This window comes from Acinetobacter vivianii, from assembly GCF_014635885.1.
In the GTDB taxonomy this organism is placed as follows: domain Bacteria; phylum Pseudomonadota; class Gammaproteobacteria; order Pseudomonadales; family Moraxellaceae; genus Acinetobacter; species Acinetobacter vivianii.
Window position 1 is genome coordinate 173014 of record NZ_BMDR01000004.1, and the last position, 115343, is coordinate 288356.

The 115343-nt window shown below is 40.7% G+C and carries 105 protein-coding genes, 5 tRNA genes and 1 pseudogene (2 of these 111 only partly in view); 70 read left to right on the forward strand and 41 right to left on the reverse strand.

Features of this window, described 5'->3' with window-relative positions:
* Positions 1 to 396 carry the 3' portion of a LysR family transcriptional regulator gene (locus IEV36_RS09750; RefSeq protein ID WP_005258695.1) on the forward strand. Its footprint begins 636 nt before the window's first position, so the window shows 396 of its 1032 coding nt (coding positions 637–1032); its start codon lies beyond the left edge, outside the window; it ends in the stop codon at positions 394 to 396.
* A gap of 133 nt (positions 397 to 529) precedes the next feature.
* Complete coding sequence (locus tag IEV36_RS09755) at positions 530 to 2788, forward strand: TonB-dependent siderophore receptor (RefSeq protein ID WP_005258694.1); 2259 nt, start codon at positions 530 to 532, stop codon at positions 2786 to 2788.
* 105 nt (positions 2789 to 2893) lie between these two features.
* Here the strand turns inward: IEV36_RS09755 and IEV36_RS09760 are convergent, their stop codons facing one another.
* The 11 genes from IEV36_RS09760 to IEV36_RS09810 all read right to left on the reverse strand — a co-directional run bounded on the left by IEV36_RS09760 (position 2894) and on the right by IEV36_RS09810 (position 15553).
* A complete protein-coding gene (locus tag IEV36_RS09760; protein ID WP_005258693.1) occupies positions 2894 to 3319 on the reverse strand; it encodes a DUF4377 domain-containing protein in 426 nt (141 codons plus the stop codon).
* 304 nt (positions 3320 to 3623) lie between these two features.
* Positions 3624 to 4850, reverse strand: a complete 1227-nt coding sequence (locus tag IEV36_RS09765) for an acetamidase/formamidase family protein (protein ID WP_005258692.1) — start codon at positions 4848 to 4850, stop codon at positions 3624 to 3626.
* Positions 4851 to 4995: 145 nt separating this feature from the next.
* On the reverse strand, positions 4996 to 5694 hold the full coding sequence (locus IEV36_RS09770) for a DUF1826 domain-containing protein (protein ID WP_050560018.1): 699 nt from the start codon (positions 5692 to 5694) through the stop codon (positions 4996 to 4998).
* A gap of 206 nt (positions 5695 to 5900) precedes the next feature.
* Entirely contained in the window at positions 5901 to 7652 is a 1752-nt protein-coding gene (locus IEV36_RS09775) for a tannase/feruloyl esterase family alpha/beta hydrolase (RefSeq protein WP_005258690.1), read from the reverse strand.
* A gap of 33 nt (positions 7653 to 7685) precedes the next feature.
* Positions 7686 to 8075, reverse strand: coding sequence for a PaaI family thioesterase (locus IEV36_RS09780; protein ID WP_005258689.1), 390 nt, complete (start codon positions 8073 to 8075; stop codon positions 7686 to 7688).
* Between the two features lie 40 nt (positions 8076 to 8115).
* A complete protein-coding gene (locus tag IEV36_RS09785) occupies positions 8116 to 8652 on the reverse strand; it encodes a DUF3237 domain-containing protein (protein WP_005258688.1) in 537 nt (178 codons plus the stop codon).
* Between the two features lie 57 nt (positions 8653 to 8709).
* Positions 8710 to 9960, reverse strand: coding sequence for an OprD family porin (locus IEV36_RS09790; protein ID WP_005258687.1), 1251 nt, complete (start codon positions 9958 to 9960; stop codon positions 8710 to 8712).
* A gap of 82 nt (positions 9961 to 10042) precedes the next feature.
* A complete protein-coding gene (locus tag IEV36_RS09795) occupies positions 10043 to 11182 on the reverse strand; it encodes an acyl-CoA dehydrogenase family protein (RefSeq protein ID WP_005258686.1) in 1140 nt (379 codons plus the stop codon).
* A gap of 74 nt (positions 11183 to 11256) precedes the next feature.
* Positions 11257 to 13143, reverse strand: coding sequence for a feruloyl-CoA synthase (locus tag IEV36_RS09800; protein WP_171067991.1), 1887 nt, complete (start codon positions 13141 to 13143; stop codon positions 11257 to 11259).
* An 81-nt stretch (positions 13144 to 13224) separates the two neighbouring features.
* Positions 13225 to 14676: an aldehyde dehydrogenase gene (locus IEV36_RS09805; protein ID WP_005258684.1), complete on the reverse strand. Its 1452-nt coding sequence runs from the start codon at positions 14674 to 14676 to the stop codon at positions 13225 to 13227.
* 37 nt (positions 14677 to 14713) lie between these two features.
* Positions 14714 to 15553, reverse strand: a complete 840-nt coding sequence (locus tag IEV36_RS09810) for a p-hydroxycinnamoyl CoA hydratase/lyase (protein WP_171067703.1) — start codon at positions 15551 to 15553, stop codon at positions 14714 to 14716.
* Between the two features lie 248 nt (positions 15554 to 15801).
* Between IEV36_RS09810 and mhpT the strand changes: the two genes are divergently transcribed.
* From mhpT to IEV36_RS09825, 3 genes are all read left to right on the forward strand, one after another.
* A complete protein-coding gene (gene mhpT / locus IEV36_RS09815; protein ID WP_005258683.1) occupies positions 15802 to 17034 on the forward strand; it encodes a 3-(3-hydroxy-phenyl)propionate transporter MhpT in 1233 nt (410 codons plus the stop codon).
* Positions 17035 to 17104: 70 nt separating this feature from the next.
* On the forward strand, positions 17105 to 17560 hold the full coding sequence (locus tag IEV36_RS09820) for a MarR family winged helix-turn-helix transcriptional regulator (RefSeq protein ID WP_005258681.1): 456 nt from the start codon (positions 17105 to 17107) through the stop codon (positions 17558 to 17560).
* A 122-nt stretch (positions 17561 to 17682) separates the two neighbouring features.
* Positions 17683 to 18375: a GntR family transcriptional regulator gene (locus IEV36_RS09825; protein ID WP_155757691.1), complete on the forward strand. Its 693-nt coding sequence runs from the start codon at positions 17683 to 17685 to the stop codon at positions 18373 to 18375.
* Positions 18376 to 18418: 43 nt separating this feature from the next.
* Here the strand turns inward: IEV36_RS09825 and IEV36_RS09830 are convergent, their stop codons facing one another.
* Positions 18419 to 19363 (reverse strand): PDR/VanB family oxidoreductase, encoded by a 945-nt coding sequence (locus IEV36_RS09830; protein ID WP_005258679.1) that lies wholly within the window; start codon positions 19361 to 19363, stop codon positions 18419 to 18421.
* A gap of 12 nt (positions 19364 to 19375) precedes the next feature.
* Positions 19376 to 20452: an aromatic ring-hydroxylating dioxygenase subunit alpha gene (locus tag IEV36_RS09835; RefSeq protein ID WP_005258678.1), complete on the reverse strand. Its 1077-nt coding sequence runs from the start codon at positions 20450 to 20452 to the stop codon at positions 19376 to 19378.
* A gap of 519 nt (positions 20453 to 20971) precedes the next feature.
* Here IEV36_RS09835 and IEV36_RS09840 point away from each other — a divergent pair.
* The 4 genes from IEV36_RS09840 to IEV36_RS09855 all read left to right on the forward strand — a co-directional run bounded on the left by IEV36_RS09840 (position 20972) and on the right by IEV36_RS09855 (position 26677).
* Entirely contained in the window at positions 20972 to 22318 is a 1347-nt protein-coding gene (locus IEV36_RS09840) for an MFS transporter (protein ID WP_005258677.1), read from the forward strand.
* Between the two features lie 33 nt (positions 22319 to 22351).
* Entirely contained in the window at positions 22352 to 23632 is a 1281-nt protein-coding gene (locus IEV36_RS09845; protein ID WP_005258674.1) for an OprD family outer membrane porin, read from the forward strand.
* Positions 23633 to 23896: 264 nt separating this feature from the next.
* Positions 23897 to 25270, forward strand: a complete 1374-nt coding sequence (locus IEV36_RS09850; protein ID WP_005258673.1) for an outer membrane protein transport protein — start codon at positions 23897 to 23899, stop codon at positions 25268 to 25270.
* Between the two features lie 39 nt (positions 25271 to 25309).
* Positions 25310 to 26677 (forward strand): amidohydrolase, encoded by a 1368-nt coding sequence (locus IEV36_RS09855; RefSeq protein WP_005258672.1) that lies wholly within the window; start codon positions 25310 to 25312, stop codon positions 26675 to 26677.
* A gap of 61 nt (positions 26678 to 26738) precedes the next feature.
* Here IEV36_RS09855 and IEV36_RS09860 read toward each other — a convergent pair whose 3' ends face one another.
* Positions 26739 to 27743 (reverse strand): AraC family transcriptional regulator, encoded by a 1005-nt coding sequence (locus tag IEV36_RS09860; protein WP_005258670.1) that lies wholly within the window; start codon positions 27741 to 27743, stop codon positions 26739 to 26741.
* 214 nt (positions 27744 to 27957) lie between these two features.
* Between IEV36_RS09860 and IEV36_RS09865 the strand changes: the two genes are divergently transcribed.
* The 11 genes and pseudogenes from IEV36_RS09865 (at position 27958) to IEV36_RS09915 (ending at position 39601) form a co-directional block, all read left to right on the forward strand.
* Positions 27958 to 28974, forward strand: coding sequence for a fatty acid desaturase (locus tag IEV36_RS09865; RefSeq protein ID WP_155757705.1), 1017 nt, complete (start codon positions 27958 to 27960; stop codon positions 28972 to 28974).
* 271 nt (positions 28975 to 29245) lie between these two features.
* A complete protein-coding gene (locus tag IEV36_RS09870; protein WP_005258666.1) occupies positions 29246 to 30190 on the forward strand; it encodes a DUF4424 family protein in 945 nt (314 codons plus the stop codon).
* A 109-nt stretch (positions 30191 to 30299) separates the two neighbouring features.
* Positions 30300 to 31211, forward strand: a complete 912-nt coding sequence (mumR, locus tag IEV36_RS09875; RefSeq protein WP_004770567.1) for a LysR family transcriptional regulator MumR — start codon at positions 30300 to 30302, stop codon at positions 31209 to 31211.
* Positions 31212 to 31549: 338 nt separating this feature from the next.
* Positions 31550 to 32804, forward strand: a pseudogene (locus tag IEV36_RS09880) (NRAMP family divalent metal transporter).
* A 34-nt stretch (positions 32805 to 32838) separates the two neighbouring features.
* Positions 32839 to 33603 carry a LamB/YcsF family protein gene (locus tag IEV36_RS09885; protein ID WP_005258655.1) on the forward strand — a complete coding sequence of 255 codons (765 nt, stop codon included), beginning with the start codon at positions 32839 to 32841 and terminating at the stop codon, positions 33601 to 33603.
* A 2-nt stretch (positions 33604 to 33605) separates the two neighbouring features.
* Positions 33606 to 34421, forward strand: coding sequence for a putative hydro-lyase (locus IEV36_RS09890; protein ID WP_155757690.1), 816 nt, complete (start codon positions 33606 to 33608; stop codon positions 34419 to 34421).
* 32 nt (positions 34422 to 34453) lie between these two features.
* Positions 34454 to 36037 carry a 5-oxoprolinase subunit B/C family protein gene (locus IEV36_RS09895; RefSeq protein WP_005258651.1) on the forward strand — a complete coding sequence of 528 codons (1584 nt, stop codon included), beginning with the start codon at positions 34454 to 34456 and terminating at the stop codon, positions 36035 to 36037.
* A complete protein-coding gene (locus tag IEV36_RS09900; RefSeq protein ID WP_005258649.1) occupies positions 36037 to 37755 on the forward strand; it encodes an acetyl/propionyl/methylcrotonyl-CoA carboxylase subunit alpha in 1719 nt (572 codons plus the stop codon). Before IEV36_RS09895 ends, IEV36_RS09900 begins: the two co-directional genes overlap by 1 nt.
* Before the next feature lie 366 nt (positions 37756 to 38121).
* Complete coding sequence (locus IEV36_RS09905) at positions 38122 to 38715, forward strand: LysE family translocator (protein WP_005258647.1); 594 nt, start codon at positions 38122 to 38124, stop codon at positions 38713 to 38715.
* Positions 38716 to 38755: 40 nt separating this feature from the next.
* Positions 38756 to 38965 carry a hypothetical protein gene (locus tag IEV36_RS09910; protein ID WP_004770555.1) on the forward strand — a complete coding sequence of 70 codons (210 nt, stop codon included), beginning with the start codon at positions 38756 to 38758 and terminating at the stop codon, positions 38963 to 38965.
* A 354-nt stretch (positions 38966 to 39319) separates the two neighbouring features.
* Complete coding sequence (locus tag IEV36_RS09915) at positions 39320 to 39601, forward strand: hypothetical protein (protein WP_004770553.1); 282 nt, start codon at positions 39320 to 39322, stop codon at positions 39599 to 39601.
* A 337-nt stretch (positions 39602 to 39938) separates the two neighbouring features.
* On the opposite strand, the gene IEV36_RS09920 is transcribed toward IEV36_RS09915, so the two are convergent.
* The 3 genes from IEV36_RS09920 to IEV36_RS09930 all read right to left on the reverse strand — a co-directional run bounded on the left by IEV36_RS09920 (position 39939) and on the right by IEV36_RS09930 (position 43972).
* Positions 39939 to 41543: a M28 family peptidase gene (locus IEV36_RS09920; protein ID WP_050560017.1), complete on the reverse strand. Its 1605-nt coding sequence runs from the start codon at positions 41541 to 41543 to the stop codon at positions 39939 to 39941.
* A gap of 283 nt (positions 41544 to 41826) precedes the next feature.
* Entirely contained in the window at positions 41827 to 42897 is a 1071-nt protein-coding gene (locus IEV36_RS09925; RefSeq protein ID WP_005258639.1) for an AraC family transcriptional regulator, read from the reverse strand.
* A gap of 130 nt (positions 42898 to 43027) precedes the next feature.
* Positions 43028 to 43972: a LysR family transcriptional regulator gene (locus tag IEV36_RS09930; RefSeq protein WP_005258637.1), complete on the reverse strand. Its 945-nt coding sequence runs from the start codon at positions 43970 to 43972 to the stop codon at positions 43028 to 43030.
* 116 nt (positions 43973 to 44088) lie between these two features.
* Here IEV36_RS09930 and IEV36_RS09935 point away from each other — a divergent pair, with 116 nt between their 5' ends.
* From IEV36_RS09935 to IEV36_RS09955, 5 genes are all read left to right on the forward strand, one after another.
* Positions 44089 to 45069, forward strand: a complete 981-nt coding sequence (locus IEV36_RS09935) for an MBL fold metallo-hydrolase (protein WP_005258635.1) — start codon at positions 44089 to 44091, stop codon at positions 45067 to 45069.
* A gap of 153 nt (positions 45070 to 45222) precedes the next feature.
* Entirely contained in the window at positions 45223 to 46140 is a 918-nt protein-coding gene (locus tag IEV36_RS09940) for a LysR family transcriptional regulator (RefSeq protein WP_032810389.1), read from the forward strand.
* Between the two features lie 225 nt (positions 46141 to 46365).
* Positions 46366 to 46818: a hypothetical protein gene (locus IEV36_RS09945; RefSeq protein ID WP_005258630.1), complete on the forward strand. Its 453-nt coding sequence runs from the start codon at positions 46366 to 46368 to the stop codon at positions 46816 to 46818.
* A 257-nt stretch (positions 46819 to 47075) separates the two neighbouring features.
* On the forward strand, positions 47076 to 47408 hold the full coding sequence (locus IEV36_RS09950) for a hypothetical protein (protein WP_005258628.1): 333 nt from the start codon (positions 47076 to 47078) through the stop codon (positions 47406 to 47408).
* Positions 47409 to 47726: 318 nt separating this feature from the next.
* Positions 47727 to 47954: a hypothetical protein gene (locus IEV36_RS09955; RefSeq protein WP_004770538.1), complete on the forward strand. Its 228-nt coding sequence runs from the start codon at positions 47727 to 47729 to the stop codon at positions 47952 to 47954.
* Positions 47955 to 48175: 221 nt separating this feature from the next.
* On the opposite strand, the gene IEV36_RS09960 is transcribed toward IEV36_RS09955, so the two are convergent.
* Positions 48176 to 48406 (reverse strand): hypothetical protein, encoded by a 231-nt coding sequence (locus IEV36_RS09960; protein ID WP_004770535.1) that lies wholly within the window; start codon positions 48404 to 48406, stop codon positions 48176 to 48178.
* Positions 48407 to 48698: 292 nt separating this feature from the next.
* Here IEV36_RS09960 and IEV36_RS09965 point away from each other — a divergent pair, with 292 nt between their 5' ends.
* From IEV36_RS09965 to IEV36_RS10000, 8 genes are all read left to right on the forward strand, one after another.
* Complete coding sequence (locus tag IEV36_RS09965) at positions 48699 to 49310, forward strand: LexA family protein (RefSeq protein ID WP_004770534.1); 612 nt, start codon at positions 48699 to 48701, stop codon at positions 49308 to 49310.
* A gap of 4 nt (positions 49311 to 49314) precedes the next feature.
* Complete coding sequence (locus tag IEV36_RS09970) at positions 49315 to 50613, forward strand: Y-family DNA polymerase (protein ID WP_005258625.1); 1299 nt, start codon at positions 49315 to 49317, stop codon at positions 50611 to 50613.
* 162 nt (positions 50614 to 50775) lie between these two features.
* Positions 50776 to 51684, forward strand: coding sequence for an AraC family transcriptional regulator (locus IEV36_RS09975; RefSeq protein ID WP_005258624.1), 909 nt, complete (start codon positions 50776 to 50778; stop codon positions 51682 to 51684).
* 57 nt (positions 51685 to 51741) lie between these two features.
* Positions 51742 to 52620: an AraC family transcriptional regulator gene (locus tag IEV36_RS09980; RefSeq protein WP_005258623.1), complete on the forward strand. Its 879-nt coding sequence runs from the start codon at positions 51742 to 51744 to the stop codon at positions 52618 to 52620.
* 122 nt (positions 52621 to 52742) lie between these two features.
* Positions 52743 to 53657 (forward strand): alpha/beta hydrolase, encoded by a 915-nt coding sequence (locus tag IEV36_RS09985; protein WP_004770527.1) that lies wholly within the window; start codon positions 52743 to 52745, stop codon positions 53655 to 53657.
* 92 nt (positions 53658 to 53749) lie between these two features.
* Positions 53750 to 54907 (forward strand): NADH-dependent flavin oxidoreductase, encoded by a 1158-nt coding sequence (locus IEV36_RS09990; RefSeq protein ID WP_005258622.1) that lies wholly within the window; start codon positions 53750 to 53752, stop codon positions 54905 to 54907.
* A gap of 27 nt (positions 54908 to 54934) precedes the next feature.
* Positions 54935 to 55831 (forward strand): AraC family transcriptional regulator, encoded by an 897-nt coding sequence (locus IEV36_RS09995; RefSeq protein WP_032863943.1) that lies wholly within the window; start codon positions 54935 to 54937, stop codon positions 55829 to 55831.
* A gap of 239 nt (positions 55832 to 56070) precedes the next feature.
* Positions 56071 to 56997: an alpha/beta hydrolase gene (locus tag IEV36_RS10000; protein WP_005258620.1), complete on the forward strand. Its 927-nt coding sequence runs from the start codon at positions 56071 to 56073 to the stop codon at positions 56995 to 56997.
* A 55-nt stretch (positions 56998 to 57052) separates the two neighbouring features.
* Here the strand turns inward: IEV36_RS10000 and IEV36_RS10005 are convergent, their stop codons facing one another.
* A complete protein-coding gene (locus IEV36_RS10005) occupies positions 57053 to 57964 on the reverse strand; it encodes a LysR family transcriptional regulator (RefSeq protein ID WP_005258617.1) in 912 nt (303 codons plus the stop codon).
* Between the two features lie 99 nt (positions 57965 to 58063).
* On the opposite strand from IEV36_RS10005, the gene IEV36_RS10010 reads away from it, so the two are divergent.
* Complete coding sequence (locus tag IEV36_RS10010) at positions 58064 to 58660, forward strand: NAD(P)H-dependent oxidoreductase (RefSeq protein WP_005258615.1); 597 nt, start codon at positions 58064 to 58066, stop codon at positions 58658 to 58660.
* A 77-nt stretch (positions 58661 to 58737) separates the two neighbouring features.
* Here IEV36_RS10010 and IEV36_RS10015 read toward each other — a convergent pair whose 3' ends face one another.
* A complete protein-coding gene (locus tag IEV36_RS10015) occupies positions 58738 to 59373 on the reverse strand; it encodes an SDR family oxidoreductase (RefSeq protein WP_005258612.1) in 636 nt (211 codons plus the stop codon).
* A gap of 214 nt (positions 59374 to 59587) precedes the next feature.
* Positions 59588 to 60688 carry an MBL fold metallo-hydrolase gene (locus IEV36_RS10020; protein ID WP_005258610.1) on the reverse strand — a complete coding sequence of 367 codons (1101 nt, stop codon included), beginning with the start codon at positions 60686 to 60688 and terminating at the stop codon, positions 59588 to 59590.
* Positions 60689 to 60968: 280 nt separating this feature from the next.
* Here IEV36_RS10020 and IEV36_RS10025 point away from each other — a divergent pair, with 280 nt between their 5' ends.
* From IEV36_RS10025 to IEV36_RS10050, 6 genes are all read left to right on the forward strand, one after another.
* Complete coding sequence (locus IEV36_RS10025) at positions 60969 to 61613, forward strand: hypothetical protein (RefSeq protein ID WP_005258609.1); 645 nt, start codon at positions 60969 to 60971, stop codon at positions 61611 to 61613.
* Positions 61614 to 61629: 16 nt separating this feature from the next.
* On the forward strand, positions 61630 to 62595 hold the full coding sequence (locus IEV36_RS10030; RefSeq protein ID WP_005258608.1) for a 2-hydroxyacid dehydrogenase: 966 nt from the start codon (positions 61630 to 61632) through the stop codon (positions 62593 to 62595).
* Positions 62596 to 62706: 111 nt separating this feature from the next.
* A complete protein-coding gene (locus tag IEV36_RS10035) occupies positions 62707 to 63285 on the forward strand; it encodes a 1-acyl-sn-glycerol-3-phosphate acyltransferase (protein WP_005258607.1) in 579 nt (192 codons plus the stop codon).
* 135 nt (positions 63286 to 63420) lie between these two features.
* Positions 63421 to 64863: a M48 family metalloprotease gene (locus IEV36_RS10040; protein ID WP_005258606.1), complete on the forward strand. Its 1443-nt coding sequence runs from the start codon at positions 63421 to 63423 to the stop codon at positions 64861 to 64863.
* Between the two features lie 29 nt (positions 64864 to 64892).
* Positions 64893 to 65258, forward strand: a complete 366-nt coding sequence (locus IEV36_RS10045) for a GFA family protein (RefSeq protein WP_005258604.1) — start codon at positions 64893 to 64895, stop codon at positions 65256 to 65258.
* Positions 65259 to 65298: 40 nt separating this feature from the next.
* On the forward strand, positions 65299 to 65658 hold the full coding sequence (locus tag IEV36_RS10050) for a hypothetical protein (RefSeq protein ID WP_005258603.1): 360 nt from the start codon (positions 65299 to 65301) through the stop codon (positions 65656 to 65658).
* A 78-nt stretch (positions 65659 to 65736) separates the two neighbouring features.
* On the opposite strand, the gene IEV36_RS10055 is transcribed toward IEV36_RS10050, so the two are convergent.
* Positions 65737 to 66183 carry a GatB/YqeY domain-containing protein gene (locus tag IEV36_RS10055; protein ID WP_004770502.1) on the reverse strand — a complete coding sequence of 149 codons (447 nt, stop codon included), beginning with the start codon at positions 66181 to 66183 and terminating at the stop codon, positions 65737 to 65739.
* Positions 66184 to 66212: 29 nt separating this feature from the next.
* Positions 66213 to 66428, reverse strand: coding sequence for a 30S ribosomal protein S21 (rpsU, locus tag IEV36_RS10060; protein ID WP_004652785.1), 216 nt, complete (start codon positions 66426 to 66428; stop codon positions 66213 to 66215).
* A 144-nt stretch (positions 66429 to 66572) separates the two neighbouring features.
* On the opposite strand from rpsU, the gene tsaD reads away from it, so the two are divergent.
* The 3 genes from tsaD (at position 66573) to IEV36_RS10075 (ending at position 68730) form a co-directional block, all read left to right on the forward strand.
* The gene (gene tsaD, locus IEV36_RS10065) at positions 66573 to 67580 is read left to right on the forward strand and encodes a tRNA (adenosine(37)-N6)-threonylcarbamoyltransferase complex transferase subunit TsaD (RefSeq protein WP_005258602.1); all 1008 of its coding nucleotides are present in this window, start codon (positions 66573 to 66575) and stop codon (positions 67578 to 67580) included.
* Positions 67581 to 67759: 179 nt separating this feature from the next.
* Positions 67760 to 68263, forward strand: a complete 504-nt coding sequence (locus tag IEV36_RS10070; RefSeq protein WP_004770499.1) for a hypothetical protein — start codon at positions 67760 to 67762, stop codon at positions 68261 to 68263.
* Positions 68264 to 68385: 122 nt separating this feature from the next.
* Entirely contained in the window at positions 68386 to 68730 is a 345-nt protein-coding gene (locus IEV36_RS10075; protein WP_005258600.1) for a hypothetical protein, read from the forward strand.
* Here the strand turns inward: IEV36_RS10075 and IEV36_RS10080 are convergent.
* The 4 genes from IEV36_RS10080 to IEV36_RS10095 form a co-directional block, all read right to left on the reverse strand.
* Positions 68719 to 69642: a DMT family transporter gene (locus IEV36_RS10080; RefSeq protein WP_005258599.1), complete on the reverse strand. Its 924-nt coding sequence runs from the start codon at positions 69640 to 69642 to the stop codon at positions 68719 to 68721. The genes IEV36_RS10075 and IEV36_RS10080 overlap by 12 nt on opposite strands.
* Positions 69639 to 70217: a TetR/AcrR family transcriptional regulator gene (locus IEV36_RS10085; RefSeq protein ID WP_005258598.1), complete on the reverse strand. Its 579-nt coding sequence runs from the start codon at positions 70215 to 70217 to the stop codon at positions 69639 to 69641. Before IEV36_RS10085 ends, IEV36_RS10080 begins: the two co-directional genes overlap by 4 nt.
* A 183-nt stretch (positions 70218 to 70400) precedes the next feature.
* Positions 70401 to 71501, reverse strand: a complete 1101-nt coding sequence (locus tag IEV36_RS10090; RefSeq protein WP_005258595.1) for a DUF6670 family protein — start codon at positions 71499 to 71501, stop codon at positions 70401 to 70403.
* Between the two features lie 99 nt (positions 71502 to 71600).
* Complete coding sequence (locus tag IEV36_RS10095) at positions 71601 to 72491, reverse strand: ATP-binding protein (protein WP_004770492.1); 891 nt, start codon at positions 72489 to 72491, stop codon at positions 71601 to 71603.
* Between the two features lie 173 nt (positions 72492 to 72664).
* On the opposite strand from IEV36_RS10095, the gene IEV36_RS10100 reads away from it, so the two are divergent.
* From IEV36_RS10100 to IEV36_RS10130, 7 genes are all read left to right on the forward strand, one after another.
* The gene (locus tag IEV36_RS10100; protein WP_004770491.1) at positions 72665 to 74173 is read left to right on the forward strand and encodes a DUF3336 domain-containing protein; all 1509 of its coding nucleotides are present in this window, start codon (positions 72665 to 72667) and stop codon (positions 74171 to 74173) included.
* Positions 74148 to 74969, forward strand: coding sequence for a protein kinase domain-containing protein (locus IEV36_RS10105; RefSeq protein ID WP_005258593.1), 822 nt, complete (start codon positions 74148 to 74150; stop codon positions 74967 to 74969). Before IEV36_RS10100 ends, IEV36_RS10105 begins: the two co-directional genes overlap by 26 nt.
* Before the next feature lie 106 nt (positions 74970 to 75075).
* Positions 75076 to 75160: transfer RNA gene (locus IEV36_RS10110), tRNA-Leu, on the forward strand.
* A gap of 69 nt (positions 75161 to 75229) precedes the next feature.
* Positions 75230 to 75303 (forward strand) — tRNA-Trp (locus tag IEV36_RS10115).
* A gap of 147 nt (positions 75304 to 75450) precedes the next feature.
* Positions 75451 to 75535 (forward strand) — tRNA-Leu (locus IEV36_RS10120).
* Positions 75536 to 75602: 67 nt separating this feature from the next.
* Positions 75603 to 75676, forward strand: a tRNA-Trp gene (locus tag IEV36_RS10125).
* 340 nt (positions 75677 to 76016) lie between these two features.
* The gene (locus IEV36_RS10130) at positions 76017 to 76460 is read left to right on the forward strand and encodes an acetyltransferase (protein ID WP_005258590.1); all 444 of its coding nucleotides are present in this window, start codon (positions 76017 to 76019) and stop codon (positions 76458 to 76460) included.
* A 74-nt stretch (positions 76461 to 76534) separates the two neighbouring features.
* On the opposite strand, the gene IEV36_RS10135 is transcribed toward IEV36_RS10130, so the two are convergent.
* Positions 76535 to 77125: a helix-turn-helix domain-containing protein gene (locus IEV36_RS10135; RefSeq protein WP_005258587.1), complete on the reverse strand. Its 591-nt coding sequence runs from the start codon at positions 77123 to 77125 to the stop codon at positions 76535 to 76537.
* A gap of 520 nt (positions 77126 to 77645) precedes the next feature.
* On the opposite strand from IEV36_RS10135, the gene astA reads away from it, so the two are divergent.
* Both astA and IEV36_RS10145 read left to right on the forward strand, forming a co-directional pair.
* Positions 77646 to 78683, forward strand: coding sequence for an arginine N-succinyltransferase (gene astA / locus IEV36_RS10140; RefSeq protein ID WP_005258586.1), 1038 nt, complete (start codon positions 77646 to 77648; stop codon positions 78681 to 78683).
* 454 nt (positions 78684 to 79137) lie between these two features.
* Entirely contained in the window at positions 79138 to 80589 is a 1452-nt protein-coding gene (locus IEV36_RS10145; protein WP_005258585.1) for an amino acid permease, read from the forward strand.
* Positions 80590 to 80662: 73 nt separating this feature from the next.
* Here IEV36_RS10145 and purB read toward each other — a convergent pair whose 3' ends face one another.
* The 8 genes from purB to IEV36_RS10185 all read right to left on the reverse strand — a co-directional run bounded on the left by purB (position 80663) and on the right by IEV36_RS10185 (position 87713).
* Positions 80663 to 82051: an adenylosuccinate lyase gene (gene purB / locus IEV36_RS10150; RefSeq protein WP_005258584.1), complete on the reverse strand. Its 1389-nt coding sequence runs from the start codon at positions 82049 to 82051 to the stop codon at positions 80663 to 80665.
* A gap of 53 nt (positions 82052 to 82104) precedes the next feature.
* A complete protein-coding gene (gene hflD, locus IEV36_RS10155; RefSeq protein WP_004770483.1) occupies positions 82105 to 82836 on the reverse strand; it encodes a high frequency lysogenization protein HflD in 732 nt (243 codons plus the stop codon).
* A gap of 18 nt (positions 82837 to 82854) precedes the next feature.
* Positions 82855 to 83988 (reverse strand): tRNA 2-thiouridine(34) synthase MnmA, encoded by a 1134-nt coding sequence (gene mnmA, locus IEV36_RS10160; RefSeq protein ID WP_005258581.1) that lies wholly within the window; start codon positions 83986 to 83988, stop codon positions 82855 to 82857.
* Positions 83989 to 83992: 4 nt separating this feature from the next.
* On the reverse strand, positions 83993 to 84481 hold the full coding sequence (locus tag IEV36_RS10165; RefSeq protein WP_005258573.1) for an NUDIX hydrolase: 489 nt from the start codon (positions 84479 to 84481) through the stop codon (positions 83993 to 83995).
* 85 nt (positions 84482 to 84566) lie between these two features.
* A complete protein-coding gene (locus IEV36_RS10170; protein ID WP_005258572.1) occupies positions 84567 to 85334 on the reverse strand; it encodes a DUF4262 domain-containing protein in 768 nt (255 codons plus the stop codon).
* A 64-nt stretch (positions 85335 to 85398) separates the two neighbouring features.
* Entirely contained in the window at positions 85399 to 85941 is a 543-nt protein-coding gene (locus tag IEV36_RS10175) for a gamma carbonic anhydrase family protein (RefSeq protein ID WP_005258571.1), read from the reverse strand.
* Between the two features lie 91 nt (positions 85942 to 86032).
* Complete coding sequence (gene dacC / locus IEV36_RS10180; protein ID WP_004770475.1) at positions 86033 to 87181, reverse strand: D-alanyl-D-alanine carboxypeptidase PBP5/6; 1149 nt, start codon at positions 87179 to 87181, stop codon at positions 86033 to 86035.
* Positions 87182 to 87308: 127 nt separating this feature from the next.
* Positions 87309 to 87713 carry an MCR_0457 family protein gene (locus IEV36_RS10185; protein ID WP_004770474.1) on the reverse strand — a complete coding sequence of 135 codons (405 nt, stop codon included), beginning with the start codon at positions 87711 to 87713 and terminating at the stop codon, positions 87309 to 87311.
* Positions 87714 to 88041: 328 nt separating this feature from the next.
* On the opposite strand from IEV36_RS10185, the gene IEV36_RS10190 reads away from it, so the two are divergent.
* Positions 88042 to 88401, forward strand: coding sequence for a VOC family protein (locus tag IEV36_RS10190; protein WP_005258570.1), 360 nt, complete (start codon positions 88042 to 88044; stop codon positions 88399 to 88401).
* A 100-nt stretch (positions 88402 to 88501) separates the two neighbouring features.
* Here IEV36_RS10190 and IEV36_RS10195 read toward each other — a convergent pair whose 3' ends face one another.
* Entirely contained in the window at positions 88502 to 88876 is a 375-nt protein-coding gene (locus tag IEV36_RS10195; RefSeq protein ID WP_004770470.1) for an MCR_0457 family protein, read from the reverse strand.
* Between the two features lie 102 nt (positions 88877 to 88978).
* Here IEV36_RS10195 and surE point away from each other — a divergent pair, with 102 nt between their 5' ends.
* The 3 genes from surE to IEV36_RS10210 all read left to right on the forward strand — a co-directional run bounded on the left by surE (position 88979) and on the right by IEV36_RS10210 (position 91755).
* Complete coding sequence (gene surE, locus IEV36_RS10200) at positions 88979 to 89749, forward strand: 5'/3'-nucleotidase SurE (protein ID WP_004770469.1); 771 nt, start codon at positions 88979 to 88981, stop codon at positions 89747 to 89749.
* 109 nt (positions 89750 to 89858) lie between these two features.
* The gene (locus IEV36_RS10205; RefSeq protein ID WP_005258569.1) at positions 89859 to 90689 is read left to right on the forward strand and encodes a peptidoglycan DD-metalloendopeptidase family protein; all 831 of its coding nucleotides are present in this window, start codon (positions 89859 to 89861) and stop codon (positions 90687 to 90689) included.
* A 136-nt stretch (positions 90690 to 90825) separates the two neighbouring features.
* Positions 90826 to 91755 carry a LysR family transcriptional regulator gene (locus IEV36_RS10210; RefSeq protein ID WP_004770466.1) on the forward strand — a complete coding sequence of 310 codons (930 nt, stop codon included), beginning with the start codon at positions 90826 to 90828 and terminating at the stop codon, positions 91753 to 91755.
* A 38-nt stretch (positions 91756 to 91793) separates the two neighbouring features.
* Here the strand turns inward: IEV36_RS10210 and IEV36_RS10215 are convergent, their stop codons facing one another.
* Positions 91794 to 94430 (reverse strand): Lon protease family protein, encoded by a 2637-nt coding sequence (locus tag IEV36_RS10215; protein ID WP_005258568.1) that lies wholly within the window; start codon positions 94428 to 94430, stop codon positions 91794 to 91796.
* A 184-nt stretch (positions 94431 to 94614) separates the two neighbouring features.
* On the opposite strand from IEV36_RS10215, the gene IEV36_RS10220 reads away from it, so the two are divergent.
* From IEV36_RS10220 to rpmE, 4 genes are all read left to right on the forward strand, one after another.
* Entirely contained in the window at positions 94615 to 96786 is a 2172-nt protein-coding gene (locus IEV36_RS10220; RefSeq protein ID WP_005258565.1) for an AmpG family muropeptide MFS transporter, read from the forward strand.
* A 2-nt stretch (positions 96787 to 96788) separates the two neighbouring features.
* Positions 96789 to 97190 carry a lactoylglutathione lyase gene (gene gloA / locus IEV36_RS10225; protein WP_004770462.1) on the forward strand — a complete coding sequence of 134 codons (402 nt, stop codon included), beginning with the start codon at positions 96789 to 96791 and terminating at the stop codon, positions 97188 to 97190.
* A gap of 133 nt (positions 97191 to 97323) precedes the next feature.
* On the forward strand, positions 97324 to 98298 hold the full coding sequence (locus tag IEV36_RS10230; protein WP_171068038.1) for a bile acid:sodium symporter family protein: 975 nt from the start codon (positions 97324 to 97326) through the stop codon (positions 98296 to 98298).
* Between the two features lie 199 nt (positions 98299 to 98497).
* Positions 98498 to 98722, forward strand: a complete 225-nt coding sequence (gene rpmE, locus IEV36_RS10235) for a 50S ribosomal protein L31 (protein WP_004770458.1) — start codon at positions 98498 to 98500, stop codon at positions 98720 to 98722.
* A 99-nt stretch (positions 98723 to 98821) separates the two neighbouring features.
* Here rpmE and IEV36_RS10240 read toward each other — a convergent pair whose 3' ends face one another.
* From IEV36_RS10240 to epmB, 3 genes are read right to left on the reverse strand one after another with little or no spacing between them, the layout of a single operon-like run.
* The gene (locus IEV36_RS10240) at positions 98822 to 100912 is read right to left on the reverse strand and encodes an EAL domain-containing protein (RefSeq protein WP_005258558.1); all 2091 of its coding nucleotides are present in this window, start codon (positions 100910 to 100912) and stop codon (positions 98822 to 98824) included.
* Entirely contained in the window at positions 100894 to 102648 is a 1755-nt protein-coding gene (locus tag IEV36_RS10245; protein WP_004770456.1) for a cyclic-di-GMP receptor FimW-related protein, read from the reverse strand. Before IEV36_RS10245 ends, IEV36_RS10240 begins: the two co-directional genes overlap by 19 nt.
* 13 nt (positions 102649 to 102661) lie before the next feature.
* The gene (gene epmB, locus IEV36_RS10250; protein WP_005258556.1) at positions 102662 to 103678 is read right to left on the reverse strand and encodes an EF-P beta-lysylation protein EpmB; all 1017 of its coding nucleotides are present in this window, start codon (positions 103676 to 103678) and stop codon (positions 102662 to 102664) included.
* Between the two features lie 86 nt (positions 103679 to 103764).
* Between epmB and efp the strand changes: the two genes are divergently transcribed.
* The 10 genes from efp to IEV36_RS10300 form a co-directional block, all read left to right on the forward strand.
* On the forward strand, positions 103765 to 104334 hold the full coding sequence (gene efp, locus IEV36_RS10255) for an elongation factor P (RefSeq protein WP_004652839.1): 570 nt from the start codon (positions 103765 to 103767) through the stop codon (positions 104332 to 104334).
* A gap of 194 nt (positions 104335 to 104528) precedes the next feature.
* Entirely contained in the window at positions 104529 to 106631 is a 2103-nt protein-coding gene (locus IEV36_RS10260) for a carbon starvation CstA family protein (protein WP_005258554.1), read from the forward strand.
* A 2-nt stretch (positions 106632 to 106633) separates the two neighbouring features.
* Positions 106634 to 106936, forward strand: a complete 303-nt coding sequence (locus IEV36_RS10265) for a YbdD/YjiX family protein (protein WP_005258553.1) — start codon at positions 106634 to 106636, stop codon at positions 106934 to 106936.
* Positions 106937 to 107014: 78 nt separating this feature from the next.
* Positions 107015 to 107974, forward strand: a complete 960-nt coding sequence (locus tag IEV36_RS10270) for an AAA family ATPase (protein ID WP_005258552.1) — start codon at positions 107015 to 107017, stop codon at positions 107972 to 107974.
* Between the two features lie 13 nt (positions 107975 to 107987).
* Positions 107988 to 108905: a DUF58 domain-containing protein gene (locus tag IEV36_RS10275; RefSeq protein ID WP_005258551.1), complete on the forward strand. Its 918-nt coding sequence runs from the start codon at positions 107988 to 107990 to the stop codon at positions 108903 to 108905.
* A gap of 2 nt (positions 108906 to 108907) precedes the next feature.
* Complete coding sequence (locus IEV36_RS10280) at positions 108908 to 110896, forward strand: transglutaminase TgpA family protein (protein WP_005258550.1); 1989 nt, start codon at positions 108908 to 108910, stop codon at positions 110894 to 110896.
* Between the two features lie 35 nt (positions 110897 to 110931).
* A tRNA-Val gene (locus tag IEV36_RS10285) sits at positions 110932 to 111008 on the forward strand.
* Positions 111009 to 111748: 740 nt separating this feature from the next.
* Positions 111749 to 112279 carry a Csu type fimbrial protein gene (locus tag IEV36_RS10290; protein ID WP_005258548.1) on the forward strand — a complete coding sequence of 177 codons (531 nt, stop codon included), beginning with the start codon at positions 111749 to 111751 and terminating at the stop codon, positions 112277 to 112279.
* A gap of 69 nt (positions 112280 to 112348) precedes the next feature.
* A complete protein-coding gene (locus tag IEV36_RS10295; protein WP_005258547.1) occupies positions 112349 to 113053 on the forward strand; it encodes a fimbrial biogenesis chaperone in 705 nt (234 codons plus the stop codon).
* A gap of 9 nt (positions 113054 to 113062) precedes the next feature.
* A protein-coding gene (locus IEV36_RS10300; RefSeq protein WP_005258543.1) for a fimbria/pilus outer membrane usher protein crosses the window boundary here: on the forward strand, positions 113063 to 115343 show its 5' portion. The gene runs 179 nt beyond the window's last position; the window shows 2281 of its 2460 coding nt (coding positions 1–2281); it begins with the start codon at positions 113063 to 113065; the stop codon falls past the right edge of the window.

The window sequence follows — 115343 nt, forward strand, 5'->3', positions numbered from 1 at the left end:
CAAAGTGTCAGTGTCAATGGACATGTTTCAGTCAATGATGGTGATGCTTATATTGATTTGGCCTTGCAAGGCTTTGGTTTGATCCAAGGCCCGCGCTATATGTTGACCAATCATTTTGAGACGGGAAGCTTAAAAGAAGTTTTGCCAAAATGGACACCTGCACCGATGCCAATTTCGGTGGTTTATTTACAGAGTCGACATTTATCGCAAAAGGTTCGAGTCTTTGTTGATTGGGTAGCAGAGCTGTTTGCAGGCTGTCCATTGCTTGGGGGGAGTGCGTTGCCGTTGGATCAAAAATGTGAATTTGCCTGTGACCAAAAAACCAATCATGAATATACGATTCGTACTTTGGTTGAACAGCATAATATCGCTGAGGCAAGGGCGTTAAAGACTTGATTCAATGAATTAAAGACAAAATATGCGATCAAGAGGCTTATATTTCTAATAAATAATAGAAATCAGTTAAATTTGTTTGTTTTTGTTGGTTAAATGATAATAATAATGATTCTTGTTTATTTGTTAAAATATTATGGACAGCCAGATCAGAAAAACTGCTTTAAATATTGCGATAAAGTCAATCTTAGTGTGGGCCGTTTTATCAAACAGTGCGCTTGCAGAAGAACAGCTTTTGGCCAAGGAATCATCTTCAATCTTACCTACGATAAAAGTTACTGCGGAAGAAGATGAAAAAACTGAAGGGAATAAAAGTTTTAAAGCGAACTCATCTCGAAGTTCATCCAAGCTTAAACTTTCTTTAAAAGAAACGCCTCAATCAGTCAGTGTGATTACACGAGAACAAATAGAACAGCGAAATCTAAATATTATCGATGATGTCCTTGCTGCTACACCTGGGGTAACGGTCACTAAAAATGATAGCGAGCGTTCAAATTATTTTGCGAGAGGTTATGCAATTACAAATCGACAAATCGATGGAATGCCAATAGGTGAAAATAGTCCACGTGTAGATAGTTTTTTCTTTGATCGTATTGAGGTTGTGAAGGGCGCGACGGGTTTAACAGGGAGTACAGGAAATCCTTCTGCAACCATTAATATGATTCGTAAGCGACCAACTAAAGAACTGTCGGGTAATGTAGCAACTTCATTTAGCCGTTGGAATAAAATTCGTAATGAAGTTGACGTTTCGATTCCATTATCCACAGATGGAAGTGTAAGAAGCCGAATGATGGCAGCCCGAACTGAGGGTGATTCATATATGGATTACTACTCTCTAGAAACTTTGGCTGCAATGGCAATGGTAGAAGCCGATATTACAGAAAAATTAACGGGTAGTGTTGGCTTCCAGTATCAAGACAATCAGCCTCGTGGTTCGACATGGGGAACAGTACCTTATTGGAATCAAGATGGTTCGCTTGCCAATTTACCAAGAAATTTTAGCTTGGCGAATAGCTGGAACACCATTAGTCAACGAGATAAAACAGCATTTGCCGATTTGACCTATAAATTTGATAATAATTGGATGATCAAGGCTGCTGCGGCATATTCGTTATCCAAAAGTTTTTGGTTGATGTCCTATGGCGGTTCTGGTTTCCCGAATCAAAATGATGGGACTGGAGTAGGAGTATGGTCAACAGTCTATCCAACATCAGAATCTAAAAAAACGAATTTAGAGCTGTATGCGAGCGGTCCTTTTAAGTTATTTAATCGCGAACATGAACTTATTATTGGTGCTAATGGCTTTGACCGTTCTACAGATAGTCCTTCAGGTCAGCTCAATGGTTTGGCGAGTGGTCAATTGACGTGTACTAAAAAAGTGAATGATGTCACTTTACCTTCTAATAATATTGGTGATACATGCGTGATTAATGATTGGCGTACATGGGATGGCAATGCAACCATTAAACCAGATTATACCGTTACGCCAGCAACCAAAGATGCCAAACAACGTAATTATGGGGTATATAGCACTTTAAAACTCAATGTTACCGATGAATTAAAATTAATTATAGGCGGACGCTATAGTGATTATTCAGCGACGAATGGAACGAAAAGTGATGTAAAAGCTGATGCATTTACGCCTTACTTTGGAGTGACGTATGATCTTAATGATTTTATAACGGCTTATACCAGTTATACCGATATGTTTAATCCAAGTAGTCAAAAAGACCGTAATAATAGTTTCTTGGAGCCAGAAGTTGGTAAAAGTTATGAAGTTGGTTTGAAAGCAAGTTTACTAGATAATCAATTACTGGCAACAGCTGCTGCTTTTTGGTCTAAAAAATCGAATGTTGCCATACTTGATAGTGAAGCAGTCGCTGCGGGTATTAAAACAGATGATGGTGCTGACCCAATGAAAGCATCAGGTGAGGGGTTAAAAATTGAAGGTTTTGAACTCGAAGCTATTGGGCAGATCACACCTAATTGGAATATTACAGCTGGTTATACCTATGTAAACAGCATAAGTTCAGAACAAGTAAGCGCTTCTACCTCTATTCCCCAAAACTTAGCGAAGGTTTATACCAACTTTAAATTACCAGAAGATTTATGGGATGGTGCAAATAAGGTAAACGTAGGCTTTGGGGTAAATTGGCAAAGTGAAGTAAAGCGCAAATGGGGTGGAGCACCATCGAATACAGATGGTTTTATTCGACAAGAAGCATATTTTCTGGCAAACGCCAATATTGGCTATGAATTAAGTAAAGATCTGAGTGCTAATATTCAAGTTACTAATTTATTTGATAAAAAATACTATCAGGAAATAGGGTTTTATAATGGTGTGTATTGGGGAGAACCACGTAATGTAACCTTATCTTTGCGAGCAAAATTCTAAATCATATATAAGAAAGATGTAGGCGGGCCGCCAACTAAACAGTTCAGGTTTTTAAAAATAAAAAGCACTCGGTACTAAAACCAAGTGCTTTTTATTTAAAAATTTTTATTTGCTAGGAACCTTTTCAATCACTTCATCTAGCACATAACGAACACTTGAGCCATCAGCTGGTGGATTCGGGATGTCATATTCTTTAACACGAATAAGGACTTGTTCATTGCTCTTATGCGTAAAACCTTCGATTCCTGCATAGAAATTTTCCCAATCTTTGCTCTTATATGTTTTTTGCCCATCTTTATAATCAAGTTGTTTAACTTGTAAGCAATCCATTTGTCCTGCTCCAGCATCACATTTTTGAGTTTTTGGAGAAATCTCAAGATATGAAACTCGGCTAGGCGTTTGCTCTGCTCCCGTTTGTTCAGTGACAGATTTATCTTCAGTTGTGGGTTTGGTCTCAGTCTGTTTATTCGCTTCTTTTGAACAAGCTGTTAGCGCAATTGTTGTTAATGCTATAAATAAGATTTTTTTCATTTGTTTTCTCAATTATTGAAAAGTCTCATCATAAAAGAAATCATAAGAACTGATGTTAATAAAGTGTTAACTAATTATCATTTTTATTGAGCAATCTAGTATCTTTTTTCTAAGATATTGGGTGATATTCCTAACCAACTGAACGTGTTTTATTCCATTTCCACTGGTCATTGTAGAGAATATATAGCGTGAATAGGAATATTCTCAAATTATTGTCATTCGTATCAATTAAATATAAAGCTCAAAGAGCCAAGCCATATACGCTAACTCTCTGAGCAAAATTACGAATAGGGAATTAACTGTATTATTTGGCTGCTTGATTAAATTCTTTAAAATCAGCTTTACGTATTTTTGCGTGAATTCCTTTGGTTTTATCCACTACCTGCGAAACCTCAAAATCTGTGGCTGCACTTAGATAAGCATAAGCAAGCGCTTCGTCAATGCCATATTCCTGATTTAAAAAGCGAATTGCTTCACGCGTCGACTTTTTCATAGCTTCATCTAAATCCTCATCCAGTCCTGGCGTAATCCAGAATTCAGCATTCTCTGCTAAGGGCTGCACAATTTCCTTACCCGGGATTTTATCTTTGCCTGCTTTTAATAAGGTAAATTTAAGGGTTGCACGAGCGGATGCTTCTAGTGCTGTCAGCGCAACTTCACCATCGCCCTGTGAAAAATGGCTATCGCCTGTATAGAACAGCGCACCGGGAACTTGTACTGGATAGTAAATGGTTGATCCAGCGCCTAACTCGTTGATATCAATATTACCGCCATACATTGCAGGTGGGACAGAATGGACAGGCTCAGATGTATTGGCCGCTACTCCCATAATGCCCATAAATGGATAAAGCGGGAAACGAATCGCCTTTCCTGATTCTGTTTTGAGTACGCCTTCGTATTCACCTTTGGCGTTCTTTTCGATTGGGGTAAATACTGAAACATTCCCATAACGTTCTGGGTGAGCAGCAGATGCATTTTCTTGTTTAGGTGTTTTAGGAAATTCACCCACCAGCGCTCCTTTACCATGACGATTGGAAATAACGCCGTAAGGAACACGAGGTTCAACTTTAATGACTTCGACTTTTAAAATATCACCGGGTTGTGCACCTTGAATTTCAACAGGTCCAGTGACGATATGCGGGCCATCCTGATGAAAATCATGTTTTAAATTAGACTTCGTAATTGTTTTTGCTTCATCGAGAATATTTTCAGCTTTTACACCTTTCGATTTAAAATATTTTTCTGCATCACGCCCTTGATCTTCCAATAAGCCTTCATGTGAGACCGTATCAAAGGTCACCACACTTCCTGATGGAACAGAAATAACAGGCTTGGCATCTTTATTGGGTAAATAGCCCCAAGTGATGGTCTCCAAAGTCGAAGGAACATAATAATTGCCTTTATAGTCACCATCTTTTAGCTGGACAGGTTTATTTGAGATCTGTTTAAGAATATTAAAACTTTCTGCGTAAACCGTTGATGTCGCAAAACTGCTGAGAATGACAAAAGAAAGGAGCGAGCGCTTAAACATAAAACATATCCTAATGAATTTTAAAAAATAACGGATATGTCTAGAGCAAATTTTATGCCACGCTAAAATTCGATTTTATTGGATAATTTAAATGAAAAATGCACTATATTCACACAATAGCTGTCTAATCTAGTGCATTAGCCTCCTAACAAATCAACAGCAACCTATATTCGCCATCTTTTTCAATAGGTGCTCTATGAACACAAGGCAAGACTTGTTGGGTTGGATGATCGACGGCTAAGCGCCAAAGATGTCCCACACCTAAATTGACTGGTTGTGCATCAGGCTGGGCCTGATAATGCAAATCAAAAAAGTATTCTTGCAAGAAATGCTCAAATTCAGCTTCTGGCCCGTCATGTAATTTTCTGAGCTGTTCTCTGATTTCTGGAATTAAAATCTTTTGTTGCACCTGATCATTGGGTAGGATTTCGCTAGCCGCCCCATGATAGGTGCATAAAAATGTGTCTGTTTCGATGGGTGAACGATCGACGTGATAGGAATACACATCTGTGGAAATGAAATTCAGTTCATCATCGCGTTGGTAACTTTGAATTAAATTAAGAGCAGGCGAGGCTCCGAGATCAGCTAATAATTGCATATCATTTAAGATCATTTCTCTTGCCAGATGACCTTGTGCTGAAAGTTGCAGTGCCAAAAGATCTTCTATCGAAATTTCTGTAACGTTCTCTTTTAACTGAAGTTGAGCCACAATTTCTTTAAAATCGCCAACCAAATTTCTGTACCAGCAAATGGCATTCATTTCTCCTTGAAAATGGGTGCTTATAAGTTCGGAAAAAGTAGAAACTATTCCAACTTGTTTGTTGTTAGAGAGCGTATTGTTCATAGCAGAAATAAAAAAGAGACTATATCCAATAATATTACACTTCATTTTAAAGATTTTTTTATTTTGAGCTATAGGTGACTAAATTTGGGCTCTTAGGGGAAAATAGATGATTTATAAAATGATATTTATGAAAGTCATCTGCTTGCCTCCACGATTCTTAAAATTAAAAAAGAGCTTAAATAAGCTCTCTTTTAATTGCAACGGACTTATTTACAGCTAAAGTTTTCAGCTTTTTCGCTATCACCTTGACCATTGTAACGGGCAATCAGCGGGTAACGGCAAAGTGGGCGGGTGCGGTCTGGTGCCCAATCTTGCGGAAGTTCAGTATTCACTTCGCCACTTGGGTTGCCTGTACCGCGCGCAGTCGCAATGATACGGTCTGGTGCCTGTCCATATTCAACCCAGTTGACTAGAGTGGTTAAAGCATCAAATTGGTCAGTTGCAATGCCTCCACGGGAATGGTTCATGCCCGGAACTCTAAAGAAACGTGCAAATTCAGGTGCTGTGCCTTTTGCATCATTTTTATAGAGTTGTAGTAGTTGATCGTACCAATTTTGGGTGTCATCTACAGAGAAAACGCCGTCTGCTGTGCCTTGTATCACAATCATTTTTCCACCGTGATTACGGAGTTTATCCAGATTCAATTCATCGGGTGGTATCATGAATGACATCGAACTTTCGGTGTATACATCATTGGTTGCCGATAGTTTTGGATAGTCGGTATCGAAGTTAAAATTAAAGGCAAATTGTCTAGAGTTTTGCGTTACGGTTGGGTCTGGTGGGACTTGAAAAAGAATGCCGACTGCAACAGGATCACGCGCTGTGCCTACCGAAGATTCAAATTTCCAGCTTGCCCAGTTACTACCGACTAAACCAGGGTCGAAAGGCTGGGTTGCATAGAGTGCTTGTCCAGCCGAATTTATAGGACCACGGTAAATGTTGGCTAATACATCAATTTGTTCGGTGCTTAAACAAGTACCATCTCTTGTGCTTGAGCAAACGGGGACATCTTTGTGAATATCAAAAGCCGTACGGCAAGCCTCAACATCTTGAACCAATCCATCAGCAATACCGTCTAGCGCATCGCATCGATCTAAAATCGCTTTTGCTAAAACCTTACGTTCTGAAAGGGTAAGGGAGGTACTTAGATCATTTTCATCTGTTGCGACACGACGAAGTTGCTGCGCCGTATAGAGTTGAGCCGCGGCTGCACGAGGTAAGTGAAAACCCGGTGTACTTGCTAAAATTCCATCATATTGGTCGCCCAAACGAGTTGCTGCAATCATGGCATGACGGCCGCCGTTCGATGTACCGCCTGCATAGGAGCGATCTGGCAATTTACCATATGCTGTTTTAATTAGGTTTTTTGCCATAGGCGTGAGTTTGGTAATCGCACCGTAGCCGTAGTTAATTCTGGCTTGAGGGTCTAAACCAAACATTGGATTTTGTGAAGCGTTATGTCCAGCATCAGAAGAAATAACAGCAAAACCATCATGCAGAGCATTAGTGAGTGGACCGCCGCTGCCGACCTGACCCGTTGCAGGCACTAAGTTACCATCGGTTCCACCATTGCCTTGATAGAGAAAACGGCCGTTCCAATCAACAGGTAAGCGCATTTCAAAACCAATTTGATAGGCTTGTCCATCGACTGGGCTTACACGTTGGTCTATATAACCTTTGACTAAACAATGAGCGCCAATCGGTTTGTTGGCGACAGTCAATGTGCCTGCTTCTTGAAGGGTAGCTGAGCTAATGACCGTATTGTTGTATTGAAATCCGAGTAGGTCGGAACAGCTTCCTGTCATTTTTACCCCAACAGCAGGAGACAACTGCGGTGGTTTCGTTGTTGAGGGAATCGTTGTTTCATCATTATCACTTCCACAGCCTGCCAAAGAACCAAGCATGGCAAGTACTAAAGCGGAGTGAGTCAAAATTCGTTTCTTGTTGGTGTAATTCATTTATTCATATCCTTATTGAATGAATGGTCGCAATTAATCTAAAACCAGAAAATTAGCTGTGCTTCGTGCAATCATTTTGTTGTTTTGCCAAGCTTCACTTTCGAGATTCAGTACGGTTTTGCCTTGTTTAATGAATCGGCATTTTGTAATGACTTCACCCACAGCACAGGGCCTTAAAAAATCCATCGTTAAGTTAATGGTAGTGGCTGGTTTATTATCATTGGCGAGATATGCAAAAAGTCCCATCACGTCATCAAGCATGGCGCAGATCATGCCGCCTTCAATGGTGCCGCGTGGATTGGTAAAGCTTTCTAGCGCTGTGTAGTGGATGGTGAGTTCAGTATTTTTTTCATTCCAATGAATATTATGTCCACCCAAATGGTGATGGATGGGGGGTAAGTGTTCTAAAGTTCTTTGATCCATAATCAAGGCTCCATCCTTTTTATCAGTGTTATAAAAATTATTATTTCAGGGTATAGGCATCATAAATAACCGCTTTGCCCAAACGCATGGCACTACCTACCGCAACGGTCTGGTTAAGCCATGAGTATTTAGGTGAGCTGGTTTCAAACTGCATGGTAATTTTGAAATAGTAATTTTTCGGGTCGACATCTTTGCCTTGAGCAAGCTGTTTTAGTGTTTCTGCCGAGCCATGTCGGTAACCTTTGGTTTGAAGATAAATAAGTGCACCGTCATCGGTTTCTAACAAATATCGCGTATCAATAATGGCTAGTCCTTTACTGTCGACAATTTGCCAATCTGCGCCATTATTTAAAATGCGGCCCTTAAGTGATTTCCCTGCAAATGTCCCACCTGTAATAGGAATAATTCGGCGTTTACCTGCATCACTGGTGGTACCTAATTCCCAAACAGGTGCATTCAGATCAACACTAAATTTTGCTAAAGGCTCAAGTTGAATGGGTGGTGGGCTATATTGCGTTTCGGCATGAGTCAGGGCAATCAGACTCATTCCGCAGAGTAGTGTTACAACTTTCTTCATGATGAATTTCCCGAAATAAAAAGAGGTTCTATCTGTGACAGAACCTCTGGTTTTGGATTATTTAAATTTCCATGTGTAGTCGATGTTGATGCGGGTTTCGTTTACAGGTTTGATGTTGGCTGTAGAGAGCATGTTGTTGTCATAAATGGCATAGCGCGCGCGTAACCCTAGATTTTTCAACCAGCCACTTTGAACGGTGTAACCTAAATCAAAGTCTGTTTCGCGTTCTTTTAAATTGGTTCCGCCTAAGTTGGGTGCATAAATATTGTGACCTGTGGTGTAACGGGTCATAAAACGTAAACCTGGTACATAATCTTTAAAGTCATATTCATAACGGAAGCTATAGGCTTTCTCTTTTGGGTTTAAAAACTCACCTGGCCATGTATCAATAAGAAGTCCGGTTTCACCTCCAGTCAAATACGGAAAGGCAGTGTCGCCGTGGTGTTGGAAAGTCCCGAAAATAAATTTATGGTTTTGATGTTTGAGTTCGAAATGCGCATGATAAAGGTCATTATCGACTAAGCCTGCTTTTGCTTGTCCGTCATCTCGGCTGCGGTAATAACGTAATTGTGAACTCAGATTGGTGCTGTCATTAATTTTATATTGGTGTAATACACCGACCAGAGTCTGATTATATAGATCATCAACATCCATATAAAAAGCGGTGAGCTTGAATGCTGGATTGAGTTGATAGTTCCCGCCTAAATAATAGAGCCCATCGGTTTCAGCACCTTTGAAACGTCCATTCACCCCTGAAATTTTAATTTTTTCGTAGTCGGTCGAATCACGATGATTCACTTTATCGAGATAGGCTGCCTGTAAGTCGAAGTCTTTAATATCTTTACTGGTCAGTGAAATACCTCGATAGGTCTGAGGAAGCAAACGAGCAGGTGAAGCCACTAGAACAGGGTTCATCGGCATGAGCGTACCGATGCGTAGCTCGGTCTGGCTCATTTTGGCTTTTGCGGTGACCCCAATTTCTCCATAAGAATCGGCGGGTTCATTGGTGACCGCATTTCTGAGTAAATTGCCAGTACCAGCATGTTCGGCATCGGCATCCAGTTTAAAACCTGCCGTTGCCAGTACATCCAACCCAAAACCGATTGTCCCTTCGGTATAACCTGAGTTGGCTTTGAGAATAAACCCTTGCGTCCAGTCCTTGGCGGCGGGGTAAGCGGATTGCTCTTTATAGTCACGGTCAAAATAGAAATTCCGTGTGGTGAGTTCTACTGAACTGTTATCAATAAAACTGCCCGCCCAGACCGAGCCTGAGAGCATAAGGGTAGAGTACATCCATAATTTCGACATCGCATTTCTTCCTGAAATATCATTTTTTTGTTTTCAATAAGGCATGATTGTTCTGTCTGCCTTATTTGGTTTTTAAATCGAATTATTTTCCGAGCAGTTCTCGGGCCACGATTTCCTTCATAATTTCATTGGTTCCCCCATAAATTTTCTGTACCCGTGCATCCACAAAAAAGCGCGAAATCGGGTATTCCTGCATGTAACCGTAGCCGCCAAAAAGCTGAAGTAACTGATCAATCACTTTACATTGAACATCGGTAATAAAGCATTTCAATGCGGCAACTTGGGTTACGCTTAAATGGTGTTGTTGATATAGCGCTGCACATTGATCTACAAAGGCTTGAGCAGCCTTTGCTTTGATTTGTGCGTTTGCGAGTACAAAGCGCGTGTTTTGCATTTGACTTAACGGTTGTCCGAAAGCTTTACGTTCCAATACATAGTCTTTGGTGATTTCAATAGCCCCCAAAATTGATCCCAAAGCCATCATAGAAATGCTCAAACGTTCGCGAGGTAGCTCTTGCATTAAATAGGCGAAACCTTGTCCTTCTTCACCCAAACGCTGAGTTGTAGGCACACAGACATCATCAAAAAACAGTTCAGCTGTATCTTGGGCATGCAGCCCGATTTTTTGTAAAGAGCGGCCTTTTTTAACACCGTCTAAATCAGCATCCACTAAGAAAATTGAAATACCTTTTGCTTTAGCTTGAGGATCAGTTTTTGCTACCAAAACGATCAGATCGGCATGTAATCCATTTGAGATAAAAGTTTTTGAACCATTAATACGGTAGTGGTCATTTTCTAAAATAGCTTGAGTGCGGATAGCCTGTAAGTCTGAACCGGCATTGGCCTCTGTCATGGCAATTGCAGTGACGACTTCGCCTGCCACCATTTTGGGTAGCCAATAAAGTTTTTGCTCTTCGGTTCCAATATTTTGTAGGTAAGGAGAAACCAACTCATTTTGCCCACCGATGGCAACCGCTAAAGACGCAAAGCCCGCTTGAGCAGTTTCTTGAACTAGCATGAGTGAGTAATGAACAGGAGCGCCGTAGCCGCCATATTCCTCGGGCACATCAACACACAAAAAGCCATTTTCCCCAAGACGAAGCCATAGATCCCGTGGGATAAGGCCATCGTGTTCCCACTGTTCGTAATACGGAGCAACCTGTTCTTTTAAGAACCTACGGTAGCTATCCCGAAATAGTTCAAATTCTGTATCGTGTGGCATGTTGAACCTTTTTTAGGCAAAAGTGGGGCTAAGGCTCAAACCGAAGTTTGAGCTTCCTTTTTTATTTCAATTGCTTATTGCTTTAAGGTGGGTACGCGAATAATCAGCGGGTTATCAGTCTGTTTTTGATAAAGTTCATCAATGAAAGCGGCACGACGCTTGGTAATATTACTTTGATTGAGGTTGCCTTTATCGGTCACTTCGCCTGCATCGAGTTGAGGTGGCTCGGTCATTAAATAAAGCATTGAGACTGTATTTGAGCTACCAGTCGCATCTTTATTAAAGGTCGTTAAAAATTGGCGGAACCATTGCTGAACTTTAGGATGCTGTAGTATCTCTGCTGGAGAATGTTCGCTCAGCTTAAGACCAGCTTGTTGAGCACACGCGTCTAGTTTTGGAAAAATCAGAAAACCAACCGCATTTAGGTTTGAACCTGTAATGCAAACATCTTGAACCAGTAAATTACCTTGAATGAGTACTTTGTTGCGTAATGTGCCGACATTTACAAAAGTACCCGTATTGAGTTTAAAGTCTTCAGCAATTCGTCCGTCATACATGAGACCTTTAGTCGGATCATTGATATCGACTAAATGAACAGCATCACCCGTATGGAAAAAGCCTTCATCGTCAAACACAGTGCTTTGCTGGTCTGCCTTTAAGCGCCAATAGCCTTTCATGACATGTTTGCCACGCACACAAAACTCTAGTTTGTCACCACATGGCACTAACTTAATTTCACAGCCCGGTGCAGGGTAGCCAATAAAGCCTGCCATCACGCGTGGGCCAGTCGTGAATGCACAAGAGGGAGCAGTTTCAGTCATGCCCAATCCGCTCATGATGCGAATTTTTTCTCCGCAATGTTGCTGAGCAATTTTATCGAGTCTGTTCCAGCCCGCTTCTGAAAGCGCCGCACCTGCAAAGAATAAAATTTTAACTTTTGCAAAAAAGCTGTCTCTTAATTCTTCATCTTTTTCTAAGGCTTCGGTGAGTTCTTCCCAACCTTTTGGCACATTTAAATAAACGGTCGGAGAAATTTCCTTGAGGTTACGAATGGTTTCGTCAAATTTTCCTGCAACGGGTTTGCCATCATCAATGTAAATCGTACCGCCGTTATAGAGTGCGATACCGATATTGTGACTGCCGCCAAATGTGTGGTGCCAAGACAGCCAGTCCAGTAGGACAGGTGGCGTTTCTTCAAACTCAGGGAAAGTCTGTAATAGCATTTGCTGATTAACACACAACATTAAATGCGTGGTCGGTACAGCTTTAGGTAATTTGGTTGAACCTGACGTAAATAAGAATTTGGCAATCTGGTTTTCATCAAGGCTTTGATAAAACTCTTGAACATTTGAAACAGGCGTATCTAACAGTGATTGAAAAGATGTGCAGATCTGATCACCTACTATTCCTTTATTGGTCACTACTTCAATGTCGGATGTAGTACATGCCTGAATCGCTTTGGCAAAAGCTTGTCCATCGCTGGCATAGACCATACCAGGTGTAAGCACTTCAAACACATGTTTGAGTTTGCCAAAGTCTTGAGAAATCAGAGAGTAGGCAGGGGAAATAGCCGAGAAAGGCACACCCGCCAGCATGGCAGCCATAGAGAGTGTTAAATGTTCGAGATCATTACCACTTAAAATGACCAGAGGTCTTTCTTGGCTTAACTTACGTTCATGTAAAGCCTGAGCAATGTGCCATGCACGTTGTAAAACTTCTGCATAACTCAGTTTGACCCATTCGCCTTGAGCATTGCGTTTTGCTGCAAAAATATGGTCTGGTTTGGTTTGTGCAAAATGAATTAACCGATCTGTCAATTTTTGTGGATACGGTTTTAATTGCTCTTTTGGGCTGATATAGAGCGTGTCATCTTTATGGTGATAATGAATATGGTGTTGCCCTAATTTTACGAACCGTTCGCGGTCTTGTGATTGAGTGGCATTCATTTGCATTTCTTTCACTCCATGGGGAAGCGCATCACTGCGCTTTATCTTTTTTGCATCATGCAATTTTTATTTAATGTATTGTCCGCATTGACCCGACTAAATCGGGTAATGACGTGATTGGGTCTGAATGGTAATCCAGCGTAGTTCGGTAAATTCGGCAACAGAGACTTTACTACCAAAACGTCCGTAACCACTCGATTTGGTTCCGCCAAATGGCATTTGAGCTTCGTCATGTACGGTTGCGCCGTTAATATGACAAATACCCGAATCAATTTGTTGAGCCACTTCCAGTGCTTGCGAAATATTTTGACTAAACACTGCCGAAGAAAGGCCGAACTCGCTGTCATTCGCCAGTGCTACACCTTCTTCAATGCTTGAAAAACGTTGAACTGTGCATACAGGCCCAAATGATTCTTCGCGGTAAAGCAGCATGTCAGGTTTAATATTGAGCACCAGCGTTGGTTGCATGGTGGTGTCTTCAATATGGATGCCTAAAGGTAAGTCAGCACCTTTGTTTTGAGCATCTTCCAGCAAATGCTGAATACGGTTTGCAGCACGGCGACTTTCTAAAACACCGAGGACATTGTTTTTTGAGGTTGGATTACCTGCTTGAATAGAGCGGGTTTTTTCAATCAGTTTTTCAATAAATTGGTCGGCAATATTGTCTTGAACCAAAACACGTTCGGTCGACATACAAATTTGCCCCTGATTAAAGAACGCTCCAAAAGCGACTGCATTTACGGCTTCATGAATATCAGCTTCATTTAAAACCACAACAGGGGCTTTGCCACCAAGTTCAAGCAAAACTGGTTTTAAATATTTTGCAGCAGTCTCGGCAATAATTTTTCCGACTTTGGTTGAACCCGTAAAATTAATGCGTTTGACGGCTGGATGAGACACTAGGCGCTCCACGATTTGTGGTGCATCTTCGGCGGCATGCGTAATCACATTTACCACACCTTCGCCAAGACCGGCTTCATATAATACTTCACCAATGAGACGATGTGTTGCTGGGCAAGCTTCAGATGCTTTTAACACAACGGTGTTGCCACAAGCCAAAGGCATGGCAAGCGCACGCGTTGCCAAGATGACAGGTGCATTCCAAGGTGCAATTCCTACAATCACACCGCAAGGAACTCGTACACCCATCGCAAGATTACCCGGCACATCTGACGGAATCAGACTTCCGTCAATTTGTGTGGTCATAGCTGCGGCTTCACGTAACATGTTGGCAGCAAGGTGAACGTTAAACCCATACCATGTCGCAGTTGAACCTGTTTCTTGCATTCCAGTTTCAATGAATTGCTCGGTCTTTTGGTCCATTAAATCGGCTGCTTTTAACAAACGTAAGCGACGTTCGGTAGGCGAGAGTTTCGACCATATTTTAAAAGCTTGTTGTGCCGAGTCTATTGCACGGTCAACATCTTCCAATGTTGCAGCAGCGGCTTTCGTTGCCACTGATCCATCAATGGGGCTAATACGCTCAAACGTTGCCTGATTTGATGCATCAACAGCTTGACCGTGAATAAGTAACTGTACATTTTGCATGGGTTGTGTCCTTACATTGCCATTAGAGAATCAAAAGTTAACCAGTACGTTTATAGCTCTGTAAACCCGGTTTAATTGATTTTTCATCTAAAAATTGTTTCAAACCTTCTTGGCGACCATTTTCTGTATCGCGGTGGATACATTGATCAAGTTTGGCATATAAGTAGTCTTCGTTTTGGTCCCAAGTGAGTTCACGGCAACGCTTAAAGCCATTTTTAGCGGTACGAAGAACCACAGGGTTTTTCTCAAGTAGACAGTTTGCAAGCTCGGTCACTTCAGCTTTTAGCTGTTCAAGCGGTACGCTTTTATTCACAAGCCCCATGGTTTCAGCTTCTTTACCACTAAAGGTTTTACCCGTCATGATGTAGTACAAAGAGGCACGGTGACCAACAGTGTCTGCCATTGCTTTGCTTACAAGGTTACCCGGTGGGATCCCCCAGTTAATTTCAGATAAACCGAAAGTTGCTTCATCTGCTGCAATTGCGAGGTCACAAGCCACTAAAGGTGAAAAACCACCTCCAAAACACCAGCCATTGACCATTGCAATGGTTGGTTTTGAATACATGCGAAGAAGTTGCCACTGCCAACGGCATGAGTCGCGGCGAATACGTTCTTGATAAATTTCTGGTTGAGTATCGACTTCACGGAAATATTCCTTTAAGTCCATACCTGCTGTCCAAGAATCACCTGCACCTGTCAACACAAGTACACGTGCATCTTGATCAAGTTCTATGGCTTCAAGCACATCAATCATTTCACGATTGAGTGTCGGGCTCATGGCATTTTTCTTTTCTGGGCGGTTTAGTGTTACCCATGCAATTCCATCTTCAACTTTAACATCTACTGTTTCCCAGCGGTTTTCATAACTCATCTTCATACTCCTTGAATGATTTTTTGCGGTTCTGGGATTTAATTTAATATCAGTTAAACTTACATTCAAGTCTTTTTTATAGAATTTCATAAATATTTTATAATTCATTGTATTTTAAATACTAATTAATTTTACTGATGATTTGATATAAAAATATGTTGATTTTTTAGTAAGTTTAACTGATATTTTTGATGTGTTTAAACAATAATACACAAAGGGCTAAATGGAACGACTAGTCAATAAGGGATAACACAATGGAAAAGATATTAGGACAGTCTGCAAGGGCAAAAATCACGTTGCTATTATGCTTTGCAATAGCAATTTTTGAAGGTTTTGATCTTCAGTCAATGGGGGTGGCCGCCCCACGAATGCGGGCTGAGTTTATGTTAGACAATGGCCAGATGGCGTGGGCATTTAGTGCTGCAATTTTAGGAACACTACCAGGTGCGATATTAGGTGGCAGATTTGCCGATATTGTCGGGCGTAAGAAAATTCTGATTTTTAGTATTTTACTTTTTGGAATTATGTCTTTGCTAACGGCTTATGCTGCTAACTTTAGTTTGCTGTTACTCATTCGTTTTTGTACTGGTTTAGGAATGGGTGGAGCACTTCCGATGATGATTACACTGGCATCTGAAGCTGTACCCGATAAATATAAAGGGACCGCGGTAAGTATTATGTACAGCGGTATTCCTTTCGGTGGATTACTCACCTCTGTTGTTGCCATGTCGTTGGCTGGCGATGCAGAGTGGCGTCATATTTTCTATATTGGTGGAATTGCGCCTATTTTACTCATTCCACTGATTATGCGCTTTTTGCCTGAGTCAAATGATTACCTACAACGTAAAGGTCAAGCGCAAAAAACCACGCCATTTTTGGAAGTTTTATTTGCGAAAGAACGTCGGATGTCGACGATTCAGCTTTGGGTCAGTTTTTTCTGTACGCTCGTTGTACTGTATTTCTTGTTGAATTGGTTGCCGTTACTGATGGGCGCGCAAGGCTTATCGAAACTTCAGGCAAACTATGTACAGATGGGCTACAACGTTGGCGGAATTTTAGGTTCGATTCTTATGGGGGTATTGCTGGATAAATTACGCATGAGCTTTGTGATTAAACTGATTTATCTCGGCATTTTATTTTCGCTTTGTTGTTTAGCAATTTCTCCAACAGTGGCTTTACTGGCACTTTCGGCAGTGGGTTGCGGCTTATTTATTGTGGGTGGACAATCGGCGTTGTATGGTCTGGCTGCCATGTATTATCCAACCGAAATGCGTGGAACTGGAGTAGGTGCGGCAGTTGCAATTGGCCGTATTGGTTCTTTTGCAGGGCCTTTAATGGCTGGTTTTTTACTCTCGCTTGGACAAAGCTCGACCATCGTGATTGGTTCAAGCATTCCAGTGATTTTAATTGCAGCGATCTCTGCATTACTTCTTGTCAAAAAACCTAAACAGCCTGTACATTTAGTACAAAGCTCAGGTGCTCGCTAAGTTTTAACGAAAGTATGGGGTTAGAACCTCATACTTTCATTACAGATTTTCTTATGATGATTGAAAGGTTATGGTACGTTCGAATTTAGTTCAAAAAAAAGTAGAAGATGAGCCAAAGTTAAGTTACATGATTGCTCGTGTTGATCGAATTATTAGTAAACATTTAACAGAACATTTAAAAGAGCTTGAGATTACCTTGCCGCAATTTACTGCACTTTCTGTTTTAGCTTCAAAAAGTAATTTATCCAATGCCAAGCTTGCTGAGCGATCTTTCATAAAGCCGCAATCGGCCAACAAAATTTTGCAAGATTTACTGGTGAATGGCTGGATTGAGAAAAAACCTGACCCAACACATGGTCGCCGTATTTTAATTACGCTGACCGAAAGCGGTATTGATAAGCTCAATAAATGCAACGAAGTGGTTTCAAAAGTTGAGGAAAAAATGCTGGAGGGTATTGATATCAATTTGGCTTATTTAATTCGTAATAACCTCGAGATTATGGTGAATAATCTTAAAAATCTTTGAACGAATGTCAGTTGTAAATTAATTTTTAAACTTAATAAAAATGCTTAAGCACTGATTCACACAGAAAATTTATTTCATTTTACAAATGAACTTGCTAGCATCGAAGTGACGTTTTTGGTGATGTGTGGCAGCGAATGTCTTCAGGACAACAAGTTTTACTTAAACTAAGAAAAATGATTATTTCAGGGGAACTTGAAGGCGGTGCCAGAATTGCCGAAATTCCGACTGCCGAGTTACTTGGTGTTTCAAGGCAGCCTGTTCGTATTGCCTTTCGCTTGCTCGAGCAAGAAGGCCTCCTCATTAAAAACCCGACTCGTGGTTACACGGTTCGTGAAATTTCAGAACAACTTGTTCATGATGCGCTTGAAGTGCGTGGTGTGTTGGAAGGATTAGCTGCGAAAACTTTGGCAGAACAAGGCTTAAATGAAGAACAAAAAAAGACGTTGCAACATTGCATTCAAGAAACTGAAAAACTTTTTAATGAAACAGACGAGTTTGGTGATGCTGAATTAGAATGTTATCATCATTTTAACGTCATTTTTCATGACACCATTATTGAGGGTGCGCAAAACGTCGCACTCATACAAGCTTTAGCAAAAAACAATCAGCTACCAATGGCTTCTGCTCAAGCCATTACCTATGACCAGAATCAAGCTTTGTCTGAATATCGCCGTTTGCACTATGCACATTTGCAGCATTGTTCGATTTTTGATGCGTTGGTACATCGTCAGGCAGGGCGTGCTGAAACCTTAATGCGTGAGCACAGTAGTGTAGTGATTTTGGGTGAAACGCTCAGAAATGTTCTCAGCGCTTAAGATGAAATAAGTTCCTTTATGTTTGAATAAAGGAACTTGAAAATTAAAGCTCAATCACAAGATTTTTAGTTTTTGCACGAGAACAGCAGGGCGTAAATTGGTCGTTCAAAGCATGTTCCTCATCGGTCATAAATAGATCCCGATGATCAGGTGTACCTTCTACAACGCGAGTAATACAGGTGCCACAAATGCCTTGTTCACATGAAACAGGAATATCAAAACCATTTGCAATTAATGCCTCAGTAGCAGTCTGCTCTGGTAATACTTCAATTCGACGGCCCGTACCTTTCACTTCAATAGTAAAAGCTTCATCGTTAGTCGTATCTACTTTTTGCGCGACAAAATGTTCTTGATGTAACTGTTCATTGTGCCAGCCAGCCTGTTCGGCTGAGCTCATGACAAACTGCATAAATCCTGTTGGACCGCACACATATAAGTGTCTATCTGGTGAATTCTGACCTAAAACCTCTGCCATATTACATTCGGTATCTGGCTGATCTTGAATATGAAAATGGACTCGGTCACCAAAGTGCTCGGTTAAGTTGCCATAGAAGGCAATCATTTCATGGCTACGAACAAAGTAATGCAATTCGAAAGGAAGATTGGCCGACTTAAGCCGATACGCCATCGACAAAATAGGGGTAATACCAATACCACCCGCAAATAAAACCGCCTGTTTTGTTTGAGAATGAATTTCAAATAAATTACGCGGTTCACCAATTTTTAAATGGTCGCCTTCGCGGTATTCAGTGTGGATGCAGCGTGAGCCACCGCGTGAATTGGCATCATGTAAAACGCCAATCACATAACGGTGCTTTTCAGTGCAGCAGTTTGAAAGTGAATATTGGCGGGTGAGACCGTTTTTCAGATGCACATCAATATGCGCACCTGCTCCAAAACTCGGCAGCTCCGTACCATTTGCTGCAACCAATTCAAATGCACGAATAGTCGGGGTGAGCTGGTGAATTTTTTGAATAATAACGTCCATGTTCATGCTCCTTTAAATAATCCGAATGTTTGGAAACTTCTGTACGGACGTTTCAGGAGGTGTTTTATTTTCTTCGGCAAGCAGTCGCTCAATCACCTTACGAGACTGTACACCGCCTGCATCGATGTTGAGCATGAGTAATTTGCGATGTGGATTGTTTAAAATATTTTGCTGCTGTTGCTCAAGCATTTCTAAATCTTCAGTAAAGATTTTGCCTTGGCCTTCACGAATTTGATCGGTGAGTTCAGTATTATCTGGCTGGAAGTTACGTGCCATTCCCCAGAAATACCAATGTGAGGTTTCAGTTTCTGGCGTAATAAAATCGACCACGATTGAAGAAACCTTCTTGTCACTTGGCGCTTGATAACCACCATGCCCAGCATGTGCGACACCCACTTCAATATGCACATTACTTGGCGCAAAGAAGTGACAACGTTGCCAGCGGTCAACAGGTACATCATCTGCCAAGTGATTGCCGCGAAGGGCCATTTGCCAAAATGGAGGTGCGATCACATTTTCCATGTAGCGTTCGGTAACCACATGGTCGCCGTCAACTTTAGTGACAGGTAATGATTCATCAATCTCTTTTTGTCCGATGCTGCTCGAGTGCACATAGGTCTCGTGGGTTAAATCCATCAGGTTATCGACCATCAGGCGATAGTCACACTGAATATGAAACAGGCCTCCGCCATAGCTCCATTCAGGATGATCTGCCCATTCTAAAGTTGGCAGTTTTGCTTCATCAGCTAAGGCTTTCTCACCCGGCCATATCCAAATAAAACCGAACTTTTCGACCACTGCATATGCTTTGTTGCAAGGGAAACCATTGACACGTTGGGCTGGCATTGAAACAGTCTTTCCATCACAGCCCATGACTAAACCATGATAACCACATACAAGGTTGCCATCTTCGACATAGCCCAATGAAAGTGGGGCGCCGCGATGGGGACAAAAATCTTCAACGGCTGTAACTTGGTTTTCTTTACCGCGATAAAAAACAATTTTTTCACCACAGATGGTGCGACCTAATGGTTTGTCTTGGATTTCTTCTGGACGGCAGGCAACATACCAAGCATTTTTAATAAACATTGTGACGACTCCTTATCACTTATTGGATCCAATTTATAATAAATAAAAATATTGGTCAATTGATAGGCAGTCTTTTTTTTACAAAATATTGTTATTTGGAGTTGAAGATAGTGTGTATTTTTATTGCTAATAAAGACTTTTTTATTCCTTTTGAGTTTTTGGGAGAAAATTTTATTGGTTTTTATTTGGATCCATTTTTGTATGATTGAAGGCTGAATTGGATCTCATATTTGGAATTGTGGTAAGGAAAATAGGTAATGCTTTATGGATCCATATTTTTTGTTTCCATAATTATAAATAAATTATAATTATGTTTTTTCAGTTGCTTAATTTTGATTTAATTAAATTTAAAAAATATTGTTGATTTTTTGGATCCAAATATTCAGTATAGAAAAAGAGCAGGATGCTCAAAAAACAAATATTCCTCTAGGTCATTATGGATACGGATATGCATAACCACCCAATCGCTTTTGTCGGCAATGTCGTGTGTATCTCTTATCCACATTGGGAGATACACAAATGGAAAGAGATGTTCTAAGTGAGATCAATCAAAACAACATGAGCCGTTATCAATGGTTCGTCATTTTGATCTGTATTTGTCTCAATATTATTGATGGCTTTGATGTGATGGTGATGGCATTTACTGCGCCGTCCGTGTCAGCAGAATGGTCACTTTCAGGTGCACAAATTGGCTTGTTACTCAGTTCAGGCCTTTTTGGAATGGCTGCTGGTTCAATTTTTCTCGCACCGTTAGCCGATAAAATCGGTCGCCGTTTACTTATCTTAGTTTGTCTTGTAATTGCAGGTCTGAGCATGTTGGGCTGTGCTTTTGTACAAAGTCACGGCATGTTGGCAGCACTTCGCTTTATTACTGGAATCGGGGTGGGGGGTATTCTTGCAAGTAGTAATGTACTGGCAAGTGAATATGCCAATGCTCGCTGGCGCAGTCTTGCAGTGAGTTTAATGTCTACAGGTTATGGAATTGGTGCGACACTTGGCGGGGTACTATCACTGGCATTGATTGAGCATTTAGGTTGGCGCTCAATCTTTTTAGCAGGAGGGGTTACTACCATTGCAATGCTGCTAATCAGCGCATGGTTATTACCTGAATCTTTAGATTATTTATTGGCGAAGCGACCAAAACAGGCACTCGAACGCATTAATATAACGGTAAATCGTATGGGGCTTAACCAACTACCCGTTATGCCACGTTATGAAAAAATCAGTACGCAAAATGGCAGTGAACTCAGCAAATTATTTACAGGACAACTTGGATTTCAAACACTTTGTCTTTGGTTCGCCTTCTTTTTAGTGATGTTTGGCTTTTACTTTGTCATGAGCTGGACACCCAAAATTCTTATTTCAATGGGGATGTCGCCAGAACAAGGCGTAAGTACTGGTATTTTAATTAGTATTGGTGGAATTTTCGGGGCGGCTATTATTGGTTTATTGGCATCACGCATGAAAATTTTCTATGCCTTAAGTCTATTTTTAGGACTTACTTCGGCATGTGTTTTTCTCTTTGTGGCAGTCTCATCTCAAGTTAGCATCGCTCTCATGGTGGGGTTATTACTCGGTACACTGATTAATGGTTGTGTCGCAGGTTTATATTCGATTTCTCCAACAATTTATGATGCCGAAATTCGTAGTCGTGGCGTGGGCTATGCCATTGGTTTTGGACGAATTGGGGCAATTTTATCGCCAACGGTTGCAGGTATTTTCCTAGATAAAGGTATAGCACCCGCAACACTTTATGCTTATTACGGTGTGGTCTTTATTTTAGCCATTTTCCTGATTTTAAGTTTGAGTAATGCTTTTTACCGAAATAAGAAAGAGCCAGATTACGCACTTAAAACAGCGCCTTAAACCCTTAAAAAAATTAAATAGTTGAGATAAAAAATGAAAACGACACCATTGTGGGTGGGGGTATGCTTGTGCCCGTTATTAAGTCAAATTGTGCATGCCGAGTTTATTGCAGACAGTAAAGCTGAGCTGACACTACGTAATTTTTACTTTGACCGAGACTATAAAAAAGACCCATATCCGTACACAGCAGCCAGAGATTGGGCGCAGGGTTTAATTTTTAAAGGACAGTCTGGTTATAGCGAAGGGACAGTTGGCTTCGGTGTTGATGTGCTGGCAATGGCTGGTTTTAATCTGATGGGAAATCGGGCGGATGACTATGCGCGTAGTGGCTTACTCCAAGTCAATACCGATAACTCACGTGACGATTACTATGGGAAAATCGGCATTACAGGGAAAGCGAAATTTAGAAAAAATGAGCTTTTTGTGGGCGATCTGGTTCCGCAATTGCCGACTATATTCTCATCGCCAGCACGTTTATTTCCGCAGACTTATCGTGGTATCCGTTTTGTTTCAAATGAAATTCCAAATCTTCAACTCGAAGGTTTTTATGTTGATGAAGTACGTCAACGTGATTCGATTCGTTTTACCGATGTCGGAACAGACAATATCAACCATCGTTTTGACAAAGCGGCAACTACCGATTCTTTTTATACCTTAGGAGGAAGCTATCAGTTAAAGGATTACCGTTTACGGGCTTATCATGCTGAGCTGAAAGACATTTACCAGCAACAATTTTTGGGCTTTAACGGCAAACAGCCTTTAAATGATCAGCTTAACTTTTTAAGTGACGTGCGCTTTTTTAATAGTGAAGAAGCTGGAAATAAAAAAATAGGAGAGGTCGATAACCGACATATGAGTGGTTTATTTGGTTTAAACTATCAAGATCATACGGTTTCTTTGGGTTACATGCAGTCGTTTGGCTCAACAGGTCTGCCGTTTTTGTCGGGAACAGAAAGTCCAGTTGTGCTTGATTTTATGAGCTCAGACTATTCAAATAAAGATGAAAAAGTCTATTCGATACGTTATGAATATGACTTTAAAAATGCGCGAGTAGGTGATGTTTCGTTAAATGGGCTACGCTTTATGACCCGCTATGCCAAAGGTGAAGACATTGATTTGTTGCAATACGGCGATCAGCGTTTTAAAGAGGAGTCAATGGAATTTGATTTGGGTTATAAAATTCCAGAAGGCAAGTTAAAAGGTTTGGGAATGCGGGCTCGCTTTTCTCATTATCGCAATGATATGCCCACTAATATGACTTTCCATTCCACCAATGAAACACGCTTGAATATTGACTATAGCTTTAAGTTTTAATGTCTTGCGCTAGTCGTCTTTAATTTCATAAAAGAAGCTTGGGATTGGAACTCCACAGTATTTGAGCGAGGTTGTGGAGTTCTGATCCCTTTTATTACACCTAAACACCTCTATTCCCTCACTTAAAACCTACTTCTCATTTAGCACAGCTTATTGGCATCCACAGCCAAGTGTTTGGCGTTTAGGGTTAAGTAAATTCCTTTATATCTACATATATTGATTCAAGAAAATAAAAAAAGTCCAGGATGGATTTGGGAATTTACGATGCAAAAGAAAATCTTAGTTATAGCAATCAGCTCTATTTGGACAGGTTCTTTATATGCGGCAGCCTTTGATAAAACAGGACAATCTGTTGCGGCATTTTTGCAGCCTGATCATTATTTTGAAGCAAGTCTTGGAGTTACGGACACGTCTTTAAAGGGGCGGGAAGCAGGTACAAATTCAGGAAATAGTGCGATTTCTGATATTGGTCATACAGATTACCGCCCAACAGCTGCCTTAAAGTTACAGCTAGCTCCACAGTTCTCTTTTGGCTTGCTGTATGACCAGCCTTTTGGTTCAGATACAGAATACACAGGAAATAATAGCTTTGTTGCCACAGGCAAAGATATGGTGATGTTGCCTGGACTGACAACTACTAGATTGGCAAATGCAACCCAAGGCAATATTCCCACAGGAAATTCCAAATCAAGTTTCGATATACAGAATCTGAGTCTCATTTTGGGCTATCAACCCAATAAAAACTGGAACGTTTATGCAGGGCCTGTTTATCAGACCTTCAAAAGTGAAGTTGAGCTCAGAGGCAATATCTTTAGTGTTTACAATGGCTATGATTTGCATAGCAAAAGTGTTGGCGATTGGGGATGGCTGGCGGGACTCGCTTATCAGATACCTGAAAAAGCAATCAAAGCCTCTATAACTTATCGTTCTGAAATTCAGCATAAAGTGAATGCAGTTGAAAATGCACCCTTGGTCGATATGTTAAAAACTCAACAAGGCCGTGATTTGGTTGACCAGCATTTAGATTACATGATTTCTATTGGTCAGATGTCCCCACAGAAAAAGGAGGCATTGAATCAGATTGTTGCAGGATTGGCACATACCCAAGATTCAGGAACTACCCAGTTTAAAACCCCAGACTCAGTCAATCTTGAGTTTCAGACCGGTTTACGTCCAGGGACTTTGCTGTTTGGTAATGTCCGTTGGGTGAACTGGAGTGAGTTGAATTTTCAACCTTATCGCTTTGGTGAAATCTCAAAAGTAGTAGGTGTCCTTTCTACGCCAAGTCGCCCAGATGGTTTTAGTCTGGTTCGTTTTTATGATGATCAATGGTCTGCAAATTTAGGGGTCGGGCAGCGATTTTCACCTCAATGGTTAGGAAGTGTATTGGTCGGATGGGATTCGGGAGCGGGAGATAAAGTCTCTACAGGTGGGCCTGTTAAGGGATATTACAACTTAGGTTTAGGTGCTCAATATAGTCCAACAGCTCAATATTTTATTTCTGGTGGGATTAAATATTTCTGGTTAGGCGATGCCAAAGGGCAGCTCGGAGCACAGGCGGGCAGTGACTATTACGTCGCAGATTTCAGCGATAACCATTCAATCAGTTATGGTCTGAAAATTGGCTATAAATTTTAATGAGATTAAAAAAAGTTTATTGAGAAAGGAATTTAGACAATGAAAAAAGTTGTGAATCAATTGGGTTGGATCGGAGTAACCGCATTTCTGCTCGTCAATGCAGGCGTTGTACATGCTGATGAAGCAAAAGCAAGTCTCCCTGCGGTATCGGCAAAAGCATTAGACCTTATTGATGGTCAAACAGAATGGTTGAGCAAAACTTACAAGGATATTCACGAACATCCTGAACTAGGATTTATGGAAAACCGCACCTCTGCAATTGTAGCCAATGAACTAAAAGCTTTAGGTTTTGAAGTTTCGACAGGTATTGCCAAAACAGGTGTAGTGGGTGTTTTAAAAAATGGTAAAGGCCCAACGGTAATGTATCGTGCCGATATGGATGCATTAGCCATAGAAGAGGCGACCGGCTTGCCTTATGCCAGTAAGGTTCGCGCTAAACTTGCTGATGGCACTGAAACGCCAGTTGCGCATATGTGTGGTCATGATGCACATGTGACATGGATGCTAGGAATGGCGCGTACCATGGCGGCTTTGAAGAATGAATGGAGTGGTACCATTATTCTGGTTGCCCAGCCCGCTGAAGAACCGGTCACAGGTGCGAAAGCGATGTTGGCTGATGGCTTGTGGAAAAAATATAATTTACCCAAACCTGATTATTTCTTTGCAGTGCATACCACACCTATTCCTGTCGGTATGGTGTTGAATGCACCAGGTCCACGTATGGCAGGAACCGATCAGCTCGATGTTTTATTTAAAGGTGTTGCTGGGCATAGCTCAGTGCCTCATTTAATTAAGAATCCGATTAATATGGCGGCTAATGCGATTACCCAATATCAGACGATTATGGGCAATGTGGTCAGTGCTCAAGAGCCAGCGGCACTGTCTGTCGGTTCAATTCAGGCCGGCGCGACCAATAACGCTGTGCCGTCTTCGGCTTTGGTCAAAATGAATATCCGCTGGTTTAATCCAAAAGTCCGCGACAATATGCTCAATAGCATCAAACTTATGAGTGATGGCGCAGCCCAGATGCAAAGCATGGAAAAAGATCTACTCCCCGAACTGACAATGAGAGGTTCTGTAACACCTGTGATCAATGATAAAGATCTTTCTAACCGCCTAAATGGGCCTTTAAAAGCATTATTGGGTGATAAAAAGGTGGTGAATGATTTCCCTGCATTTATGGGATCAGAGGATGTGCATCATTTAATCGATGAGCAGAAAGATGTTCCATTTACTTTTATGTTTGTCGGGGTTGCCAATCCACTTACTTTTGCTGCGGCGAAATTAAAGGGACAAGCTGTACCTTATCTCCCGCATAGTCCGAATTATGTTGTCGATTTAAAGGCATTGCCAATGGGGGTAAAAATCACCACTGTTTCGATGCTGGAATTATTGAATAAGAAGTAAGGCTTTGAAAAAAAGATACATCGCAATCGATGTATCTTTTTTTATTTTAAGAGGGAAAAAATCAGCTTTTGGAGAGATTTTCACGATAGTGCAGTGGAGAGCAATCGGTCCAGCGACGAAATGCCCGTGTAAAACTGCTGACATCTGTAAAGCCGAGAATATAGGCAATCTCAGTAATACTATAAGAATTATTTTTGATATAAGAGCTTGCCAGTTCCTGCCGCGTCTTATCCAAAATTTCACTGTATGAGGTATTTTCTAAAGACAGTTTTCGTTGTAGACTACGCGTGCTCAGCCCGAGACTTTTAGCAATCTCTTGTTGCTGTATTTCTCCTGCCGCGAGATTTTCAATAATTTTTACCTTGATCCTTGCCTGAATATTTTCCTTATCGAAACGAGCCAAATAGCGCATGATAATTTCATCATATTCCTGTGACAGGATCGGATTTGCACCTTCCAGCGGAAGTTCTATCGTTGCCGTATCAAAGACAATCATATCTTGGGGTGCATTGAAAATAAGAGGGGCTTTGATAATACTGCGATACGTTTCGAGATCACTGGGCTCAGAACGTCTTAACTCGATCTGTAAGGGTGAAAAAAGTGATCCTTGCAACGCTCTGCATGAACGGATAAACACGGAAATAAAAGCATCGATTGATTCGTACTGAACTTCATCTGGAACATGGATGATGAAGTAATGATTCTGGTCTTTGCCATAGAACTCCAGTTCCGGAATGTCCGTTACCAAACGAAAATATCTGATGATTCGGATAAACATCTCTTTGAGTGTGGTACTGGTCGCCAAAGAATGTCCCAGAACATGGAAGGTATGTTGATTGACCTGATTGGCAACTTTAAGCCCAAAACATGAATCTTGTGTTGCCGCGGTTGCCAGTTGCCATAAACGTGCGGTTTGTTGCAGAGAGTAGCGGGCATTCGGATCATTCAGCGCCTGTATATCCAGTCCAGCCTGTTCAATTAAACTTTTACTATCACAACCTGCTTTTTCAAGGGCTTTTTGAATTGCTTTTACCCAACTTGTCAATGCTGTAGCCGTCTGTTGCATGTCATGTCCTATAACTTTTAATTCTCATTCTTGAACTGAGTATAAGGTTTTTTTCATCATTTTTTTATTCAATTCTGCTGACAATTATGAATTGGCATCTATAGCCAATAAATTGGCGTTTCGGGTTAAGCATCAAATCACCGATCTAAATACAGTAGAGTCATAAGAACATCGAGGAACGATGATGAGCTACGTATACAAAGATCCGGCAGGTATGACTGATACCGAAAAAACAGAACATATTAAACGTGTCGTTATGGACGAAGGCGTTAGATTGAGAAAACGTTATTCTGTTTTAAATCACCAAAATACCATTGGCGCTTTAATTCTATTATTTTCCTTACTCGGAATGGGCGCTACCGCCTATTTTTACATCACACAACAGCTTTCCGTGTGGTGGACTATTCCGCTGATTGCATTTTTTGCTTCTTTCACCCATGAATTAGAACATGATCTGATTCACTGGATGTATTTTCGTAAAAAACCGTGGGCACATCATTTAATGATGGGGCTGGTTTGGCTGGCTCGACCAAGTACCATTAATCCCTGGTTACGTCGAGAACTGCATTTCAATCATCATAAATGTTCGGGTACAGAAAAAGATGTTGAGGAAAGAGCATTATGGAACGGTGAGCAATGGGGTGTACTGCGCTTTTTTGCTACGGGCGATAATGGGCTATCTGTTTTATTTAGAGTATTTAAGCTGAAAGACAGTCATCTCCGAAAAATGGTGATTAAGCGGAGTTTAGCTGCCTATTTTCCTTTGGGTATCATTCACTGGTCAATCTGGTATGTGTTTCTAGGTTTCCATGCCCTGAATGCGATTTCAAGTATTGTTGATGCACCGATTTTATGGTCAGCAACGACATTACAAGTCATGTACGTGATCAATATTTTGACCGTGGTATGGGTTGCCCCAAATGTCTTACGGACTTTTTGCCTACACTTTGTCACCAGTAATATGCATTATTATGGTGATGTCGAATTGGGCAATGTGATTCAGCAGACGCAGGTGTTGACTCCGTGGTGGATGCTACCGTTCCAGTTATTCTGCTGTAATTTTGGTTCAACCCATGCAATCCATCATTTTGTGATTAAAGAGCCTTTTTATCTTCGACAGATGACTGCACCCGTTGCTCATCAGGTGATGCGTGATATGGGTGTTAGATTCAATGACCTCGGCACATTCAAGCGTGCCAATCGTTGGGAACTGAATAAGATTGTCGATTAAGCATAACAGGAAGAGTGTAGCGGAGACGTTATACTCTTCCTCTCGCTGGCAGAACATTGTTTTATTGAATTCTTGTAAAATCTCTTCTTGGATGCAGAAGGCTGCACTGATCGCATTCAATGAAATATCTTGAATATTGAAAATTCACATTCACTGTATAGAAATGATTTTCTCTCATCCATCATAATAAAAATTTCACATTGTTGTTCTATAAACGCTATGATTCTAATGAATATCTGATAAGAACAAGTTCCATTAGAGCAGTTAAAAAATGAAAAAAATTGCAGTAGCTTTGGTTTGTTTAGCTCCATTATCAACATCTATTCTTGCCAATGATTCTACGGGCTATGTTGGGACAGGCGGCATTCAATATCTCAAAAATACACAGATTGTGATGCAAAGTGAAGACCTGTTTATTAGCAAAAAGCTGATCAAGGTTGATTATGTTTATAACAATTTAAGTAAGAAAGATATTACTGAAACCGTGTTATTTCCCTTGCCGCGTATCGATAATTTCTTTGAAGCGGATTTCGCGCATACCGAGCAGCTTCTAAAAAGTTTTAAGATTATTGTCGATGGAAAAAATATAAAACCTGAAATGCATGTGCGGACATTTATTCAAAAGGATGAAAAGTCGACGCTCATTGATACGACAGATGCATTTAAACAATGTGGCTTTAGTCAGACTGATATGCTCAATCCTTGGGCGAGAAATAACGATGATTATGAATATTATCAAGATAAATTGAGACAATGTAAGCAGCCACAAATACAAAAAATTCTAGCCAATTTCCAAAAAGATGATGTGATTCCGTGGTCATCTCAAGTGATTTATAGTTGGAAACAGACCTTTAAAGCCAATGTATTAACCAAGATTCAACATGCATATCAACCATTGGTCGGTGGTTCTGTTGCGTTATATCCAGATGAATATAATCAGAAATTTTGTATGGACGCCCAATTTAAACAGGGACTAAAAAAAGCCAGTGCAGAACATTCGCCGTTTAGCGCCTTGAGCTATATCCTGACCACAGGAGCAAACTGGGCCAAGCCGATTGAAAACTTTAAGTTAACCATTGAGCGTGATAAAAACGAGCTGGTGTCTTTTTGCTGGAAGGGAAACGTCGAAAAAATTAGCCCAACCCGATTCCAGATGATCAAGCACAATTTCATTCCCAAAAATGATCTAGATATTATCTTTGTGACTGTGAAATAAGCACTCACTGAAGGTCATCCTCATAAAAATTCAATAAATGCCTAGCGTCATCAGGGGTGTAACTCTCATACTATCAGGTGAGTTAGGGAGAGACGACACAGGATTAAGCGTGAATTTAAAGAATCTGGAAGCATTTTATTGGGTGGTGACTTTAAATAGCTTCAATAAGGCTGCAACAAAATTACAAACCACCCAGCCTGCGGTATCTCAAAAAATCACAGCACTTGAAAACGATCTTGGTTTTAAGATTCTAGACCGTAGTTTTCGTCAGTTTAAACCAACGCATAAGGGTATGACTTTATTTAAGTATGCTGAAAAGTTTATGCGCCTAGAGACGGATCTGGTGGCTGAGCTGACTGAAAACCAGCATTTGACTGGCACAATTCGCTTGGGTGTATCGGAAACCATTGTTTATACATGGCTAGTTGAATATATCGAAAAGGTTCAGCAAGAATTCCCCAAAGTTTCAGTTGAAATTGTGGTCGATCTGACGCCTAACTTACAGGAAGGTGTGCGAACAGGTGATCTGGATATGGCCTTTTTGCTTGGGCCAACCTTAGCCTTTGAATGTATCGAACAGGCACTGTGTAATTTCGAACTAAGTTTTTTGGCTTCACCTTCGTTTAAAGGTGGAATTGGGCAAATGTCATTTAAGACATTAATGTCTCATACCATTCTGACCTATCCAAAAATTACTTATCCTTACAAAGAACTCAAAGCAAAAATGAAAGAACAAGGGATTGATGAGCCACTTTCAATAACCAGTTATTCATTAGCAACACTGCTACGTCTTGCTGAGCAAGGTTTGGGCATCGCCGTTGTGCCGACCTTAACCGCCTTGAAGGAGATCACTGACGGTCGGCTGGAAATCTTAAATACGCCGATTCGCCTAAAGACCTTCCACTTTACCTCGGTGTATATTCATGGCAACGATGTGGCCTTGAAAGAAAAATTAACTGACGTTGCAGTGATGGTGTCAGATAGTGCCATGAAAAGACTGAATGCGCAGATTAATACTTAAATGATTGGCGGCATTTTCCAGTTCTTTTTCTCATTCTTATAAGCATTGCTTATTTGCCAAGTGATAAACACAGCTTATAGAACGTGATAAGTAAAATTTATCATTAAAGATATTGAAAATAAAAATATTTAAAATTCAAAATCTTGGGTTTAACGGTTAATGTAAAAAGTCGTATTGTTCAGCTGGCGGTGCTGTGTTTTTATCTTAAATACAAGATTTGATGAACTCATGTGGTCATTCAGGAACAGAGAATCTTGGTTATTGAAAAGGATTGAAGAAGATCATTGGTCAAAAATGATACTTCTGAATCAAATTAAAAATAGCGTTATGAAGCTCAAATGGATGAGGAACGCATTCAATATGTCTTTACTGAAATCTTCTTTTTTATCAGATCGCCAATGGGCCATTGTCGCCTCGATCTTTATGATGGCAACCTCAGCAATGGGGCCCGGATTTTTAACCCAAACTGCTGTATTTACAGTGAAGTTAGGCGCTGCATTCGGCTTTGCAATTTTAGTTTCCATTCTCATTGATTATGTAGTTCAACAAAACATTTGGCGAGTAGTAACACTGACTCAAATGCGTGCATCAGATATTGCCAATAAAGCATTACCGGGTAGTGGTTATTTACTGGCATTTCTGGTGATTTTGGGCGGTTTTTTCTTTAGTGTCGGTAACATTGCAGGTGCAGCTTTAGGTCTAAATGCACTTTTTGGTCTAGACACAAAGTGGGGCGGTATTTTAAGTGGTGCGTTAGCCATTTTGATTTTTGCATCAAGAAAAGCCACGCTTGCCATGGATAAAAGCATGATCGTGTTGGGATTGCTGAAAATCATCCTGATCATCATCGTCGCAGTCATTGTAATGCCTCCTGTTGGGCAAGCGGTACAGCAAACCTTTGCGCCAGATCAGATCGACTTTGCCATTATTACCACCATTGTCGGTGGTACGGTGGGTGGTTATATCTGTTATGCAGGTGCACACCGTTTACTCGATAAAGGCGCGGTTGGCCCTGAAAATATTGATGAAGTTGCTAGAGCTGCGACCAAGGGCATTGTCGTGGTCGGCATCATGCGCTACGTATTGTTTTTAGCATTTTTAGGTGTGGTGGTCAGCGGTGCAACGATTGATTTAGCCAGCCATGACGCCAATCCGGCAGCTCAAGCATTCCAATATGCAGCGGGTACATTCGGTTTTAAATTATTTGGTTTAATTTTCTGGGCAGCGGGTATTAGTAGCACGATCGGCGCAGCATATACTTCAGTGTCATTCTTTACTGCGTTTAAAAAGAACTTAACACCAAAACAAACCAACTATACGACCATAACCTTTATCGCTTTGGCTTTATTGCTCTATGTATTATTGGGTGCAACACCAGCGGGTCTACTCATTTTTGTGGGCGGTTTTAACGGTCTGGTGTTGCCAATTGGCCTTACAATTTTTGTGTATGTTGCCGCGTGCCGTAAAGATTTAATGGGTAATTACAACTATCCAAAATGGTTACTTATTTTGGGTGGATTAACATGTCTGTTGACGTGGTGGATGGGCTATATGTCGTTTACGACAGTGTTTAACTATTTGACCAAGCTTTAAGCCAGACTTTGTTAAGTGATAAAGGAATAATGCCATGTTTGTAGATTTAAATAGTGATTTGGGTGAAAGCTTTGGCTCATGGAAAATGGGTAATGATGACCAGATTTTACCTGTCGTGACCAGTGCCAATATTGCGTGTGGCTTCCATGCTGGCGACCCGCTCGGCATTTTAAAAACGGTTCGTAAAGCTGTTGAGCTGGGTGTGACCATTGGTGCTCATGTGTCTTATCCAGACCTTGTTGGTTTTGGCCGCCGTAATATGGATTTGTCACATGACGAGCTTATTGCCGATGTGCTTTACCAAATTTCTGCACTCGATGGCTTGGCAAAAGTGGCAGGTTCAAAAGTGCAATATGTTAAACCACATGGCGCGCTTTATAACACCATTGCACATGACCAAGCTCAGGCAGCAGCAGTGATTGATGCGATTAAAATGTATAACCCTGAACTGGTTTTAGTGGCTTTGGCGGGGTCGAACCTAGTTGAGCAGGCACGTGCGGCTGGTTTAAAAGTGGTGTCTGAAGCATTTGCAGATCGTGCTTATAACAGCGATGGTTCACTGGTGTCTCGTCGTCTCGAAGGTGCTGTTTTACACGATTCGGCATTTGTGGCGAGCCGTGTGGTGTCTATGCTTAAAAATGGTGGGGTAGAGTCAATTGACGGTGTCTTTACGCCAATTCAGGCCGACACCATTTGCTTACATGGCGACACCGACGGTGCGCTAGAGATGTCAGCAGCCATTAAAGCCGAGCTTGTAAAAAACAATATTGAAATCCGCCCGTTTGTAAACAAAACATAAGGATGAGCATCATGTATAAGGATATTAAAGTCGACCCAGCTCAGCTCGAAGCCGCATTAGATGCGCGTTTAAAAATCCGTGCAGGTTTTGATAAACCAACGGCAGGCATGGCTGCGGGCATGACACAGGTCAACATGATTTCGGTGCCAAAAGAGTGGGCATATGATTTTTTACTCTATGCGCATCGCAATCCGCAAAGCTGCCCAGTACTTGATGTGCTTGAAGAAGGCATCTACGCAACTCAGCTTGCAGCAGACTCAGACATCCGAACTGACTTCCCGCGCTATCGAATTTGGAAAGATGGCGAAATGGTCGATGAAGTGACCGATGCGAGCGAGATTTACAACGGCCATCCTGATTTGGTGACTTTCTTAATTGGCTGTAGTTTTTCGTTTGAAACTGCTTTGCAAGAAGCGGGCATTGAAGTTCGCCATATTCATGACGATACCAACGTGCCGATGTATTTAAGCAATATTCAGTGTCAATCGGCAGGGCGTATTTCAGGAAACATGGTCGTTTCTATGCGACCAATTCCATCGCATCAAATTAGCGAAGCGGTAAAAATTACAGCACGTATGCCAAGCGTGCATGGCGCACCTGTACATATTGGGCACCCTGAAAGTTTGGGCATTAAGGATGTAAATAAACCTGACTTTGGTGATGCTTCTCGTATTGAAGCAGGTGAAATTCCTGTGTTTTGGGCATGTGGGGTAACACCGCAAGCAGCAGTCATGAACTCGAAAATTCCTTTTGCGATTAGTCATGCACCGGGTCACATGTTTATTACCGACATTCCTGACCGCGCTTGGATAGGCTAATTGGACTAAAGAACAATTAAAAGGATAAGCAAATGCGTTTTTTATCGGTAAACGCCGACTGTTTTCTGATTGAGCTTCCGAGCCTTGAAGAAACTTTGGCGTTGTACAATAAATTGCAAAATACGCAATTGAATGGAATTAAAGACTTAGTCCCCGCTGCAAAAACAATTTTGGTTTTTTTCAACGAGATCGAAACCAACTTTAAAACACTGGTTGCTTCAATTCAGAGCCTTAAAGTTGATTCTGGATTTGAGCGTAGCAGCCAAGATGTGATTGTGCAGATTCGTTACGACGGTGAAGACCTTGCTCAGGTTGCCGAGTTACAAGGGCTGTCTGTAGCCGATGTGATTAGAAAACATCACGAAAGCGTGTGGAATGTCGCTTTTATTGGTTTTGCGCCGGGCTTTGCTTATATGAGCAGTCCCGATAAGCCTTTTACCGATATTCCACGCTTAACGGTTCCACGTAAAAAAATACCGTCAGGCTCTTTGGGTTTGGCTGGAAAATACTCTGGTATTTATCCAAAAGACAGTCCGGGTGGCTGGCAGCTAATTGGTACAACAACAGAAAAAATGTGGGATTTAGAGCGTAAAAATCCAGCACTACTTTTACCGGGCATGACCGTACATTTTGAAGATGTCACGCATAGTCCAACTACTGTGAGTGTACCGAAGCAAGTCACACGTACAGTTGAGCAGAAACAATCTGTGCCGCTATTTACGATCACTGCGCCAAGTTTACAAATGCTTATTCAAGACGAAGGGCGCTTAAACCAAACCAATATTGGGGTTGGGGTTGCAGGGGCAATGGATTCATCTGCCATGCATAGTGCCAACCGTATTGTGGGTAACCCAACCGACACACCCGTTATTGAAGTTTTAAATGGCGGCTTAAAAGCCAAGATGCAGCATGCATGTGTTATTGCGGTGGCTGGGGCTATTTCAAATATTCGTGTGAAATTTGCCGATGGGCAAACCGCAGACTTTGCAAGCTATCAACCGATTGATTTAGACGAAGGCGATGAATTTCAAATTCAGCCACCAACAGCAGGTTTAAGAAACTATTTGGCAGTTCGTGGTGGCATCGATGTTGAACCAGTGCTCAATAGCGCTTCATTTGACAGCTTGGCGGTGTTAGGGCCAGAACCTTTAAAGCTTGGAGATACCATTTATCAAGGGCAGATAAAGGCAGCCAACATTAGTCTAAATGAAGTGGGCAAAAGTGACTTGCCACAAGCTGGCGAAGTCGTTGAGCTAGATATTGTGATGGGGCCGCGTACAGACTGGTTTGAACAAGACAGTATTGGACTGCTCTGTCAGCAAGAATGGCTTGTGACCAATGAAAGCAACCGAGTCGGGCTAAGACTGTCAGGTGAGCAGCCCCTAACTCGCAAAATTACCTACGAGCTGGAAAGTGAAGGCACATGTATTGGTGCTTTGCAGATACCGCCGAGCGGCCAACCCGTTTTATTTATGAATGATCACCCTTTAACGGGCGGATATCCGGTCATTGGCTCTGTTGCTAAACACCATTGGGACTTGGTGGCACAGATTCCAGCAGGTTGCCGCATCAAATTTAAAAAAATTGCTGAATTTACAGATTTTGAGAATGAATGATGAATACAGAAAAATTATTGATTGCGAATCGTGGTGAAATTGCCGTTCGTATTATCCATGCTTGCCGCGATATGGGAATTGCTTCGGTCGCGTTATATGCAGATGATGACATTGGCAGCATGCATGTCGAACTTGCAGATGAAGCATGGGGCTTGGCTGGTGCGACTGCCAGTGAAACCTATTTAAATATTCCTGCCATTATTGAAGTTGCAAAGAAATCAAAAGCGACGATGGTTCATCCGGGTTATGGCTTTTTATCTGAACGTGCTGAGTTTGCCCAAGCCGTGATTGATGCGGGCTTAAAATGGGTCGGGCCATCACCAAGTGCCATTGAAAAGCTAGGTGATAAAATCGAAGCACGTAAAATTGCTGCTTCAGTTGGTGCGCCGTTGGTTCAGGGTACGCAAGATCCACTCAATAACGCAGATGAAGCTTTAGAGTTTGCCAAGCAATTTGGTTTACCCATTGCCATTAAAGCTGCGTTTGGTGGTGGTGGTCGCGGCTTAAAAGTTGCGTGGAAACTCGAAGAGGTTCAAGAGCTTTATGAGTCGGCAGTACGAGAGGCAAAAGCTGCCTTTGGTCGTGGTGAATGTTTTGTCGAGCAATATCTTGATAAACCGCGCCATGTAGAAGCGCAAGTGATTGCCGATCAGCATGGAAACATTGTGGTGCTTGGCACACGTGATTGTTCGTTGCAACGTCGTAACCAGAAGTTAGTTGAAGAAGCGCCAGCACCATTTATTAGCGACGAGATTTTTCAACAAATTTTAAGCTCGGCAAAAAACATTTGTCAGGCCGCAAACTATGTCGGTGCGGGTACAGTTGAATATTTACTGAGTCGTGATGGCAAGCTTTCATTCTTAGAAGTAAACACACGTTTGCAAGTTGAGCATCCCGTTACCGAAGAAACCTCAAAAGTCGATTTAGTGGTTGAGCAAATTCGTGTTGCGCAAGGTGAAGTGCTTTCTATTAAAGAAACACCGAAAGCCCAAGGCCATGCCATTGAGTTTCGTATAAATGCCGAAGACCCAGCACGTGGCTTTATTCCTGCATTTGGTGTGTTGAGTTTATTTGAAGCGCCGTTTGGTCACGGTGTACGTGTCGATACAGGTGTTCGGACTGGCTCTTTAGTGTCTAGCCACTTTGACTCACTCATGGCAAAGCTGATTGTGACTGGTCCAACTCGTGAAATTGCAATTGCTCGTGCTAAACGTGCATTGAAGCAATTTAAAATTGAAGGCGTAGCTTCAGTTTTAGACTTTCACCGTGCAGTACTCAATGAACCTGATTTTACCGATGAGTTTAATGTACATACGCGCTGGATTGAAAACGACTTTAAACAAGAGTTAAAGCCGACGAAACGAGGCATTCCAAACCATCAACAACCAATGCTACTCAGCTACATTGAAATTGATGGCAAGTTACATCGTTTAGGTTTACCTGCGGGCATGTTTGCACAAGGCCCAGCAAGCGCAGTTCAAGCACAAACAGCCGAGCCAGAAGTAAGTGCCGAGCATTTACTTGCCCCAATTAATGGTGTGATGAGCGCTTGGAAAGTCGAAAATGGTGAGCAAGTCACCGAAGGCCAAGTGGTTGCCATTATGGAAGCTATGAAAATGGAAGTGCAGGTACTGGCACACCGTAGTGGTGTGATTCAGATTGGTGCAGAGAAGGGCACGACTTGTCAGGCAGATAGCATCATTGGCACGATCCGTTAAGTTTATTCAAGAAACTTACAAAAATTTTTTGGCCTGATAACGCTAATCTGCTCTATCAGGCTGAATTCAACCTATTTGTTTGAAATAGAAAAATATATAATCAGATATAAGGCTAAATTTTGTTGAAGAATCAAAATATTGTGTGAAATATAACTAAATTACAGAGAGAGTTTTAATTTTAAATTGTGATTTTAATCACATATTTACCTGAGTTAAGGAAAGTTTCACCTGATTAGTTTTTGCTTTTAACTTATTGTTTTTTAATATTTAACAAGAAGAGCTACATTTTTCGTTACAACCCTTTAGTCGACAAACTTTGTTTTTATTTGCGATATTCGCTTGCAAACTTAGCAAAGGAATTTGCCTATGGTGTCATTTTTATTCATTGGTTTGATCATTACGATTTTACTTACACCCGGTCCAACGAATACATTATTGGCTTCATCTGGAATTCAGGTTGGTGTAAAGCATTCACTTAAATTAATCCCATCTGAGGTTTTAGGCTATCTTATTGCGATTACAACTTGGGGATTTTTACTGGAGTCGGTTTCCCATTTAGTACCGTGGTTGCCTCCGTTATTAAAGCTATTTAGTGCTGTTTTTATTATTTATTTAGCTGTAAAGCTTTGGTTAACCTCAACAAAAGAAATTGATTTAAATCAGCCATTGATTACATCTAAGGCATTATTTGTTGCAACACTGCTTAACCCGAAAGCGTTATTATTTGCTTCAGCAGTCTTTCCACATACAGCATGGTTGAATCCAGATCAATATTTTATCCATATGGGAACATTTTTAGCCCTGATTACGCCAATTGCATTTTTATGGATTGCTTTTGGAACCATGTTGATTTCTAATAAAGTCGTTTGGTTAAATCAACGTAACTTGCAACGAACTGCTGCTTTTATTTTAACTTTTTTTGCAATGCCTTTAGCTTTTTCGGCAATTACATCTTTTTAATTTATTTAGTTTTTTTTGATTTTTAAAATGGAGTTATTTGATGAACAATATAAAAATCAAAGTAAAGGATCAATTTGAGGCTGAAAACATAGCCGTTGCCTTAATTCGAAAGGCGAATGATCAAGAAATCCCTTTATTTAAAAGAATAGAACACATTGAAATTGAAGGAGAGATCCTTCTGCCAAATATGGAACTTCTTTATGAAAACCCAAAAGATGGCCGTATCTATAGATTTATAGAGGAACTATAATTGAGTTATTGAGAAACTTATATTCTCGATGATAAGATGAATTCCATGATCAAAAGTCATGGAATTTTTTGTTGCTATTATTATTCGATTGAATTATTTAAATTTTCTTACTTGTATCTATCTATTTCCTAGAAGCCAAGTGTTCGAAAATTATTGGAAATTAAAAAATATAATAAACAAGATGCTTAACCGTATTTGATTTGTTGTTTTTTATAAAGAAATTATATTAATTAATGATGGGATTATTCCTGATTTTTATTAAATACATTAACTGTTAAATTTAAATGGTTTTAATGATAATTTTTTAGTTGATGTCTTTATATAATGAACACTCTTTTTTATAGGGTGTCTTTAATGATTGAATGGATTTGTAAAACATGTAAAAAGTATAAGCGGTTTAATCCGAATACTTTAAAATTAGGGCAGATTGTTTCCTTTTATCAATATGAAGTGATTGCCGGTAAGCTAAATAGCTTAATCAAAAAGGGCGTGATATTGAGAATAAAGAACAAAATTTTGACCGTACTGGATAATGGTTTAATCCTTTACTTTAAGGATACGCAAGTTTATCCGCTAGATGCACCTGCGCAACTTGTTTATAAAATATTTGGTGAGTGTAGATGTTTGGGGCGCTGATCAATATTGGATAAAATGAGTCAATAGAAGGAAGATGTTTGAATGATAGTGTGAAATTCTTGTTTCATTAAAAGAATATAAATAACAAGATTTTAATTCAATAAGAATAAATTAAAAATAGAAGTCTAGATTTTTTACTCAATATCTCATCCCCATCCAAAGCTCTATTTAATGATATTCCTTTGTCAATTCCGTAAATTTTCAAGCTATTTAGATAAAAAATAACAGTGCCTAAGATTTTAAAAATCAACAATAAAATGATGACTTTAAATAATAAAAGACATCATCTGATGCCTTTTATTTTAAAGATTAGATCATTGAAGAGGTTTAGAGCATTTTAATTTGCCGTAGTTTCTCTTCGTGGTAATTCGCTACGTGGTACGCGTGTTAGATCCATCGTCATTTGGGTAAAGGCTGCAGTTTGTCGATGTAACAAATCAAAATCAACAAAATCTACGGTATCAAGACCATAGTTCAGCAAGTACGCTGGTCCTGTGAGATAGTTGATGGTTGGAATACCACCAGCACCCCAGAAATAGTGTCCTTCACCTGGCCAGACCGAATCTTCAGCATAGCTTCCATTTGGATGTAATGGCGGCATGATAAAGGTTGCACCCGCTTTGGCATTGACTGGCCATTGCTTAGATAACTCGACAAGGGCTGGTTGGTTAGAAGTAAATATAGCTCCAAACTCTTTTTTACCCGTTGCAGTGAGCACACCTTTTTCATTTGGAACCCATTCATTGATACCCAAGTGTTCGATCGTGATCGCAGCGTTGATTCGATCCGCAATACCATCATTTTTGTGCTGATCCAGAAAACTACGGATCCCGCTACCTGCAAAGAAATGGCCCGTCGACAGCATGATCATGACACTTCGATCTAAAGACTTTTGAGGTAGTCGAGTCAGATATTGGGCAATATCAATGACTGCATTTGGTCCATTGTCCTCAACACCATTCGTACCATCAGTATGACTATTCAGTACAATCAGTTCATCACTTTTTCCAGCAATAGTGCCGATGATATTTTGGGTCGTCACTTCTCTTTCTGTCGCGTTCAGTTTAATTTGAACAGTATGCTTAGCATTAGCTTCTTGGCGTAGTTTGACGCCTGTTGCCATATCTACATAAAAACCTGGTAAACCATAAACCTCGGCATAGAACGGTGCATAAATTTGAGCAAGTTCTTTACTGCCTGCATCGTTAGCAATAAATACAATTCCCTTGGCATTAATTGCTTTAAAGCCTTTGAGCAGATTAATGACAGAACCCATGCCATTTGCTGAACGTTTATAGGGATCTGATGGGTTGAGGGTATGATCTGGGTCGTATGTACTTATTGCTCGATTGGCGTAGAAGTTTACAGTGAGTGCGGGAGTTGGAAAATCTAAAAGCACAATTTTATCTGCATACTCGGCTGCCAGACTTTCAATAGAGGTAGCCCCAGTTAATAAGCTTTGTAATTGAGTTGGTGTTAAATATTTAAGTTCAGCGGTGGTGCCTTGAGTAGGTGTAATGCCAGAATAGGGCACATAAGATGCACTCACGGTTTCATATTGGTTGATACCAGAACTAATCCCTAAATTCCATGAAGTGGGTTCCCAGACTTTAATCTTGATTTCTTCAAGATGTACATCTTTCACACCTGCTTTTTGCAAACGTTTATATAGATCCTGCGTATAAGCTTCATGTGATTCAGAACCTGGTGTACGTAAACCATAGGCATCGAGTTCTTTATGCCACTCACGCATGAGCTGGGTTGGTAAGAATTGTGTTTCATCAACCTTAATTGCTGCACTTGCTGGCAGGCTTTGAGTCGGCCATTCTTGATCTTTGGAAGGAGAGGTATCTGAAGAGGACTGATGATCATTTCCACAACCTGAAATAAACAGTCCCAATAGACAAGCTGAGGCAAATTTGCGATATGAACGTTGATTCATCCTGATGTTCATTTCTTTCTCCATATTGGATGTGCGCTATTTAAAATTTAATTTATTTGTAAAGGATGATGGCTAAGATCTAATAATGAGTTGGCTATTCACCAGACTTATAGATTGCAATCCATTTACGCATCTATATCATTTCCTAATGATAGGCCTACCCAGCATAAGCTTAAATGATAGAAGACAAAATAACGGAAGCAGGACATCTCATTGTGTTTTTAGGGCAAATATAGAGAAGAAAATAGTGTGACTCAAACTAAGCTTGATACATGAGATAGATTTATTTCTTTTTATACATCAACAAATTTTTTTGATATTGCCCAGGTGTATAAGTGGTTAGTGTGCGAAACCAGCTAATAAATGAATGGCTGGTGTTAAAGCCCAAAGATCTAGTAATCGATTCAACTGTATTTTTCTTATCTTGAAGATAATTTTCTGCAAGTTCCAAACGGACTTCATTTAAAAGCTGACTATAGGTTTTACCTTCTTGTTGTAAGTTGCGGCTTAAAGTTCGTTCATTCATTCCTAATTGTACTGCAATCATTTTTCTGGAAGATTTTCCTTGATGAAGCATCAGGCGAATACGCGCCTTAACCTGTTCAATCAAGGTAGTTTTTATTACCATCTGCTCAAGAAGTTTGCGTGCTAATTGCTCGACACTATCATATAGGGCAGCATTCATTGTCTTTAGTGGAAGGTTGAGTGCCTTATCTGACAGAATCAGAGCTGATTCAGGCATGCCGAAGTAGACAGGACATTGAAATGTTTGCTCATAGATGCTTAACAATGCAATATCATTTTTATCGGTCATTTCATGATGAAAGTGCACTGCCAGTAAATTGGGATAACCATTGTCCCTGATCAGCCGTACCAACATAGACCAGTAGCCCAGATTATTTTCTGTTGCACAGCGCACAAAGATCGGATGTTGGGAGTTGCAATCCCAGCCCCAATAGACCAGATTAGATTTTCTTGTTAGCGATATTCTACCGATTCTTCCAATCAATTGCTGGTAGCGCTGCATCATTTCGATGGCATCGCCCAAGGTACCGCTCAGTGGTACTAAATGTCCCAATACCCCGTAAGCCGTAGGGTCGAGTTGTTGTAGCAGTTTGATACTAATCAGAGGATCATGGTTGAGCTGGTAGCAGTAATTCACAATACGTTCCAGATAGTACAGGGGAATACAGGCATTCGGATCAATCAGTAATTTTTCGTCAAGGCCACTGGCAAGGAGCAAAGCTGAGCGGCTGGTCTGAAACATCGCCGCATTATCTAGAATATGCTTGATTAAACTGACCAGAACAGCACTATCGACTGCTAGTTCTTGCGAGGATAAATTCATTTCCATTGAGCCCTGCAATATATGAACCTATAGTATCGTTTTAGTATAACGACGCATATATGTTCAATAACCTCAAAACAGCCCCTTCATTTTTTCTGTAAGCCATAGAATCCGCACGGTGAAATTGTTTTTAAGTTTATGTATTTAAACTCTCTATATCAAAATCAAATCGAGTAAGTTTGTTACGCAGCAATGGCATCGCAAAATCCAGAAAGAGTTTGGTGACGAGTAAAACATTTTGTCGTGTGGGAAGCAGTGCATTCATTAAAGAGTCAGGAGATGACCATTGCGAATGAACGCTAAACACTTCAATAAACTGATTTTCTCTTAATTCATCAATACATAAATAATGTGGAAGAATGGCAATTCCCATTCCATTTTTAACAGCAGACTTTATAACAGACATATTTCCGCAGCTTAAATAGGGTTCAAATTGTACGTTTAATACGTCACCATTTTTGTGGACAAAGTCCTTTAATACATAATTTTCATGTATCCCTAGTGTTATATAGTTGAAGGCTGTCAGTTCACTCGGATGTTCTACTTGGACTTTACCGTTGTTATAGTTTTTACTTGCGACCAGTATCATCGGAATCGCGCAGACTGGACGTACAATTAAACTCGAGTCTTCCAGCGCTTTGGAAGTAATGCGAAAAACCAGATCAACCTTGGAGCTGATCAGATCGATATTGCTGTCTGCAACATGGATAATGACTCGTATTTGAGGATATTCCTGCATAAACAAGCCCAGAATTGGAACAATCGCTTCTTGAGCAAGCGTTGAAGAGCAACCGATTCTTAATGTGCCTTGAGGTGTGCTGGAAAGGTCTGAGGCGACAGAAAAAGCATTGCGTGCGGCTTGTCTAAGCTCTACAGCATAGTGATAGACTTGTTCACCTGCTGGCGTCAATACAACATTTCGGGTGTTTCGATGTAACAAACGAATGCCCATTCTATTTTCAAGATCAGCAATATGTCGACTTAATTTAGAGCGTTGTATGCCTAAACTACGCGCGGCTGCTGAAAAGCCTGCGTGTTCTACAACTTCAGTAAATAATAAAAGATCGTCGAGTTTTTCCATTCGCCCTATAAATCATTGTTGCTATTTTTAGAACAGTATATTGTGATTTTTATGAGTTCTGTCAATTTCTTTAAGTTGCTAAATTATTTAAAGGTATATGGATGGGATTTTTATAAATGAGTATATATAAAAATCAACTGATTCGTAAGAGTTTGACAAATAAAGTTTTTGTATCTATTTTGATGTCATTTGCATTCACTTCAGTTGCTGCTCAGGATAATGGTAAAACTTTTGATCAGTCTGCATATCAGAATCGACCCATGCTGGCGGATTTTACTGCAGCTGCATGTCCCGATAATCCCCGCGCTTTAACACAGGTCAAGGGCAATCTTTATCGTCATACTACAGGTGCTGGTTTAGCGGTGCATAGTGGTTTTGTCTTGATTACTAAAGAAGGTGCATTGGTAATCGATCCAGCAATGACATGTACATCTACCTGGTTAAAAGATGAGATCAAGAGTCGCTTTAATATACCTGTGAAATATGTGGTGTATACCCATGCCCATGCGGACCATATCAGTGGCGGTCAGGTCTTTAAAAATGCGGGTGCAACCATCATTGCAAATCAACGTGCGGTTGAACCTATTGTCGGAGAGAAATTACCGACTGCATTACCCGATAAAGTTTTTGATCAGGATATGAAAATCACATTAGGAGGTGAGGAAGTCTTATTACATTATGTTGCACCTAGCCATTCCGACAGTATGGTGATGGTTCTTTTCCCAAAATATAAAGCGTTGCAATGTACGGATGTCTGCGAAAGTAAGAGCATGCCTTACAATGATTTTTTAGATTTTTATTACACAGGCTGGATTGATACGTTGAATTGGGTGATCAATCAGGATGTGGATATTATTGATGTTGGGCATTATACGCCCGCCACACGTGCAGATCAGATTGCACTCCGTCATTACATTATCGATTTACATCAACAAGTTTTAGATTTGGTTCGTGCAGGACAGTCATGGGATCAACTCTATCGAAACGTAAAATTTAGTCCTGAAGTACAAAGCTGGACAGGTTTTAGTACGATGAAAATACCAAATATTCAGGGAATGTATCGGTGGGTGACTAACCATCGAAGAGGCAACTGGTAATTACCATCCTCATTCATAGGAAGATGTATCCAATCACGGATTCTAATCTTATTTAAGTGCACCATTATCTTGAAGATAACGAATTTTCATGTGCTTTCTTACGTTTTCAATAAGGAAGTCGTGAAGAATATCCGAAATTTTCATAAGCAATTAATGAGTATTAAAGTGTTAGAGATTAAAGATTTAGAAACCTTTATTAATGTTGTCGAGAGTTCTTCTTTGGCAGATACGTCTAAAGAGTTGAACGTGAATCAATCCACGATCACCAAGCGTATCAATCAGCTCGAAGAGAAAGTGCAAGGAGAACTATTTAATCGAAGAAGTCGACCGTTACGATTAACACAACTGGGAGAGAAAGTTTATTTTAAGGCGCGTTATATTCTTGGACAACTTGAAAAGCTGGAAAGTGTATATGAACAGGAAATTGGACTGTCTAAGGAAAAAGTAAAAGTCGGTATTTCAATTACTTTGATGGATGGTCTGTCTGAGTACCTATATGAAAAATATAAATTTGCTCAATCTTCCACAGAGTTTGATATTTATGGGGGCAGAGCGCAAAGCCTGATCCAGCAGGTGCAGAATAAGGAGCTGGAGCTGGCGATTGTCATGTTGCCATCCAATTTCAAGTTACCAGTGCATTTATCTTTTTTAAATATTGGTGCAGTACCGTTGGTCATCGTGTCTAAAAATGTAGGCGTTAAACAATATAGCGATTTAGAGAGTTGCTGCAAAAAAGGGTGGGTCATGCCGCCTGAGGGATGTTACTTAAGAGAACTTTTAAGTGATGTCTTACAAGAAAAACAGTTAAGTTTTGATGTGAATAAAGAAGCCTTTGGAATAGATTTTTTATTGGACAGTATTTTAAATGATGAAGGTTTAAGTATATTGCCGAAACCATTTTTTGATCATTATATGAAGTCTAACAATGATTTAGAGGCTGTTTTGGTAGAGGATTTTAAGGTAAACCTGAATCTAGGCGTTATTTACTCAGATAAGAAATATCTGGATAAGGTGAGTTATTTCTCAAAAATCTTGAAGCAACTCTACTTTCGTGAAAACCCCTATAATTAATATTTAAGCTACCTTGCAAAGTAACTGATAGACTTACTCTAAGTCTATTATTTGCTTAGCGTTTTATCTAATAATAATAAAATGAATAAAGCCAATTCTATTAAAAAATGTGTAGGCGGTTGCAGAACCCTCGTATTACTTACATGTAAGGTGGGAATCTTTACAATTAAAAAATAGTTTTCATCTCAAAATAAGAATAACAGCTTGCACCTAAAGGAAATAGAAATGCCTCAATATTTAAGAATTTCTGAAAATATTTATCGGAAATTTAAGGAAAATGATAGATTTACCGACAATAAACAAGATTGTCTGAATCTCATCATTAAACAAATCCGTAAAGAACTTGTCGATACAGATCTTAAGCTAATTTATAACTATATTGATTTTGTTGACGGATTTGAGCAGCCATTTAAAGATCGACGAATGACTCTGGATATCAGTTTAATCCCGAGCTACAAGCATAAAGATGAATTTGTGTTATGGCTTGCAGGTTTTATTGAAAAAATTACGGAAGGTGGGGTAAAACGCTTAGCGCCGATTCATGCCAATATTCCGCCTGAATTTACCTTCCAGAGCGATCCAAATGTCGTTTTAGATATACGAAATGAACATAGTGGCGAAAGAATTATCTCTTATTTTAGGAGTGATGACTTCGCAGAAGAAATCAAGAATATCTGATTCGATTGAATAAGCAGCGGATCTCTTTAGTAGATAAATGAGATCGTTATGCTTTTTGCTGTAAATATTATAAAAATCAGGGCTTGAACCACGATGAACAATACAAAAGCTTGCTGAATAAGTTATTTTTCGTCGAATCAGATTGAAAGATAGAGGGAGGCCGGATTTAGGTAAAGATTAAGCTAAATTTTATGCCAATTGATACAACATAACATGATAATATTCATCACTAAAATTAAAAATTATTGGGCTTGAGAATGAAAAAGACACTATGTTCTGTGGTTATTTTTATTATATCAACAGTGACTTTTGCTGCTGATGCATCTGCAAAGTTACAGAATTTAGAGCCTGTTCCCGCTGCTCAGATCTCTACGGACAAAAGCAAAAAATCGCTTATTAAGCAATCTGTGAAAAAAGCCAATATTAATGAGGAAGTAGATACCCAAGCCTTAAAGCTAGGCGGTATCCATCGTAGAGAGGATGCGCGGGAATATCTTGAACTCAGAAATGATGTAGAAAAAGAACCGCAACTACAGCCGATAGAAAAAGCCAAAGTGAAAAATACTACCGAGGAAGTGGCAAGCAAATAGCCGTTGCTCAGGTATCAAAGGGATTTGATCAGGCAAGTTTGGATCTAAGATTAGAGGCTTCAAAACGCGATAAAGCGAAATATCGATATCTAAGTGATTACATTGTGCTTGGAATTATTTTGAAACGTTTCCTCCCTTCATTGTAACCCGATGGTTAATTCAATATTAAAAAAAACCATGATTTTAGAGTGAATTTCAATGACTTAGCGTTTTAAAGAATAAAACTATAATACTTATAACTCTTGTTACAACCATTTGATCGACAATTTATAGAAAATTTCCCATAGTCCTATGAACAAGATTATTGGGAGAACTGTTATGGATAAGATTACAGTCATCGTAAAAGATCAAGAAGAAAATGAGTCTATTGTCGTGGCCCAGTTAAATGACCTCGAAGATCAGGATATTCCGTTTTTTAAACGTGTTGAACATATCGAAGTTGAAGGGCATATTATTCATCCAAATATAGATTGGCTGTTTGAAAGTGAAGCAGATGGAAAAATCTATAAACTCGTTGCACCTGTGGACGATAAAAGATTCGTTTAAATTCAATAAAGTTCAATTTCTGTTATAGAAAACCCACTTAGCATTAAAATAAGTGGGTTCTGTTGTTGCCGATCATAAAAAATATCGTTTTCTTCATCAATTATTTTTATTCTATCAATATCTCTCGGGTACTGCACGGGAGATGATTTAAAGAGCTGGCGGGTTGACGTGCGGAGTCCAAGCTCTTTCTAAATCAAATATCATTTTCAGAGTGGTCTGGATCAAGTAATTGGGTTGAGGCCTTTCACGATATCATTAAATTCTGAACCATTTAACCAGAAGGATTTCTTGAGGAAAAGTGTGGTCATAATACTCTCGGCACTTTCACTGTCTGGACTTTCACAAAAGAGCCCATAGCTATTGCCAAGTACGGTGTTGTTTTCAATCAGACGAATAAAATATGCATGTTGTTCGTCTGCATAACCTAAAATAGCATCACGTTGATTGTTCATTTTTCATGTCTCCACATCAAAAATATTTGAATAAAACCTAACTGCTGAAAGATCAGAAATATTTATGAATCAGATCAATAGCTTACTCTTTTAAAACAACCGTTGAAAAATCATAAGTTATTCATTTAAATCATTAATTTGCTTTGTTTCACATCCTTGTCTAAGTTAAACAAGCCAAAATCTGATCTATGGGATTTATTGTTATGCAAAATTAATTGGCCGTCAACTTGAATTTGTAACTTTTTCAAGTTAAATTATTTAAACGCATTTTAGACTTGGGTAAGGGGGGGATATGACCAAAAAAACGGAATTTGAACATGGCGGTGCCAGAGCTAATGCTGGACGAAAGGCCCAGTTCAGTGAACCAACAAAAGTGATTCGTGTACCTGAGTCTCAAGTAGATTTCATCAAAAACTGGTTACGGAATAATGTCAAAACAGGCTCACGTTCTGATTTGACCTCCTCATTGAAAATACAAAATGTACAAGCCAATAATGATCGACTTTACCATATTCCGCTTGCAACGGAACGTGTTGCAGCGGGTTTTCCATCGCCTGCTCAGGATCATATTGAACAAGCACTGGATTTAAATCAGTTTTTAATTCGTAATGAAAATTCTACTTTTATCGTTAAAGCAAATTCACTTTCAATGCTGGATGCGGGCATTGATATTGATGATCCTCTCGTGGTGGATCGCAGTTTATCTGCCAAATCGGGTGATATCGTTATCGCCTTAATTGACAATGACTTTACCGTAAAACGTTTAATGATTGATCATCATTTCAATCCACCAAAAGTCTGGTTAAAAGCTGAGAATCCAGACTATCAGGATATTTATATTAGCGAAGGCCAAGAGCTACTGATCTGGGGTGTTGTGACTTACAACCTGAAACCGATGAGATAAGCCGATGAGCCTACCACAACGTATTTTTGCCTTGATTGATGTGAATAACTGCTATGTCAGTTGTGAGCGCGTGTTCAATCCAAAGTTAGAAAATCGTCCTGTGGTGGTGCTGTCCAATAACGACGGCTGTGTGGTTTCCCGTTCTTATGAGGCCAAAAAACTCGGTATTAAAATGGCTGTACCCGTATTTCAGATTGAGGACATTATCCGGCAACATCAGGTTGAGGTGTTTTCCAGTAATTATGCCTTATATGCGGAAATGTCACGCCGTTTCATGAATATATTGGGTAATTTCGTCGATCCTTGTGAGCAGGAAATCTATTCGATAGATGAAAGTTTTCTGGAATTGACGGCCTATCAACATTGTTATGATTTAAGTGAATATGCCCAACAGATTATAGACACAATCAAAAAATGGTTGGGTATTCCATGTTGTATTGGGATTGGCTATTCCAAAACGCAGGCGAAACTTGCTAATAATTTAGCCAAGAATCATGCCAGTTTTAACGGTGTCTGTAATATGGTGGCTGAAGATCCCTGTGTGATTGAGAGCTTGCTGGGAAATATGCCTGCTGGTGAAGTTTGGGGCGTGGGTCGCAAGATTCGGCAACGTCTGGAAAAAATGAATATTTACTCGGTTATGGATTTGGTACAAGCTGATCCCAAAATGATGGGAAAGTATTTTTCAGTGGTGATGGAAAATACGGTGAAAGAATTACAGGGTATGGCCTGTTTAGAAATTGAAGATGTGATCGCTGATCGTCAGCAAGTATTGAGTAGCCGTTCTTTTGGGCAGCCGATTGAAGATAAGAATAGCCTAAGTGGAGCTTTAACTGAATTTACCTTACGTGCGGTAGAACGGCTGAGGCAACAGAACTTACTCTGTAAAGCGGTCGGGGTGAGTATCCGTACCAATCGCTTTAATAAAGAAAATTACTATCGTCCGTTTACGGTGGTGTATCTAGCTGACTATAGTGATGATCGACTTGAGATCATGAAAGCAGTGCAACAAGGTCTAGACCGTATTTATCAGGCAGGACACCGCTATAAAAAAGCCGAAGTGATTTTACTGGATATTATTCCGCAACGTAGTCACGCAGTCGATTTATTCCACGATACGGATGAGCTGATCGCCCGACGGAACCTGTCACTGGCCTTTGATGAGATCAATAAAAAATTTGGTCGGGATGTCATGACTTTAGGCCGGTTAATTACGCCGCATGGACGAACATGGAGTATGACCCAGAATCATAAATCTCCCAGTTATTTGACCAAGTGGGATGAAGTTCTGAGAGTTTTATAATATTTCTAATCGTAATCGGTATTACCAAATCCTTATATACTCTCTACCCCCAGCTTGATTAAGCTGAAAGTGATATCACGCAACGCACATTTCATAAATTAAAGTGCTTTAATATCAAATTATTGGTTCTGACTTAACGTTTTATTGGGATAGACACCTTGTATGGCGATTTCTGTAGAAAGACATATACCGACCGAGCAACTGATTAACGCAATTGCACGTTTTACAGAGGTGCAGGGCGACCATGTCTCGGACATTCCACAGCTTTCATTTCATAGTCGCAAACATCCGACAGACAGTGCGCATTGTATTTATAATCTAGGCATTGGCATAATTTTGCAGGGGCAGAAACAAGTCGTTATTGGGGATCAGGTCTATCAATGCTCAGAAGGGCAAAGTATGCTGACCACGATTGATCTGCCCGTTACTTCCCATATTGTTCAGGCTTCACCGCAGAAGCCCTTTTTAGCCGTTTTACTGTTACTTGATTTACAAATGGTGAATCAGGTGATTGCTGATATGCCTCAAGAATTATGGATGGAGTCAGAGCAGAATCATCCTTCATTTTCCGTGGAGTCGGTCGATGCAGCATTGGTGGATGCATTTTTGCGATTGGTGAAGGTGCTAGATGAACCAGTGATGATTCCTCATCTGGTTCCCCTGATTCAGAAAGAAATTATTGTGCGGGTACTCAATGGTCCGCATGGAATTTATTTACGGCAATTGGTGAAATCAGGTTCGGCACATCATAAAATCCATCAGGTGGTGAGCTGGCTCAAACATAACTATGTACAACCTATGCGTATGGATGATTTGGCGGATAAAGCGTTTATGAGTCCTTCGACTTTCAGGCAGCACTTTCGTGCTGTGACTGGCATGAGTCCCTTACAATATCAAAAGCAGCTACGTTTACAGGAAGCCCGACATTTGATGTTTAATCAGAATGTTGATGCAGGCCGGGCAGCGGGGCTGGTTGGTTATGAAAGTGCCTCACAATTTAGCCGTGAATATAGTCGTTTATTTGGGGAATCGCCCCAGCGGGATATTCAACGAATGCGACAAGGTTTATAGCTATTTAACATAGGATAAGCCCTGTAACTTGAGAGATTTAAGTGGATAGGTTTTGCGATGGATGAGTCCGATCAGATATCAGAACGAGTCAGAGGTTTAGCACATAGAGTCGATGGGCTGGTTCAAATCGAAGATTTCCAGACGGAAATTTCAGGATTCTCTTTGCATCGTCGTACCACCAAGCAGTCCATTCATTGTATCTATGGACTTGGGTTAGGTATTGTGTTGCAGGGGCAAAAAGAGGTGCTTATCCGCGATAAAGTGTATCGTTATGGCGCTGGTCAAACGATGCTCACTACGATTGATTTGCCCGCCATTAGTCGCGTTACCCAAGCCTCTTATCATGAACCGTTTTTAGGAATGATGCTCGCACTGGATCTGAATCTGATTATTGAAACAGTGCAGGCATTGGATGAAGGGATAGAACTCAAAAATCTTCCTGCATTTTCCATTGAATCTATGGATCATGGATTGGCTGATGCGTTAACGCGTCTAGTCGGACTGATCGAGCAACCGACACTGGTTGAGCAACTCGCTCCACTGATCAAGCAAGAAATTATTATCCGTTTACTGGTTGGCGAACATGGGCGTTATTTGCGGAATCTAGTGAAAGCAAAGGCTTCAAATCAGAATATTTTTAGTGTAATCCAATGGTTAAGAAATCACTTTCTTCAAGAAAACTGTATAGAAACTGCTTTCGAACAGGCAAATATCAGTGCAGCGACATTGAGAAATCATTTTAAGCAAGTGACGGGTATGACACCGTTGCAATATCAAAAACAATTGAGATTGCAGGAGGCTCGAAAGCTGGTTTTATCGCAAGCCATGAATGTGCAGCAAATTGCTGATCTGGTTGGCTATGAGAGTCAGTCACAATTTACGCGTGAATATTCACGATTGTTCGGCAACAGTCCTCGTCAAGATTTACAGCATTAAATCCTCAAAATAGGCAAACAATCTTCAAGAATAGGCAACTTTGATTTGTAGCAAGTCTCTAAACTGATCACATCAGCAAAGACTTCTTTGTTTACTATTTCCGACATTCAAGAGGTGATGAAATGGAAGCAGTTAAAATCAAAAATACCTATTGGGATATTGCCGCAGATCTATATTTTCCCCCTGCATTTGATCAAAACAAAAAATATCCAGCCATTATCAGTGCACATCCAATTGGCAGTTGCAAAGAACAAACCTCAGGCAATGTGTATGGTGAAGCCCTCGCCAAAGCTGGTTTTGTGGTGATTGCATTTGATGCAAGCTTTCAGGGTGAAAGTGGTGGAGAGCCTCGCTATATTGAAGATCCATCGCTACGTGTTGAAGACTTTCGCGTTGTGGTTGATTATCTGGTTACACTGGACTATATCGATGAAAACCGAATTGGTGTCTTAGGCATTTGTGGTGGCGGTGGTTACTCGATCAATGCCGCTATGACCGAACGCCGTATTAAAGCAGTAGGAACGATTACAGGCGCAAATTATGGTCGTGTTATGCGTGAAGCCAGCGCTGGTAATCCGATTGCATTTTTAGAAGCTATTGCAGCACAAAGAACGGCTGAGGCCAGAGGCGCAGCGCTTCGAGTCGATCAGGGTCTCTATCCAACGGTAGAAGCTGCAAAAGCCGATCATGCCGATATTGATCCTTTAGAAGCAACTGAATATTACCGTACGGCACGTGGTGAAAAACCGAATGGCGTAAATAAAACATTGTTCTCTCACAATGCAGTTGCTGTTGGCTGGGATGCATTCCATCTGGCAGAAATTTTATTAACTCAACCTTTGATGGTTGTGGTGGGAAGTAAGCCAGGTGGTTTTGGTGCATATCGTGATGGTTTTGAAATTATCAATCGTGCGGCATCGACCAATAAAGAACTGGTTGTGGTTGAAGGTTGGTCGCATTACGACTTATATGACAAGCCTGAACCCGTCAAGATTGCGCTAGATAAGCTGATTCCATTCTATCAGGCCAATCTTTAATTCTGATTTTTGATTTTATTCTCGCTATTTGGAGTTGGTCAGGTTGCTGGCCAACTTACTACTTCTGAAAAATCCCCAATTCAATATGAATAATGGTGTCCTCCGTGAATTCTAAATTATTCCAGCCCTTTCAACTAACTTCAGCATTGAGTTTGCGTAATCGAATCGTTATGGCACCGATGACCACATGGTCGGCAAATGATGACGGTACTATTTCAACTCAGGAACTTGAATACATGCGTGAGCGTGTTAAAGGCGTGGGCTTGGTGATTACAGGTTGTACACATGTACAGGAGAGCGGACTTGGGTTTACCCGTGAATTTGCTGGTTTTGATGATCAGTTCACACCAAGTCTGGTGCAATTGGCCCAAGCGGCTAAAAGTGGTGGTGCACCCGCCATCTTGCAGATTTTTCATGCAGGCATCAAAGCCATTCCTGACCTGATTCCTGATGCCGATATTGTGAGCGCCAGTGCTGTCGCCATTAGCGCAGGCCCATTTAAACATCAGCAGCTTGCTAGTCGCGCATTGTCACATGATGAAGTTTTACAGTTAATCCGTGCTTTTGGTGAGGCGACGCGTCGGGCGATAGAGGCTGGATTTGATGGCGTTGAACTGCATGGTGCGCATGGCTTTATGATTCAGAATTTCTTTTCGCCTTTGTATAACCGGCGTGACGATGCATGGGGTGGTTCATTGGAGAGGCGGATGGCGTTTCCGCTAGCCGTTGTAGGGGAAGTGAAGCGCATTATTCGGGAACATGCGCAACGTCCTTTTGCTTTGGGATATCGTATTTCTGTTGAGGAATATGAGGACAGCGGTTTAGAGATTACCGATAGTCTGGCGCTGATGGATCAGTTAATTGCCGATGGTGTTGATTATTTGCATGTGTCATTAACCGATGTGTTACACGCTGTTCCTAAACACAATCTTGAGCAGCAGTTGACCATTCAACAGGTCTTGCAACGCGTTGCGAATCGTATTCCTGTGATTGCCGCAGGTTTGTTACGCACACCGCAGCAGGCCGAACAGGCTTTGGATTTAGGTTTACCACTCATTGCCATTGGTAAAGCATTAGTCATGAATCCGAACTGGGTTGAGCTGGTCCAGCAGGGGCGATACGACGAAATTACGGTGGAACTCAATTCTGCTGATGTCCCTTATTTGAGTATTCCAGATCATTTATGGCAGGAAATACAGGTACGAGAAGGTTGGTTCAAGCTCTATCAGGCTAAAGCAAAGCAAGCTTGAGGCGTGTTTAGGTGGAGGCAGGAGAGTATGATGTTTCATGAAGATAAGAATGAGGTGATGACGGCTCTAGTGCAGGCAGTCAACCAGCTCATTACAACGGATGGCGATCATCAAACCGCGATTCCTGCCTTGTCCTTGCATCGCCGTTCTGAACCGGAAGCGACTCATTGTATTTACCAGCTCGGATTAGGCATGGTGTTACAGGGTGAGAAACAAATCATTGTGGGACAGCAGATTCTGACCTATACCGCTGGACAGTCGATGTTGACCACAATTGATATTCCTGTGATTAGTCATACACGAAATAGTATAAAACATCAGCCTTTTCTTGGGTTGATGTTACAGCTGGATCTACAACTGATTCGGGAAATGGTTGCCGAGATGGGACAGGAGCATTTGAATGAACAGGTTTATCCTTCATTTGGTGTTCAAACGATTGATTATGCATTACTTGAGACCATTCAGCGCTTAGTGAATTTGTTGAATGAGCCTGTTCTATTGCCACAGCTTTATCCAATCTTGCAACAAGAGATTATGATCCGTTTGCTCACTGGGGTTAATGCTATTTATTTACGCCAGTTGATCAAGACAGGTTCCGTCAGTCAGAAGATTGCCAAGGCTGTGACATGGTTAAAGCAGAATTTTGTGCAGGCAGTTCGGATGGATGATCTAGCAGAGCAGGCTTATATGAGTCCTTCCACGTTTAGACAGCATTTCCGTGAAATTACAGGAATGAGTCCGTTACAGTATCAAAAGCAATTGCGCTTACAAGAAGCACGGCATTTGATGTTGAATCAACATCTGGATGTTGGACATGCGGCTGGATTGGTCGGTTATGAAAGTGCCTCACAATTTAGCCGTGAATATTCACGATTGTTTGGTAATGCACCGCAAAGAGATATTCAGGACTTACAACTGATTTAAAGAGTTTAATGCTTGAGAAGATGAGGGGCTAGCGTACTAGGTGGCGCTAGTTTTTTTATATCTGATTGAAACTCATGACAAAATATTGAATAAGTATGAATAAATAAAATAGGCAAATATCCCGTCAAAATAGGCAATTTAAACAGGTTTTACAATTCTATACTCATTGCATGAAAAGCAAAAATCCAGTCTAAAAAACGGATTATCGTTATACGTAATCATCTGGTGAGGTACTTAACATGCAAGCAGTTCAATATAAAAATTTGGCATGGGAATCGGCAGCAAATATTTTATTCCCCAATGATTTTGATCGCAGTAAGAAATATCCTGCGATTGTCAGCGTTCATCCCATCGGAAGCTGTAAAGAACAAACCTCAGGCAATGTGTATGGTCAAGCCTTAGCGGAAGCTGGTTTTGTAGTTTTAGTGCTGGATGCCTCTTTTCAGGGAGAAAGCGGTGGAGAACCACGTTTTATCGAAAACCCATACCATCGAGTTGAAGACATTCGCTATGCCGTGGATTATCTGGTGACACAAGAGTTCGTGGATGAAAACCGTATTGGTGCATTAGGCGTTTGTGGTGGCGGTGCTTATGTGCTAAATGCGGCATTAACTGAACGTCGTCTCAAAGCGATTACCTCAATTACAGGAGTAAATTTTGGTCGGATGATGCGCGAAGGCTATGGCGGTACAGGGCTGGCTTTAATTGATGGTCTTGAGACTATTGCACAACAACGTAGCGCTGAAGCGCGTGGTGCGGCACACTTGGTCAATGATTTTCTTCCTGCTTCAGTGGAGGCGGGTAAACAAGCAGGGATCACCGATATTGATCCTTTAGAAGCAACGGATTACTACAAAACGTCACGAGGGCAACAGCCGAATGGTGCAACCCGTGCTTTGTTCTCGCGAATGAGTGTGGCATTGGGCTGGGATGCATTTCATTTATCAGAAATATTGCTTACTCAACCGATTTTGGTCGTGATTGGAGATAAACTAGGTGCGTTTGGTGCTTATCGGGATGGCTATGAAATTTTTAATCGTGCCGCCTCAAAGCAGAAAGAACTTTTGGTTTTGGAAAATACATCGCACTATGAATTGTATGATCAGCCAGAGTCTGTAGCGAAAGCTTTAGAAAAAGTCATTCCGTTTTTTAAACAACACCTTTAATCCTTGCGTGAAGCAAAAAAGACAGGTTTATCCTGTCTTTTTTATGGCAGCTTGCTTAGATTGGCGTGGTCAGTTGCTGCGGTAAGCAGTCGACGAATTCATCAATAGCCAAGCGAGTCTTGAGCGGCATATAAGGCGAGTTTGGCCATACCACATGGATCGGGAAATATATACTCGAGTAATTTTCCAAGACTTGTAGCAAAGTACCGTCATGGAGTTCGGTATGGATGAGCCAGTCGGGTAACCATGCAATGCCATGATGTGATAAAGCCGTCTTTTTAATGGCTTGCATATCATTGAGCATAAATTTGGCCTTGGGCTTTAGGGAGTAAGCTTGTTTATTTTCATCCTGTAAATACCACTTTTGTAGATGGCCCGAATAAGAGTAGCCGATGGTGGTATGTTGCTGTAGATCGTCCAGTGTATTTACTGGGCCGGAGCGTTTTAGATATTCGGGTGTCGCACAAAGTAACATGCGATGATCCCCAAGTTTCCTTGCCACTAAATGAGTGGTATCTGGCAATGTCCCAATACGGATGGCCAGATCAAAACCATCATCAACCAAGTCCACAGTCCGGTCATTTAAAGAAAGCTCAACTTGTAAGTCTGGATGTTGTTGAGCAAGGTTAACCATCAAGGGCGCAATATAGAGTTGCCCAAACAGTGCAGGGGCTGAAATTCTTAACAGACCTGTGGCACTGATTTTACCTTGATCCAGCAAGGTTTCCGCTGTGGTGATTTCTGTTAAGGCCCGACGACTGTGTTCATAAAATAAGGTGCCTTCAGCAGTTAAGCTTAATGTGCGGGTGGTGCGTTTAAATAAAGAGACACCAAGACGATCTTCCAGACGGGCAATGCTTTTGCTGACCGCTGAACGGGTCAGATGTAATTGTTCTGCGGCATTGGAAAAGCTACCAGCTTCAACAACGGCGACAAAGATTGAAATCGTGCTGAGTTCTGTTTGCATTATTGTAGAGTTTTTGGAATCAATTTTATGAAATAGTATCACTACTGGTGAATAAAATATAGTAGTAAGATGACGACATCAAAGATATAGAGAACAAACATGGCGAAAGTGTTGGTATTAAAATCGAGCATCATGGGTGATAACTCGCAAACCAATCGTTTAATTGATGCATTTTTAACGCAACGTGCTGAAAATGGTGTGCAAGATGAAGTCATTATTCGTGATTTAACCACTTTGAACTTACCTGTACTGGATGCTGAAATATTCCACGCTTTACGTGGTGCTGAAAATGTCGCAGCGCCAATTCAGGAAATTATTCAATTATCGGATGAATTAATTGCTGAGCTTAAGGCAACTGATCTATTGCTGATCGGTGCACCGATGTACAACCTGAATGTACCGACGCAATTGAAAAACTGGTTTGATCTGGTTGCTCGTGCCCGCCATACTTTCAGATATACAGAAACCTATCCGCAAGGCTTGGTGGAAGGGGTAAAAGCCATTGTGATGAGCAGTCGCGGCGGGATTCATGTTGGGCAAGCGACCGACGCTGTAACACCTTATCTTCAATCTGTTTTAGGCTTGATGGGAATTCATCAGGTTGATTTTATCTATGCTGAAGGTCTGGATATGGCGGCGTTAAGAGCAGATGCTTTAAAAGATGCGCATCTTAAAGCGCAGCAGATCGCAGTTTAAAATTTCCTATTCCTTTTGCTGCTCCTTTGGCAGAATCGGACAATGCTCCAACGCCTGTCCGATTTCTTTTTACAGCTTTACATAAAGTAAGGGCGATCTGCATCTGTATTCGGTTTATTGACGCCTAAATTTTGTCGTGAGGCGAAGCTTGGTGTCTGGATAATTTTCACCACCATTGCAGCTACACTTTTACGTGAAACGACCGTACCTTTAAAGTTTTCATGACGTTCAGTTGTTTCATAATCAATCTCATCTTCATCGGTCAACCACGCTGCACGTAAAATGCTGTAGTCCAGATCAGAAGCTTCTAATAAGTCTGCTGCTCTACGATACGGACCAAGATAAATATCAATTTCCTTGTGATTCCATTCACCGAATTTGCCTTTGACTTCATCATAAATTCCTAATGAATTGATCAAAATAATACGTTTTACACCTGTCGCATGCATTGCAGTGATAATATTCTGTGTTTGCGTTTCTAATTCACCCGCCAGATTTGCATAGACAATATCTTGTCCTTGCATCGCCTGCTTTAGCTGTTCCAGATCCAACACATCTGCCTCAATAAGCTTGGCATTTTCAGGTAAATCCGAACCTAATTTTTTTGCATCACGAACCAAGAGTGTTTGTGTGAGGTCAGGCTCATTTGCCAGCAGCTCAATCGCCCATTTAGCAATTTGTCCTGCTGCGCCTAGTATTAACACATGTTTCATTTTGGACTCCCAACGATATAAATAATTTTCCAAGAAAATAAGTATTTATGAATCATCTTCTTGAGTGTTGATGGTTCTATTTAAGCTTAAAGTTAAACGGGAGAATCACCTGAAATGCAGGGTTGTTTGCCTAATCTGACGAAGCTGTGAAAATGTCTGTGATAGGGGGAATAAAAAAGCCTCATGGAAATGAGGCTGGATGAGACAGGTTCAGTTAACGAATATTTTTCCACCATTGTTGAAAGACTTGCTGTTCATTATCGAGTTCAATCAGTTCACCAATCATCGGCGTCGCAAGGCGATAATTGCGTGTTCTCGAATATTCGACAATACGGGTAATCGGTTCATTCCATGCATGTTTGGCCAAGCTGAATTTTGAATGGTGTACAGGAATCATATTGCGTGCATTCAGTTCTTCTGTGGCTTGAGCCACTTCATCCGGATGACAATGGACTGAGCGCCAAGCTGGATCGTATTGACCATTTTCCATTAAGGCCCAATCAAATGGCCCGTATTTCCTGCCAATTTCTGCAAAGTGCTGGTCATATCCACCATCGCCGGTATAGAAAATATTTTTATCAGGCGATTGGATCACGAAGGATACCCAAAGATTTTTACCGCCGTCAAAAGCCCGTCTTGAGTCATGGTGGGTCGTTTCAGTGATAATACGGATGCCATCATCGAACTCAATTTTATCTCCCCAGTCTCTTTCAATCAGCTTGTCACGCGGATAACCCCAATATTCGAAATGTTCACCTACACCCAGGCCTGTAATGACATATTTGACCTTGTCTTTGAGTTTAACAATGGTGTTATAGTCCAGATGGTCATAGTGATCATGCGAAATCAGTAAATAATCAATATCGGGTAAATCCTCAACTTGATAGATATCTGTTCCTTTATAGGCGCGTGTGCCCCAAGGAAAAGGTGAGGCTTTGCCACTCATGACGGGATCAATCAGAAACTTTTTGCCATGAAGCTGCATGAATACAGACGAATGTCCAAACCAGACCATCACATCTTGTTGGGGATCCAGTGTTTTTAAATTGGTCTTAATCGAAGGAATAGGGTCAATCGGATTACGATGTGGAATGGTTTTGATAAAGGTTTTATAAAGTTCGACCACAATACTGGAACCTTCACTCATACCTGATTTTTCAATTAAATTACGAAACTGGCCTTGGCGATAATTGGGAGAGCTTTCAATCAATTGCAAGCGTTCGCCAGAAGGGCTTTTACCAAATAAGGGTTGTTGCGTATAGATGAAACTGCTCACAATAAGCAGCACCACAGCGATCGCAAAAAGAATAAGCATAAATGGAGTCAACCTTTTCATTTGAGCATTCGATACAACAGTAATAAAAAGTCAAAGCGACAAAATGATGAAATATTATCTAAAAGCCGACGAATGAAAGGTTGCCTATTTTTATTGAATATTTGCCTAAATGAATGAGATGCGACTTTTCTGTATGAGACTGAATATGTAATGGCGTAATTGAGCAAAAGGAAGCCATTTCGAGGAGGTCGGTTTATGTTAGACTATCGGGCGTTACAGTATTGAAAATGACTGTAAGTGTAGACAATGAGTAGGTAAGATGATCGGGCAGCAGAGAAACGTATTAGCAACTTTAGGAATAGATGTCTGGATTCCTAGGGAAGTCGTATGTCAAAAAAATACTGCACCCAGCCTATGGCGAGATCAAGTGGTTGAAGACGTTCAACAAGCGCCTGTGCTTACCTTTGAGACTGCACCCGTTGCGCAAGACATCCAAGTCATACCACAGACAGCACCAGTCACAGAAATTGAACGTCCTCAACAAGCAAAAGTTGTTGCAGAAGCTGTGGTTAAAGAAGCGGTTGTTGAAAAAGAACAGATCGTGATTACCGCCCACATTCCAGCATTTGAATTGCAAATGTATGTCTTGGAAAACTGCGCCATTTTATTAGAAAGCAGTCAGTTAAACGATGCACAACGCCAGTTATGGCAAAATATTCAAAAGGCCAGACTGGGACAATATGCCGAGTTGAAATGGCCATTTCCATTGGCTGCTTTTCAGGAAAGCCGAGGATTGTCTTCATATATCCAAGGTTTTTTGGACGCGACAGCCACCAGTAAAAAAATATTATGCTTAGGTCAACTGGACTTTATTCAGCATTCTAATATATTACATTTAGCGAGTTTGGAAGAAATGCTGGCTCAACCTTTATTAAAACGACGGTTGTGGCAGCTCATGCAATAAAGAGCGGAATTTAATAATGAAGAAAGTCGTTGTATTTAGCCAGATAGACCAGGATGTTATAGCGCAGTTACAGCAAGATTATCAGGTGGTGGTACTGAATCCCAAGCTTGGTGATATCAATGAACAAATCCGAACTGAAGTAGTCGATGCCGATGCCATGATTGGAGCAGGGCGCTTACTCAATGAAAGCAATTTAGCGCCAGCAAAAAAACTAAAAGTGATTTCTACCGTTTCGGTAGGTTACGACAACTACGATGTAAATTATCTGAATCAAAGAAAAATCTGGCTGGCCAATACACCACATGTATTGACTGAAACAACAGCAGATCTTGCTTTTACATTATTGCTCAGTGCAGCGCGTCAAATTCCATATCTGGATGCATGGACCAAACAGGGGCAATGGAAACGTACCGTATCGACTGAACAATTTGGTGTCGATGTTTTTGGAAAAACCTTAGGTATTATTGGCTTGGGAAATATTGGCGCTGCCATTGCCCGTCGTGGTTTTTATGGTTTCAATATGAATATTTTGTACCATAACCGCCGTGAAAAAATTGAAGTTGCACAAGCCTTCAATGCCCAATATCGGGAGCTTGATCAACTGTTAGCACAGTCCGATTTTATTGTGGTCGCCGTTGATTTAAATACTGAATCGAAAGCGCTGATTGGCGCAGCAGAGTTTGATCTCATGCAGAAACATGCAGTATTCGTCAATATTGCCCGTGGTTCAGTGGTCGATGAAAATGCATTGATTGACGCATTACAGCAAAACAAAATCTTTGCAGCGGGGCTGGATGTTTATACCAAAGAACCTTTGCAAAGCTCTCCTTTATTCGAATTACCCAATGCCGTAACTGTGCCACATCTAGGCTCAGCAACAGCGGAAACACGCAAGAAGATGGTAAATCTTGCTTATCAAAACCTGATTGAGGCTCTAGAAGATCGGACGCCGCGTTATCTAGTCAATCCGAAATTTGAATAATTGCTTACAATGCTGAGCATTTGATTGCTGCATTATTGCACGAGTCGATCTTTTTAAACTGGTGAATATTGCTACACTTGCGCCCTTTGTGACTTCATTTTGGGGCGTCTGGTGTTTGAGAAATTAGCTGAACAAAGTTTAGGTTTAATGGGCTGGGAAATTGACAATCATTGGGATCTGAATATTGACCAATGTGTCATGATTGCTGCTCCGCACACCAGTAACTGGGATGCACTTTATGCGCGTTTGGCCTTGAAAGCGCTCGGCGTTAATGTGCGTATCACCATCAAAGATAGCTATATGAAGTTTCCATTTGGCCCTTTTGTACGGGCGATGGGCGGGATTGGCATTGATCGTAGTGTGAAGCTGGAAGGTCAGGAACGCCCAAGTATGGTTCAGCTCATGAGCAACCTGTTTAAAACACATCCTAAATTGGTCATGTTGGTGACGCCAGAAGGAACGCGAGCAAAACAGGAACAATGGAAAACTGGTTTCTATCATGTCGCGATTACGGCGGGTGTACCCATTGCCTTGGCTTATATGGACTATGCCAAGAAAAAGACAGGTGTAGGAAAAATCGTTTACCCGACAGGGGATTATGAAAAAGATATGATGGAAATCATGTCGTTCTATGCCGAGATTAATGCGAAATTCCCTGAAAAATTCAGTGTCGATCAGCGTTACATCTAGCCGCAATCATTTGCGTCGCTTGCAAAAATCATAAAATAAGGCAGGATTTTTCTGCCTTTTATAACACATTGTTGCAAATTTCTCCTTTTTTCAATGCTATATTAAATTTCTTTATTAAAATCATAGAGAAACCACTTGAGATCGTTGCTGCTTGCATGTGGCTTATTTGCCACAACTCAACTTACTCATACTCAGGTCTTTTTACCTACGGTGACGGCTGGGCAAACAGAAGTACCCGAAATTGGCAGCGGTATCGGTTTACTCGACCAACAAAAAGAAAAATTTATTGGTGAAAAAGTTTATCGTGAAGTGCATCGTCAAATGCCAACTGTGCAAGATGCATGGCTAGAAGATCAGTTTTTACAAGTTTTCTCAGGTATTTTAAGCCAGACCCAGTTAGGCCAGCCGATTGGTCTGGTCATTGTCAAAGATCCTCAAATTAATGCTTTTGCCGTACCAGGTGGACTATTTGCCTTAAACACGGGGCTGATTACTTCTGCAAAAAATTTGGATGAGATCGCAGGCGTGATGGCGCATGAAATTGCACACGTTGCACAGCGACATTACAGTCGTTCACAAGAAGCATTTAAAGGGCAGGGTTTATTGGCATTGGCGGGGATTATCGTCGGTGCGGCTATTGCCTCTCAGGCCGATGGCGATGCAGGTTCGGCAGTCATGCTTGGAACACAAGCTGCATTAATGGACAAGCAACTCAGTTATAGTCGTAATCAGGAACGTGAAGCGGATCGTATTGGCATGCAATTTATGTATGCTGCTGGCTATAACCCACAAAGTATGGCGGATTATTTTGAAACCATGCATCGGGCGACCAGCCGTGTGAGTTTCTTGCCCGATTTCTGGTATACCCATCCGTTAACCACAGAACGTATGAGTGAGGCGCGTTTGCGTGCCAATCAATTGCCTAAAGTTAAATCAAAAATATATGACATTGATTTTGAAATTTTGAAACTGTACACCTCTGTTGTTTCCAATCAGGCTACAGAAATCCAGTTACAGGCATTGGCTAACCAGAACAATACCGCAGCGCAACTTGCGCTCAGCAAGTTTTATCTAGAGCGCGGTGATTATACGCAGGCGCAGCAAAATCTGGATTTAGTAAAACCAAAATTGAAGAATCACATTCTGATTCCTTTGATTCAAACTGATATTTATTTAGGTCAAAATAAAATTGAGCAAGCCAGCAGTAGCATTGGTTCAGTACAAAGAACCATGCCTGAAAATCGGGCATTGTCCTATAAGCTGGCAGAAGTCTTGATCCGACAGGGGCAAATTGCTCAGGCACAAAGTTTGGTGCAACGTTTTATTCATAAGAACCAAAGAGATATTGAAGGCTGGCAATTATTACAACGTGCCACCAATCTGGATAAAAGCTCATCTCTACAGGCAATTAATGTATTGTGCTATCGTGCAGAAGCTGAGTATTGGTCAGGATATGAGGAAAATGCGATTAAATCGATGCTACATGCCCAGCGTTTAGCAAAAGGTAATTTGGCAATGTCGGCCAAAATCGAGTCACGCCTAAAACAAATGCAAGATGAACGGCGTATGAAAATCTAAAACCAGTTTAAAAAATTCAGGAAAATAAAATGATTAAAGGGCAATGTTTGTGTGGTGCTGTACAGTATCAATATTATGGGGAAATTGAAAACAGCATCTTGTGTTATTGCATTCATTGCCAGCAGGCACAGGGTTCAATTGCAGGGTGGAATAGTCCACTTGAGCAAAGTAAATTTGAGCTGATTTCTGGGCGTGAGCAACTGAAAGAATATTTTCATACGCCCAACAAGGCACGTGTATTTTGTCAAAACTGTGCCAGTCCACTTTATTCTTATCGCAAGGATTTGCCGAATATTATTCGTTTACGTCTGGGTACGGTGATGGATGGTGAACTACCTGCCCCGAAACAAGAATTTTTTCTGGAGCATAAACCAAATTTTATTGAATTGAGATAAGATGGCGGGCGTAAGCAATTGCTGAGCACTTAGAATATTTATGAAAAAGATTTTAGTTTTAATTTTTGCATTAAGCACAGTGGGGACAAGTTCAGCAGCATCTGTTGAGCAGTATGTAAATGCGGTGGATAAAATTCGTAGTGCCTATGCGCAGGATATTCGTGGTTTTTTACGTGGCTTAAATCCACAACTTACACAGTTTACGCCTGAGCAGCAGGCTAAATATTGCCAGATTAATCAACGTTATATTCAGGATATGTCAGATGCAATTGAACGTAATCGTTCTTCATTGCCACCGCAATATGCGAGTATGACCAAGCAGGATCTAATCAAGCAGGTTGCGGAATCGAAAGAGATGCAAATGCTTGCGAAATATAATGTTCAGTGTGATTTTAAATAAAAATAAAAATTTGGGTTCATTGTTGAAATGAATCCAGTTTTAAATTAAGCAGGGGGGATATAAAGGAAGTTAAGCGGATTAGCTTAATTTTGCTTTAATTTTAGAAGAAACTTGTGCAGGATCGGCACGTCCGGCTATGATCGGACGTAGAGAATTCATCACCTTACCCATATCTTTCATGCTAGTAGCTTCTTGAGCAGCAATCGTTTGCTCAATGATAGAATCAAGCTCTTCCTCAGTCATAGCTTCTGGTAGAAATTGAGAAATAACCTCAACTTCGGCTTGTTCTTTACTAGCTAAATCATCACGACCAGCGCCTTGAAAGGCTTTGATCGATTCTTTACGTTGTTTAATTTGCTTTTCAATGACCGCAAGAACCTGAGCATCGTCAAGCTCTATGCGCTCATCGACTTCGATTTGCTTAATTGCTGCCTGTACACCACGAATAACCGTTACTGTTGCCATATCTTTGGCACGCATTGAGTTTTTTAACACGTCAGTAATCTGGTTTTTTAAAGTATTCATAGTATTTTCAGCAGTCAATCACAAATTAATTAGTAAAGGCGAGTAGTACGTACAGATTCGCGAGTCAATTTCTTTTGATAACGCTTAACTGCAGCAGCTTTTTTACGCTTACGTTCTTGAGTTGGTTTCTCATAGAATTCGCGTTTACGAACGTCAGCTAAAACACCCGCTTTTTCGCATGAACGTTTGAAACGACGGATAGCTACGTCTACTGGTTCGCCTTCTTTCAACTTAACTTGTGGCATGTAAAATCCTCTAAGATTATGGATAAGATCTAACGCACTATGCACTAGATCGCAAGTGAAGGTCAGTATTTTACTCATTTACAACTCAGATCACAAGTCTATAATAGCTCAGATATTATTTTTGATCGTTGTAAAGGCAGTTTAATGATTGTTTTGGGCTTGGAAACTTCGTGTGATGAAACTGGGTTAGCACTCTATGATAGCGAGCTCGGCTTACGTGGACAGGTTCTATATAGTCAGATCAAACTGCATGCTGAATATGGTGGTGTAGTGCCTGAACTGGCTTCGCGTGACCATGTTCGTAAAATGATTCCCTTGATTAATCAATTGCTTGAGCAAAGTGGTGTCACAAAGCAAGAGATTGATGCAGTTGCCTATACGCGTGGCCCAGGTCTCATGGGGGCGCTCATGACAGGTGCATTATTTGGTCGTACTTTAGCATTTGCGTTAAATAAACCTGCTATTGGTGTACATCATATGGAAGGTCATATGCTTGCACCATTACTTTCGGAAACTCCACCGGAATTTCCGTTTGTCGCATTATTGGTCTCTGGTGGACATACGCAATTAATGGCTGCTTATGGTATTGGTCAATATGAATTGCTGGGTGAGTCGATTGATGATGCGGCGGGTGAAGCTTTTGATAAAGTCGCAAAAATGATGAAGCTCCCTTATCCTGGTGGACCGAATATTGCGAAGTTGGCGTTACAAGGCGATGCACAAGCATTTGAATTCCCGCGTCCGATGTTGCATCAAGGCTTAAACTTTTCATTTAGTGGTCTGAAAACTGCGGTTTCTGTGCAGTTGAAAAAGTTAGGTGAAGAAAATCGCGATGCCGATGTGGCTGCTTCTTTTCAGGAAGCGCTTGTAGATACTTTAGTGAAGAAGTCTGTGAAGGCCTTGAAACAAACTGGTCTTAAGCGTTTGGTAATTGCTGGCGGTGTGAGTGCTAATATCCGCTTACGTGAGCAATTGGAAACCTCATTGAAGAAAATTAAAGCACAGGTTTACTATGCAGAACCTGCTTTATGTACCGATAATGGTGCCATGATCGCTTTTGCTGGATATCAGCGTTTAAAGGCAGGGCAGCATGATGGCTTGGCAGTCACAACGACACCTCGTTGGCCGATGACAGAGTTAAAGCCAACCTAAAATACAAATGGTCAGTGTTATTGGTTGCTAGGCTGCTGGTCAGTTTAGCCTATTCTCATATTTAAAAATCAGATTCTTGATTTATGTACATGGCGCAGGCTTGAAACCAGCGCTATGGTATAAAGTATTAGATATATTATTTATTTTGATGAGCTAAAACTCATTGTGGAGTACAAAAGTTGAAAATTTCTTATATTTTTACATGTGGCCGACTAGAATCTTTATTCAAGATTCTATGCCTCACTCAAAAAGGTGAGGAAAAGGTTGCATCAAAAGAAAAAGTAGTTGAGCAATATAGAAAAGATATCGCTTTAGGGCGACCATTTGAAGAAACTGAACTTTATCAATTGATTGAACAAAGTGAAGAAAAAATTGTCATTAATCGCTTACATAATATTCTTCGAGAAAAACCGACTCAGCAGAAGGGTAGCTTTGATGCGGATGAATATAAGACGGGTGCATGGTCTGAGTTTAATGATTATAAGTTGGCAGTTCGATTCTCAAATGCAAAAACCGAGTTAAGTGAAAAGCACTTTGCGAAAACGGGTGAGTATATGACCAGTCGAGGCATTGCAAAGCTGACAGGTTTTAATCCAAGTAACATTAAGAACATGTTGCATCATAAAAGAAGTGTAGTGAGAAAAATGCTAACCACTTTAGAGAAGTTAGCAAAAGAATATTAATCTTTAAGCTCTATTTTCGATGCAGAGACAATATCTTGCTCTGCATCGATAGTACTCAATCTTTTTAATAATCAAATAATTTTAATATTTTTTAATAATATATAAATAAAAAGGAATAGATCATGTGGGTGGTTAAAGCAGCCAATGGCTGTGCATGGTTAAGTATTCTGCTTATCGTCGCGGTGACAGGCTTTTCAATCTATGTTTTCAGTATTCCATGTACGACTGATCGAATCTGTGAAATGCCACCGATCCATTTGTTCTTTTTCTTGGCATGGATCATTTCAGTGATCTGTAATTTTATTGGCATTATTTTTTCGATCATTGGATTGAAAAAAGATGAACCCATTAAAAAACTAGCCAAATCAGCATTATTCTTTAATGGGAAAATCATTACTTTTAGCTTTGTGTGTGCTTTATTACTATTTATCGATTTTAATGGGTTAGCAATTTTTCTAGGTGATTAACTGTGAACGATCCGCTTTAGACAGCACAGCTAAACACACAAAAATCAAAGCCATACCGACCCAACCAATGGGTGCCAATTGCTCGCCAACCAATAACACTGCAAACAATGCTGCAACCAATGGTTCAAATAGCGTCAATGTCGTCGCGGTACTGGCTGAAATGGTCTTTAAAGCATATCCAAACAACAGATAACCAAGAAACATAGGGATCAGCATCATATAACCCACGACATATAGATTGACGGGTTCATCGAACAGATTGGTTCCCGTAAAAAACAGTGTCGGTAATAAAATTAAAGCGCCGAAACCAAAAATCAAGCCCATCGATGCTTTGGAATCAACGCCTCGATCAATCATTTTTTTGGCTGCCCAAGAGTATAAGGAGTAGGTCAGCGCTGCGATCAGTCCGAGAATAATACCAATCGTTTTCTGATCCGTTGCAATGTTTTGGCTTGTACCTTGGGAATGAGACTCTCCAATCGTTAACAGTAACACGCCAGCTACGCCAAAAATGAAACTGATAAACCATTGACTAGAAAGTGCTTTTTTATCAAAGAATTTTTCCAGCAATGCGGTAAATAAAGGCGCTGAACCAATTGAAACCACCGTCCCAATCGTGATGCCAGCCATCCGCATAGAGGAATAGAAGGCCAGTGGATAAATAGCAACCGAAACCATGCCAATCAAAAGCAAAGGATAGTAAGAGCGAATTTGTGGTAAGTGGCTGCGGATATTTTTATGAGCCAATAAGGCTTGGAGTAATCCACCACCGCCCATTGCAATTGCGCCTATGGCTAAAGGACTTAAATTCGGTGCATAGGAAGCAGCAGTTCCTGTTGTTCCCCATAAAATAGAGGCCACTAAAACCGCAATAAAGCCATAATGAGCTTTTAGGTTGATTGAGCTATTCAATTTGCAATCTCTTGTTCTAATAATCGCTGAACCATGTGTTTTGCGGCAAATACTTTATCACTAGAGCTTTCTAAACCTGCACGAGCGATCGATCCTTCTAAAATAAACGAAAGCAGCAGGGCCAGTTCTTTGGCTCGCTCAAGATTGCTGGTTAATTGACTTAAATGCCCCACTAAAATTGCTTCAATTTCATCTTTATGGTTTTTGACAGCTAATCGCTCAGGGCTATGTGCAGGAAACTCGGCGGCAGCATTTAATAAGCCACAGCCACGAAAACCTTTTTCATAGGCAAATTCAGCGTGATCCTGATAGGCATCAAAAACAGCTAGAATTCCATCTAAGGGTGTTTCAATCTGAACTTTTCTTTTTTCATATAAGTCGAGCCATTCCTGATGACGTGCTTCGATGTAGCAGGTGATTAGATCTGACTTGGTGGCAAAGTTATTATACAAAGACATTTTGGCCACATTGGCTTTTTCTGTAATGGTATTGATGCCTGTGTTACTGATGCCATCGTTATAAAACAAGGTGGATGCAGCATCCAGAATTTTTTGTTTTGCTGATTTAGAACTCATTGTAAAAATTACTTATATATACCGACCTACCTAATATTAGGTAAAAATCACTTAATTAGCAAGCATGAATGCTTAAGTAGAGAGCAATATTATCCAGATATGAAGCGGAGTGAGGAGTAAAAGAGTAAATAAGCCTTTGAATTATTTCAAAGACTTATTGGTGTTATACGCCTGTAGATAGATCTATTTTTGATATGAACTTTGATCTTCAACATCAATATATTCAATATAACCACGTCCTTCGACTGGTTGTTCCAGATATTCACCTGTAAAAGTGTAAGCACTGGCATAACCAATCCCATGTCCATAACGGAATGGGCTATCGATTTCCGCAGAAATATTTAAAACGTTCTGATCAGCATTATTTTTGACAGACCAGATAAATTGTTGCGGTAGACGCATTTTTTTACCGCTTGGAGAAACATGTGCATTCGGCTGATTGCTGATGACCTTAAATTCAACATTGGTATAGATTTCAGCAGGTCGGTCGGTGTGGCGGACATGCAAAGTATAGGCCGCAGGTTGCCCAAGAATATCCGCTTTAGTCAGAAGTAGCTGAGTTGTTTCAGTTAGATTAATGATTTGATAAGTGAAAAAATCAAGTGGTAATTTATACGCTTCTGGGAGTAGCTTTTTCACGACACCATGTGCACCTGCTGCTCGTGCATATTCGTAGGTACATAAGCCTTCAGCAGGGGTAACTTGACCTTGATATTCAAGCTGACCTTTAAAGTTTGCCAATAAACTAAAATGATCATAAATCGGGGTTTTGATAAACCATGAAACCTGATCGCTCACATCCAGATCAAATTCAAAACTTAAGCCGTGATAAGCGCCCTTGAGTTGAATATGGGGCAATGTCCCTTGAATTGAGACTTCTTCTCCAAGTTGAATGACTGATCCATTGTCTTGAATATTGGTATTTTCTGGAATGACGTAGGCTTTTAAGAGATGCTCGTCGATTGCAGCTGTACTCGAAAAGAATGTTGCTGTTTTTCTTGGATCACCCAAAGTAATATCATCATGGTCGAATGCCAGCGCACCGGGTGTGCCAAGCAAAATCATAATATTTAAATAACGATGTGGTTCAGGCAGAAGTGGAAAGAAAATTCCATAATGTGTCCATGTATAGAACTTTTCTTGTGTACGTGGTCGGATAATATCGGGCTGGGAAAATGGCAGGGTTGAATATTGAATTGCTTGATCTAATGTACCCTGCGCCAAGAGTAGGCCTTTACCCATGATTTTGCTGGTGAGGGAAATGGGAGGCAACTGTTTTTTCATCTTGTTTCCTAAACTTTATCGAAGCTAAAAAGTAGGTTATGAAAAACAATTGCCCATGCTAAGCGGAAATAAGGACAAAGCTACGGCTTTTCAGGACATTTATGCAGATGCTTTGTTGGACAATTTTTCCAGATTTTGTGAGCCGATCCAGTGTTTTGAGAATTGATAGGCGGCACGGCCAGAACGTTGTCCACGAGCCTGACACCATTTTAAACTTTCACTACGCACTAAGTCGTTATATTCCAGATCAGCTTTAACAATATAGTGCTCTACAATTTGTAGATAGAGCTGCTGATCCATTGGATAGAAGGATAACCACATGCCAAAGCGATCCGAGAGTGAAATTTTCTCTTCAATTGCTTCCTGTGGATGCAGTTCGGTATATTGCGGCACATCTACTTTTTGCACAGGCGTATTTTCATGCATAAATTCAGGCAATAAATGACGGCGATTACTGGTCGCATAAATAATAAAATTGCTTGAACCTGATTGCAGTGAGCCATCCAATACGCTTTTCAGGCTACGATAATTTTCATCTTCAGCGTTAAACGCCAGATCATCACAATAGACAATGAATTTCTCGGGACGATTTTCAATGAGTTTCTGAATTTTAGGTAAATCAGATAAATCATCACGTTCAATTTCGATCAGGCGTAAACCTTGCGCTGAATATTCGGTCAGGAGGGCACGTACAATCGAAGACTTTCCTGTGCCTCGCGAGCCGGTAAGTAATACATCATTGGCGGGTAAGCCATTCAGAAACTGCAAGGTGTTTTGAATGATCTTGTCTTTTTGGCGTTCAATCCCTTTTAAATCTTCCAGATACATCTTCTTCGGCTGCTGTATTGCGACCAGCTGCTGATTTTCCCAACGAAACGCAATTGCAGAGAAATCTGTCGGTTGTTTTGGAGCGGGAAGCACTTGCTGAAGCTGTGTTAAAACATTCGATAAGGACTGGATGATAGATTCTGGTAAATCAAGGATAGCCATAAATACAAACCAACTTAATGATGAATAGGGATACTAACATTGCTATTACTGAAATAAAGAAAATATCATCAGAAATATCGAAATAAATCGATTTTACCCTTGATTGTTACGGCGGCTTTTTGCATTGTATAGGTGCAAGAATTCAAAAAATATGCCGAAAATCAGGAACGCGAATGTTTAATAGAGTTCAAGAAAAAAAGAATACATATCAGTCGCATAGGGTTGATGTGTTGCAGGAACACTTACGACATGCAAGCTCTTATGATGAATGGAAAGAAATTGCACTAAAACTGGATGAAGACTCAGGCCATGAAGCATGGAAATATGACAATGAATCGCCTTATTTTGATGCAGAGATTTTGTCTAAGCGCTATAACTTATTAAAAAAGTATCGGACTCAGCATCGGACACTGGATCTGATTTATGTATTAAGAGAAGGATTGTCCTATGATTTTGCCAATATTGGTCATCCGATGTTATTTGCGGAGACTTATATTGGAACAAAAAAGATTATTGAAAATTATGTCGAGGAAATGAGCGACTGTTTTCGTTATCTTGCCTCCAGTGAATGCATTACCTTTCAGTTAAAGGAAAAAATCCAGTTTTTTGAAGAATGCCAGACTGCTTATGGACAGCCAGCCTTGATGTTTTCTGGTGGCGCAACTTTGGGGCTGTTTCATACTGGTGTGTGTAAGGCTTTGCTAGAGCAGGATTTAATGCCACGGGTGTTATCGGGTTCTAGTGCTGGGGCAATCATGACTGGTATGCTGGGTGTCTCTGCATCGGATCAGGTTCCTGATTTGCTCAAGGGTGAGCATTTCTTTAGTGATGCATTCAAGTTCCGAAAAGTGAGTGAATTGATCAGAGGGCATGGCGGTATTGCGGATGTCATGTATTTAAAACAATTCCTGATGCAAAACTTGGGAGATGTGACTTTTGCGGAAGCTTATCAGCAGTCCAAGCGCCATATTAATATTGTGATTGCTCCGTATAACACGGCACAAAGCCCACGGATCATGAATGCATTGACCGCGCCGAACGTGTTGGTCTGGAGTGCCGTTCTGGCCTCCTGTGCCGTTCCGGTCTTGTTTCCCCCTGTGCATCTGACCAGTAAACGTTATGATGGACAACATACGCCGTATCTTGCTAACACCAAATGGGTGGATGGTAGTATGCGCAGCGATTTCCCGCAGGAAAAAATGGCTCGCTTGTATAATATTAATTACACCATCGCCAGTCAGGTCAATCCGCATATTGTGCCGTTTATGCAAAGTGATTCTGATCGCTTCCGTAGAGATGTATTGAGCTGGCCTGAGCGGATTGTACGTCGCCAAGGCAAAGCCATTGCACTTGAAGTGATGGATCTGACACGTAACTATGCAGGAAGTTTTTTCCCGATCCGTCGCGCTCTGGATCATGGTTATGGCATTTTGGGGCAGCGCTATTATGGTGATGTGAATATCATTGCCAAATATGGTTTGCGACACTATAGCTATATGTTGAAAAATCCACGACCAAAACTGTTCAAAGTGTTGCAGCGAGAAGGTGAGCGGGCAACCTGGCCGAAAATATCTGCAATCGAAACCCATGCAAGGATTGGTAAAACCATTGAGCATTGTTTAACATCATTGCGAAAGCAGGAAGAAAAGCAGCAGAATGAGTTTTACTACGTGGATCTGTGATCCCAAGATTGAACTTAAAAACTTGGCATTAATGACCAAAGCGCAAAGCTATGCCTTTGGGCGACGCTTATATAGCTTTGAACTTCATCAGCAGCCTTACTGGCTTAAATTCCATCATTCAAATACACATGAGGGCTTTGAACAGGCGCTATTGCGCGAGCTAGATTTTTATCAGCATCGCCAAGACCTAGAAGGCTTTTTATTGCCCCATCAAATCATTCAACTGAATCCTTTTAAACAGCAACTAAATTGTACTGGTGATGAGATTGGATTGGTCACCGTTGCTGCAAAAGAGTTTTTTACACCTCTTTCGGGTACCTGTGACATAGAGCTCATTAAACAAAAGATCGTTGAAGCTTTAGATGCATTGAATGGTTTACACCAAGCGGGCTGGATTCATGGGGATTTAAAGGTAGAGCATTTTCGTGTTCACGCTAACGCTTGCAAGCTAATCGACTTTGAACAGACTTTTAGAATTGGGCAATCCATTCAAACTCTGGATGCAACACCGCATTATATGGCGCCAGAACTGTTTCATGGCGTAGGGAAGAGCATTCAAAGCGATTTATATGCTTTTGGAATTATTGTTTATGAATGGTTGACGCAAACTAGATTACAGGCTCAAAGCTATCATGACTGGGCGATCTTGCATTGTCAGCAACTACACATTCAGCTTCCAGAACGATTACAGTGCTTTTTGCCAATGTTGATAGGCCTATTGTCCAAGCATGTACAACAACGATTGAGCTCTGTTGAAGCGGTAAAAAGCGCTTTAAACACTATGAATTCGCTTTAAAAGTAAACATAACACCTTGATTTGAATATTATATGTACATTTGAGTGGTTTTTTTGCGAGAAAGACTTGTCATAAAGAAAGTTTCTCTCTAATATGCATACCCATCGGGGGCGTGGCGAAATTGGTAGACGCACTGGATTTAGGTTCCAGCGCCGCAAGGTGTAAGAGTTCGAGTCTCTTCGCCCCCACCAAATTTAAAAAGCAAGTTCAATCTTGCTTTTTTTATGGTTAAGTCTCTTAGGCTCTAATCATGTGGTTATAGAGGATTGGTGTAATGGTAGCATGACGGTCTCCAAAACCGTTCGTCAAGGTTCGAGTCCTTGATCCTCTGCCAAATTTGAAAAGGACTTTTTAAAAAGTCCTTTTTTTACGTCTGTCGTTTTTAGTTGTATATTAAAAAAGCATTAGGTTTCATAGACATGATTTTTTTATAAAAAGGACTTGTCATGGAGAAAGTTTCTCTCTAATATACACACCCATCGGGGGCGTGGCGAAATTGGTAGACGCACTGGATTTAGGTTCCAGCGCCGCAAGGTGTAAGAGTTCGAGTCTCTTCGCCCCCACCAAATTTAAAAGGCAAGAACATCTTGCTTTTTTTATGGTTAGACCTGTTAGGTACTAATCATGCAGTTTAGAGGATTGGTGTAATGGTAGCATGACGGTCTCCAAAACCGTTCGTCAAGGTTCGAGTCCTTGATCCTCTGCCAAATAAATAGAAGGGCCCTTGTGAAAGCAAGGGCTTTTTTATTGTCTGAATTTTATCTCCTATTGTTATTCTAAAACTAACTTCTTTTACTACTAGTATTACTTGTAGTTTGAATTAAGAGTTACTGACTTACTTTTTGTGATCATATGGCTAGGGGTGTTATGAAGAGGCCAATGATTTAACGCATTATTCTTATGCCATCCCGACATATTTAAATAGAAATTATGTTATTAAAAACACTATTGTGAATATTTATATACTATAGTATTTTTCTTATGTTAAATTAATTTCTTTTAGAGAAAATTTTTGTCAGATTTTGAATGTAGATGTAGAGATAAAAAATGTTAAAAATTCGTATGTCACGTCCTGATGAAGGTGCTCAGACCGTTGCAATCTGGAAAAGTTCTGTTGATGCAACGCATCATTTTTTGAAGCCAGATGATCGTATCGAGATAGAAAGAGAAGTCATTGGCTTTTTTTCAGAAACGCCTGTATGCGTTGCTGTGAATTCGGAAGATCAACCCCTAGGTTTTATGTTCTTGCATGAAGGGCATATGGAAGCATTATTTATTGATGCGACAGCTCGAGGGCAAGGCGTTGGAAAGTTTTTGTTATCCCATGCTTTAACGCTACATCCCAATCTCAGCATTGATGTGAATGAACAAAATCAGCAGGCAGTAGGATTTTACCAGCATCTCGGTTTTCAGGTAACAGGCCGCTCGGAGCTTGATAGTCAAGGTCGAGCATATCCATTGTTGCATCTTGCGATCGAACCCAAGGCTTAATGCTGTTTTTATTGACACATTATTGGTGTCGGATGAGATGGATAGAACATCAAAATCGCGCTGATCATGAAGTGTTAAGCCTGTTTTTGGCCAAAACTAACGATATAAACACATGGTTGTTGATCATTCGGATTGGTTAATTGGCAATCTGTGGGAGCGGTGAGTGCGATACAGTCCCCAGTTTCCAGATGAAAGACGTGTGTGTCAACTTGAATATCAAGTTGCCCACTTAACAGCCAAATGGTCTGACCACTGAGATGCTGGTATGCGCTTGAAGGAATGCTGAGTTGACCTGCTGCTGGAATTTCAACTTTAATCATTTCTGGAATTGCACCAGCGGGAGAAATCGACCAACGGGTAATGCCAAACTGGTGATCTGTCCAATATTGTTGCTGTTGCTTTTTTAACACCAACACATGTGTATTTTGATTGAGTTCAGCTTCTGCAAATAGTTTAGATAGGGTAATCCCCAAAGCACTAGCTAAGCGGCTGAGAATGGCTGCACTAGGGCTAGAAGTCCCGCGCTCAACCTTGCTGATCATTGCTTGACTGACTCCTGAATGCTGAGCTAATTCGGCAACCGTCCACCCCTTACTCTTTCTTTGCTTAAGCAATAAGCGAGCGATTTCAGTATCAAGTATCTGAATGTCAGCTTTTTCGATCATCATATGAACCTTCATTTTGAACTGACATATTATGCGATAGAAATGAGCTGGATGTTGTATGCAATGTCTATATTAATGTGCTTGATCAAAGTTCGTATTTAGGCAAATTCATTATTCTTGGTGTAGTGCCATGAATATGGTCCTCTAATAATAAAAAAATTTTCACATTGTCACTGTCAATGAATAAATTGCTAAAAAACAGCTCATTTTTTGCTTAATTTTAAATTTTGTATGGCAATTAGTTTTTGAATAATAGAGTTATCAATCTGAATATGCATCTGGTGATGCTATTTGATTTTGGTTTCAGGTTGATGAAAGTGGTCAAAAAAGACTTGCATAATTAAAGTAAGCTCAGCCGAAAATTGGCCTAGCTAGGGAAAATTTAATAATTAAGGAATAACAAATGTTGGTATTGTGCATGGTTCAGCAAGGAAAGCGTAATCGGGATAGCATTACGCAACGAGATCGTTACTGTGGGACTGGTTCATTTTTTAATAATTCAAAATAAGGACCAAATCGCATGATGATTATTCGTTATATCGAGCAGAAAGATATTCATGATCTTTACCATTTGGCGCAAAAAGCAGGTTTTGGCTTAACCTCCCTGCAACCGGATATGGAAATGCTGGCTGCTCGTATTGATCGGGCTGTAAAAACAGTGGTAGGTAAATTAGATAAGTCGGAGCAGGGTTATTTATTTGTACTGGAAGATACCGCTCTCAATAAAGTCGTGGGTGTGTGTGGCATTGAGGTGGCGCTCGGGTTAAAAGAGCCGTGGTATAACTTTCATGTCGGTACACAAGTTCATTCGTCAGAGCCTTTGAATGTTTATAAAGCGCTGCCGACCTTGTATCTCAGTAATAATCATACCAATTGCAGTGAACTCTGCACCTTATTTCTAGATCCTGATTATCGCTTAAACAAGAATGGTAAGTTCCTTTCCAAAGTTCGTTTTTTATTTCTATCCGCGTTTAGGCGATATTTCGAAGAAACGATCGTTGCTGAAATGCGTGGATTTTCTGATGAGAATGGACATTCACCTTTTTGGGATGCAGTCGGTCATAAATTTTTTGATATGGATTTTGCCAAAGCGGATTATTTAAGTGGGACAGGCAAAAAGGTCTTTATTGCAGAGTTGATGCCACGTCATCCGCTTTATGTCGATATGTTACCTGATGAGGCCAAAGCGGTGATTGGTGCAGTGCATCCGAATACGGTTCCCGCCTATAACCTCTTGGTTGAAGAAGGACTGCGTTATAAGGGCTATGTCGATATCTTTGATGGTGGTGCAACGCTACAAGCGGATATCGAAAATCTAAGAGCCATTAAAGAGAGTCATGTGGTTCAGGTGCAGGTCGAGCAATCCGATCTGATCGCTGTAGGAGATGAGCCTTATATCGTTGCCAATGATGATTATGATAATTATCGCGCCATTCTCATCTATAACCATCCAGAACATAATCAGGTGAAATTAAGTGAACAGCAAGCGCGTGAGTTGCATGTCAAAAATAGTGATTCGGTTCGGGTGTTAAATATCAATATTCATCACAAGTCATAAAGCATGACCGCTTGGCTATTCGGGCATTTATAAGCGTGAAATTTATTTGACTTGTATTGTATTTTTTATGGTGTGAATCTATCAGTAGGAATTTTTAACTTCTTATGGATAGGTGATAGCAAAGATTATTTACATAAAAAATCCCTCTAATAATTAAATATATTTCACGTTTAATTGCTTGCTAATTGAGCAGAAAAGCGAGGTCTGCTCCTAAAGTGGCTGATGAATAGGATATGATGCTTGCGCCTAAAATAATTTTGATCAATAAGAACAGATTTTAGTAGCTCAATAAGCAATGCATGGAAAGGATTTATCGGTGAGGTGAATGAACTAAGATATTCATTTTAAAATAATTTTATTGAACGAAATGGAATTTTTATATTAAAGCAGCTTAAAAATATTTTATTTTTATCAAGTGCTTATAACGGTTGTTGTAAGTTGGAGTAAGGATTACATGAGTCATAATAAAGAAAAGCAACTTCAGGATGAAGACCTGCCAGGGAATCAGCAGGATGAGGAAAAGTTACAGCGCTCTTTGACCAATCGTCATATTCAGATGATTGCGATTGGTGGCGCAATTGGTACTGGTTTGTTTATGGGTTCTGGCAAAACCTTGAGTGTTTCGGGTACCTCCATTGTTTTAACTTATTTGATTATCGGCTTTTTCTTTTTCTTTGTGATGCGGGCGATGGGTGAACTGTTGCTGGCAAATACCAATTTTAAAACCTTTGCTGATTTTGCAACCGCGTATATAGGCCCTTGGGCTGGCTTTTTTCTGGGTTGGTCGTATTGGGGGAACTGGATTATTACTGCAATCGCAGATGTCATTGTGATTGGTGGTTACATGCAGTTCTGGTATCCCGATGTACCTGTTTGGATCCCGGCATTTACTTCGCTGGCGATTTTGACGATTTTGAATTTTGTCGCCGTCCGGATGTTTGGTGAGCTGGAGTTCTGGTTTTCATTAATTAAAGTCTCTGCCATTATCCTGTTTATCCTTGCAGGGATTTATTTAATTAGTACAGGCTTCACTTCTCCAAGAGGTGTAAAGGCTTCGATGAGTCATGTATTTGAAACTGAATCCATGTTTCCTTATGGTCTTACTGGCTTTTTGGCTGGGTTCCAGATTGCGATTTTTGCCTTTGTCGGGATTGAGCTGGTGGGTACCACGGCGGCTGAAACCAAAGATCCACATAAATCACTGCCGAAAGCGATTAACTCTATTCCATTACGTATCCTGCTATTTTATGTCGGGGCGTTGGTATGTATCATCGCAGTCACGTCTTGGGCAAAAATTTCACCAGAAAAAAGTCCATTTGTTGAGATGTTCTCCCTGATCGGCTTACCGATTGCCGCGGGCTTGGTTAATTTTGTGGTGGCGACTTCGGCACTTTCTTCTGCCAATAGTGGTATTTTTGCGACCAGTCGTATGCTTTATGGTTTGTCATTGGATAACGATGCGCCTAAAAGTTTTAGTAAATTATCGAAAAGAAAAGTGCCGATTCGTGGTTTGGTTTTCTCCATGACTTGCGTCACCATCGGTACTTCGATTTTATTTATTGTGCCGAATGTCATGACCGCGTTTACCATCATTTCAGCGCTGACTTCGATCTTATGTGTCTTTACCTTTATACTGATTGTTCTTTCTTACATTTGTTATCGTAAGAAGTTTCCTGAGTTGCATCAGCAGTCTAAGTTTAAAATGCCTGGCGGTTTAATCATGGCATGGTTCACGATGTCATTTTTGGTGTTTACCATTGTTATTCTGGCATTGGATCATGATACCTTGATTGCGCTGGCGGTTTCACCAATCTGGTTTTTTGGTCTGTTTATTGCCTATCGCCGTAAAAAGAAAAAGATGCTGGAGCTGGATGTATTAAAAGCCAGAAGTATGGATTATGTTTAAGCAGGGTTGAGTAGAGTGGTCCGAGTTTAAAACAAAAAAGCAGAGCCGAAGCTCTGCTTTTTTATGTCATCAGTTAGATTTTGCTGATTAAATCATTGATCTGTTTTGCTTGTTCAGCTGCATTACCTGTGTAGGTTGCAGGCGTAAGCTCAGCTAGACGAGTACGCTCATCTTCTGGAACTTGAGCAAGTTCGTCACCTTTAACGAAGTTCACCATCATGTCGCGCGTCATAGCTTGACCACGAGTCAGGGCTTTTAATTTTTCGTATGGCTTTTCAACGTTATAACGACGCATAACAGTTTGAATTGGCTCTGCAAGAACTTCTTGTGCTTGGTCTAAATCTTCATTTAAACGTGCAGCATTGAGTTCAAGTTTACCTACACCTTTTAAGCAGGCATCAAAAGCAATCAAGCTTTGCGCAAAACCAACACCCATATTACGTAATACAGTTGAGTCGGTTAAGTCACGCTGCCAGCGAGAAACAGGAAGTTTTTCACCAAGGTGGCCCAATACTGCATTGGCAATACCTAAGTTACCTTCTGAGTTTTCAAAATCAATCGGGTTTACTTTGTGCGGCATGGTTGAAGAACCAACTTCACCATCTTTTAACTTTTGTTTGAAGTAACCAAGCGAGATATAACCCCAAACGTCACGGTTAAAGTCGATCAGAATCGTATTGAAACGACGTAACGCATCAAACAATTCAGCCATATAGTCATGTGGCTCGATTTGTGTGGTGTATGGGTTAAATGCTAAGCCTAAAGACTCAACAAATGCTTGTGCATGTGCAGCCCAGTCAATTTCAGGATAAGCAGAAAGGTGAGCGTTATAGTTACCTACCGCACCATTGATCTTGCCAAGTAATTCAACATTTTCAAATTGCTTGATTTGGCGTGCTAAACGGTAAGCAACGTTCGCCATCTCTTTACCCAATGTGGTTGGGCTTGCAGTTTGACCATGCGTACGTGACAACATTGGCTGTTCAGCATGCGTGGTTGCCAAAGCAGAGATGGCATTAAGAAGTTGCTTCATGCTTGCAACTAAAACTTCACGACCATTTTTTAGCATCAATGCATGAGACAAGTTGTTAATGTCTTCAGAAGTACATGCGAAGTGAATAAATTCGCCAGCATTTTTTAATTCATCAATGTTGGCAATTTTTTCTTTAAGGAAGTATTCAACTGCTTTTACATCGTGGTTGGTGGTGCGTTCGATTTCTTTAATGCGATTTGCATCTTCTTCAGAGAAGTTGGTCACAATCGCATCTAGCGCTGCATTGGTTTCATTTGAGAATGGTGCAACTTCGATGATTTCTGCACGATTTGCAAGTGCTTGTAACCAACGCACTTCAACCGTGACACGAGCGTGGATTAAACCAAACTCAGACAAAAAAGGGCGTAGGGCATCGCATTTGCTAGCGTAACGTCCATCAAGTGGCGAGAGTGCGGTTAAAGCATTCATACAGATTCCTTAATTTTGGAATAAACATAAAAATAAAATCGTTGGCGCATCGGCTATACCACCTGATACTGCAAACGAGCGAGAGCTTGAATATCTTGCAATAATTTGCGTTTACTAAAGATCATACTCCACGAGCTGCCGCCAGATTGTTTCCATAAATGGGCCAGCTGTAAGCCTGTAAACAGGCAAGCTCGGATACGGTTGGTATGATTGATATCTTTAAATGCTTCTGCATTACCACGGACTAAAATGCGCGGATTGATTTGGCCTGCGGTTTCAACATAGGTTTGTGCGAGGTTGGCAATAATGCTTGGGTGCAAATAATTATTATCGAAAAAAGAGAGCTGTTTTAAGATTTTTTGTTGGGCGGTTTCAATAATTTTGACGTATTCAGGATTGCTGTAGACTTTCTTTTCCAGTTGCAATAAAGCCATTGCATAGGACATTGGTAACTTGGCAGTCGACATTTTTGGCACACGAGATTTTGGTGCAGTATTAAAAGGCTGGGTAATGCAGCCTTCTAAAGTTTTTAAACCGAGGGAAATGTCAGCAAGCTGATTAAAAAAATCGAGCGTTTGAGTCGCCTTATTTGAAGTAGGACGAATGTTTAGGCTGGCCTTGATCAGTAATTCAAAATAAAAATTACCACTATCACCAATGCTTTGTTGACCCGCCATCGCTGTCATATGCGTTAGCTGAGTTGCCTGAAAGACTGCCGCCAATGCCAAAGCACGGTTTTGTCTAACATTCAACGCTTGAGTGTGCTGAAAGGGTAACTCGACCATGCTTCGCTTCCAATTTCCTTAAATAAAATCTGGTTCAGGTGCATTAGTATGGTGAATCACACCACCGCCTAAGCAAACCTCTCCTGAGTAGAACACGACGCTTTGTCCTGGAGTCACCGCACGTTGCGGTTCATCAAATTCAACACGCACACCATTTTCAGTCTGTTCATCGCGGTAGATTGTACACGCTTGATCAGGTTGGCGATAACGGGTTTTTGCTGTGCAACGGAAACCTGTCGTTGGAATATCCTGTTCGCCAGCCACCCAGTCAATCGACTCACTCCAAAGCTGTGTGCTTTGCATCAATGGATGTTCATGTCCTTGTCCAATCACTAGTCGGTTATTGGCAATATCCTTATGCAGCACGAACCATGCGCCTTCTTGCACACCTTTCATACCACCGATACCAATACCACCACGTTGACCCAGCGTATAGTACATTAAGCCGTGATGTTCACCAACTTCTTTACCTGATTCCAAAACAATTTTTCCAGCTTGTGCAGGTAAGTATTGTTTTAAGAAATCAGTAAAGCGACGTTCACCAATAAAACAGATACCAGTGGAGTCTTTTTTCTTGGCAGTTGCCAGATCTAGTTCTTCTGCAATGCGACGAACTTCTGGTTTCTCGATTTCACCTACAGGGAACAAGGTCTTGTTAATTTCACGACCATGTACTGCATGTAAAAAATAAGTCTGGTCTTTATTGTTATCGATACCACGGAGTAATGGCGCATAGGTTTCACCACGAGAATTCTGCATGCTTGCACCACGACGCGCATAGTGACCTGTTGCAATGAAATCTGCACCTAAAGTCATGGCATGGTCGAGAAACGCACGGAACTTAATTTCTTTATTACAGAGAATATCTGGGTTAGGTGTACGGCCCGCAGCATATTCAGCGAGGAAATGCTCGAATACACGATCCCAATATTCCATGGCAAAGTTGGCAGTATGTAGTTTAATGCCGATTTTATCCGCAACCGCCTGAGCATCTGCCAAGTCTTCAAGTGCTGTGCAGTAATCCGTACCATCATCTTCTTCCCAGTTTTTCATGAAAAGACCTTCAACTTGATATCCTTGTTGAAGTAATAATGCGGCAGAAACAGAGGAATCTACACCACCAGACATACCGACGATGACACGTTGTTGCATCTAATTAAGCATCCAAATGAGAAGTTAATGAGGGAGAGAAAGGGTGCTCATAAATAAGCGATAAAGGATATTTTTTGCCAGCAAGGGCATCTTCAATAGCTTTTAAAACCAATGGACTACGTGCTCGTGCAGATTCTTGTAGTTCATCCAGATTCATCCACACAGCACCCACGATACCTGTATCCAGTTGTGCATTTTCTTCAACTGATGTGACATGTGCTAGGAAGCAAAAACGATAATAGGTACGATCGGGGAACATTGGAGGAGTGTAGGTATAGATACCGAGCAGATGATCGACTTCAACATGATGACCTGTTTCTTCCAGAGTCTCACGAATCGCTGCCTGAATAATGGTTTCACCACATTCTACATGACCAGCAGGTTGATTAAACACGGTATGTACAAAGCCTTCGCTGTGTTCTTCAACAAACAGAAAACGTCCGTCTTTTTCGACTACAGTGGCGACTGTGACATGAGGTGTCCAAGCGGTCATAGAAAGCACCATGGTTTTAAAAAATGTATTCTACAAAATTTGAGAGTTTTTGGCTATGGTCAGATTTCTAGACAAAATAATTGCCTTATATATCCTCATAATCTTCAAGATTTGATCTTTCCCATTTTCCACCGATAAAGCCTCTTTCTGCTGCTTGATTGTAGTCTAGATCGAACACCTCATTCAGAGTTGGATCTCTTAATACCATTTGTTCCAAAGCAACAAGACGAATATCTTCTTGTTCTTGATCGCCTGTTAAAAATTGCCAGTCACCATCAATGTCATGAACAACTCTTAAAATAGGCTGGTTATGTTCTAACCATTGGCTAGTCGTAAAGACGCCTAAATTTTTAGCTTCTCTAAATTTAAAATCAGCATTTCGGTCTAAGAGTGGTTGATCATGAATAAATCTTTCCTCAAACTCATCTTCCCAAGGAAATTTATCATTGCGATCTGTCCAGACTAATTGCAAAGCGGAAAAGTTGTTGTGTTGGTAGTAATTTAAAGCAGCACCAAAATAATCTTCAATATTTCTAAAATCTACTGGTAAAAACTCAGCACGACTATTTTTGAAGATGTTTCCATAATGATTATAAGATTTTATCTTTTCACCATTTCTGATTAGATCCGCTACATCATTGATAATCATATGGGCTAAGTCAGTTGGTAATCCGAAGCATATAATTTCAGGATGTTGATAGCTTTCATACAAACCGACACTATAGCTAAAAGAAGGTAGATAGCCTGTCGCACTAATTCCTACGACTTGCAGTCCATATTTCTCAATATTGAGTTTAGTTGTATTAATCAGTTCATCTGGAGTGGGGCAATCATGTGGATGATTAGTGCTCATTAGATATCTCTAAAAGTTTATTATTTTTAACGATGTATAAAGAATAGAAGAGGAAAAAGCGAAGTTAATCTTCGCTATTCTTGTAATTATCCTTCACTTTCACATAGTGACGTGCTGAATAAGGTAAAAATTCCATTTCTTTTTCAGTCAGTGCACGCACTTGTTGTACTGGGCTACCGACATACAAATAACCGCTTTTTAACACTTTACGTGGCGGAACAAGACTACCAGCACCAATCATTACGTCATCTTCAATGATCACATCATCTAAAACAACGGTATTAATTCCGATCAAGACACGACTGCCAATGGTACAACCATGTAAAGTCACATGGTGCCCAACCGTTACATCTTCACCAATAATTAGTGGTGAACCATTCGGTTTAGACTGGTTTTTATGGCTGACATGCAACATACAATGATCCTGTACATTACTGTTTTTACCAATCTGAATTGAGTTCACGTCACCGCGAATCACAGCAAAAGGCCAGACCGAAACATTTTCAGCTAATTTAACATCACCCACAACAACCGACATCTCATCGATATAACAGCTAGAATCAACATCAGGTTTTTGGTCGAGATAAGGACGAATGTTCTTTGGCATAGCAGCGTTCGCTTGAAAATTTAGGGGAATTATAAAATAAAAAAGCATTCATACCCAAGAGCATGAATGCTTAATCTAACGCTTCTAAAATTTAGAACAAGTTGCTAAAGAACATTTTGATATGGTCAATCATGCGCGCGAAGAAACCAGCTTCTTCAACAGGTTTTAATGCAACCAGAGGTTTTTCAGCAATCACTTTACCATCAAGGCTTGCAACCAGTTTACCTACAACTTGACCTTTTGCTAAAGGTGCATTGAGTTTAGGTTGAACCACAAGCTGAGTTTTGATTTTGTCTGCTTGGCCTTTAGGCATGGTCACATTGAAGTTTTCTGCTAAACCAATTTGAACATCGTCTTGTTTACCAAACCATACTTTTGCTTTGGCAAGAACTTGGTTAGCTGGTTGAACATTGGCTGTTTCAAAGTTTGAAAAGCCCCAAGCCAAAAGTGTACGTGTTTGATTGGCACGTTCATTCATGCTTGGTGTTCCGAAGATCACTGAAATTAAACGCATTGGGCCACGTTTACTTGAAGTGGTTAAGCAGAAACCCGCTTCATTGGTGTGACCTGTTTTTAAACCATCAACACTTGGGTCAGTATAAAGCAGGGCATTACGGTTGCCTTGCTTGATGCCATTAAAAGCAAATTCTTTTTCTGAATAAATTGGATAGTATTTAGAACTGTCTTTAATGATGTGCTGTGCAAGGATTGCCATATCTTTGGCTGTTGAATAATGACCTTCAGCTGGCATACCTGTTGAGTTGATAAAATGAGTATTCACCATACCAACACGCTTTGCTTCTTGGTTCATCATATGAGCAAAGGTACCTTCATTGCCCGCGATATGTTCAGCCATTGCTTTAGAAGCATCATTACCTGACTGGATGATAATCCCACGTAACATTTCTAAAACGGTTGCAGTGCCATTTAATGGAACATACATACATGATTCAGAGCTGCTACCACGACACCACGCAGATTCGTTCATGCGTACCTGTTCGTTTTCAGTCAATTCACCCTTTAAAAGTTTCTGCTCAATGATGTAGCTTGTCATCATTTTTGTCATTGAAGCAGGTGCAAGTTTTTCATTTTCGTTTTTGGCAGCGAGAATCTGTCCAGTCTCGTAATCCATTAATACGTAGGATTTATTATTTAATTCTGGTGGAGCGGATAGGACAGTTGCTGCATATGAAAAGCTTGGCAAAAGTAATAATGCAGCAAGAGCGCTTTTGTGTGTCATTCTAGGTGGTTCCAATATCTTGTATGAAGCAGACGAGCCTAGCATTTTAGGATAAAGCAAAGCCGACTTCTACGGGGGAAATCGGCTTTTTCATACAGTATTGTAACCTGAACCTTAATTGTTCATCTTATTTGGAATAATAATTACGGACATCATCACAAATTTGACGGTTATCACTGTCAGATGCTGCTTTTGCATCACTACGTGCTTCTTTTAAAGCCTCTTTAAAATCTTGGCCTTTTACACGTTTATTTAAAGTTTCAACTGCTTTCGGGTCATTATTTAAATAAGCTTTAACCAGATTGTCATAGGCTTTGTTAAATTTTAAATCTTTGCCAATCAGGCTTGGGCAAATTTCAGAGAGAACATAGATCGCTGCAAGCTCTTGCTTGGTTACGCTATCAGAAGTTGGAGTCACTTCAATCTTTTCTGCATCCGTAGATTTTTTATCTGCCGCAAATGCTGTAGGAGCTAAAGCGCTAGAAGCGATGAGAAATGATAAACCTAGTGTTTTAAAAACATTTTTCTTCATAAGAAATCAAACTCAGAACAAGACTTAAAGAATTTGAATAACTTATAGCATAGACGCAGGTAAAAAATTGTATGTTTGCTGTAGGAAACGTGGAGAAAGTGTGGGTTTAAATTTTCAGAATTGAAAATTCTTCAATAGATTTAAGCGATTTTCTCCTGCCGTATTCGTCCTGCTTTCGCTGTGAGTGGAGGCTGGCATAAGTTCACTTGACATCCTGTATAGACTTAAACAAGATTAAAAAATAGCCATTAAGAAGTGAGGTGGAAAATTAAAAATGATGAGAAGGAATTGATAAAGAAAACAAGAGATTAATGTAAGGAGTAAGAGAATGAATAGATTTAATGGTGGTGTTGATATCGCATTAAAGCTTCCACCTCATCAATTTGAAGCGACGGTTGCATTTTATCGGGATGTGATTGGTCTTAAACAGATTACAGAAAAAGAACCTGATATTGGTTTTGAATTCGGGCCAGTCAAACTGTGGATCGCCGCCGTGCCAGAGATGAGTCAGGCAGAACTTTGGCTTGAACTATTTACGGATGATTTTACTGAGGCAGCTCAATATCTAAATGAAGCGGGTGTTGTGCGTTGTGATGCGATTGAGCCTTTGCCCGAAGGTTTTAAGGGTGGATGGATTACCAGCCCTGCAAATATTATTCATATGGTTCGCGAGCCAGATGCGTGGTAATTGCTGTAGCGATATAAGGATATGATGTGGATGATGAAATGGAGAAGGTGTGGTTTTAAACAATCTAGATTTAAAACCACACTGATATTCTAAAGTGTGATTAACCTTCGAAATTCAATACTTCTTCACATACAGCTTTTTGCTCAGCCTTGTCGACTTCAGTTGCCGCTTCATGGGCATCCTTCAACAAACTTTTAAATTCAGCATCTTTTTGCAAACTCTCAAGCGAAGCTGATTTGTCAGAATAGTTACTTAAATAAGTTCCGACCATTTTTTTGATGTTTTGATCAAATTTGGCATTTTTACCAATCAGAGCTGGACACATCTCAATCAGTACTTGTGCATTGGCAATATCATCTTTAATCAGTGCATCTGCTTCTTTAACTGAAACCGCTTCATCTGCAAATACAGCAGGTGCTGTAAAAAGCGTGAAACTCACCCCAAAAACTTTAAGAAAATTAGATAAATGTCTCATGGCTGCGTAAATTTTTAATACTAAGAAGCCATAAATATATATAATTCAAAGAATAATTCAATTGAAAAAACTGCTTAGTAACATTGAAGAGAATTGATTTTAGTGAATATTTTGATAGCAAACGATGACGGTGTGTTCGCACCTGGCCTACAGGCTTTGGCTCAAGCATTAAAACCTTTAGGTCGTGTGGTTGTGGTTGCGCCTGAAAGTGAACGTAGTGGTTATTCAAGTGCATTAACGCTGGACCGTCCTTTACGTCCTGTTCAAATATCTGAAGATGTCTGGGCGGTAAATGGCACACCAGCAGATTGTGTTTATTTGTCCATGAATGGCTTATTTGATTTTGAATTTGATCTGGTGGTCAGCGGAATCAATAGTGGAGCAAATTTGGGCGATGATGTTTTATATTCAGGGACTGTTGGTGCAGCTTTTGAAGGGCGTTTAATGAAACACCCTGCGATTGCAGTATCTTTGGCGGGTGCGAATGTGCGTGCATACGAGCATCCAGAACATTATGCAAAAGCAGCACAATGGGTACATGACTTTATTGCCAAAGGTTTACCAATTTTACCGCCGCGCCATATTTTTAATATTAATATTCCAGATGTTGAGCAGATTCAGGGTGCTCAAGTAACTTATCAAGGGCGCAGGGCACAATCGAAACCGATCAGCAGCCATGTTGACCCGCGTGGACGTCAGGTGTACTGGATTGGACTGGCAGGTGAAGCGGTGACAGATCCGCAGCCTGTCTCGGATTTTATTCAGTCAGACTTCTTTGCTGTGTCAAATGGTTATGTCAGTATTACCCCAATCCAGATGGATGCAACCAACTACACGGTGCTGGAAAATTTACATGCTCATGTAAATGGATAATGGTGTGAATGTTATAACTTTGTGAATAAAGAAAGTGAGAACTCGTTTTTTCTCACTTTTTTGATACTCTTAGCGCAAATAAATTGAGGTTTTTTCGATGAGGGCGAAGATGCACTTAAACCATGTCTCGGTTTTTCTATCACAGAAAATGATTAAAACAATCGTTTTGTCTATGGCGGTTGCGACAGTGGCAGTTATGACAGGGTGTGCATCAAAACCGCAAGTCAATGGTGGAGCACGTCATACGATGCCAGCACCAAACTATTACACGGTGCGTTCAGGTGATACCTTAAGCGGGATCTCAAATCGTTATGGTTTGAACTATCTTAATGTTGCCGCACTAAATGATATCGCACCGCCTTATCGTATTTATGTCAATCAATCATTGCGTTTAAAAGGTTCAGTTGCTCAGCGCACCACATCAACGCAAGCGATGGCGCAAACAGCTCCAATCCAGCGTCAAAGTATTAATTTACCAACTCAGCAACCTGTAGCGCCAAAACCACAACCGGTTGTACCTCGTCCTGTCGTGCCAGCGGTTCCAGTGAATCCGTCATCTTCGACTGTCGCATCAAGCCTGCGTTGGGTTAAACCATCGAATGGTGCTATGATTCAAACTTTCAATCTGGCGAGTAATGTAAAAGGTACACGCTATGGTGGTAATGTTGGCGATCCAATTTTTGCTGCTGCAAATGGGCAGGTGGTCTATGCGGCTGACGGCCTAAAAGAATATGGTAATCTAGTATTGGTGAAACATATTGATGGCTATATCACAGCTTATGCACACAACAGCAAAATGCTGGTGAAAAGTGGTGATAATGTGACAGCTGGCCAGAAAATTGCAGAAATGGGGTCTTCTGGCGCATCACAAGTCATGTTGGAATTCCAAGTTCGCCTAGATGGCAAACCTGTGAACCCAAGCACAGTTTTACCAAATTAACTAAAGATTATTAATAAACTTTCAATAATTTATTAATAATCCCCCTAGTCTAAAAATAGACTTCCTTGTATACTTAATTTGATTGCTTTCATTAGAACAATAAGCATATTAATAAATTAAGTTGAGAGGGAAGTCTATGCTAGATCAATTGCGTGCAATGGGGGTCTTTGCTTGCGTTGTAGAAAAAAGTTCTTTTAGTGGTGCAGCAAGGGAACTCGGAATTACAACCAGTGCGGTTAGCCAACAAATCCGTTCTTTAGAACAAGAAATGGATGTGACCCTACTTCATCGTTCAACCCGAAAACTCAGTCTTACAGAAGCTGGACAGGCTTTTTTCCTCAGTTGTCAGGAAATGTTGGCTGCGGCTGAACGGGGCAAAATCCGTATTAATGAATTACGTGATGATCTGGTTGGAGATCTGCGTATTGCCACCACACCTGAATTGGGTGCATTACACGTCATTCCTGCATTGTCTCACTGGATGTCGGCGCATAAAGGGTTGGCGATTCATTTTGAAGCAGACCATCGTTATATTGACCTGATCGAAGAGCGTATTGATATTGCGATTCGAATGAGCTTGAAGATGGAAGATCAGCAATTGTCTGCTGTGCCTTTGGCACGTGTAGATCAGGTTCTGGTTGCATCTCCAAGTTATCTGAATCAGGCACAACCGATTACCCGCCCTGAAGACTTACGTCATCATGAGCTGCTTCCAATTACTTTAATGCAAAACTATCAGCATTTTACATTCCGTCACGGTATTAGCGGGGATGTAGTCAATGTGGATATGAAAACCCGTTTAGGCACCAATAATGTTTTTGTTGCCAAAGCGTTATGTCAGCAAGGACATGGTTTGGCGCGTATTCTCTATATGGATATTCAAAAAGAGCTGATCAATGGGTCTTTGGTTGAGGTTCTGCCAGATTGGCAACTACCAGCTTATACCTTGCATGCTTTAACGTCTAAACGTGAACAATATCCAATGAAGGTTCATCGTTGTATTGATGCCTTGAAGCAATATTTTGCCCAGTTACCTGGTGGACGCTCCTTGCAGGGTGTCGCCTAAGTAAAAAGGCCATGTTCCGAAGAACATGGCCTTTTTACTTATTTGCTTTTCTTTTTACTCATCGATTTTAGCGTTTTCGCTTCAGCAGTGTTTTCTTCACTTGCTTTGGCTTTTGCTTCCACCTCATCTTTTTTGGCTTTTTTACGCTTTTTCTTTTTCTTTGGTTCGTCCTCTTCAACCGCTTCGCCGTCTTCGATTGCTTGCCAGTACTCAAGTTGTTCCATCACTGCAGCATAAATCGAGTTTTTGCTGTAGCGACCTTTTTTATCCAGCGTACCGACTGGGCGTGCCATCAAAATTTCTAAAGCTTGATCAATGGTGTCAATCGCGTGAACATGGAACAGTCCCGCTTTGACCGCTTCACTGACATCCTGACGTAGCATTAGGTGTTGCATGTTTTGACGCGGAATAATCACACCTTGTTTGCCAGTTAGACCTTGCAATTTGCAGGCATCATAGAAGCCTTCAATTTTGGCATTGACCCCACCAATCGGCTGAACTTGACCCAACTGGTTCATCGAACCTGTGATTGCCCAAGATTGATCAATCGGGATCTGGCAGATTGCGGAGATCAGTGCAGACAATTCTGCAACTGTCGCACTATCACCATCGACCTGACCATAGCTTTGTTCAAAAGCTAATGCGGCAGAGAAGTGCAGGATTTGTTCACGACCAAAATGTGCTTTCAGGAAGCTCGACATCAACAACACACCTTTGGCATGTAGAGAGCCGCCGAGTTCTACGCTACGCTCAATATCTAGAATATCACCGCCACCCTGATAAACAGATGCAGTGAGACGAGAAGGCAAACCAAACTCGACATCAGCATAATGAATCACCGAGAGGGCATTGATTTGTCCTAGACGATGTCCAGAGGTTTCAATCAATTGTGTGCCACGAGATAGATCCTGCCAGTAGAGTTCACGTAAATAGCCTAAGCGATATTGGCGGTGATGCAATGCCTGATTGACATGCTCATCGGTCACAATCTTGTCACCTGCTTTAAATGCATGGTGATGTGCTTCGCGAATTAAATCACCCAGCGTAGAGGCATGCAAAGAGAGTGAGCTTTGGTCTTCAGCCTGACGACTTGAATCCGTCAGTAACGCTGCAAGTGCCGAGCGATCAAAAGGCAATAGTTTGTCGGCTTGTACATAATCCGCAATCAGCTGCATATATGCCTGCTCATTACTGTCATTACGTTGTAATGTATCTGTAAAGTCAGCTCGAATTTTAAAAACACTACCGAGTTCAGGCTCAACCTCTAAAATTTCATAGTAAATTTCAGGTTCTGCTAATAAAACTACTTTAATATCAAGGGGGACTGAAGCAGGTTCTATAGAAATGCTACCTGTTAGGGTCAACATGTGTTCTAGTGAAGACAGTTTGAGTTGACCAGATTTTAATGCGCGCTTCAAACCTTGCCATGCATAAGGCTGCTCAAGCAGTTGCTCTGCTTCCAGCATTAAAAAGCCACCATTGGCCTGATGTAATGAACCTGGACGAATCAAGGTAAAATCAGTGGTAATGGTGCCGTTATGGGTTAGTTGCTCAACATGGCCTAACAGGTTGTAGTGTGTTGGGAAGTCTTCAAAAATGACTGGCGCACCGCTGTTCGGTTTATTCGATACGATGACATTGGCTTGGTAGCGTGATGGAACACGGTTGAATAAAGCTGGGGTAAAGTCATCCTCTTCTTGTTCAAGAATGAGCTCAACATTGTCAATAATGTCTTCTGCATAATGCTTTAAATATAAATCTAGACCTGTAACGTCTTTATTTTTATTTAAAATCGATTCTACCCGAGGCGTGACCACTTGCGTTGCGATATCTCGATTTAGACTTGAAACCTGATCGCGTGCATCATCTTCCAGATCACCGAGATGTAATCCGAGGCGCTCAAGTTTCTTCTCCATATAGCGAATATTTGAGGTGATTTCAGCACGCTCTTTGCTATTCAGGGTATTCAGGTCACTCTGCGTCAACTCATGATATTCATTATCTTTGAGTTGCATCGGAATAAAGACATGTTTGTCATTACGCGAAATCAGTTTTAAATCGAGTTCTTCACCTTCTTTGGTGAGTTCGACCAGTGCCTGCTGTTGGACATCACCTGTAGCCTGACGAATACGTTCAATGCGGTTGTGATAACTTTCGGCACTAAAGCGGCGTTCTAATTGTTTAAGAATAATTTGCCATGTTTGCTGTAAGGCATTCTGGAATTTAACGCCTTGTCCTGCTGGAAAGCGTAAAGCAATCGGTTGACGCGGATTTTTAAAATTATTGAGATATACCCAGTCGTCTGGGGTTGGCATGGTTTTGGCGTGTTGTTGTAGTAAACGCTTGATCATGGTGCGCTTACCCAGTCCAGCTGTCCCCACAGCAAAAATATTATAGCCAGAATAAGGCAGGGCAATACCCGCCTCAACCGAAGCGCGTGCGCGATCTTGTCCTAAGAAGTTATTAAGCGGCTTGATTCGTTTGGTTGAACTTGGTATTTCCGCTAAATCTGGAATATGTGTGAGTTGGTCTGCACGTAGTGCTGTTTTAATCAGTGTTGGTTGTATGTCCGTCTGCTCAAAAGCGCTTGGAAATGAATTGATCTTCGCTGTAATCGTGTTTGTTGGTGTTAAAGATAAAGTTGTTGCAGTCATTTGATCAAGTTTTTGGGTCACTGTTGCTATCCAACAAATAAACGTAAGTTGAGTAATTAAAGGTATACAGTTTTGGACCTAAAGATCAAGCGAACTTGTGTTTTTTATCGACAAAACAAAAGAATGATTGCATAAAGCAACTTGCAAGCAAGAGCAAGAAACGATTGAATAAGCACATTTATAGATTATTGGAAAATAATAACCAATGACAACACAAGCCACTGGGTGGGCTTCGGCATTTAAAGCATTCTTAGATCGCCGTGCCCTGATTATGTTATTTCTTGGTTTCTCTGCGGGGATACCGATTTTATTGATTTTTTCTAGCTTGTCTTTATGGCTAGGTGAGGCGGGCATTGAGAAGAGTGCAGTCACCTTTTTCAGTTGGGCTGCATTGGGATATTCTTTTAAATTTGTCTGGGCACCGCTGATTGATGAGTTGCCAGTTCCATTTCTAACCAAAAGCTTGGGTCGCCGTCGTGCTTGGTTGCTGATTGCACAAAGCTTGATTATCTGTGCGATTTGTATCATGGCATTTTCTGATCCAGCACTTGGACAGAGTTATTTGATCCAGATGGCTGTGGGCGCTGTGTTACTGGGCTTCTCGGCGGCAACGCAAGATATTGTGATTGATGCGTATCGTATTGAGCTGGCTGAAACTGAAATGCAGACGGTATTAGCCTCAACTTACAATGCTGGTTACCGTATCGGGATGATTGTTGCAGGGGCTGGTGCTTTGTTCTTGGCTGCTTATCTCGGAACTGCAAAAGGGAACTATATTTACGAGGCTTGGAAATATACTTATTTAACTATGGCTGCAGTCATGGTCGTCGGTATTATCACCACGCTATGTGTACGTGAGCCTCAGGTCAATCGCATCCATAAGCACTACAAAACCACTGATTACTATCGTTTGGTCTTTGTGTTTTTTGTTGCAGTCGCTACATTCGTGGTGAGTTATATCTATTCAGGTAATGTGACTGAAGCAATTTCTAAATCAGCAGATATTAAAGATACAGCCGCATTATTTGGTCTGGAAGCACTACGCTTTTTAACAGCTACAGCAGCAGCGCTATTGATTGGTTTTGGACTGGTCAAAATCGGTGTTGTGAATCAGCAAATGGCGAAAGAAACCTGGGTTGCGCCTATTCTGGACTTCTTTAAGCGTTATGGTGTCAAGCTAGCATTGGTGCTGTTATTGCTCATTGGTTTTTTCCGTATCTCGGACATCATTGCAGGGGTCATTTCCAATGTGTTCTATCAGGATCTGAACTTTAGTAAAGAACAGATTGCGGAAGCTGTGAAGATCTATGGCGTTTTATTTAGCCTGATTGGTGGTTTCCTTGGCGGTTTGCTGGCGCAACGTATGAACATTATGAAACTGATGTTTGTGGGTGCGGTGCTGGCAAGTTCAACCAATTTGATTTTCATTGGTCTGGTGAAATCTGGTCAACCACTGGATCAGGTACACGTTCAGGTGGGTGAGCAACGCTATCAGGTACACACCGATGAGGTGGGCTATTGGAAGTTGGAAGTACCGAATGAGGTCTTGGCGAAAGCGAATTCAGTTCAGGTGAGTACCCAGTATCAGAATCAAGCTGATTCAAACATTCAACTTGCAGTGCCTTATTTAATTACTTCGCAACAGCCACAAATCCAGTTGTTGCCGATTAGTAATGACGATCAGTTAACACCAAAAGAGTTAAAACAAAGTTTGGTGATTAAAGGGCAGTTGGCAGGAATCAAAGCTGAAGATTTAAATGCTGAACGTCCTGTTGTTTTAAAACTCGATGGTCAGGAATTTGTCGCGAAAGTTGATTCCAATGGTTTATTTACGGGTGCGGTAGACGGCAAGCTGTTGCAAGCATCTAGTAGCAAAACCATTACTGCTTTGGCGAATATGAAAAATAATGCTGGCCATGAATTACTGGCAACACGACAATATCGTATCGATACTGCTTCACATGCAGAGGCACTAGATATTGATATTCAGCCTGTGGCGGTGATTGATCCAGATCAGGCTGGAACTGTTGAACTCTCAGGTAAGGTGATTAAGAGCTATAGTTCTTTATGGTTGTATTTGGCGATTATTATCGATAATTTAGCCTCTGGTTTGGCAGGTGCGGCATTTATCGCCTTCTTATCTAGCTTAACCAGCGTATCATTTACAGCCGTTCAATATGCGATTTTCAGTTCTCTTATGACGCTTACGCCTAAATTGTTAGGTGGGTATTCGGGAACAATTGTCAGCAATATTGGCTATCCGAATTTCTTTTTAATGACGACTTTAATTGGTATCCCAATTTTAGTTCTTGTGGTTTGGGTCGCGAAACTTTTACGTGATCATGAAAACCAGACAACACAGCAGAAAGGTGAATAACTATGCGCATGTTACATACGATGCTACGAGTAGGTAATTTAGAACAGTCTTTAAAGTTCTACACTGAGGTACTTGGTATGAAATTGCTACGCCAACGTGACTATGAAGAAGGGCGTTTTACGTTAGCATTTGTGGGTTACGGTGATGAAAAAGACAATACCGTACTTGAGCTCACCCATAACTGGGATACTTCTAGCTATGACTTGGGCAATGCTTATGGTCACATTGCGATTGGTGTAGACGATGCTTATAAAGCATGTGAAGAAATCAAGGCACGTGGCGGTAAAGTCGTTCGTGAAGCGGGTCCAATGAAAGGTGGTGTGACGGTTATTGCTTTTGTAGAAGATCCAGACGGCTATAAAGTCGAATTGATTCAACAAGATCAGGATGCCTATAACAACTAATCTTGGCTTTAAAGTTCAAGATTTTTGGCCTAAAACGCTAGCTTTATTTAAATAGCCCAGTATGATGAGTAATTTGATCAAATGGTTGAATTATTCGCCATATTGGGCTTTTTCATTATTAGCGTGGATAGGGATAGTTATGTTGAAATTATTGGCATTGGACCGCTTTACAATTTTATTGGTTGTGATGGTGATACTGGCAACTTTTTTTCCAGTTTCAGGTCAGGTTGCACATTATTTTAATATTCTTACGACTGTTGCAATTGCCGTACTTTTTTTCTTGCACGGGGCAAAACTTTCACGTGAAGCTGTGGTTGAAGGCATGCTGCACTGGAAAATGCATGCTTTAGTGTTTGCTTTTACTTTCTTGGTTTTTCCAGCAATTGGGTTATTGGCAAAGCCCGTGCTAGAGCCGTTACTCGGTCAGCAACTCTATTGGGGCTTCCTGTTCATGTGCTTCTTGCCATCAACAGTGCAGTCGTCAATTGCATTTACTTCTATGGCCAAAGGCAATGTGGCTGGGGCAGTGTGTAGTGCGTCTTTCTCTAATATTGTCGGCATGATGATTACCCCGATTTTGGTCAGCTATTTTATTTTAGGCCAAAGTCAGCATGGTTTTGATCCGACCGAATCGATTCTGCAAATTACTTTGTTGCTACTGGTACCATTTGTGTTAGGTCAGTTGCTACGTCCTTATATTTTCCCTTATATGGTTAAAATGCCAAGTCTGGTCAAGGCTTTCGATCAGGGATCGATTCTGATGGTGGTCTATGGTGCGTTTAGTAGCGCCGTGATTGCTGGTCTATGGCAACAGGTGAATGGCCTGACATTGTTTTATTTAATCTTGGCATGTTCGGTACTGTTAACCATCGTGATGTTGCTGGCTTTATATGTGCCAAAATGGTTAGGCTTTACACGAGCGGATCAGGTTACGATTTTCTTTTGTGGCTCTAAGAAAACCTTGGCGAGTGGTGTCCCGATGGCGCAGATCCTGTTTATTGGACAGCCTTTGGGAATGATTGTGCTGCCGATTATGATTTTTCATCAAATCCAGCTCATGGTCTGTGGCATTATTGCGAATCATTGGTCAAAATCGAATCAAGAATAGTTCGCAAAATTTAATTTATTGGCGTATAATGCTCGCCACTTGTTGGCTTTGCTCTGACCGTTAGAGTCTCGGTGAGTCAAAAGAAATGGTCTGTTGTGGTGTTGATCTGCAAGTGTGAAAACACTTTGCTTTCCTCATGTTGAGAGTGATCAATTGCGATAACAGCTTAAGCCTTTCTTACTAAATAGGAGCATCGACCATGCGCGCCGATATTCACCCTAAATACGAAACATTAGTTGCTACTTGTTCATGTGGTAACGTTATCGAAACTAAATCTGCGCTTGGTAAAGAAACAATTTACCTTGACGTATGTTCAGCTTGCCACCCATTCTATACTGGTAAACAAAAGAATGTGGATACAGGCGGCCGTATCGACAAATTCAAACAACGTTTCTCTGGTATGTCACGTTCTATCAAACGTTAATATCAAGAAAGAAAAAACGGGCTATATGCCCGTTTTTTTATGCCTGTGGATTATTGGATTGAGGAACACTTGCAGCAGTTCCTCAATCCTAAGAAGGCGTTATTGATCCTGTACGTCAGTAAGACGATCCAGTTTTTTCTGGAAATAGTTGCCTTGCAAAAAGCGCGCTTCAACATTCCATGCATTGGCAAACAGGTTCATATCATTGAGTTCGGTTAAAAAGATTTCGACAGGTTTTTGCCCGATAAAGTGCAAAATCTTCTCTTGTAGTGTCGCCATGTCTTTTTCAGCGCTCAGCATTTGGGTGAGTTTGCTATGCAAGCTTAGATACTGAACATCGATTTGCTGCAACATCGAATCGCTGTAGAGAGAATCACCAAAACCGCGGATTGAAATCTCGGCACCGTGCTGACGCAACAAAGCGATTTGCGGTTGTGCCTGTGACAGGTTTTGTTGCAGTGATTGTTCAGAGAACTGCAAAATTAAAGGATGAGCTTGTTTACTGCCAATAATGGTTAACAGCTTCGCCACCAGTTCTGGTAGCTTTTTATCATTCAGCAAGACGTGATGATTGAGATTTACAATCAATTTCGCTTTCGGATACTGGGTAATAAAGTTGTGTAACTGCTTGCAGGCTTCAACAAGAATCCAGCGATCGAGTTGAATAGATAGCTCAGGATCATCTTTCAAGTCGCCAAGATCACTTAAATCCTGCCACTGATTATTATAGATAAACCCGCCAGATACTTCATAAGTATGTGTGTGTTGATCCTGCTTGTCATAGAGCTGCTGATATTTCAGATGGATATCGCCAGCATCAAGTTTCTTTTTCAGCTCTTGTAGCAGAGTTAATTGTACAGCAACAGGAATATGTTCTGTGGTCAGGCCAATATCTGCATCAATTTTCGGACTATTAAACACAGGTAGAGGAACCAGAAAAGCCTTGGTTAAAACCTGTTCAAAACGAACTTCATCTGCAATTGGTTGGGTAATTTCACAATAGCCTAATTTTAAATGCAGCGGGAAGGTATAATGATCGGTCACCACCAGTTGCGGTTTTTGTAAGCTATTCAAACCAATCAGAAGCGAATTGAGTACGCTCTTTGATTCTGCTTGAAATAATGAGACATACAAACCATGTTCAACCTGACACACAGGTACATTCACTTGTTCTTTAATGAAGTGAGGGATATTGGCAAAATACGCACGCGTCCCACGCCAATCGGTTTGAAAAACCTCACTTGGGCAATTGCTTAAGCTGAATAAAACCAGCGCATTGGCATTTGCAGGGTGATTGGTCAGCTGACGGTTAATGTGTTGTAAGGCACTGGTTAAACTCGACGCTTTTTCGGCAGGTGCGGCTGTTGAAGGCGTTGCTGCCGCTTGAGACGAAGTGCCACATTCAATATTGAGCTGGATTTCATCTTCATTGCCTGAAGGTAAGAATTCTAAATGAAGGGGATTTTGCTTCACCGTTGAATTTTGTGTGCGAAGTTCAAAACGGCCTTGTTCAAACTGCCCTTGAGAAATCTTTTTAAAGCGCAGTTTAAACTGGCTTAAGTCTTCTGGCTGTAACACATCCAAAATTGGCAAGCCAACTAATTCTTCTGGATTGGCAAAACCAAATAGATTTGCGTATTCAGCATTCACATTCATGTGAATACCTTCCTGCAAAATGGCAACCGCTTTATGACTTTCTGCAACCAGTGATTGCGCTTGCGTTTGTGCAGCTTCTAGCTCATTGAGCAAGCGATGTTCTGCTTGTACTAAGCGACTGTAAGAAAGCGCACGAATAATACTGATATAGAATTTTTCTGGGGATTTTAGATTCAAGATATCATAAATGCCTTTATGGATATAAGCCTGATATTGATCGGCTTTATAGTCCTCAGGTTCGAGTAACAGAACTGGCAAACTTGGTTGCGATGAAGCTTGAATCAGGGAGAGGGTCTGTTCGATTTTTAAGTCGTAGGCCCGACCAAAAATAACGATATCCCAAGGTAAATTAAGCTGTTTTTCGAAGGTTTTAAGGTCATCGAGCAAAGTTGCTTTGATTTGATGATCTTGAGCCGTAAATAAAGCTGAAATCTGATTATAACGAAGCTGGTTGTCATCAATAATCAATAAACGTGTTTCAGTGCGTTTTAATTTTTTAGAGAGTAAAGAATTTCTCACTTTAAAGCTTCCCATAAATCTTGATCAATGGTGTCCATATTCTTTTGTGCCATATATCGCTGAAGAATCGGTTGTTCCTCATCATTCAGCAGTTCAAAATCAAATTGAACAAAACTTTGGGTTATTAATTGTGCGTTTAATAAATACACTTTTACTTCCTCTTTCCCCAATCTTAAATGAACAGCTTGGTGTTCTCGAAAAATTTGTGAACCTGGTAAAATTAAAGTTGTTTTGGTTTCATCCAAATTCTGGTTTTTTAATAAAAGTGTAGGATGATAATTGCTGATGTGGCGATCTGCCTGAACACGTACCGCACAAGGGAAGATCTCCTGTGCCAGCACTTCTAAGCCGAGTTCCAGGCTTTTCTCGGTCGATTGTTTGAGCCAACGAATCACACCGCCACGCCAATGCCCATGCGATGTTTCTTTAACTAAAATATATTCACCTGTTCTTAAGTTCTTTGGTGCCTCCCCAGACCATTTAATACGATAACCGTTCACACTAATATCTAGGATATCAGCTTGGTAAACGGCTTTACTTTCACGGCTTAAACGTTGAATGGCCGATTCCTGATTGTCCGTTGAGCCTTTCTTATCCCAAGCAGACATAAATTTTGATTCATTTTGTAGACCATAGCTGTGATCTAACAGCAGTGTTTCTGAAAAATTCTTGGCTTTAGATAGGTAAAAGTGAGCAGTAAGTAAGCCAAAACAGATATGCAATTGAGCCGAATATTCATAACGCTCATGTCGACGTTCTGCCGTCGTGCCCAGAATGGTTTGCACATGGAATTTTAATGCAGGGGTTAAATAGATCTTCTCATTCTTGGAAACATACTCTGCATTTTTATGCAGGGTTGCCGTGACGTGATCCAGTAAGCTATGCGTACTAATAAAAATATTTGGATTAAAGCCAGAGCTTTGTTTTTTATTATAAATGGGTGGGTGGTCTTTGGTGGTGTCGACTACATATTTGGTCAGGTCTGTTTCTTTGGTCAGGATCTGAACCATTTTTGCCCAGTCAAAACTACACTGGAATAACGCTTGAATTTCGGATTGGCGAATTTGATTGGTATTAAAAATATCCATCAAAATCAATTGTGCATAGGCTTGTGAGATGTTGCTTAATGCATTCGGTTTGCCTTGTACCTGATCCAGATTGGTATGCTGATATTTATGTGTCACTGCTGCATCATAGAGCTGATGTGCAATCAGCCATTGTCCAGCTACAGGTTCGCTATACAACATATGTTGTTGATAGAGCAGTTGCGTCAGTTGTTGCAAGGACTGAAAAGTTGCGAGGGTACGTGCCGTTTGCAGATTTTTCTTTTGGTTTAAAGCAAAGATAGAGAACTTCTGTTGATCGAGCTGATCGTTACTACGGCGGACGATATTGATATAAATCGCTGCAAAATAACAGCGCAGTAACATGGCCAGTTCAATAATGTGCTCATTACGATCTGAACTGATCACGCCCTGATTGAAAAAGTTCTTTTCCAGACTTCCCAAAACATTTTCAATGGTTGGGTGCAGTACCTGAACCAAATCAAAACGTAAAGTTTCAGGGCACTCGAGTTCACTCAGTTCAAGTAAGGCTGCAAATAATGCTTTAGAGGTATCACCCAACTGCATGATGGATAAATTGGAAATCCATTCATTTAGACTTTTCGAATTGGTATCGCAAAAGCTGAGTTTGTCTCGTCTCAAGACAGTTGGAATTTGAAAAATATCCGAAAAAGCATTATTCATCATTGTGTTATCAATCTCAGAACGTTTGAACCCCAAAAAGCGGTGTTTTATTTTTTTCGCCCGCAATTTCCCTGACAAGTTTTGGTACCAGATAGCCTGGTAAACTTGCTAATACATCAGTGTATATATGATCTATCTCTGAAGATCTTAAATCAAAATGCTGAGCGCCTTTGACTTTATCCAAAACATGAAGGTAATAGGGCATTACTCGTGCTTCAAATAAACGGAAACTCAATGCATTTAAAGTTTCTGCAGAATCATTCACACCTTTCAGTAAAACCGCCTGATTGAGCACGGTAATATGGTGCAGTGATAACTGTAATAACTTTGAGCAGGTGAAATCATCGAGTTCAGCTGCGTGATTTGAGTGTACCACTACTACAATGCGTAGCCTACTGTTTTTTAATATAGAAATCAGCTCTTCATCAATGCGGTTCGGGATCACAATCGGAACGCGTGAATGAATTCTCAATATCTTGATCTGAGGGAGAGATGCTAGACGTTCTAGCCACAACGCAAGTTTTCGGTTACTTAAAGTCAGTGGATCGCCACCACTTAAAATCACTTCATTGATCTGTGGATTTTGTTCAATATAGGCTTTGATATTGATCCAGTCGTCATTTTTAGGCAGGTTTTCCTGATAGGGAAAATGTCGACGGAAACAATAGCGGCAGTGAATTGCACAGGCACCAGTCAAGGTGAGTAAAAAACGCGACTGGTATTTATGCAGAACTCCCGCCATTTGATTGGCTGCTTCCTCACCGAGAGGATCAGTCACGAACTTGGGATGTTCTTCCAGTTCCAGATGATGTGGCAAGACTTGAAGTAGCAGGGGATCAAGCGGATCGCCAATGCTCATTTTTCCGACGAATGCACGCGGGACGCGCAATTTAAACTTTTCAGAGGCGAGGATTGCCCCTGATAATAGCTGATCGGTAGATAACTCAAGCAGATTTAACAGCTCTAAAGGATCAGTAATTAGGTCACTGAGTTGCGATTGCCAGTTTTGCTCTTGATGTAAATAGTTTATCATGCCATACGTAAAAATAGTGTTAGCCGCAGCTGTCTGCCTAGTCTAGCATTAATAGATTTGAGTTTTAAGTTTGGAGTGCGCCTTTCATGGCCTATTATTCTACAAATGATTTTAAAGCAGGCCTTAAGGTTATGCTTGATGGCAACCCATGTTCAATCATGGAAAATGAATATGTAAAACCAGGTAAGGGTCAAGCATTTAACCGTGTGAAATTACGTAACCTTCGCTCTGGTAAAGTATTAGAAAAAACATTCAAATCAGGTGACTCTTTAGAAGCAGCTGATATTGTAGAAGTGGAAATGGACTACCTCTACAACGATGGTGAAATGTGGAACTTCATGGATCCTGTATCTTTCGAGCAAATCGCTGCTGATAAAACAGCAATGGGTGATGCTGCGAAATGGTTAAAAGACGATTCAAATGAAAAATGTACAATTATGTTGTTCAACGGCGTACCTTTAACCGTAAGCCCACCGAACTTCGTTGTACTCAAAATTGTTGAAACTGATCCGGGTGTACGTGGTGATACTTCTGGCGGTGGCGGTAAGCCTGCGAAACTTGAAACAGGTGCTGTGGTACGTGTTCCATTATTCGTACAGCAAGAAGAAAGCGTTCGTGTAGATACCCGTACTGGTGACTACCTAGAGCGTGCATAATTGTGAAGGCGTAGCTGAGCTACGCAAGATATACAATTATCGAAGGGGATGATGAACAATCATCCCTTTTTTTATGCCAAAGTATTAGATAAATAATTGTTGTTAGAAGGTAAACTTACAAAGATATTTCTTCTACAGAAAATATAGAAAGGGAAAGCTAAATAACCACGCGTTATGTATTTGAGAGGTTTTGAATGGAGACAACACAAGCGAAGTCAACACTTTCCTCAAAACTCCTATGGAGTTTGGTTGCCATTGTTGGGGCAATTTCATTTGGGATATTGGCGGTTAGTCGTGGTGAGCATGTCAATGCAGTCTGGTTGGTTCTTGCTGCGGTCTGTGTATATAGCATTGCATATCGGTTCTACAGTTTATTTATTGCAAACAAAGTTTTTGAATTAAATCCTAGACGGTTAACCCCAGCGCATCGCCTTGCCGATGGTCTGGATTATGTACCGACCAATAAATTCGTTTTATTCGGTCATCACTTTGCTGCGATTGCTGGAGCAGGGCCTTTAGTCGGACCAATTCTTGCAGCACAAATGGGTTATTTACCCGGTACCATCTGGCTCTTGGTCGGTGTGGTGATTGCCGGTGCGGTACAAGATTTTCTGGTTTTATTTATCTCCACACGACGCGATGGCCGCTCTTTAGGTGAGATGGCAAAACAGGAACTGGGTACTTTTGCTGGTGTGATTGTGATGCTAGGTACGCTTGGCGTGATGATCATTATCCTTGCAGTACTGGCACTGGTGGTAGTTAAAGCCTTGGCACATAGCCCGTGGGGCGTGTTCAGTATTGCAGCGACGATTCCAATTGCTTTATTCATGGGCATCTACATGCGTTATCTCCGCCCGGGGAAAATTGCTGAGGTATCGATTATTGGCTTTGTGCTGATGATGGCGGCAATTATCTACGGTGGTGATGTGGCGAAAGATCCATATTGGGGACAATTATTTACCCTCAGTGGAACGCAATTGACATGGGCACTGATTATTTACGGCTTTATCGCTTCGGTATTACCAGTTTGGTTGTTATTAGCGCCACGTGATTATTTATCAACTTTCTTGAAAATTGGTGTGATTGCAGGTTTGGCGATCGGGATTATCTTTGCGATGCCTGACCTGAAAATGCCAGCAGTCACGCATTTTGTTGATGGTACAGGGCCTGTATTTGCAGGTAGTTTATTTCCATTTCTATTTATTACCATTGCTTGTGGTGCGATTTCAGGTTTCCATGCGCTGGTTGCGTCAGGCACAACCCCTAAACTGGTCGATAATGAAGTCAATATTCGTATGATCGGCTATGGCGGTATGTTGATGGAATCATTTGTCGGTATCATGGCAATGATCTGTGCAACGGTACTTGATCCGGGTATTTATTTTGCAATTAATGCGCCAGCAGCAGTTTTAGGAACCTCGGTAGAGACCGCTGCGGAAGCGGTGCGTAATCTTGGCTTTGTGGTTAGTCCAGAAATGTTGACCTTACTGGCTCAGGAAGTGGGTGAGAGTTCAATTCTGTCTCGTACCGGTGGCGCACCTACATTTGCAATAGGTATGGCGCATATCATTTCCGAGATTTTCAATAACCGCTCCATGATGGCATTCTGGTATCACTTTGCGATTCTGTTTGAAGCCTTATTCATTTTGACTGCTGTAGATGCAGGAACACGTGCATGTCGTTTCATGGTGCAGGATACAGTGGGTATCGTGGTTCCAGCGATCAAGCAATCAAGTTCATTCTTTGGAAATATGGTCGGGACCTTTGTCGCGGTCGCAGGTTGGGGTTTCTTCGTTTATCAAGGTGTGGTTGATCCACTCGGCGGGATTAACTCGTTGTGGCCGCTCTTTGGTATCGGTAACCAGATTCTTGCCTCGATGGCATTGATTTTGGGAACTGTCATTTTATTCAAAATGAAGAAAGAGAAATATGTTTGGGTGACCATTGTCCCAACGATTTTCTTGTTCATTACCTCAATGACTGCGGGCTGGCAAAAGATTTTCCACGAAAATCCGAAGATTGGTTTCCTTGCACAAGCGAATCGTTTCTCTGACGCGATTGCACGTGGTGAAGTATTAGCACCAGCCAAAACTGTTGCTGAAATGCAGACCATTGTAATGTCGAATCAAATCAATGCGGCCCTATGTGGTTTCTTTATGATTGTTGCGATTGTTATGGTGATTGCATCAATTGGCATTATACGCCGTGCTTTGGCAAGCCCAACACCAACCGCGAATGAAGCGCCAGCGGTTTATTCAGAAACCCCGATGACTGCGAATAGCATCAAAGGAGAGTAGCGATGGATTTTAAAATTGCTCGGCAAGGTAGCGCAGTGATTGTGAAGATTATTAAATTCACCATCATGTCGCAAAAGCACTTACTTTTGTCACCGAAGAATTGGTCGCGTATTGTTGTTTTATGGCAACGTTTGCAGCAGAGTTTCCGTCTGATGGTCGGTGTGCCTGATTATGAAACCTATGTGCAGCATATGAAGGCGCATCATCCAGATTTAACGCCAATGGATGCAAAGACTTTTTATCGTCATTGTATCGATGCGCGTTATCCTTCTGCGGGTGGCAATATGAAGAAGTGTCCTTGCTAGAAATTATTTGATTTCTTTGAAAAAAAACCAAAACAGTGTATGTTGAACATACACTGTTTTATTTTGGGGGATAGAATAATGTGGGGCATGGAAAATTCATCGGCTCAAGAGAAAACAAAACAGAATCAGGCATTAGAACAAGATATTCAAAGCTTTGCTCAGCAGATTGAGCAATTCTTATTTGAAGTAAACCAACTGATTTTAGACAAACCACAACAAACCAAATTGGCACTGACTTGCTTGTTGGCGGGTGGTCATGTGTTGTTTGAAGATTTACCCGGCTTAGGTAAAACCACTTTAGCTAGTGCTTTGGCGCGTCTGGCAGGGCTGCATTTCCAGCGGATTCAATTCACTAACGATATGTTGGCGAGTGATGTGATTGGGATCAATATTTTTAATCAAAAAGAACATCTATTTGAGTTTAAGCAAGGGCCGATTTTTACCCAGATTTTGTTGGCAGATGAAATTAACCGTTGTAGTCCCAAAACTCAAAGCGCCTTATTAGAAGCAATGGAGGAAGGGGCTGTTACCGTAGATGGTGTGCATTATGAATTGCCACAACCATTCTGGGTCTTAGCCACGCAAAACCCGTTATTTCAAAGTGGTACTTATGCATTACCAGAATCTCAACTCGACCGTTTCTTGATGCGTTTGTCGTTGGGATATCCTTCTCGACAAGCGGAAAAACTGTTATTACAACAGCGTTCACGTCAGGTTTTGATCCATCAATTGGATGCTGTTTTTAATCAAGCTGATATTTTGCATTTACGTGAGCTGGCAAAACAGGTTTTTCTGAGTGAGGCTGTACTCAATTATATTTTGGACTTGGCTGCTGAAACAAGGAAGCTACGTCATGGGCTGTCAACACGAGGGGTATTGGCGTTAAAGGCTGCGGCACAAGCCTATGCATTGGTTGAGGGGCGTAGTTTTGTAATGACAGATGATATACAAACTGTATTTGTCGCTGTGGCGGCACATCGTTTAAGTCTGAGTGACGTTGAAGTTGGGCAGATTTTACAATCGGTCGATGTCTTATAGTTGAGATCGGTATATGCACAAAGGAGTCAAGCAGCAGCTACAACAATGGATTGCGAAGCGCTTTCAGGTCGAAGGCAGTAAGGTCTTATTGCAGAAAGATGTGCTGGTGTTTATTTATAAGCAAGGTTTCTTATATCTGGTTCTAATTTTCATTACATTTATTGCAGGGATTAATTATGCAAATAACCTGATTCTCGGGTTTTGCTTTTTAATCAGCGCTATTCTCTGTATCAGCTTTTATCTGACTTTTAAGCAACTGCATGGCTTAGAGATTGAACTGGTCGCCGCAGAGGTTGGGCAAGTGAGTCAGCCGCTAATCCTAAAAGTTTTATTCAAACAATCTGTCCAGACGGTTCGATATTTGCGTTTAGATTGGCAAGGACAAGAACATTTTCTGTATCTGGACCAAACTCAGCAAAGCCTAGAACTTGCTGTTCTACCTGAACAACGTGGCAGATATGAACTGGATGCATTGAAAATTTATGCGACCTATCCTTTGGGATTAGTCCGCGCATGGACCTATTTATATCCAAAACAAAAAGTCTGGATTGCACCGAAAGCCTACGATTGGCAGAAAGAACATAAAAGTCAGCCGACTTCGGCGCAGGATAGTCTGGATGAGTTTAAAGAACTGAGAACTTTCCAGCATGGAGACTCTTATCAGAACGTGGCATGGAAGCAGGTTGCACGTGGGCAGGGTTTCTTGATCAAAATGTTTGAAGCGCAGGCCAATCATCAACATGTAGAAATTGACTATCAGCAAATACCCGCATTAGGCCATGAGGAAAAATTAAGTTTCATGATGGGGCTGATTGAACAGTGTGAACAATTAGGGGATGACTATGCTGTGATTTTGCCGCATGCCAGACTGGAAAGTGGGCAAGGCCAAATCCAATTGATGAAAGCCAGACTTTTACTTGCGCAGGCTTAAACATGACCAAAGCCATCTATTTTTGTATTTTAGCTGCTTTAGGATTGATCCTGATGGGTCAAGTCAGTTTTATTCCTGCTTCATTAAGTGGATTGTGGGGCATCGTTTGGTTGACTTTGGTATGGCGCTATCACAAGCAAAAAATCACAGCATTACCTAAACTGCTTTTAGTGGCATTTACCTTATTATCGATTGGGCTGATTTATATTCAGTATCAAAGTTTACTGGGTGTCGAGGCTGGGGTTGCATTTCTAACAACCTGTTTATTTGCCAAAAGTCTTGAATCTAAAAGCACTCGTGATCTGCTGATTGTCTTTAACTTTGCCTTATTTGTCAGTGCAAGTTTGCTGTTATATAGCCAAGCATTCTGGATGGCCGTGATTGTCTTTGTGGCATTTGTGATGTGCCTGATGGGCTTGTATCGGATTCAAACTGGTTTATTTAAACAGAAGAATCAGACCAGCAATCAGTTAAAACAAGATCTGAGGCAAATCCTAAAATTTGTCGGGATAGCCACACCATTTTTTATTCTGCTGTTTATTTTCTTTCCACGTTTACCACCGCTTTGGGCGATTCCCATTCAACAGAACCACGCGACTACAGGCATCAGTGATCGGATGTCACCGGGGGATATTGCTCAATTATCTCAATCGTCAGCCTTGGCTTTTCGTATCATCGCACCGATGTATGATTTGCCTAGTCGACCAGAATTGTACTGGCGAGCATTGGTTTTAGACGAATATGACGGAACCACATGGAGTAGTAGTTTTTATAATCAGCACTTAAAGCGTATCCCTGTCTCATCGCGCCGTGTGAGTTATCAATATTTACCTGCTGATGAGCAAGCCAACTGGATCATGGGACTGGAATATTCGATTCCCCAAGAGCGTTATTTACAGCTGTATCAAGACGATAGTATTCGTCCTTCTAAATTGATTAAACGCAACCAACCCATACAGATGCTTTGGTTGGGGCGAACAGTAGCAGAGCCTGTTTTCCTGTCACCGCGTCAACTTGAACTGAATACTCGATTTGATGCGGGTAAAGACAAAAAAGCACAACAACTGGCGCAGCAATTATTTGAGCAGAACCAGAGACAGCCTGAAAAATACTTACAATCAGTGCTGTCGTGGTATAGGAAAAATGGCTTTACCTATACGTTGACGCCAGGCACTTTGAGTGGAGATCGGATTGATCAATTCCTGTTTTCTAGTCGCAAAGGGTTTTGTGAACATTATGCATCTAGCTTTGTCATGCTAATGCGTTATGTCGGAATTCCTGCACGGGTGGTGACTGGCTATCAAGGTGGACAGTTGGCGCCAGACGGACAAAGTTGGGAAGTACGCCAGCTGGATGCGCATGCATGGAGCGAGGTTTATCTGAATGGAAAATGGCAAAGGATCGATCCAACTGCAATGATTGCACCGCAACGAATTGATACGGGGATGCAAGATTATCTGGCGCAAGATCAGGCTGTATGGGGAGAGGGGCAAACTCAGGCTTGGCGTTTGCAGCAATTTAAATTTTTGAAAAATGTACGCATCTGGAGTGATTATTTAAGTTACCAATGGCAGAGCAAAGTGGTTGGCTATGATGCAGAAAAACAAAAAAACTGGCTATCTAGATTAGGTTTGGATTCAAGTTATGGCTATGTGATTGTTTTAGTTATTGGAGTTGGCGGTATTTTAATCATCTATGCAGGATGGTACTGGTGGAGACAAAGAGGGCAACAAGATCAGTATCAACGCATGATTATTCAATTTGAAAAACAATTGCCCAAGCATTTGCATAAATATTCAGCTGAAACCTTTCAAAGCTGGATGCAGCGACTTTCTATGTTGGTTGAGGAGAAAGATTCATTTAAACAAGTGACTGTGTTATATCAAAAAATCGTATTTTTAGAGCAAAAGGATAAGGTAAATACCCAAGAGTTTAAGCAGTTGCTTAAAGACTGTGCGATTGTAATCAAACAGTCGCAAAAAAACTTGTGAAGCGTCAAAAAAATGAATATGATGCTTCTCATTCTAGGTGTATAGCTCAGTTGGTTAGAGCGCTACGTTGACATCGTAGAGGTCTCCAGTTCGAGTCTGGATATACCTACCAAGATTAGCTGATAAATCAGCAACTTAAAAAACCGCCTTAATTGGCGGTTTTTTGTTTGGGGGCGTTTTGGGGGTATTTTGGGGGAACTAATTCACGCTCTAATGTGGATAAGAGCGAAAAATAAGCAAGTTTAGAATTTAAAAACTCGTGATAACTTAACTTTATAAATATCTTTATAAGAGTCTTTTTAGCATATCTAATCATTCTGGTGTTACTTAATTTTTTAATATGTAAATAATTATTTTAAAAAGTAAGATAAATATTTAATTATTTAACTTATTATGGCTAAAGTAATAATAAATTAAATATGTCATTTTTATTTGAGAAATATTTAACTTATCATCAATAGCTTATAATAAAAAAATTATTTTTCTAAAATAGTTGAAGACAGCTAAATGTACGTGGCTTAAATTTATTTTATTGAAATTTAAAGAAAAATTATTCAATATTGTTTGTGAGATTTATGTTGTTTTTATATTTATAAAACTATTTAAATCAACAGGTTAAATTTATTGTTTTTTTGTTGTGAGTAATTTGTTAGTTTGAGTGAAAATGATGGAGGTATGGAAATTTTAAATGAAAAGTGGTGCTTTAATATAAGCTATTTATGTAGTATGAAAAAAATAGTGTAAAAATATAAGCTCTAAAAGAGCAGTCAAATTAAAAGTGATTGTAATGTTTAAGGGTTGATTTTTTTACATCTATTAATTCCAACAATTTAATGTAAAAAGGTTTAAGCCATGAAAAAGACTTTTTATTATTTATCAGCAATTGCTATAGGATTATTTTCGCTTAATACAGCAAATGCCGCTACAGCAACTGGTACATTGACTGTGAGAGCGACAGTAACAAATAGCTGTGTTCTAAATACCTCTGCCACAGGTACGACTTCGAATGCGGTCTTAGACTTTGGGACATTAAGTTCACTTGCAAGTAATGTAGACGCAGATACTACAACCACAGGTGGAACTCCAATCAGAGTACTTTGTAACAACACCGTACCTTGGACTTTGTCATTTGATGGTGGTCAGAATGTTTTATCTACTCAACGTCGTATGATTGGTGGTGCAACCACGACAGAATATATTCCTTATAACCTTTTCTCGGACACAGGACGTGCAACAGCAATTGGTATTGCAACAACTGCATACAGTGGAACAGGAACAGGTAACGTTCAAACAGTTAACGTCTATGGCCGTATTCCAGCGGGAACGACTTTACCAAGTGCTGGAAGTTATTTAGATACAGTGACAATAACCGTAACTTATTAATTTATATATAAGAAATACTGTTAGCCCTTTTTTAGGGCTAATGCTTTAAAAGATTTAATTGAGCAAGTCATGAAAAAAAACATTTTTATTATTACGAGTTTATTCTTATCTTTTTCGAGTGCTTTGAGTGCAGCTACAATTCGAATTTCACCTGTGAATGTAGAATTATTGAATAACCAGAGTGCTTCTTCGATTAGTTTGTTTAATCAGTCCAGTGAAAGTACGGATTTGCAAATTCGCGTGTTTGAATGGACGCAGAAGGATGGACAAGATCAATTAGTTCCTACAGATGAGATCGCGATAAGCCCGCCATTTTTAAAATTAAAGCCTAATGATTCTTATAACTTACGTGTAGTCAGAATTAATCCTACAGCGATTTCTGGTGAAAAAACTTATCGTATTATTATTGATGAGTTACCAAAACCAGTTGATAGCCGTAAAGCGGCTCAAGGAATAAATGTATTACTTCGCTCATCATTACCTGTTTTTGTAGTAGATAAAGATGCGATTACGAAACTGAATTGGAAAATTGATTCCAATCAGAAGGATTCTTCTTTAAATATTAGTAATATTGGAAACCGACATGCGTTGTTGAATAATTTAACGCTTGTTGATACGACAGCAGGAAAAAGTTATCCGATTAGAGTAAATACCGTGAATGGTTATATTCTTGGGCAGCAGAGTCGACGTTACGCGATTAATAATTTTACATATCAGCCAAATCATAAATACAGTGTATCTCTGACAGTTAATGGTAAGAAAACAACACTTTAAGAGGCTTATATGAAATACATTATAGGTGTCTTATGTGTTGCATATTTTCCTGCATATTCTGTTGCTGAGCAACTTCAAGATCATACCAACACAACGACTCCTCGTGTCCCTGATGCTATAAATAGCAACAATACATATGTGCAAGCGAAGAGGAGTGGAAAGGAACAAGATCTTAACTTTACTCAGCTTTTTTTAAATATTTCTATTAATGCAAATGCTTCAGAAGACTTGGTTGCTGTCAAACAATCTAAAGATGGCAAGTTATATATCCGTGCCCGTGACTTAAAAGCTTTAAGGCTGAAAATGAATGGGCAGCACCCTGACAGCGATTGGGTATGTATTAACGATCTAAAGGGCATCCAGTTTAAATATCTGGAGAAAGTGCAGGCTCTAAATTTAAATATTCCACCAAGCATGTTAACGGGCTATGCAGTCGACTTAAGTGGCCAGCAGATCACGAGCCCGCATTTATTAAAGATGAAGCCTTTAAACGCAGCTATTCTCAACTATAGCGTGTATAACAGCATAATCAACGATGAAAATACTTTTTCAGGTTCGGCTGAGGGGATTTTTAACAGTGCCCTCGGCAACTTTTCGTCAGGTGTTTTATATAATGGAAGTAATGAGAATAGTTATAACCATGAAAAATGGGTGCGATTGGAAAGTAAGTGGCAATATGTTGATCCCGAAAAAATCAGGTTATATACCTTAGGCGATTTTATTTCCAATAGTCCCGATTGGGGCAGTAGTGTACGTCTTGCTGGTTTCCAATGGTCGAGTGCCTATACCCAACGTGGTGATATTGTCACCTCGGCACTCCCACAATTTTCTAGCTCGGCTGCCTTGCCTTCGACTCTTGATTTATATGTCAATCAGCAAAAGATTTATTCTGGGCTGGTTCCATCGGGACCATTTGATATCAAACAGCTTCCTTTTATTTCAGGAAATGAAGTCACGCTGGTGACAACTGATGCAACTGGACAACAGAGTATTACCAAAAAGCCTTATTATTTTTCCTCCAAGATTTTGGCAAAAGGCATTAATGAGTTTTCAGTAGACGTGGGAATTCCACGTTATAACTATGGGCTGTACTCAAACGATTATGATGATGTCACTTTTGCTTCTGGTGCCATTCGATATGGCTTCAGTAACTCACTTACTTTAAGCGGTGGGACGGAAGCTTCAACAGATGGACTATCGAATTTCGGTACAGGATTTGCCAAAAATGTTTTTGGCGTCGGGGTAATCAATGCAGATATTGCAGCGAGCCAGTATAAAGATGAAAACGGCTATTCTGCCTTGTTGGGTTTAGAAGGGCGTATCAGTAAGAATATTTCATTTAATACCAGTTACCGCAAAGTATTTGATAACTATTTTGACCTAGCCCGTGTCTCTCAAGTCAGATATTTAAAAGATAACAACATCAATGCCGAGACACAAAACTATCTAAGCTATAGCGCATTAGCGGATGAAATTTTCAGGGCAGGAATTAACTATAATTTTTATGCAGGATATGGGGCTTATCTGGGGTATAACCAGATCAAATATAGCGAAAACTCCTACAAATTACTGTCTGCTAACATAAGCGGGAGTATTAACAAGAATTGGGGATTTTATACCTCCGCTTACAAGGATTATGAAAATAATAAAGACTATGGCATTTACTTTGCACTGCGATATACACCGTCTAGCAAACTCAATGCGATTACAAGTGTGTCAAGTGATAGTGGCAGGTTGAGTTACCGCCAAGAAATATTTGGATTATCAGAACCGAAAATCGGTTCATTTGGATGGGGCGGCTATGTTGAACGAGATCAGGATGCGAAAGAAAATAACGCTTCGGTCTATGCTTCTTACCGAGCCCGTGCAGCCTACCTGACAGGACGCTATAACCGATTTGGAGATAACGATCAGGTGGCACTTTCAGCGACAGGTTCACTGGTTGCGGCAGCGGGACGCATCTTTGCAGCCAACGAAATTGGAGAGGGTTACGCAGTTGTAACCAATGCTGGACCGCGAAGCCAGATATTAAATGGTGGGGTTAATTTAGGTTTTACTGATAATGCTGGAAGATTTCTGATTCCTAGCCTAATGCCTTATCAAGAAAACCATATTTATTTAGATCCATCCTATCTTCCTTTGAATTGGAATGTTAAAGCGACAGAACAAAAAACAGTGGTCGGCTATCGTCAAGGAACCTTAGTTGACTTTGGCGCTCATCAAGTTATTTCCGGTTTGGTGAAACTTATTGATCAAAACAACTCACCTTTATTGCCAGGTTATACGGTTC

Bases quoted from the DNA above. Each gene is read 5' to 3' on its own strand.
- IEV36_RS10085 (WP_005258598.1), bottom strand. From the start codon at position 70,217: ATGAGTTCTAAATCAGCAAAACAAAAAATTCTGGATGCTGCATCCACC.
- IEV36_RS10095 (WP_004770492.1), bottom strand. From the start codon at position 72,491: ATGGCTATCCTTGATTTACCAGAATCTATCATCCAGTCCTTATCGAAT.
- IEV36_RS09895 (WP_005258651.1), top strand. From the start codon at position 34,454: ATGCGTTTTTTATCGGTAAACGCCGACTGTTTTCTGATTGAGCTTCCG.
- IEV36_RS09935 (WP_005258635.1), top strand. From the start codon at position 44,089: ATGAGTATATATAAAAATCAACTGATTCGTAAGAGTTTGACAAATAAA.
- IEV36_RS10165 (WP_005258573.1), bottom strand. From the start codon at position 84,481: ATGACCGCTTGGACACCTCATGTCACAGTCGCCACTGTAGTCGAAAAA.
- IEV36_RS10025 (WP_005258609.1), top strand. From the start codon at position 60,969: ATGATCGGGCAGCAGAGAAACGTATTAGCAACTTTAGGAATAGATGTC.
- IEV36_RS10050 (WP_005258603.1), top strand. From the start codon at position 65,299: ATGAAAAAGATTTTAGTTTTAATTTTTGCATTAAGCACAGTGGGGACA.
- IEV36_RS10030 (WP_005258608.1), top strand. From the start codon at position 61,630: ATGAAGAAAGTCGTTGTATTTAGCCAGATAGACCAGGATGTTATAGCG.
- IEV36_RS09860 (WP_005258670.1), bottom strand. From the start codon at position 27,743: ATGCAACAGACGGCTACAGCATTGACAAGTTGGGTAAAAGCAATTCAA.
- IEV36_RS09770 (WP_050560018.1), bottom strand. From the start codon at position 5,694: ATGAACAATACGCTCTCTAACAACAAACAAGTTGGAATAGTTTCTACT.
- IEV36_RS10170 (WP_005258572.1), bottom strand. From the start codon at position 85,334: ATGAGCACTAATCATCCACATGATTGCCCCACTCCAGATGAACTGATT.
- IEV36_RS09760 (WP_005258693.1), bottom strand. From the start codon at position 3,319: ATGAAAAAAATCTTATTTATAGCATTAACAACAATTGCGCTAACAGCT.
- IEV36_RS09915 (WP_004770553.1), top strand. From the start codon at position 39,320: ATGATTGAATGGATTTGTAAAACATGTAAAAAGTATAAGCGGTTTAAT.
- IEV36_RS09775 (WP_005258690.1), bottom strand. From the start codon at position 7,652: ATGAATTACACCAACAAGAAACGAATTTTGACTCACTCCGCTTTAGTA.
- IEV36_RS09785 (WP_005258688.1), bottom strand. From the start codon at position 8,652: ATGAAGAAAGTTGTAACACTACTCTGCGGAATGAGTCTGATTGCCCTG.
- IEV36_RS09980 (WP_005258623.1), top strand. From the start codon at position 51,742: ATGGATGAGTCCGATCAGATATCAGAACGAGTCAGAGGTTTAGCACAT.
- IEV36_RS09890 (WP_155757690.1), top strand. From the start codon at position 33,606: ATGAGCATCATGTATAAGGATATTAAAGTCGACCCAGCTCAGCTCGAA.
- IEV36_RS09805 (WP_005258684.1), bottom strand. From the start codon at position 14,676: ATGCAAAATGTACAGTTACTTATTCACGGTCAAGCTGTTGATGCATCA.
- IEV36_RS09900 (WP_005258649.1), top strand. From the start codon at position 36,037: ATGAATACAGAAAAATTATTGATTGCGAATCGTGGTGAAATTGCCGTT.
- IEV36_RS10275 (WP_005258551.1), top strand. From the start codon at position 107,988: ATGCACAAAGGAGTCAAGCAGCAGCTACAACAATGGATTGCGAAGCGC.
- IEV36_RS09780 (WP_005258689.1), bottom strand. From the start codon at position 8,075: ATGGATCAAAGAACTTTAGAACACTTACCCCCCATCCATCACCATTTG.
- IEV36_RS10130 (WP_005258590.1), top strand. From the start codon at position 76,017: ATGTTAAAAATTCGTATGTCACGTCCTGATGAAGGTGCTCAGACCGTT.
- IEV36_RS10145 (WP_005258585.1), top strand. From the start codon at position 79,138: ATGAGTCATAATAAAGAAAAGCAACTTCAGGATGAAGACCTGCCAGGG.
- IEV36_RS09845 (WP_005258674.1), top strand. From the start codon at position 22,352: ATGAAAACGACACCATTGTGGGTGGGGGTATGCTTGTGCCCGTTATTA.
- IEV36_RS09795 (WP_005258686.1), bottom strand. From the start codon at position 11,182: ATGCCACACGATACAGAATTTGAACTATTTCGGGATAGCTACCGTAGG.
- hflD (WP_004770483.1), bottom strand. From the start codon at position 82,836: ATGGTCGAGTTACCCTTTCAGCACACTCAAGCGTTGAATGTTAGACAA.
- IEV36_RS10010 (WP_005258615.1), top strand. From the start codon at position 58,064: ATGGCGAAAGTGTTGGTATTAAAATCGAGCATCATGGGTGATAACTCG.
- IEV36_RS10210 (WP_004770466.1), top strand. From the start codon at position 90,826: ATGCTAGATCAATTGCGTGCAATGGGGGTCTTTGCTTGCGTTGTAGAA.
- IEV36_RS09925 (WP_005258639.1), bottom strand. From the start codon at position 42,897: ATGGAAATGAATTTATCCTCGCAAGAACTAGCAGTCGATAGTGCTGTT.
- tsaD (WP_005258602.1), top strand. From the start codon at position 66,573: ATGATTGTTTTGGGCTTGGAAACTTCGTGTGATGAAACTGGGTTAGCA.
- IEV36_RS09830 (WP_005258679.1), bottom strand. From the start codon at position 19,363: ATGGACGTTATTATTCAAAAAATTCACCAGCTCACCCCGACTATTCGT.
- IEV36_RS09960 (WP_004770535.1), bottom strand. From the start codon at position 48,406: ATGAACAATCAACGTGATGCTATTTTAGGTTATGCAGACGAACAACAT.
- IEV36_RS09905 (WP_005258647.1), top strand. From the start codon at position 38,122: ATGGTGTCATTTTTATTCATTGGTTTGATCATTACGATTTTACTTACA.
- IEV36_RS09840 (WP_005258677.1), top strand. From the start codon at position 20,972: ATGGAAAGAGATGTTCTAAGTGAGATCAATCAAAACAACATGAGCCGT.
- IEV36_RS10075 (WP_005258600.1), top strand. From the start codon at position 68,386: ATGTGGGTGGTTAAAGCAGCCAATGGCTGTGCATGGTTAAGTATTCTG.
- IEV36_RS09965 (WP_004770534.1), top strand. From the start codon at position 48,699: ATGACCAAAAAAACGGAATTTGAACATGGCGGTGCCAGAGCTAATGCT.
- IEV36_RS09910 (WP_004770555.1), top strand. From the start codon at position 38,756: ATGAACAATATAAAAATCAAAGTAAAGGATCAATTTGAGGCTGAAAAC.
- IEV36_RS10245 (WP_004770456.1), bottom strand. From the start codon at position 102,648: ATGATGAATAATGCTTTTTCGGATATTTTTCAAATTCCAACTGTCTTG.
- IEV36_RS10240 (WP_005258558.1), bottom strand. From the start codon at position 100,912: ATGGGAAGCTTTAAAGTGAGAAATTCTTTACTCTCTAAAAAATTAAAA.
- IEV36_RS09870 (WP_005258666.1), top strand. From the start codon at position 29,246: ATGAAAAAAATTGCAGTAGCTTTGGTTTGTTTAGCTCCATTATCAACA.
- IEV36_RS09970 (WP_005258625.1), top strand. From the start codon at position 49,315: ATGAGCCTACCACAACGTATTTTTGCCTTGATTGATGTGAATAACTGC.
- rpsU (WP_004652785.1), bottom strand. From the start codon at position 66,428: ATGCCACAAGTTAAGTTGAAAGAAGGCGAACCAGTAGACGTAGCTATC.
- IEV36_RS09755 (WP_005258694.1), top strand. From the start codon at position 530: ATGGACAGCCAGATCAGAAAAACTGCTTTAAATATTGCGATAAAGTCA.
- dacC (WP_004770475.1), bottom strand. From the start codon at position 87,181: ATGACACACAAAAGCGCTCTTGCTGCATTATTACTTTTGCCAAGCTTT.
- IEV36_RS10190 (WP_005258570.1), top strand. From the start codon at position 88,042: ATGAATAGATTTAATGGTGGTGTTGATATCGCATTAAAGCTTCCACCT.
- IEV36_RS09985 (WP_004770527.1), top strand. From the start codon at position 52,743: ATGGAAGCAGTTAAAATCAAAAATACCTATTGGGATATTGCCGCAGAT.
- mnmA (WP_005258581.1), bottom strand. From the start codon at position 83,988: ATGCAACAACGTGTCATCGTCGGTATGTCTGGTGGTGTAGATTCCTCT.
- IEV36_RS10055 (WP_004770502.1), bottom strand. From the start codon at position 66,183: ATGAATACTTTAAAAAACCAGATTACTGACGTGTTAAAAAACTCAATG.
- IEV36_RS10020 (WP_005258610.1), bottom strand. From the start codon at position 60,688: ATGCTTATTCTTTTTGCGATCGCTGTGGTGCTGCTTATTGTGAGCAGT.
- IEV36_RS10195 (WP_004770470.1), bottom strand. From the start codon at position 88,876: ATGAGACATTTATCTAATTTTCTTAAAGTTTTTGGGGTGAGTTTCACG.
- efp (WP_004652839.1), top strand. From the start codon at position 103,765: ATGGCCTATTATTCTACAAATGATTTTAAAGCAGGCCTTAAGGTTATG.
- epmB (WP_005258556.1), bottom strand. From the start codon at position 103,678: ATGATAAACTATTTACATCAAGAGCAAAACTGGCAATCGCAACTCAGT.
- gloA (WP_004770462.1), top strand. From the start codon at position 96,789: ATGCGCATGTTACATACGATGCTACGAGTAGGTAATTTAGAACAGTCT.
- IEV36_RS10280 (WP_005258550.1), top strand. From the start codon at position 108,908: ATGACCAAAGCCATCTATTTTTGTATTTTAGCTGCTTTAGGATTGATC.
- IEV36_RS09930 (WP_005258637.1), bottom strand. From the start codon at position 43,972: ATGGAAAAACTCGACGATCTTTTATTATTTACTGAAGTTGTAGAACAC.
- IEV36_RS10175 (WP_005258571.1), bottom strand. From the start codon at position 85,941: ATGCCAAAGAACATTCGTCCTTATCTCGACCAAAAACCTGATGTTGAT.
- IEV36_RS09810 (WP_171067703.1), bottom strand. From the start codon at position 15,553: ATGAAGATGAGTTATGAAAACCGCTGGGAAACAGTAGATGTTAAAGTT.
- IEV36_RS10005 (WP_005258617.1), bottom strand. From the start codon at position 57,964: ATGCAAACAGAACTCAGCACGATTTCAATCTTTGTCGCCGTTGTTGAA.
- IEV36_RS10265 (WP_005258553.1), top strand. From the start codon at position 106,634: ATGGATTTTAAAATTGCTCGGCAAGGTAGCGCAGTGATTGTGAAGATT.
- IEV36_RS10220 (WP_005258565.1), top strand. From the start codon at position 94,615: ATGACAACACAAGCCACTGGGTGGGCTTCGGCATTTAAAGCATTCTTA.
- IEV36_RS09940 (WP_032810389.1), top strand. From the start codon at position 45,223: ATGAGTATTAAAGTGTTAGAGATTAAAGATTTAGAAACCTTTATTAAT.
- IEV36_RS10105 (WP_005258593.1), top strand. From the start codon at position 74,148: ATGAGTTTTACTACGTGGATCTGTGATCCCAAGATTGAACTTAAAAAC.
- IEV36_RS10090 (WP_005258595.1), bottom strand. From the start codon at position 71,501: ATGAAAAAACAGTTGCCTCCCATTTCCCTCACCAGCAAAATCATGGGT.
- IEV36_RS09975 (WP_005258624.1), top strand. From the start codon at position 50,776: ATGGCGATTTCTGTAGAAAGACATATACCGACCGAGCAACTGATTAAC.
- IEV36_RS10135 (WP_005258587.1), bottom strand. From the start codon at position 77,125: ATGATCGAAAAAGCTGACATTCAGATACTTGATACTGAAATCGCTCGC.
- IEV36_RS10270 (WP_005258552.1), top strand. From the start codon at position 107,015: ATGTGGGGCATGGAAAATTCATCGGCTCAAGAGAAAACAAAACAGAAT.
- IEV36_RS10290 (WP_005258548.1), top strand. From the start codon at position 111,749: ATGAAAAAGACTTTTTATTATTTATCAGCAATTGCTATAGGATTATTT.
- IEV36_RS10015 (WP_005258612.1), bottom strand. From the start codon at position 59,373: ATGAAACATGTGTTAATACTAGGCGCAGCAGGACAAATTGCTAAATGG.
- astA (WP_005258586.1), top strand. From the start codon at position 77,646: ATGATGATTATTCGTTATATCGAGCAGAAAGATATTCATGATCTTTAC.
- IEV36_RS09990 (WP_005258622.1), top strand. From the start codon at position 53,750: ATGGTGTCCTCCGTGAATTCTAAATTATTCCAGCCCTTTCAACTAACT.
- IEV36_RS10100 (WP_004770491.1), top strand. From the start codon at position 72,665: ATGTTTAATAGAGTTCAAGAAAAAAAGAATACATATCAGTCGCATAGG.
- rpmE (WP_004770458.1), top strand. From the start codon at position 98,498: ATGCGCGCCGATATTCACCCTAAATACGAAACATTAGTTGCTACTTGT.
- IEV36_RS09850 (WP_005258673.1), top strand. From the start codon at position 23,897: ATGCAAAAGAAAATCTTAGTTATAGCAATCAGCTCTATTTGGACAGGT.
- IEV36_RS09790 (WP_005258687.1), bottom strand. From the start codon at position 9,960: ATGTCGAAATTATGGATGTACTCTACCCTTATGCTCTCAGGCTCGGTC.
- IEV36_RS10205 (WP_005258569.1), top strand. From the start codon at position 89,859: ATGCACTTAAACCATGTCTCGGTTTTTCTATCACAGAAAATGATTAAA.
- IEV36_RS09945 (WP_005258630.1), top strand. From the start codon at position 46,366: ATGCCTCAATATTTAAGAATTTCTGAAAATATTTATCGGAAATTTAAG.
- IEV36_RS09820 (WP_005258681.1), top strand. From the start codon at position 17,105: ATGGTACGTTCGAATTTAGTTCAAAAAAAAGTAGAAGATGAGCCAAAG.
- IEV36_RS10000 (WP_005258620.1), top strand. From the start codon at position 56,071: ATGCAAGCAGTTCAATATAAAAATTTGGCATGGGAATCGGCAGCAAAT.
- purB (WP_005258584.1), bottom strand. From the start codon at position 82,051: ATGAATGCTTTAACCGCACTCTCGCCACTTGATGGACGTTACGCTAGC.
- IEV36_RS09765 (WP_005258692.1), bottom strand. From the start codon at position 4,850: ATGTTTAAGCGCTCGCTCCTTTCTTTTGTCATTCTCAGCAGTTTTGCG.
- IEV36_RS09865 (WP_155757705.1), top strand. From the start codon at position 27,958: ATGACTGATACCGAAAAAACAGAACATATTAAACGTGTCGTTATGGAC.
- IEV36_RS09885 (WP_005258655.1), top strand. From the start codon at position 32,839: ATGTTTGTAGATTTAAATAGTGATTTGGGTGAAAGCTTTGGCTCATGG.
- mhpT (WP_005258683.1), top strand. From the start codon at position 15,802: ATGGAAAAGATATTAGGACAGTCTGCAAGGGCAAAAATCACGTTGCTA.
- IEV36_RS09955 (WP_004770538.1), top strand. From the start codon at position 47,727: ATGGATAAGATTACAGTCATCGTAAAAGATCAAGAAGAAAATGAGTCT.
- IEV36_RS10260 (WP_005258554.1), top strand. From the start codon at position 104,529: ATGGAGACAACACAAGCGAAGTCAACACTTTCCTCAAAACTCCTATGG.
- IEV36_RS09855 (WP_005258672.1), top strand. From the start codon at position 25,310: ATGAAAAAAGTTGTGAATCAATTGGGTTGGATCGGAGTAACCGCATTT.
- IEV36_RS10045 (WP_005258604.1), top strand. From the start codon at position 64,893: ATGATTAAAGGGCAATGTTTGTGTGGTGCTGTACAGTATCAATATTAT.
- IEV36_RS10185 (WP_004770474.1), bottom strand. From the start codon at position 87,713: ATGAAGAAAAATGTTTTTAAAACACTAGGTTTATCATTTCTCATCGCT.
- IEV36_RS10295 (WP_005258547.1), top strand. From the start codon at position 112,349: ATGAAAAAAAACATTTTTATTATTACGAGTTTATTCTTATCTTTTTCG.
- IEV36_RS09995 (WP_032863943.1), top strand. From the start codon at position 54,935: ATGATGTTTCATGAAGATAAGAATGAGGTGATGACGGCTCTAGTGCAG.
- IEV36_RS09950 (WP_005258628.1), top strand. From the start codon at position 47,076: ATGAAAAAGACACTATGTTCTGTGGTTATTTTTATTATATCAACAGTG.
- IEV36_RS09920 (WP_050560017.1), bottom strand. From the start codon at position 41,543: ATGAATCAACGTTCATATCGCAAATTTGCCTCAGCTTGTCTATTGGGA.
- IEV36_RS09835 (WP_005258678.1), bottom strand. From the start codon at position 20,452: ATGTTTATTAAAAATGCTTGGTATGTTGCCTGCCGTCCAGAAGAAATC.